The sequence below is a fragment of the Streptomyces sp. NPDC001700 genome, assembly GCF_053596435.1.
This window is the reverse complement of record NZ_JBSFGE010000004.1, coordinates 286,683-395,608: the sequence shown is the minus strand read 5'-3', so window position 1 is coordinate 395,608 and position 108,926 is coordinate 286,683. Positions and strand designations below refer to the sequence as shown.

The 108,926-nt window shown below is 72.3% G+C and carries 113 protein-coding genes and 1 pseudogene (2 of these 114 cut by a window edge); 55 read left to right on the top strand and 59 right to left on the bottom strand.

The window, feature by feature from the left end; genetic code table 11:
• The 3 genes in view from bioD to bioB are tightly spaced (at most 43 nt apart) and all read right to left on the bottom strand, a layout consistent with a single transcriptional unit that may run on beyond the window.
• Positions 1 to 193, bottom strand: the start of a protein-coding gene (gene bioD, locus ACWC5C_RS10290; protein ID WP_450875004.1) for a dethiobiotin synthase. It extends 521 nt beyond the left edge of the window; 193 of the gene's 714 nt are visible here — the first part of the coding sequence; the start codon lies at positions 191 to 193; the stop codon falls past the left edge of the window.
• Positions 194 to 236: 43 nt separating this feature from the next.
• Positions 237 to 1,553, bottom strand: a complete 1,317-nt coding sequence (locus ACWC5C_RS10285; RefSeq protein ID WP_450875003.1) for an adenosylmethionine--8-amino-7-oxononanoate transaminase — start codon at positions 1,551 to 1,553, stop codon at positions 237 to 239.
• Positions 1,546 to 2,769, bottom strand: a complete 1,224-nt coding sequence (gene bioB, locus ACWC5C_RS10280) for a biotin synthase BioB (protein ID WP_450875002.1) — start codon at positions 2,767 to 2,769, stop codon at positions 1,546 to 1,548. The genes ACWC5C_RS10285 and bioB overlap by 8 nt, the downstream gene beginning before the upstream one ends.
• Before the next feature lie 146 nt (positions 2,770 to 2,915).
• On the opposite strand from bioB, the gene ACWC5C_RS10275 reads away from it, so the two are divergent.
• Positions 2,916 to 4,085, top strand: a complete 1,170-nt coding sequence (locus ACWC5C_RS10275) for an 8-amino-7-oxononanoate synthase (protein WP_450875001.1) — start codon at positions 2,916 to 2,918, stop codon at positions 4,083 to 4,085.
• Positions 4,086 to 4,118: 33 nt separating this feature from the next.
• Here the strand turns inward: ACWC5C_RS10275 and ACWC5C_RS10270 are convergent, their stop codons facing one another.
• Positions 4,119 to 4,352, bottom strand: a complete 234-nt coding sequence (locus tag ACWC5C_RS10270) for a DUF397 domain-containing protein (RefSeq protein ID WP_385444248.1) — start codon at positions 4,350 to 4,352, stop codon at positions 4,119 to 4,121.
• 9 nt (positions 4,353 to 4,361) lie between these two features.
• The gene (locus ACWC5C_RS10265; protein ID WP_450875000.1) at positions 4,362 to 5,234 is read right to left on the bottom strand and encodes a helix-turn-helix domain-containing protein; all 873 of its coding nucleotides are present in this window, start codon (positions 5,232 to 5,234) and stop codon (positions 4,362 to 4,364) included.
• 277 nt (positions 5,235 to 5,511) lie between these two features.
• Here ACWC5C_RS10265 and ACWC5C_RS10260 point away from each other — a divergent pair, with 277 nt between their 5' ends.
• Positions 5,512 to 5,940, top strand: a complete 429-nt coding sequence (locus ACWC5C_RS10260) for an ATP-binding protein (protein ID WP_450874999.1) — start codon at positions 5,512 to 5,514, stop codon at positions 5,938 to 5,940.
• Here the strand turns inward: ACWC5C_RS10260 and ACWC5C_RS10255 are convergent.
• From ACWC5C_RS10255 to ACWC5C_RS10230, 6 genes are all read right to left on the bottom strand, one after another.
• Positions 5,937 to 6,491: a DUF6328 family protein gene (locus ACWC5C_RS10255; protein ID WP_450874998.1), complete on the bottom strand. Its 555-nt coding sequence runs from the start codon at positions 6,489 to 6,491 to the stop codon at positions 5,937 to 5,939. The two genes, ACWC5C_RS10260 and ACWC5C_RS10255, sit on opposite strands and share 4 nt — an antisense overlap.
• A gap of 24 nt (positions 6,492 to 6,515) precedes the next feature.
• Positions 6,516 to 7,721, bottom strand: a complete 1,206-nt coding sequence (locus ACWC5C_RS10250; RefSeq protein ID WP_450874997.1) for a hypothetical protein — start codon at positions 7,719 to 7,721, stop codon at positions 6,516 to 6,518.
• Positions 7,722 to 7,796: 75 nt separating this feature from the next.
• A complete protein-coding gene (locus ACWC5C_RS10245) occupies positions 7,797 to 8,075 on the bottom strand; it encodes a VOC family protein (protein WP_450875147.1) in 279 nt (92 codons plus the stop codon).
• 56 nt (positions 8,076 to 8,131) lie between these two features.
• On the bottom strand, positions 8,132 to 8,605 hold the full coding sequence (locus tag ACWC5C_RS10240; protein WP_450874996.1) for a C40 family peptidase: 474 nt from the start codon (positions 8,603 to 8,605) through the stop codon (positions 8,132 to 8,134).
• A gap of 293 nt (positions 8,606 to 8,898) precedes the next feature.
• Positions 8,899 to 9,207 (bottom strand): hypothetical protein, encoded by a 309-nt coding sequence (locus ACWC5C_RS10235; protein WP_385444236.1) that lies wholly within the window; start codon positions 9,205 to 9,207, stop codon positions 8,899 to 8,901.
• An 8-nt stretch (positions 9,208 to 9,215) separates the two neighbouring features.
• Positions 9,216 to 9,851, bottom strand: coding sequence for an ATP-dependent Clp protease proteolytic subunit (locus ACWC5C_RS10230; protein ID WP_450874995.1), 636 nt, complete (start codon positions 9,849 to 9,851; stop codon positions 9,216 to 9,218).
• A gap of 67 nt (positions 9,852 to 9,918) precedes the next feature.
• Between ACWC5C_RS10230 and ACWC5C_RS10225 the strand changes: the two genes are divergently transcribed.
• A complete protein-coding gene (locus ACWC5C_RS10225) occupies positions 9,919 to 10,218 on the top strand; it encodes a type II toxin-antitoxin system Phd/YefM family antitoxin (protein WP_450874994.1) in 300 nt (99 codons plus the stop codon).
• Positions 10,219 to 10,250: 32 nt separating this feature from the next.
• Here ACWC5C_RS10225 and ACWC5C_RS10220 read toward each other — a convergent pair whose 3' ends face one another.
• Positions 10,251 to 11,216 carry a M28 family metallopeptidase gene (locus ACWC5C_RS10220; protein ID WP_450874993.1) on the bottom strand — a complete coding sequence of 322 codons (966 nt, stop codon included), beginning with the start codon at positions 11,214 to 11,216 and terminating at the stop codon, positions 10,251 to 10,253.
• A 175-nt stretch (positions 11,217 to 11,391) separates the two neighbouring features.
• On the opposite strand from ACWC5C_RS10220, the gene ACWC5C_RS10215 reads away from it, so the two are divergent.
• The 6 genes from ACWC5C_RS10215 (at position 11,392) to ACWC5C_RS10190 (ending at position 16,791) form a co-directional block, all read left to right on the top strand.
• Complete coding sequence (locus ACWC5C_RS10215; protein ID WP_385444228.1) at positions 11,392 to 11,694, top strand: urease subunit gamma; 303 nt, start codon at positions 11,392 to 11,394, stop codon at positions 11,692 to 11,694.
• A gap of 16 nt (positions 11,695 to 11,710) precedes the next feature.
• Positions 11,711 to 12,016: an urease subunit beta gene (locus ACWC5C_RS10210; protein WP_450874992.1), complete on the top strand. Its 306-nt coding sequence runs from the start codon at positions 11,711 to 11,713 to the stop codon at positions 12,014 to 12,016.
• Positions 12,013 to 13,734, top strand: a complete 1,722-nt coding sequence (locus tag ACWC5C_RS10205) for an urease subunit alpha (protein ID WP_450874991.1) — start codon at positions 12,013 to 12,015, stop codon at positions 13,732 to 13,734. The genes ACWC5C_RS10210 and ACWC5C_RS10205 overlap by 4 nt, the downstream gene beginning before the upstream one ends.
• 893 nt (positions 13,735 to 14,627) lie before the next feature.
• Positions 14,628 to 15,287: an urease accessory protein UreF gene (locus tag ACWC5C_RS10200; protein WP_450874990.1), complete on the top strand. Its 660-nt coding sequence runs from the start codon at positions 14,628 to 14,630 to the stop codon at positions 15,285 to 15,287.
• Between the two features lie 20 nt (positions 15,288 to 15,307).
• Positions 15,308 to 15,994 carry an urease accessory protein UreG gene (ureG, locus tag ACWC5C_RS10195; RefSeq protein WP_450875146.1) on the top strand — a complete coding sequence of 229 codons (687 nt, stop codon included), beginning with the start codon at positions 15,308 to 15,310 and terminating at the stop codon, positions 15,992 to 15,994.
• A complete protein-coding gene (locus tag ACWC5C_RS10190) occupies positions 15,991 to 16,791 on the top strand; it encodes an urease accessory protein UreD (RefSeq protein WP_450874989.1) in 801 nt (266 codons plus the stop codon). Before ureG ends, ACWC5C_RS10190 begins: the two co-directional genes overlap by 4 nt.
• Here the strand turns inward: ACWC5C_RS10190 and ACWC5C_RS10185 are convergent.
• Positions 16,748 to 17,770, bottom strand: coding sequence for a zinc-dependent alcohol dehydrogenase (locus ACWC5C_RS10185; RefSeq protein ID WP_450874988.1), 1,023 nt, complete (start codon positions 17,768 to 17,770; stop codon positions 16,748 to 16,750). The genes ACWC5C_RS10190 and ACWC5C_RS10185 overlap by 44 nt on opposite strands.
• Positions 17,763 to 18,005 (bottom strand): annotated as a pseudogene (locus ACWC5C_RS10180) (tautomerase family protein); the annotation flags it as partial. The gene ACWC5C_RS10185 and the pseudogene ACWC5C_RS10180, both read right to left, overlap by 8 nt.
• Positions 18,006 to 18,102: 97 nt before the next feature.
• On the opposite strand from ACWC5C_RS10180, the gene ACWC5C_RS10175 reads away from it, so the two are divergent.
• The 7 genes from ACWC5C_RS10175 (at position 18,103) to ACWC5C_RS10145 (ending at position 25,168) form a co-directional block, all read left to right on the top strand.
• On the top strand, positions 18,103 to 18,690 hold the full coding sequence (locus ACWC5C_RS10175; protein ID WP_450874987.1) for a TetR/AcrR family transcriptional regulator: 588 nt from the start codon (positions 18,103 to 18,105) through the stop codon (positions 18,688 to 18,690).
• Between the two features lie 176 nt (positions 18,691 to 18,866).
• Positions 18,867 to 20,456, top strand: coding sequence for an alpha/beta hydrolase (locus ACWC5C_RS10170; RefSeq protein WP_450875145.1), 1,590 nt, complete (start codon positions 18,867 to 18,869; stop codon positions 20,454 to 20,456).
• Positions 20,457 to 20,831: 375 nt separating this feature from the next.
• Positions 20,832 to 22,367 carry a sensor histidine kinase gene (locus ACWC5C_RS10165; protein ID WP_450874986.1) on the top strand — a complete coding sequence of 512 codons (1,536 nt, stop codon included), beginning with the start codon at positions 20,832 to 20,834 and terminating at the stop codon, positions 22,365 to 22,367.
• Positions 22,368 to 22,391: 24 nt separating this feature from the next.
• A complete protein-coding gene (locus ACWC5C_RS10160) occupies positions 22,392 to 22,778 on the top strand; it encodes a roadblock/LC7 domain-containing protein (RefSeq protein WP_385444314.1) in 387 nt (128 codons plus the stop codon).
• On the top strand, positions 22,775 to 23,137 hold the full coding sequence (locus ACWC5C_RS10155) for a DUF742 domain-containing protein (protein WP_450874985.1): 363 nt from the start codon (positions 22,775 to 22,777) through the stop codon (positions 23,135 to 23,137). The genes ACWC5C_RS10160 and ACWC5C_RS10155 overlap by 4 nt, the downstream gene beginning before the upstream one ends.
• Positions 23,118 to 23,741 (top strand): GTP-binding protein, encoded by a 624-nt coding sequence (locus ACWC5C_RS10150; RefSeq protein WP_385444208.1) that lies wholly within the window; start codon positions 23,118 to 23,120, stop codon positions 23,739 to 23,741. Before ACWC5C_RS10155 ends, ACWC5C_RS10150 begins: the two co-directional genes overlap by 20 nt.
• The gene (locus ACWC5C_RS10145; protein ID WP_450874984.1) at positions 23,738 to 25,168 is read left to right on the top strand and encodes a cytochrome P450; all 1,431 of its coding nucleotides are present in this window, start codon (positions 23,738 to 23,740) and stop codon (positions 25,166 to 25,168) included. The genes ACWC5C_RS10150 and ACWC5C_RS10145 overlap by 4 nt, the downstream gene beginning before the upstream one ends.
• Positions 25,169 to 25,199: 31 nt before the next feature.
• Here ACWC5C_RS10145 and ACWC5C_RS10140 read toward each other — a convergent pair whose 3' ends face one another.
• From ACWC5C_RS10140 to ACWC5C_RS10120, 5 genes are all read right to left on the bottom strand, one after another.
• On the bottom strand, positions 25,200 to 25,352 hold the full coding sequence (locus ACWC5C_RS10140) for a hypothetical protein (protein WP_385444205.1): 153 nt from the start codon (positions 25,350 to 25,352) through the stop codon (positions 25,200 to 25,202).
• 93 nt (positions 25,353 to 25,445) lie between these two features.
• On the bottom strand, positions 25,446 to 26,396 hold the full coding sequence (locus tag ACWC5C_RS10135; protein ID WP_450874983.1) for a cytochrome c oxidase assembly protein: 951 nt from the start codon (positions 26,394 to 26,396) through the stop codon (positions 25,446 to 25,448).
• 73 nt (positions 26,397 to 26,469) lie between these two features.
• Entirely contained in the window at positions 26,470 to 27,495 is a 1,026-nt protein-coding gene (locus ACWC5C_RS10130; protein WP_450874982.1) for a 6-phosphofructokinase, read from the bottom strand.
• A 156-nt stretch (positions 27,496 to 27,651) separates the two neighbouring features.
• Entirely contained in the window at positions 27,652 to 28,392 is a 741-nt protein-coding gene (locus tag ACWC5C_RS10125) for a type 1 glutamine amidotransferase (protein ID WP_385444200.1), read from the bottom strand.
• Between the two features lie 24 nt (positions 28,393 to 28,416).
• Positions 28,417 to 29,655: a MurT ligase domain-containing protein gene (locus ACWC5C_RS10120; RefSeq protein ID WP_450874981.1), complete on the bottom strand. Its 1,239-nt coding sequence runs from the start codon at positions 29,653 to 29,655 to the stop codon at positions 28,417 to 28,419.
• Positions 29,656 to 29,831: 176 nt separating this feature from the next.
• On the opposite strand from ACWC5C_RS10120, the gene def reads away from it, so the two are divergent.
• A complete protein-coding gene (def, locus tag ACWC5C_RS10115; protein WP_450874980.1) occupies positions 29,832 to 30,380 on the top strand; it encodes a peptide deformylase in 549 nt (182 codons plus the stop codon).
• Positions 30,381 to 30,409: 29 nt separating this feature from the next.
• Here the strand turns inward: def and ACWC5C_RS10110 are convergent, their stop codons facing one another.
• Positions 30,410 to 31,069 carry a TetR family transcriptional regulator gene (locus ACWC5C_RS10110; protein WP_450874979.1) on the bottom strand — a complete coding sequence of 220 codons (660 nt, stop codon included), beginning with the start codon at positions 31,067 to 31,069 and terminating at the stop codon, positions 30,410 to 30,412.
• A 177-nt stretch (positions 31,070 to 31,246) separates the two neighbouring features.
• Here ACWC5C_RS10110 and ACWC5C_RS10105 point away from each other — a divergent pair, with 177 nt between their 5' ends.
• Positions 31,247 to 32,473, top strand: coding sequence for an acyl-CoA dehydrogenase family protein (locus ACWC5C_RS10105; RefSeq protein ID WP_450874978.1), 1,227 nt, complete (start codon positions 31,247 to 31,249; stop codon positions 32,471 to 32,473).
• Positions 32,474 to 32,494: 21 nt separating this feature from the next.
• On the opposite strand, the gene uppS is transcribed toward ACWC5C_RS10105, so the two are convergent.
• From uppS to ACWC5C_RS10080, 5 genes are all read right to left on the bottom strand, one after another.
• Positions 32,495 to 33,313: a polyprenyl diphosphate synthase gene (uppS, locus tag ACWC5C_RS10100; RefSeq protein WP_450874977.1), complete on the bottom strand. Its 819-nt coding sequence runs from the start codon at positions 33,311 to 33,313 to the stop codon at positions 32,495 to 32,497.
• A gap of 114 nt (positions 33,314 to 33,427) precedes the next feature.
• Positions 33,428 to 34,246 carry an SAM-dependent methyltransferase gene (locus tag ACWC5C_RS10095; RefSeq protein ID WP_385444192.1) on the bottom strand — a complete coding sequence of 273 codons (819 nt, stop codon included), beginning with the start codon at positions 34,244 to 34,246 and terminating at the stop codon, positions 33,428 to 33,430.
• A 65-nt stretch (positions 34,247 to 34,311) separates the two neighbouring features.
• Positions 34,312 to 34,920 (bottom strand): hypothetical protein, encoded by a 609-nt coding sequence (locus ACWC5C_RS10090; RefSeq protein ID WP_450874976.1) that lies wholly within the window; start codon positions 34,918 to 34,920, stop codon positions 34,312 to 34,314.
• 203 nt (positions 34,921 to 35,123) lie between these two features.
• Positions 35,124 to 35,363 (bottom strand): DUF397 domain-containing protein, encoded by a 240-nt coding sequence (locus ACWC5C_RS10085; protein ID WP_385444189.1) that lies wholly within the window; start codon positions 35,361 to 35,363, stop codon positions 35,124 to 35,126.
• Positions 35,363 to 36,229, bottom strand: a complete 867-nt coding sequence (locus ACWC5C_RS10080; RefSeq protein ID WP_385444187.1) for a helix-turn-helix domain-containing protein — start codon at positions 36,227 to 36,229, stop codon at positions 35,363 to 35,365. Before ACWC5C_RS10080 ends, ACWC5C_RS10085 begins: the two co-directional genes overlap by 1 nt.
• Positions 36,230 to 36,521: 292 nt before the next feature.
• On the opposite strand from ACWC5C_RS10080, the gene ACWC5C_RS10075 reads away from it, so the two are divergent.
• Positions 36,522 to 37,922: a hypothetical protein gene (locus tag ACWC5C_RS10075; protein WP_450874975.1), complete on the top strand. Its 1,401-nt coding sequence runs from the start codon at positions 36,522 to 36,524 to the stop codon at positions 37,920 to 37,922.
• A 116-nt stretch (positions 37,923 to 38,038) separates the two neighbouring features.
• On the opposite strand, the gene ACWC5C_RS10070 is transcribed toward ACWC5C_RS10075, so the two are convergent.
• Positions 38,039 to 38,836 carry an SDR family NAD(P)-dependent oxidoreductase gene (locus tag ACWC5C_RS10070; protein WP_450874974.1) on the bottom strand — a complete coding sequence of 266 codons (798 nt, stop codon included), beginning with the start codon at positions 38,834 to 38,836 and terminating at the stop codon, positions 38,039 to 38,041.
• A gap of 354 nt (positions 38,837 to 39,190) precedes the next feature.
• Between ACWC5C_RS10070 and ACWC5C_RS10065 the strand changes: the two genes are divergently transcribed.
• The 3 genes from ACWC5C_RS10065 to ACWC5C_RS10055 all read left to right on the top strand — a co-directional run bounded on the left by ACWC5C_RS10065 (position 39,191) and on the right by ACWC5C_RS10055 (position 41,087).
• Entirely contained in the window at positions 39,191 to 39,772 is a 582-nt protein-coding gene (locus ACWC5C_RS10065; protein WP_385444182.1) for an ATP-binding protein, read from the top strand.
• On the top strand, positions 39,769 to 40,254 hold the full coding sequence (locus tag ACWC5C_RS10060) for a hypothetical protein (protein WP_385444180.1): 486 nt from the start codon (positions 39,769 to 39,771) through the stop codon (positions 40,252 to 40,254). The genes ACWC5C_RS10065 and ACWC5C_RS10060 overlap by 4 nt, the downstream gene beginning before the upstream one ends.
• A 71-nt stretch (positions 40,255 to 40,325) precedes the next feature.
• Positions 40,326 to 41,087, top strand: coding sequence for a sulfite exporter TauE/SafE family protein (locus ACWC5C_RS10055; RefSeq protein ID WP_450874973.1), 762 nt, complete (start codon positions 40,326 to 40,328; stop codon positions 41,085 to 41,087).
• A 2-nt stretch (positions 41,088 to 41,089) separates the two neighbouring features.
• Here the strand turns inward: ACWC5C_RS10055 and ACWC5C_RS10050 are convergent, their stop codons facing one another.
• Complete coding sequence (locus tag ACWC5C_RS10050; protein WP_450874972.1) at positions 41,090 to 41,926, bottom strand: NAD(P)H-binding protein; 837 nt, start codon at positions 41,924 to 41,926, stop codon at positions 41,090 to 41,092.
• Complete coding sequence (locus tag ACWC5C_RS10045) at positions 41,919 to 42,344, bottom strand: nuclear transport factor 2 family protein (protein ID WP_450874971.1); 426 nt, start codon at positions 42,342 to 42,344, stop codon at positions 41,919 to 41,921. Before ACWC5C_RS10045 ends, ACWC5C_RS10050 begins: the two co-directional genes overlap by 8 nt.
• Positions 42,345 to 42,441: 97 nt before the next feature.
• Between ACWC5C_RS10045 and ACWC5C_RS10040 the strand changes: the two genes are divergently transcribed.
• The 4 genes from ACWC5C_RS10040 to ACWC5C_RS10025 all read left to right on the top strand — a co-directional run bounded on the left by ACWC5C_RS10040 (position 42,442) and on the right by ACWC5C_RS10025 (position 47,444).
• Positions 42,442 to 43,080: a TetR/AcrR family transcriptional regulator gene (locus ACWC5C_RS10040; RefSeq protein ID WP_450874970.1), complete on the top strand. Its 639-nt coding sequence runs from the start codon at positions 42,442 to 42,444 to the stop codon at positions 43,078 to 43,080.
• A gap of 128 nt (positions 43,081 to 43,208) precedes the next feature.
• A complete protein-coding gene (locus ACWC5C_RS10035) occupies positions 43,209 to 44,063 on the top strand; it encodes a caspase family protein (protein WP_450874969.1) in 855 nt (284 codons plus the stop codon).
• 88 nt (positions 44,064 to 44,151) lie between these two features.
• Positions 44,152 to 46,236 carry a SpoIIE family protein phosphatase gene (locus tag ACWC5C_RS10030; RefSeq protein ID WP_450874968.1) on the top strand — a complete coding sequence of 695 codons (2,085 nt, stop codon included), beginning with the start codon at positions 44,152 to 44,154 and terminating at the stop codon, positions 46,234 to 46,236.
• A 65-nt stretch (positions 46,237 to 46,301) separates the two neighbouring features.
• Positions 46,302 to 47,444, top strand: a complete 1,143-nt coding sequence (locus tag ACWC5C_RS10025) for an asparaginase (protein WP_450874967.1) — start codon at positions 46,302 to 46,304, stop codon at positions 47,442 to 47,444.
• Here ACWC5C_RS10025 and ACWC5C_RS10020 read toward each other — a convergent pair.
• Together ACWC5C_RS10020 and ACWC5C_RS10015 are read right to left on the bottom strand one after the other, a co-directional pair.
• Complete coding sequence (locus ACWC5C_RS10020) at positions 47,437 to 48,249, bottom strand: MBL fold metallo-hydrolase (protein ID WP_385444156.1); 813 nt, start codon at positions 48,247 to 48,249, stop codon at positions 47,437 to 47,439. The two genes, ACWC5C_RS10025 and ACWC5C_RS10020, sit on opposite strands and share 8 nt — an antisense overlap.
• A gap of 61 nt (positions 48,250 to 48,310) precedes the next feature.
• Positions 48,311 to 49,609 carry an amidohydrolase family protein gene (locus ACWC5C_RS10015; RefSeq protein WP_450874966.1) on the bottom strand — a complete coding sequence of 433 codons (1,299 nt, stop codon included), beginning with the start codon at positions 49,607 to 49,609 and terminating at the stop codon, positions 48,311 to 48,313.
• Positions 49,610 to 49,780: 171 nt separating this feature from the next.
• Here ACWC5C_RS10015 and ACWC5C_RS10010 point away from each other — a divergent pair, with 171 nt between their 5' ends.
• Complete coding sequence (locus ACWC5C_RS10010; RefSeq protein WP_450874965.1) at positions 49,781 to 50,224, top strand: Lrp/AsnC family transcriptional regulator; 444 nt, start codon at positions 49,781 to 49,783, stop codon at positions 50,222 to 50,224.
• A gap of 12 nt (positions 50,225 to 50,236) precedes the next feature.
• Here the strand turns inward: ACWC5C_RS10010 and ACWC5C_RS10005 are convergent, their stop codons facing one another.
• From ACWC5C_RS10005 to ligD, 4 genes are all read right to left on the bottom strand, one after another.
• Entirely contained in the window at positions 50,237 to 51,421 is a 1,185-nt protein-coding gene (locus ACWC5C_RS10005) for a trans-sulfuration enzyme family protein (RefSeq protein ID WP_450874964.1), read from the bottom strand.
• Positions 51,422 to 51,593: 172 nt separating this feature from the next.
• Positions 51,594 to 52,442 carry a PhzF family phenazine biosynthesis protein gene (locus ACWC5C_RS10000; RefSeq protein WP_450875144.1) on the bottom strand — a complete coding sequence of 283 codons (849 nt, stop codon included), beginning with the start codon at positions 52,440 to 52,442 and terminating at the stop codon, positions 51,594 to 51,596.
• Positions 52,443 to 52,544: 102 nt separating this feature from the next.
• A complete protein-coding gene (locus ACWC5C_RS09995) occupies positions 52,545 to 53,537 on the bottom strand; it encodes a GlxA family transcriptional regulator (protein ID WP_450874963.1) in 993 nt (330 codons plus the stop codon).
• Positions 53,538 to 53,571: 34 nt separating this feature from the next.
• Positions 53,572 to 54,576: a non-homologous end-joining DNA ligase gene (ligD, locus tag ACWC5C_RS09990; RefSeq protein WP_385444146.1), complete on the bottom strand. Its 1,005-nt coding sequence runs from the start codon at positions 54,574 to 54,576 to the stop codon at positions 53,572 to 53,574.
• 94 nt (positions 54,577 to 54,670) lie between these two features.
• On the opposite strand from ligD, the gene ACWC5C_RS09985 reads away from it, so the two are divergent.
• Positions 54,671 to 55,732: an ATP-dependent DNA ligase gene (locus ACWC5C_RS09985; protein WP_450874962.1), complete on the top strand. Its 1,062-nt coding sequence runs from the start codon at positions 54,671 to 54,673 to the stop codon at positions 55,730 to 55,732.
• A gap of 32 nt (positions 55,733 to 55,764) precedes the next feature.
• Here ACWC5C_RS09985 and ACWC5C_RS09980 read toward each other — a convergent pair whose 3' ends face one another.
• Both ACWC5C_RS09980 and ACWC5C_RS09975 read right to left on the bottom strand, forming a co-directional pair.
• Positions 55,765 to 56,436 (bottom strand): dienelactone hydrolase family protein, encoded by a 672-nt coding sequence (locus ACWC5C_RS09980; protein WP_450874961.1) that lies wholly within the window; start codon positions 56,434 to 56,436, stop codon positions 55,765 to 55,767.
• 24 nt (positions 56,437 to 56,460) lie between these two features.
• A complete protein-coding gene (locus tag ACWC5C_RS09975) occupies positions 56,461 to 57,246 on the bottom strand; it encodes a sigma-70 family RNA polymerase sigma factor (protein ID WP_450874960.1) in 786 nt (261 codons plus the stop codon).
• A gap of 232 nt (positions 57,247 to 57,478) precedes the next feature.
• On the opposite strand from ACWC5C_RS09975, the gene ACWC5C_RS09970 reads away from it, so the two are divergent.
• Entirely contained in the window at positions 57,479 to 58,066 is a 588-nt protein-coding gene (locus ACWC5C_RS09970; protein ID WP_450874959.1) for an HhH-GPD-type base excision DNA repair protein, read from the top strand.
• Positions 58,067 to 58,079: 13 nt separating this feature from the next.
• On the opposite strand, the gene ACWC5C_RS09965 is transcribed toward ACWC5C_RS09970, so the two are convergent.
• The 3 genes from ACWC5C_RS09965 to pdxA all read right to left on the bottom strand — a co-directional run bounded on the left by ACWC5C_RS09965 (position 58,080) and on the right by pdxA (position 62,656).
• Entirely contained in the window at positions 58,080 to 59,048 is a 969-nt protein-coding gene (locus ACWC5C_RS09965) for an alpha/beta hydrolase (protein WP_450874958.1), read from the bottom strand.
• 490 nt (positions 59,049 to 59,538) lie between these two features.
• Positions 59,539 to 60,339 carry a DeoR/GlpR family DNA-binding transcription regulator gene (locus tag ACWC5C_RS09960; protein ID WP_450875143.1) on the bottom strand — a complete coding sequence of 267 codons (801 nt, stop codon included), beginning with the start codon at positions 60,337 to 60,339 and terminating at the stop codon, positions 59,539 to 59,541.
• A 70-nt stretch (positions 60,340 to 60,409) separates the two neighbouring features.
• Positions 60,410 to 62,656 (bottom strand): 4-hydroxythreonine-4-phosphate dehydrogenase PdxA, encoded by a 2,247-nt coding sequence (gene pdxA / locus ACWC5C_RS09955; protein ID WP_450875142.1) that lies wholly within the window; start codon positions 62,654 to 62,656, stop codon positions 60,410 to 60,412.
• A 187-nt stretch (positions 62,657 to 62,843) separates the two neighbouring features.
• Between pdxA and ACWC5C_RS09950 the strand changes: the two genes are divergently transcribed.
• From ACWC5C_RS09950 to ACWC5C_RS09910, 9 genes are all read left to right on the top strand, one after another.
• Positions 62,844 to 64,418 carry an ABC transporter substrate-binding protein gene (locus ACWC5C_RS09950; protein ID WP_450874957.1) on the top strand — a complete coding sequence of 525 codons (1,575 nt, stop codon included), beginning with the start codon at positions 62,844 to 62,846 and terminating at the stop codon, positions 64,416 to 64,418.
• A 3-nt stretch (positions 64,419 to 64,421) separates the two neighbouring features.
• Positions 64,422 to 65,351, top strand: coding sequence for an ABC transporter permease (locus tag ACWC5C_RS09945; protein ID WP_450874956.1), 930 nt, complete (start codon positions 64,422 to 64,424; stop codon positions 65,349 to 65,351).
• 3 nt (positions 65,352 to 65,354) lie between these two features.
• Positions 65,355 to 66,311: an ABC transporter permease gene (locus ACWC5C_RS09940; protein WP_450874955.1), complete on the top strand. Its 957-nt coding sequence runs from the start codon at positions 65,355 to 65,357 to the stop codon at positions 66,309 to 66,311.
• Entirely contained in the window at positions 66,311 to 67,171 is an 861-nt protein-coding gene (locus tag ACWC5C_RS09935; protein ID WP_450874954.1) for an ABC transporter ATP-binding protein, read from the top strand. Before ACWC5C_RS09940 ends, ACWC5C_RS09935 begins: the two co-directional genes overlap by 1 nt.
• Positions 67,168 to 68,052, top strand: coding sequence for an ATP-binding cassette domain-containing protein (locus tag ACWC5C_RS09930; RefSeq protein WP_450874953.1), 885 nt, complete (start codon positions 67,168 to 67,170; stop codon positions 68,050 to 68,052). The genes ACWC5C_RS09935 and ACWC5C_RS09930 overlap by 4 nt, the downstream gene beginning before the upstream one ends.
• Positions 68,049 to 69,068 (top strand): aldo/keto reductase, encoded by a 1,020-nt coding sequence (locus ACWC5C_RS09925; RefSeq protein WP_450874952.1) that lies wholly within the window; start codon positions 68,049 to 68,051, stop codon positions 69,066 to 69,068. Before ACWC5C_RS09930 ends, ACWC5C_RS09925 begins: the two co-directional genes overlap by 4 nt.
• Positions 69,069 to 69,253: 185 nt before the next feature.
• Positions 69,254 to 70,450: a sialidase family protein gene (locus tag ACWC5C_RS09920; RefSeq protein WP_450874951.1), complete on the top strand. Its 1,197-nt coding sequence runs from the start codon at positions 69,254 to 69,256 to the stop codon at positions 70,448 to 70,450.
• Positions 70,443 to 71,141: an SDR family NAD(P)-dependent oxidoreductase gene (locus ACWC5C_RS09915; protein WP_450874950.1), complete on the top strand. Its 699-nt coding sequence runs from the start codon at positions 70,443 to 70,445 to the stop codon at positions 71,139 to 71,141. Before ACWC5C_RS09920 ends, ACWC5C_RS09915 begins: the two co-directional genes overlap by 8 nt.
• Positions 71,142 to 71,276: 135 nt before the next feature.
• Entirely contained in the window at positions 71,277 to 72,080 is an 804-nt protein-coding gene (locus ACWC5C_RS09910) for an endonuclease I family protein (RefSeq protein WP_450874949.1), read from the top strand.
• 12 nt (positions 72,081 to 72,092) lie between these two features.
• On the opposite strand, the gene ACWC5C_RS09905 is transcribed toward ACWC5C_RS09910, so the two are convergent.
• Complete coding sequence (locus ACWC5C_RS09905; protein ID WP_450874948.1) at positions 72,093 to 72,725, bottom strand: ScbR family autoregulator-binding transcription factor; 633 nt, start codon at positions 72,723 to 72,725, stop codon at positions 72,093 to 72,095.
• Between the two features lie 185 nt (positions 72,726 to 72,910).
• On the opposite strand from ACWC5C_RS09905, the gene ACWC5C_RS09900 reads away from it, so the two are divergent.
• Positions 72,911 to 73,771, top strand: a complete 861-nt coding sequence (locus ACWC5C_RS09900; RefSeq protein ID WP_450874947.1) for a ScbA/BarX family gamma-butyrolactone biosynthesis protein — start codon at positions 72,911 to 72,913, stop codon at positions 73,769 to 73,771.
• A 303-nt stretch (positions 73,772 to 74,074) separates the two neighbouring features.
• The gene (locus ACWC5C_RS09895) at positions 74,075 to 74,752 is read left to right on the top strand and encodes an HAD family hydrolase (protein ID WP_450874946.1); all 678 of its coding nucleotides are present in this window, start codon (positions 74,075 to 74,077) and stop codon (positions 74,750 to 74,752) included.
• A gap of 25 nt (positions 74,753 to 74,777) precedes the next feature.
• On the opposite strand, the gene ACWC5C_RS09890 is transcribed toward ACWC5C_RS09895, so the two are convergent.
• From ACWC5C_RS09890 to ACWC5C_RS09875, 4 genes are all read right to left on the bottom strand, one after another.
• A complete protein-coding gene (locus ACWC5C_RS09890; protein ID WP_450874945.1) occupies positions 74,778 to 75,332 on the bottom strand; it encodes a hypothetical protein in 555 nt (184 codons plus the stop codon).
• 82 nt (positions 75,333 to 75,414) lie between these two features.
• Entirely contained in the window at positions 75,415 to 76,410 is a 996-nt protein-coding gene (locus ACWC5C_RS09885) for an SCO0930 family lipoprotein (RefSeq protein WP_450874944.1), read from the bottom strand.
• Positions 76,411 to 76,605: 195 nt separating this feature from the next.
• Positions 76,606 to 78,120, bottom strand: coding sequence for an NADH-ubiquinone oxidoreductase-F iron-sulfur binding region domain-containing protein (locus tag ACWC5C_RS09880; protein WP_450874943.1), 1,515 nt, complete (start codon positions 78,118 to 78,120; stop codon positions 76,606 to 76,608).
• Positions 78,117 to 78,857: a hypothetical protein gene (locus ACWC5C_RS09875; protein WP_450874942.1), complete on the bottom strand. Its 741-nt coding sequence runs from the start codon at positions 78,855 to 78,857 to the stop codon at positions 78,117 to 78,119. Before ACWC5C_RS09875 ends, ACWC5C_RS09880 begins: the two co-directional genes overlap by 4 nt.
• Before the next feature lie 496 nt (positions 78,858 to 79,353).
• Between ACWC5C_RS09875 and ACWC5C_RS09870 the strand changes: the two genes are divergently transcribed.
• Positions 79,354 to 80,532, top strand: a complete 1,179-nt coding sequence (locus ACWC5C_RS09870) for a PucR family transcriptional regulator (protein WP_450874941.1) — start codon at positions 79,354 to 79,356, stop codon at positions 80,530 to 80,532.
• Positions 80,533 to 80,651: 119 nt separating this feature from the next.
• Here the strand turns inward: ACWC5C_RS09870 and ACWC5C_RS09865 are convergent, their stop codons facing one another.
• Genes ACWC5C_RS09865 through ACWC5C_RS09855 form a run of 3 tightly spaced genes read right to left on the bottom strand, consistent with a single transcriptional unit; the run spans position 80,652 to position 83,697 of the window.
• Complete coding sequence (locus tag ACWC5C_RS09865) at positions 80,652 to 81,605, bottom strand: RNA polymerase sigma factor (protein ID WP_450874940.1); 954 nt, start codon at positions 81,603 to 81,605, stop codon at positions 80,652 to 80,654.
• Positions 81,605 to 83,140, bottom strand: a complete 1,536-nt coding sequence (locus tag ACWC5C_RS09860; protein WP_450874939.1) for a DUF1996 domain-containing protein — start codon at positions 83,138 to 83,140, stop codon at positions 81,605 to 81,607. The genes ACWC5C_RS09865 and ACWC5C_RS09860 overlap by 1 nt, the downstream gene beginning before the upstream one ends.
• Before the next feature lie 20 nt (positions 83,141 to 83,160).
• Positions 83,161 to 83,697, bottom strand: a complete 537-nt coding sequence (locus tag ACWC5C_RS09855; protein ID WP_450874938.1) for a DUF4142 domain-containing protein — start codon at positions 83,695 to 83,697, stop codon at positions 83,161 to 83,163.
• Positions 83,698 to 84,537: 840 nt separating this feature from the next.
• Here ACWC5C_RS09855 and ACWC5C_RS09850 point away from each other — a divergent pair.
• The 8 genes from ACWC5C_RS09850 (at position 84,538) to ACWC5C_RS09815 (ending at position 93,468) form a co-directional block, all read left to right on the top strand.
• A complete protein-coding gene (locus tag ACWC5C_RS09850; RefSeq protein ID WP_385439912.1) occupies positions 84,538 to 85,140 on the top strand; it encodes a hypothetical protein in 603 nt (200 codons plus the stop codon).
• A gap of 95 nt (positions 85,141 to 85,235) precedes the next feature.
• Complete coding sequence (locus ACWC5C_RS09845; RefSeq protein WP_450874937.1) at positions 85,236 to 86,321, top strand: LacI family DNA-binding transcriptional regulator; 1,086 nt, start codon at positions 85,236 to 85,238, stop codon at positions 86,319 to 86,321.
• Between the two features lie 120 nt (positions 86,322 to 86,441).
• Positions 86,442 to 87,749, top strand: coding sequence for an ABC transporter substrate-binding protein (locus ACWC5C_RS09840; protein WP_450874936.1), 1,308 nt, complete (start codon positions 86,442 to 86,444; stop codon positions 87,747 to 87,749).
• Positions 87,750 to 87,809: 60 nt separating this feature from the next.
• The gene (locus ACWC5C_RS09835; RefSeq protein ID WP_385439903.1) at positions 87,810 to 88,772 is read left to right on the top strand and encodes a carbohydrate ABC transporter permease; all 963 of its coding nucleotides are present in this window, start codon (positions 87,810 to 87,812) and stop codon (positions 88,770 to 88,772) included.
• Positions 88,769 to 89,656: a carbohydrate ABC transporter permease gene (locus ACWC5C_RS09830; RefSeq protein WP_450874935.1), complete on the top strand. Its 888-nt coding sequence runs from the start codon at positions 88,769 to 88,771 to the stop codon at positions 89,654 to 89,656. Before ACWC5C_RS09835 ends, ACWC5C_RS09830 begins: the two co-directional genes overlap by 4 nt.
• 65 nt (positions 89,657 to 89,721) lie before the next feature.
• Positions 89,722 to 90,702 carry a hydroxyacid dehydrogenase gene (locus ACWC5C_RS09825; protein ID WP_450875141.1) on the top strand — a complete coding sequence of 327 codons (981 nt, stop codon included), beginning with the start codon at positions 89,722 to 89,724 and terminating at the stop codon, positions 90,700 to 90,702.
• A 61-nt stretch (positions 90,703 to 90,763) separates the two neighbouring features.
• Positions 90,764 to 92,713, top strand: coding sequence for a DUF2264 domain-containing protein (locus tag ACWC5C_RS09820; RefSeq protein ID WP_450874934.1), 1,950 nt, complete (start codon positions 90,764 to 90,766; stop codon positions 92,711 to 92,713).
• Positions 92,710 to 93,468, top strand: a complete 759-nt coding sequence (locus ACWC5C_RS09815; RefSeq protein ID WP_450874933.1) for a sugar phosphate isomerase/epimerase family protein — start codon at positions 92,710 to 92,712, stop codon at positions 93,466 to 93,468. Before ACWC5C_RS09820 ends, ACWC5C_RS09815 begins: the two co-directional genes overlap by 4 nt.
• 4 nt (positions 93,469 to 93,472) lie before the next feature.
• On the opposite strand, the gene ACWC5C_RS09810 is transcribed toward ACWC5C_RS09815, so the two are convergent.
• The gene (locus ACWC5C_RS09810; protein ID WP_385439895.1) at positions 93,473 to 94,015 is read right to left on the bottom strand and encodes a hypothetical protein; all 543 of its coding nucleotides are present in this window, start codon (positions 94,013 to 94,015) and stop codon (positions 93,473 to 93,475) included.
• Between the two features lie 177 nt (positions 94,016 to 94,192).
• Here ACWC5C_RS09810 and ACWC5C_RS09805 point away from each other — a divergent pair, with 177 nt between their 5' ends.
• The gene (locus tag ACWC5C_RS09805; protein WP_450874932.1) at positions 94,193 to 95,182 is read left to right on the top strand and encodes a pirin family protein; all 990 of its coding nucleotides are present in this window, start codon (positions 94,193 to 94,195) and stop codon (positions 95,180 to 95,182) included.
• Between the two features lie 45 nt (positions 95,183 to 95,227).
• Here the strand turns inward: ACWC5C_RS09805 and ACWC5C_RS09800 are convergent, their stop codons facing one another.
• From ACWC5C_RS09800 to ACWC5C_RS09785, 4 genes are all read right to left on the bottom strand, one after another.
• Complete coding sequence (locus ACWC5C_RS09800) at positions 95,228 to 96,094, bottom strand: lysophospholipid acyltransferase family protein (protein WP_450874931.1); 867 nt, start codon at positions 96,092 to 96,094, stop codon at positions 95,228 to 95,230.
• 8 nt (positions 96,095 to 96,102) lie between these two features.
• Positions 96,103 to 96,861: a GNAT family N-acetyltransferase gene (locus tag ACWC5C_RS09795; RefSeq protein ID WP_450874930.1), complete on the bottom strand. Its 759-nt coding sequence runs from the start codon at positions 96,859 to 96,861 to the stop codon at positions 96,103 to 96,105.
• 140 nt (positions 96,862 to 97,001) lie between these two features.
• On the bottom strand, positions 97,002 to 97,679 hold the full coding sequence (locus ACWC5C_RS09790; protein ID WP_450874929.1) for a peptide deformylase: 678 nt from the start codon (positions 97,677 to 97,679) through the stop codon (positions 97,002 to 97,004).
• 347 nt (positions 97,680 to 98,026) lie between these two features.
• Positions 98,027 to 98,533, bottom strand: a complete 507-nt coding sequence (locus ACWC5C_RS09785) for a winged helix-turn-helix transcriptional regulator (protein ID WP_450874928.1) — start codon at positions 98,531 to 98,533, stop codon at positions 98,027 to 98,029.
• Positions 98,534 to 98,620: 87 nt separating this feature from the next.
• On the opposite strand from ACWC5C_RS09785, the gene ACWC5C_RS09780 reads away from it, so the two are divergent.
• The 3 genes from ACWC5C_RS09780 to ACWC5C_RS09770 are packed head-to-tail and all read left to right on the top strand — an operon-like array spanning position 98,621 to position 101,644.
• Positions 98,621 to 99,391, top strand: coding sequence for a methyltransferase domain-containing protein (locus ACWC5C_RS09780; RefSeq protein WP_450874927.1), 771 nt, complete (start codon positions 98,621 to 98,623; stop codon positions 99,389 to 99,391).
• A gap of 37 nt (positions 99,392 to 99,428) precedes the next feature.
• Positions 99,429 to 99,911 (top strand): NUDIX domain-containing protein, encoded by a 483-nt coding sequence (locus ACWC5C_RS09775; RefSeq protein WP_450874926.1) that lies wholly within the window; start codon positions 99,429 to 99,431, stop codon positions 99,909 to 99,911.
• Positions 99,912 to 99,931: 20 nt separating this feature from the next.
• Positions 99,932 to 101,644 carry a sensor histidine kinase gene (locus ACWC5C_RS09770; protein WP_450874925.1) on the top strand — a complete coding sequence of 571 codons (1,713 nt, stop codon included), beginning with the start codon at positions 99,932 to 99,934 and terminating at the stop codon, positions 101,642 to 101,644.
• Here ACWC5C_RS09770 and ACWC5C_RS09765 read toward each other — a convergent pair.
• A complete protein-coding gene (locus tag ACWC5C_RS09765; RefSeq protein WP_450874924.1) occupies positions 101,583 to 102,545 on the bottom strand; it encodes a hypothetical protein in 963 nt (320 codons plus the stop codon). The genes ACWC5C_RS09770 and ACWC5C_RS09765 overlap by 62 nt on opposite strands.
• 51 nt (positions 102,546 to 102,596) lie before the next feature.
• Positions 102,597 to 103,328, bottom strand: a complete 732-nt coding sequence (locus ACWC5C_RS09760) for a response regulator (protein WP_450874923.1) — start codon at positions 103,326 to 103,328, stop codon at positions 102,597 to 102,599.
• A gap of 204 nt (positions 103,329 to 103,532) precedes the next feature.
• Between ACWC5C_RS09760 and ACWC5C_RS09755 the strand changes: the two genes are divergently transcribed.
• Positions 103,533 to 104,114: an Rv1733c family protein gene (locus tag ACWC5C_RS09755; protein ID WP_450874922.1), complete on the top strand. Its 582-nt coding sequence runs from the start codon at positions 103,533 to 103,535 to the stop codon at positions 104,112 to 104,114.
• Positions 104,115 to 104,130: 16 nt separating this feature from the next.
• Here the strand turns inward: ACWC5C_RS09755 and ACWC5C_RS09750 are convergent, their stop codons facing one another.
• The 5 genes from ACWC5C_RS09750 to ACWC5C_RS09730 form a co-directional block, all read right to left on the bottom strand.
• A complete protein-coding gene (locus tag ACWC5C_RS09750; protein WP_450874921.1) occupies positions 104,131 to 104,799 on the bottom strand; it encodes a CBS domain-containing protein in 669 nt (222 codons plus the stop codon).
• A gap of 26 nt (positions 104,800 to 104,825) precedes the next feature.
• Entirely contained in the window at positions 104,826 to 105,527 is a 702-nt protein-coding gene (locus ACWC5C_RS09745) for a pyridoxamine 5'-phosphate oxidase family protein (protein WP_450874920.1), read from the bottom strand.
• Positions 105,528 to 105,533: 6 nt separating this feature from the next.
• Entirely contained in the window at positions 105,534 to 106,601 is a 1,068-nt protein-coding gene (locus tag ACWC5C_RS09740; protein WP_450874919.1) for an alcohol dehydrogenase catalytic domain-containing protein, read from the bottom strand.
• Positions 106,602 to 107,145: 544 nt separating this feature from the next.
• A complete protein-coding gene (locus ACWC5C_RS09735; protein ID WP_450874918.1) occupies positions 107,146 to 108,057 on the bottom strand; it encodes a universal stress protein in 912 nt (303 codons plus the stop codon).
• Entirely contained in the window at positions 108,054 to 108,695 is a 642-nt protein-coding gene (locus tag ACWC5C_RS09730) for a CBS domain-containing protein (protein WP_450874917.1), read from the bottom strand. Before ACWC5C_RS09730 ends, ACWC5C_RS09735 begins: the two co-directional genes overlap by 4 nt.
• 127 nt (positions 108,696 to 108,822) lie before the next feature.
• Between ACWC5C_RS09730 and ACWC5C_RS09725 the strand changes: the two genes are divergently transcribed.
• Positions 108,823 to 108,926, top strand: partial view of a phosphoketolase family protein gene (locus ACWC5C_RS09725; protein ID WP_450874916.1) — the 5' end (the start) only. The gene runs 2,281 nt beyond the window's last position; only the first 104 of its 2,385 coding nucleotides appear in the window; it begins with the start codon at positions 108,823 to 108,825; its stop codon lies off the right edge, out of view.

Below are 108,926 nucleotides of genomic sequence, written 5' to 3'. Positions count from 1 at the left end.
CCCGGAGGGTCACATCACCGGCGAGCCGGGCCACCTCGGCGGCATCGCCCGGTTCATCCGGGCCCACGCCGGTCTGCGCGGGTTTGAGCACGGCGACCGACCGGCCGCGCGCGAGCGCGGCCGCCGCGACGGCCGCTGTGGTGACGGTCTTGCCGACCTCCGTGCCGGTGCCGGTCACGACCAGTACTGACATCTGTTGCTTCGTGCCTTTCGCTGTTGTCTTGTCTGTTGTGCTGTCAGCCCGCCGTGGCGGCGGCGGACCGTACCGCCGCGCAGATACGGGCCAGATCGTCGTCGCCCGTGATGAAGGGCGGCATGGTGTAGAGCATGTCGCGGAACGGCCGCAGCCAGACGCCCGCGCGCACCGCGGCCCGGGACGCCGCCGCCATGCCCGCGTCGTCCAGCGGCTGGTCGAGCTGGACGACGCCGATCGCGCCGAGCACCCGTACGTCCCGTACGCCCGGCAGCTCGGCGGCGGGCGTAAGCCCCTCCCGCAGCCCGGTCTCGATCCGCTTGACCTCCTGCCGCCAGTCGTAGGACAGCAGCAGGTCGATCGAGGCGCCCGCGACGGCGGTGGCCAGCGGATTGCCCATGAACGTCGGGCCGTGGGCGAGCACCGGAAGCTCGCCGCGCGAGATGCCCTCCGCCAGCCGCGAGGTGCACAAGGTGGCGGCCAGCGTCAGATAACCGCCGGTCAGCGCCTTGCCCACGCACATCACATCCGGGCTGACCCCGGCGTGCTCCGCCGCGAACAGGGTGCCGGTGCGCCCGAAGCCGGTGGCGATCTCGTCGAACACCAGCAGCACATCGTGCTCGTCGCACGCCTCGCGCAGCATCCGCAGCAGGGCGGGGGAGTGGAACCGCATACCGCCCGCGCCCTGCACCACCGGTTCCACGATCACCGCGGCCAGCTCGTCCGCGTGGCGGGCCACCAGCTCGCGTACGTGGGCCTCGTACGCGGGGTCGGGCTCGGCGTCGAAGCCGGGCGGCGGCGCGTCGGCGAAGATCTGCTCCGGCAGGACGCCCGACCACAGCCGGTGCATGCCGCCGTCCGGGTCGCACACCGCCATCGGCTGCCAGGTGTCGCCGTGGTAGCCGCCGCGCCAGGTCAGCAGCCGCTGCTTGGCGGGGCGGCCGAGCGAGCGCCAGTACTGGAGGCACATCTTGACCGCGACCTCGACCGACACCGAGCCCGAGTCGGCCAGGAAGACGTGCTGCAGCGGTTCGGGGGTGATCTCCACGAGCCGGGCGGCCAGCCGCACGGCGGGCTCATGGGTGAGCCCGCCGAACATCACATGGCTCATCCGGTCGAGCTGGCCGCGCGCCGCCTCGTTGAGCACCGGGTGGTTGTAGCCGTGGATGGCGGACCACCACGACGACATCCCGTCCACCAGCTCCCGTACGCCCTCGGCCGGTTCGGCGAGCCGCAGCCGGACCCCGGACGCGGACTCCACGACCAGGGGGTCCGTGCGGCCGGGCATCGGGCCGTACGGATGCCAGACGTGCTGCCGGTCCAGGGCCAGCAGCACGTCGGGCGTCAGCGGCTCAGGCATTGGGCGGCAGTTCCGTCCCCGCGCCCCGGCGGCGCACCGCGACCAGATCCGCGTGCGACTCCCCGGCCGCCACGGCGACCGGCTCGGCGGAGGGCTCTGCCAGAGGCTCGGTGTCGGCCACCGGGGCCTCGTGGGCGTCACCGCAGGGGCCGCAGCCGCCGCCCTCCGCGCCGTGCGAGCCGCAGCCGCCCCCGGCGGCCGCGAGGGCGTCGGCGCGGTGCGCGGGCAGCGTCCTGGTGTCCGTGCCCTCCACCTCGAAACCGGCGTCGGCGATCATGTCCAGGTCGTCCTTGCCCGACTGGCCCTCGGTGGTCAGATAGTCCCCGAGGAAGATCGAGTTCGCCAGGTGCAGGGCCAGCGGCTGCATCGTCCGCAGATGGATCTCGCGCCCGCCCGCGAGCCGCACCTCCACGTCCGGGCAGACGAACCGGACCATGGCGAGGATGCGCAGACAGCGCTGCGGGGTGAGGTTCCAGTCCCCGGCCAGCGGGGTGCCCTCGATGGGGATCAGGAAGTTGACCGGCACCGAGTCCGGGTTCAGCTCGCGCAGCGAGAAGACCACGTCGACCAGGTCCTCGTCGCGCTCGCCCATGCCCGCGATCAGCCCGGAGCAGGCCGACATGCCCGCGGACTGGGCCTGCTGCACGGTGGAGACCCGGTCGGCGTAGGTGTGGGTGGTGGTGATGTCGCCGTACGTGGCCTCGGAGGTGTTGAGGTTGTGGTTGTACGCGTCGGCGCCCGCGTCCCGCAGCCGCGCCGCCTGCCCGTCGGACAGCAGTCCGAGACAGGCACAGATCTCGACGTCCTCGTTCTGTTCCTTGATCGCGGCGATGGTCTTCGAGACCCGGTCCACGTCCCGGTCCGTCGGCCCGCGTCCGCTCGCGACCAGGCAGACCCGCTTGGCGCCGCCCGCGACCCCGGCCTCCGCGGCGGCGGCCGCCTGGTCCGGCTTGAGCCAGCTGTACTTGAGGATCTCGGACTTCGAGCCGAGCCGCTGCGAGCAGTACCCGCAGTCCTCCGGGCACAGCCCGGACTTGAGGTTCACCAGATAGTTGAGCTTCACCCGCCGCCCGAACCAGCGACGGCGCACCCTGCCCGCGGCGGCCACCACGTCCAGTACGTCGTCGTCGGAAGTCGCCAATACCGCGAGAGCCTCTGCGCGGGTCGGCGACTCGCCCCGCAGCCCCTTGTCCACCAGCGTGTTCAGCAGGTCCATGGCGGAGATCCTGTCTTACCCCACCGCTCCTGGCCAAGGAGGGACCGTACAAGACGCGGCGTTCGGGGTGTGTGTATTGCCACACCCTGCCCACGCATGCGCACGACTACGTTCTATCCGGACCCCACAGGAAGGCGAGGAAGCCGATGCCCCAGGACCGCCAGGACGACCCGTTCGCGTGGATCGACGCGGGACGGGAGCAGCGCGGCCGTGCCGGGCTGCGGCGCGTACTCCGCCCCCGGCCCGCCGACTCGCCGCTGCTGGACCTGGCGAGCAACGACTATCTGGGCCTGTCCCGGCACCCCGAGGTGACGGCCGCCGCGGCGGAGGCGGCGCACCGCTGGGGCGCCGGATCGACCGGCTCCCGGCTGGTCACCGGGTCCACGGAGCTGCACGCGGCGCTGGAGGAGGAGCTGGCCGCGTTCTGCGGCTTCGAGGCGGCGCTGGTGTTCTCCTCCGGGTACGCCGCCAACCTGGCCGCGGTCTCGGCGCTGAGCGGCCGGGGCGCGCTCATCGTGTCCGACGCGGGCAACCACGCCTCGCTCATCGACGGCTGCCGGCTCTCCCGCGCCGAGGTCGCCGTCGCCCCGCACGCCGACCCCGCCGCCGCCGCCAAGGTCCTCGACGGGGCCCGGAAGGAGGATCCGGGCCGCCGCGCGCTCGCCGTCTCCGACTCCGTCTTCTCGGTGGACGGCGACGTGGCGCCGCTGACCGGGCTCGCCGCCGCCTGCCGGGCGCACGGCGCGGCGCTGGTCGTGGACGACGCGCACGGGCTGGGGGTGGTGGGCGACGGCGGGCGCGGCGCCCCGTACGCCGCCGGGCTCGCGGGCGCGCCGGACGTGGTCGTCACGGTCACCCTGTCGAAGTCGCTGGGCAGCCAGGGCGGGGCGGTGCTGGGGCCCGCCCGGGTGATCGAGCACCTGGTGAACACCGCGCGTACGTTCATCTTCGACACCGGCCTCAACCCGGCCGCCGTGGGCGCCGCCCTGGCGGCCCTGCGGCTGCTGCGCCGGGAGCCGGAGCGTGCCGCCCGGGCCCGTACGGTCGCGGCGGCGTTGCACGCGCGGCTGACCGGCGCCGGGCTGAGGGCGGCGCGGCCCGACGCCTCGGTGGTGTCGGTGCGCGCGCCGTCCCCTGAGCAGGCGGTGCGCTGGGCCGCGGAGTGCCGTGCGGCCGGTCTGGTGGTGGGCTGCTTCCGTCCCCCGTCCGTCCCCGACGGCATCTCCCGGGTACGGCTCACCGCTCGCGCGGATCTGACGGATCAGCAGGTGGAGAACGCGGCCGACGTGATCGTGGGGACCGCACCGGCCGCCTGACGGATCGGTGTCCGGCGGTGTGGAGACTCCCGGCTACGGCCGGGAGGCACCCCCGGAGCCGGGGTCACCGAGATCGCCGTCGCACAGGTCCCCGACGAACGAGGCCCAGGCGGACGGGGGGAACAGCAGAGCGGGTCCCGCGATGTTCTTCGAGTCCCGCACGGCGAGCAGGCCCGGAGTCAGCCGGGCCGTTTCGACGCAGTTGTTCATTCCGACGCTATAGCTGCTGCGCAGCCAGACGACGGACTTGGCGGACAGATCGGACATGGTGCCCCCTCAGGCGCCGCCCCCGATTTCTTTGATGAAGGACAAGGAATCCTCTGGTGTCAGGGCGTTGGTCCGCAACACATCGAATGCGCTGCTGTACGCCCGGAGGTCTTCTTTCCGCTCCAGATAGAGGCTACTCGTCAAATGGTCGAGAACTACCACGTCAAGGTCAGTAATGTGCGGAAAAGAGAAGATAATGAAAGGACCTGTAATACCGATGGGCATTCCCGCGGTGAACGGCAGTACCTGCAACCGCACCTGGGGTAACGCGGCCAGCTCCGCCAGTTGCCGCAGCTGAGCCCTCATCACCTCCGCGTCGCCCACTCCGCGCCGTAACACCGCCTCGTCGAGCACCGCGTGCAGCCGCAGCGGGCGGCGGCCCTCGCGCAGCACGGACTGGCGTGCGATCCGTACCTCGACCAGCGTGTTCAGCTGATCCTCCGGCAGGTCCGGCAGCGCCGCCCGGGTCACCGTCCGCGCGTAGTCCGCGGTCTGCAGCAGCCCCGGCACCACCGTGGTCTCCAGCGTGTACGCCTCCGACGCCTCCGCCTCCAGGCTGATGAAGTCCCGGTAGGCGGGCGGCAGCAGATCGCGGTACGCGTACCACCAGCCGCGCCGCGACCCCTCCGGATCCGAGGGGCCGCCGCCGCACAGCGCCTCCAGCAGGGCCCGCAGCTGCGGGTCGGTGACCCCGTACACCTCCAGCAGCCGTGCCACGTCGCCGGGTTTCGCCCCGCTGCGCCCGGTCTCGATCCGGCTCACCTTCGACTGGTGCCAGTCCAGCCGCCGCGCGGCCTCGCCGCTGGTGAGTCCCGCCAGATCGCGCTGGCGGCGCAGTTCCGCGCCGAGCTTGCGGCGGCGTACCGCCGGGCCGTACCGCATCCGAATTCCCTCCCGCTTGCCATCCGCTGTCCCGCCCTGTCATGCCGTGTCGTGACCGTGGCTTAGTCTGCCCGGCAAATCCGGTCTTCCGTAGCAGAGTTCACCGCTTCGGGCGACAGATATATGCATAACTCGGTGGATCGCCCCCGTCACGGAGGGCATCGGTGGCAGTCTGACGGTCGGAGCCGCCGGGGCCGCCCACCCGGACCCCCAGGCTGCGCCGGCGCCATCCGAACGCGTCCGCAGCCGTGCCCCGGCGGGAAAGGGACAGACCGTCATGGCAGACCATCAGGAAGCATCCGTCACTCTGCCGAGCGCGCCCGCCTCGGTCCCCGCGGCCCGCGCCCACGTGGCGAGCGTGCTGGCCGAATGGGGACTCGGGGAAGGCGAGGAGGCCGCGGACACCGTGCGGCTCATCGTCTCCGAGCTCGCCACCAACGCGGTACAGCACACCCTGGGCCAGTCGCCCACCTTCACCGTGGACATAAGGCTCGACCACGAGGGGCGGCTGGAGATCGGTGTCACCGACAGCCACCCGCGCCGCCCCCAGCGGCTGACCGCCGCCGCCCATCAGGACAACGGACGGGGCCTGGTCATCATCGGCGCTCTGGCCGCCGAATCGGGCGGCGAGGTGTTCGTGACCCCGACGCCGGACGGGGGCAAGACCGTATGGATCGCCCTGCCGTGGACCGTGCCGGTGCGCTAGGCCTTGCCGTCGTGCGGCGTGTGCGGTGCGTGCGGCGCGCGCGGCTCGGTCGACGTGGCGGCCGGTGCGGCGCGGCCCACCTGGTGGCGGACCCACCGGGGGAGGACGCCCCACAGCCCGCAGCACACCGCGAACGTGCCCGACGCCGCCGCGATCCCCGCGGCGCGCCCCAGCACCACGTCCACCACCAGCAGCACCGCCCCGGTGAACGCCATCGTCAGCACGCACAGACCGGCCGTGGCCAGCTTCCCCGAAACGTCCACCACCCGCCGCTTGGCCCCCCTCCGGAACAGCGCCCGGTGCAGCGCCGCCGGGGCCGTGAACAGGGCTGCCGCCACGACCGCGAGCAGCAGCGTGGAGACGTAGGTGCCGCGCTGCACCGCGTCCAGCGATGCGAAGCGGTCGGTGAAGGCCAGGGTCAGCAGGAAGGCGAACAAGATCTGCACACCCGTCTGGGTGACCCGCAGCTCCTGCAGCAGCTCGGCGAAGTTCCGGTCGTCACGCTCCAGCGCGGTCTCGCGACGGACGGTTCTCGGGGCGTCGTTCTTCATACGTATCTGGGTTACCGGAACCGGTCACACTACGCGCTCGACCTGCCCCGTAGCCGTCCGCGCCTCGGTCAGCTCCAGGATGCGCGCGTACGTACGGCCCGCGTCCGGGCTGATCAGATAGTGCGGCATATCGCCGCGCTCGATCACCCCGTACGGGCTCGTGCCCATCAGATACGAGGAGTAGAGGATCAGCCCGTTCGGCTGGCGCGGATCGACGGCCAGCGCCGAGAAGCCGGGGAACTCGTCCGTCTGGTAGACCCGCAAACCGTCCGCCGCCGCCCCGTACCGCTCCTTGAACCGGCCGAACCGCTCCAGCGAATCCTTGATCTTCCGGGCCATGTCCTCCTGGTACTGCCGCGACAGGGTCGCCGCCGCGTCCGAGGACGGATCCAGCAGATAGCAGCGGTACACCCCGCCCCGGCGCAGCAGGCCCAGCACCGCGTCGCGGTAGCGGGCCGGGCGCTCCGTGGTGACCAGCCGGGACGACGAGGTGCGCAGCGCGGTGCCCATGTCGAGCACCTCCGCCGACGCCGCGTCCAGCAGCCGCGCCTTCTCCGGCGAGCTGGGCCGCTCGGGATAGGCGTGCACGGGCGTGCCGCCCGCCAGCCCCCGGCCCGCCAGCCACGCCTTGGCCGCCTCGGGCGGGCCGCCGTCGCCCGCCATCAGATAGACGTCCTTGCCCTCATGGCTGCCGACGTGCGCGAACAGCTCCGCATACCGGCCCGCGGTGCGGTACACGTCCTCCGAGACCGCCAGACAGTCCGGCGGCGTCGCCTTCTCCAGATGCGCGGCCAGATTGATGTCGGGGGAGTGGATGGTGCCGGTCCGGCCCTCGCCGGTGTGCCGGATCGCCCCCTTGTGCACCGCCATCCGCACATGCAGCTCGCCGTCCACCCCCGCCTGCGCGAACTCGTCCCGCAGATGCCGCAGATCGAGGGTGAGAAACGCCCGGGCCGCCTCCAGCGCTACATCCCGGGCGACGCTCTCGCTGTCGTCGTGGATCGCGAAGAACCCGCCGTCCCCGCGCCAGTTCCACAGATCACTGCGGGCACAGCGGTGCCGTGCGGAGACCTGGCCGATCCGCGCCCGCATCCGCTCCCGCAGCAGATCGAAGCCGTGGGCGGCCCGGTCCCTGGGATTCGAGCGGACGATCGTCGAATAGCCGGAGGTGTCGACGAAGACCAGATACACCTGGTCGTAGGTCCGGTCCGCCTCGAACTGATCGCTCACGACGCGCTCCCCCTCCCGCCGCCGGTCTCCCCGAACCGGCGGACCCCGGCCCACGCTAACCCCTCACGGGGGCCCTCACACCAGACCGCGCTCGACCGCGCCGCGCTCCACACAGAACTCGTTGCCCTCGGGATCGGCCATCACGACCCACCCCATCCCGTCGTCCGTGCGCCGGTCGTCCACGGTCCGCGCGCCGAGCCCGAGCAGCCGCCGCACCTCCTCGTCCGTGATCGCGCAGCCGGTCAGCTGGGACCAGAACCGCGCCAGGGCGTACGGGTCGTGGGCGTCGAAGGAGATGTGCCGGACGGGGCTGAGATACGCCATGCGGTTCCTCCGGTGGGGACGGGGGACCAGGGGCGATTGCCCTGATCCGCCGTCAACCTACCGCCGGGCACTGACACTCGGCCCGCTCAGCGCACATGCCCGTAACTGATCTTCGTGGTCCAGATCCGCTCCAGCCGCACCACCGTGCCCGCCTTCGGCGCGTGCCAGATCCGGCCGCTGCCCGCGTAGAGGCCCACGTGGTACACGCTGCCGCCGGAATGGAAGAAGACCAGGTCACCGCCCTTGCGGGCGGAGGCCTTGACGTGGCGGGTGCGGTTGTACTGGGCGGCGGCGGTGCGCGGCAGCCGCTTCCCGGCCCGCTTGTACGCGTACTGGGTGAGCCCCGAGCAGTCGAAGCGGCGGGGCCCCGCCGCGCCGTACACATAGGGCGCGCCCTTCTTCGACGCCGCGATCCGCAGCGCCTTGACCGCCACGGTCGCCGCGTCGGCCTGCTGTGGCAGCGCGGGCACCGTCACGGTGCTGCCGACTGCGGCGGCGGTGAGGGCCGAGACGGCACCGGCCCGGGAGACCATTCTGGGGATCCGTATGTGCGCGGTCATCTCGCACACCACCCTTCGGTGACCGGGTTTCGGTCGTTCCCAGGGATGGTCGCCCGCCGAGGCCGCCGGTTCCGAGCCGAGCGGGCGGGGTGTGAGGGTGGTCACGGCTCCGCCGTTCGGGTGACCGGGGCGGGCCGTGGCCCGGGCTCCGGCCTGCGGCGACGGCGCTATCGGCGACGGCGGCCGCAAGCCGGGGGCGGCGGCGGGCCGGGATCCGGACTGCGCCGTTCGGGCGACGCCGCGAGGCCCCGGGACCGACTCGGCGCGGCGGGCGAACGGCGGCGGCCCCGGGCTCAGCGCGGTGAGACGGTCGGCAGCGTCACCCGCTCGGCGCGCCGCTCCCCGTCCAGCACCCGCAGCGCCCGGGCCAGCGTCGCCGTGTGCAGCTCGCTCTCGCCCCGGTCGTGCATCCTCGCCAGCGCGTCCCGCAGCGCGATGGCCTTCCCGACCAGCGCCTGGGCGGCGCGCAGCCCGCTGTAGGTGTCATGGCCACGGGCGGGATTGATCCGGCCGAGCAGATCGACCGCTTCCAGATAGCCGTCCACGAGGTCTCCCTCGGCCCGGGTCAGCGCGGGCAGCGGGGGCAGTTCCGGCGGAAGCATCGGCACACTCACCTCTCCCCGGGCAGCGAACCCGGACGCTTACGGCTCTCGGTGACCCCGTCCACCAGCCCGTACGCCACCGCCGCCGCGGCGTCGAAAATCCGGTCGCGGTCGATGTCCGCGCGGATCCGCTCGGCGCTCTGGCCGGTGTGCCGCACCAGCAGCTCCTCCAGCAGCGCCTGCGTCCGCAGCAGCTCGGCGGCCTGGATCTCCAGGTCCGAGGTGGTGCCCTCGACGGGCTCGCTGAACGCCGCCTGGTGGATGAGCACCCGCGCGCCCGGCAGCGCCAGCCGCTTGCCCGGCGCCCCGGCGGCGAGCAGCACGGCGGCCGCCGACGCGGCCTGGCCCAGGCAGATGGTCTCGATGTCGCAGGTCACGAAGCGCATCGTGTCGTAGATCGCCGTCATCGCGCCGAACGAGCCGCCCGGGGAGTTGATGTACAGCGAGACATCCTGGTCGGGCCCGGCGTGTTCGAGGTGGATGAGCTGCGCGATCACATCGTTGGCGGCCGTGTCGTCGATGGGCGTGCCGAGGAAGACGATGCGCTCGGAGAGCAGCTTCGAATAGGGGTCCATGGTGCGCACGCCGGTGCTGGTGCGCTCGGTGAACTCGGGCAGGACATAGCGCGCGGCAGGTCGTTCCATCGCGGTCACCTCTGGGACTCGGCTCTGTGAAAAATGTACAGGATGTACGTCCCGTACGATGGGGAGCATGGCGTACGAGATTCCGGTGACGCAAGCCCGGGCGGAGCTGGCGGAGCTGATCAACCGCGTGGTCTACGGCGGTGAGCGGGTGGTCCTCACCCGGCATGGAAAGCCGCTGGTGGCCCTCGTGTCCTCGGCTGACCTGCAACGACTCGACGCGATCGAGGCGGAGGCGGAGGAGCAGGTGATCAGTACGGTGTCGGCGATGCGCCCGACCTCGTCCGCTCCCGGCGAACGGCGGCGCTTCGGTATCGCGGCAGAACACCGCGGCCCGGACGCCGGGGATCGGCGTCCGGGCCGCGAATGATGCGGGTCCCTAGCGGGTCCTGAGGGGCTGGATCAGGAGCTGAGCTGCCAGACCGCGTGGGCGATGGCGTCGCTGTTGCGGTCCAGCGCGGTGTCGTCGACGTTGGACGTCTTGTCGCACGCGGAGTGGTAGCACGGGTCGAACGGCTCGCCCGCCTCGCCGCCCCACTGGTCCGCCTGCGCCTGGGTCTTGGCGGTCTCGGCGCCGGTGAACAGCCCGCCGACCCGCACCCCGGCGTCCTTGAACGGGGCGTGGTCCGAGCGGCCGTCGCCCTCGGTCTCCTTCTCGGTCGCGATGTCCTTGGCCGCGTACCAGTCCTTGAAGACCTTCTCCAGCTCCGGGTCGTCGTCGTAGACGAAGTAACCGGGGTTGGGGGAGCCGAGCATGTCGAAGTTCAGATACGAGTCGATCTTCGACTTCTCGTCCGACTTCAGGCTGTCCACGTAGTGCGTGGAGCCGACCATGCCGTCCTCCTCGTCGCCCCACCAGGCGAACCGCAGATGCTTGGTGGGCTTGAGGTCGGCCTTGGCCACGGCGAGCGCGACCTCCAGGATCGCGGCGGAGCCCGATCCGTTGTCGTTGATGCCGGGGCCCGCCTCGACCGAGTCGAGATGCGATCCGGCCATGAGCACCTGGTCGGCGCTGCCGCCCGGCCAGTCGGCGACCAGGTTGTAGCCCTTCGCACTGCCGGAGGTGAACTCCTGGACGCCAGTTTTGAACCCCGCCGCGTCCAGCTTGCCCTTGATGTAGTCCAGGGACGCCCGGTAGCCGGGCTGGCCGTGGGCGCGGTTGCCGCCGTTCTCGTCGGCGATCGACTGCAGCTTGCCGAGGTCGGCCTTGACGGCCGCCACGTCGATGTCCGGTGCGGCGGCCCGGGGTGAGGCGGCCGCCCCGGCTCCCGGTGCGCCGCCCAGCAGGGCGGCGGCGACGGCGGCACAGGTTCCGGCCGCGAGCGCGCCGCGGCGGATCAGCACTATTCGGTTCACAGATGGCTCCATGAGTGTGGGGGGTTGGAGCGAAGCTGATGGATCATGTGATGCGCACATGAGGATCATGGGTGGGCCGCACGATCGTCAAGGGTCATCCGCCGGGACCGCCGCATATCCGTTAACGCCACCGAAACGCCACGGAACTAGCCTGCGGACACCGAGGGCGAGGATGAGGTGGAGAAACGTGCACTTGACGCCGCACGAGCAGGAACGGCTGCTCATCCATGTGGCCGCCGACGTGGCTGAAAAGCGTCGGGCACGGGGCGTGTCGCTCAACCACCCCGAAGCCATCGCACTGATCACCGTGCACATCCTGGAAGGCGCCCGGGACGGCCGTACCGTCGCCGAACTGATGGCCTCCGGCCGCAAGGTGGTCACCCGGGACGAGGTCATGGAGGGCGTCCCCGAGATGATCCACGACGTCCAGGTCGAGGCCACCTTCCCGGACGGCACCAAGCTCGTCACCGTCCACCAGCCGATCGTCTGACGGGAGACGGCGTTCCATGATCCCCGGAGAGATCCTTTACGCGGACGAGCCGGTACGGCTCAACGAAGGGCGGCCGGTCATCCGGCTCACCGTGCTCAACGCGGCCGACCGGCCGGTCCAGGTCGGCTCCCACTACCACTTCGCCGAGGCCAACCCGGGCCTTACGTTCGACCGCGCCGCGGCCCGTGGCCACCGGCTGCACATCGCGGCGGGCACCGCCGTGCGCTTCGAACCGGGCCTCCCCGTCGAGGTGGAGCTGGTGCCACTGGCGGGCGCGCGGGTCGTCCCCGGGCTGCGCGGCGAGAGCGGAGGCGCGCTGTGACGGAGCTGAGCCGCGCCACGTACGCGGACCTGTTCGGACCGACGGCCGGGGATCGTATACGGCTCGCCGACACCGACCTGGTGGTCGAGATCGAGGAGGACCGCTGCGGCGGCCCCGGCCGCTCCGGCGACGAGGCGGTCTTCGGCGGCGGCAAGGTGATCCGCGAGTCCATGGGCCAGGCCAGGACGACCCGCGCCGAGGGCGCCCCCGACACGGTGATCACCGGTGCCGTGGTGCTCGACCACTGGGGCGTGGTCAAGGCCGACGTCGGGCTGCGGGACGGCCGTATCACCGCGCTCGGCAAGGCCGGGAACCCCGACACCATGGACGGTGTCCACCCCGATCTCGTCATCGGGCCCGAGACCGAGGTCATCGCGGGCAACGGCCGGATCCTCACCGCGGGCGCCATCGACGCCCACGTCCACTTCATCTCCCCGACCCTCGTCGACCAGGCGCTGTCCTCGGGCATCACCACCCTGGTCGGCGGCGGCACCGGGCCCGCCGAGGGCACCAAGGCGACCACCATCACCCCCGGCCCCTGGCATCTGGCCCGGATGTTCGAGGCGCTGGAGGCGTACCCCGTCAACATCGGGCTGCTCGGCAAGGGCAACACCGTCTCGCGGGACGGCATGTGGTCCCAACTGCGCGGCGGGGCCCTCGGATTCAAGATCCACGAGGACTGGGGCGCGACCCCCGCCGCGATCGACGCCTGCCTCGGCGTCTGCGAGGAGAGCGGCGCCCAGCTCGCCATCCACACCGACACCCTCAACGAGGCCGGGTTCGTCGCCGACACCCTCGCCGCGATCGCCGGACGCTCCATCCACGCGTACCACACCGAGGGCGCGGGCGGCGGGCACGCGCCCGACATCATCACCGTGGTCTCCCAGCCGAACGTGCTGCCCAGCTCCACCAATCCGACCCGGCCGCACACCGTGAACACGGTCGAGGAACACCTCGACATGCTGATGGTCTGCCACCATCTGAACCCGGCGGTCCCCGAGGACCTCGCCTTCGCCGAATCCCGCATCCGGCCCGGCACCATCGCGGCCGAGGACATCCTGCACGACCTCGGCGCCATCTCGATCATCTCCTCCGACTCCCAGGCCATGGGCCGCATCGGCGAAGTCATCCTGCGGACCTGGCAGACCGCGCACGTGATGAAGCGGCGCCGGGGTGCCCTGCCGGGGGACGGGCGGGCGGACAACCGGCGGGCGCGGCGGTACGTCGCCAAATACACCATCAACCCGGCGGTGGCGCAGGGCCTCGACGGCGAGATCGGCTCCGTGGAGCCGGGGAAACTGGCCGACCTGGTGCTGTGGGAGCCCGCCTTCTTCGGCGTCAAGCCGCACCTGGTGCTCAAGGGTGGGCAGATCGCGTACGCGCAGATGGGCGACGCCAACGCGTCCATCCCCACCCCGCAACCCGTGCTGCCCCGGCCCATGTTCGGCGCGATGGGCCGCGCCCCGGCCGCCAACTCCCTCAACTTCGTGACGCGAACCGCCCTGGACGACGGCCTGCCGGACCGCCTCGGCCTCGGGAAGCGCTTCGTGCCGATCCGTGGGACGCGCGGGGTGACCAAGGCGGACATGCGCGAGAACGACGCGATGCCACGGGTGGAGGTCGACCCGGACACCTTCACGGTCACCATCGACGGCACCCCCGTCGACCCGGCCCCGGCGGCCGAACTCCCCATGGCCCAGCGGTACTTCCTCTTCTGACCGCGATGACCATGGACGACACCATGCCGATGCCCCCGCGCCAGCCCGTGCCCGGCGCGGCCGCCACGTCTCCCAGCGGGGCCGCGCCATCGCCCCCGGGCGGGGCGCCGCCCGCAGCGCTTGGTGCGGGCGCGCCCATGGCTGGGGCTGGGGCCGCGTCGGCGGTGCCCGGTGGGGTTGTGCCCGTGGCGCCCGGTGGGGTGCTGCCCGCGATGCCTGGTGCGGGTTCGCCCGTGGCCCCGGCTGGGGTTGTGCCGATGGCCCTCGGCGGAGCTGTGTCCCCTGCGCCGGGCGGGGCCGCGCCGGTGGCGCCGGGTGGGATTGCGCCAGCGGCGCGGGACGGGGTTGCTCCTGCGGGGCCCGAGAGGCCCGATGAGGCTGCGCCTGGCGGGATGGCGCCCGTCGCGCCCGACGCGGGTTCGCCTGCGGCTCGGGTGGAGGCTGTGCCGCAGGCGTCCGGCGGGGCTGCGGCCGTTGCTCCTAGTGCGGGTTCGCCTGCGGCTCGGGCGGGGGCCGCGTCGGCGGCCGCCTCCGACGGGGCTGCGCCCGCAGCCCTTGGCGCGGGCTCGCCCCCGGCTTCGGCTGGGGCCGCCCCGCTGGCCCCCATCGGGGGTGCGCTCTCGGGGGCTGGCGAGGTCGCGGCCGCTGCGTCTGGCGCGGGTTCGCCTGCGGCAGGGGCTGGGGCCGTGGCGGTTGCGCCCGATGGGGCTGCGCCCGTGGGGCCGGGCGGGGGTGTGCTCGTGGGGCCGGATGCGGGTTTGTCCGTGGCGCCGGGTGGGGCTTCGGCTGGGGCTGTGCCGCAGGCGTCCGGTGGGGCTGCGCCCCCGGCGTTCGGCGAAGGGGAGGGGGCTAGGGACCGGTCCCCGGGCGCGGGGGGACACGGCCTTGCCGCGTTGCTCATCCTCGCCGACGGGCGCTTTCCGGCCGGAGGGCACGCTCACTCCGGCGGGGTCGAAGGCGCCGTCAAGGCCGGGCGCGTCCAGGACCCGGTCTCCCTGGAGGCGTTCTGCCGGGGGCGGTTGCATACGGCCGGGCTCACCGCCGCCGCGCTCGCCGCCGCGGCCGCCGCCGGGGTGGATCCGCTCGTGCTCGACGAGGCCGCCGACGCCCGGACCCCCGCCCCCGCGCTGCGCGCCACCGCGCGGCGGCTCGGGCGACAGCTGATGCGGGCCGCGCGCGCCACCTGGCCCTCGCCCGAGCTGGACGCCCTCGCCGCCGCCCGGCCGCGCGGCGCCCACCAGCCCGTCGTCCAGGGGTTGGCCGCGCGCGCCGCCGGGCTCGGCCCCACGGCCGCCGCGTACGCCGCCGCGTACGAGTCGGCCGGGGGACCGGCGTCCGCCGCCGTACGGTTGCTCAGCCTCGACCCGTTCGACGCCACCGGCGTCCTCGCCCGCCTTGCCCCCGAGATCGACCAGGTCGCCGCCCGCGCCGCCGAGGCGGCGCACCGGGCGCTGACCGAGGGGCCCGGCATCCTGCCCGCCGCCTCGGCGCCGCTGCTCGACATCGCCGCCGAGCAGCACGCCGCCTGGCCCGTACGCCTCTTCGCCTCATGACACGCCACCCCGGAGCCGCCATGCACCTCGACCACCCCGAGACCTACCCGCAGCGCCACACCCACGGCGCCGACCCCCGCCGCCCCGACGGCACCCGCCGGGCGCTGCGCGTCGGGCTCGGCGGACCGGTCGGCTCCGGCAAGACCGCGACCGTCGCCGCCCTGTGCCGGGCGCTGCGGGACGAGTTGTCGATCGCCGTCGTCACCAACGACATCTACACCCGCGAGGACGCCGAGTTCCTGCTGCGCAACGCGGTGCTGCCAGCGGAGCGCATCGCCGCCGTGGAGACCGGCGCCTGCCCGCACACCGCGATCCGTGACGACATCTCCGCCAACCTCGAAGCGGTCGAGGACCTGGAGGAGAGCGTCGGCCCGCTCGACCTCGTGCTGGTCGAGTCCGGTGGCGACAACCTCACCGCGACCTTCTCCAAGGGCCTGGTCGACGCGCAGGTGTTCGTCATCGACGTCGCGGGCGGCGACGACATCCCGCGCAAGGGCGGCCCGGGCGTGACGACGGCCGACCTCCTCGTCGTCAACAAGACCGACCTCGCCCCGTACGTCGGGTCCGACCTGGAGCGCATGGCGCGCGACGCCAAGGAGCAGCGCGGCGAACTGCCCGTCGCCTTCACCTCCCTGGTCGCGCCGGACGGCGTCCGTCCGATCGCCGACTGGGTACGAGAGCGGCTGGCCGCCTGGGCGGCGGCGTGACGGACACCGCCGTACGCGCCGCCGCCCGCCTCGTCGCCGTCGCGGACGGCCGCGGCGGCACCGCGCTGCCCGTGCTGGCCGGGGACGGGCCGCTCGCCCTGCGGCGGACCCGGGCGACCGGCGACGGCGCGGCGTGCGTCACCGTGGTCGGCGCGATGAGCGCCCCGCTCGGCGGCGACCACCTCGCGCTGACCGCGAGCATCGGCCCCGGCGCCCGGCTCCGCGTCGGCTCGGCGGCCGCCACGCTCGCGCTGCCCGGCCGCTCCGCCGAGCCCGCCCACTACGCGGTCCGGCTGACCGTCGCGGACGGCGCCACCCTGCACTGGCTGCCGGAACCCCTGATCTCCGCCCACGGCAGCGATCTGCGCATGACGACCACCGTCGAACTCGCCCCCACCGCCCGCCTGGTGCTGCGCGAGGAGCAGATCCTCGGCCGCTCCGGCGAGCCCCCGGGGCGGCTGACCAGCCGCCTCACCGTGCACCGCGCGGGGCGCCCGCTGCTGGACCAGGAGCTGTCGTACGGCCCCGGCGCGCCCGGCTGGGACGGCGGCGCGGTGCTCGGCGGGCACCGGGCGGCCGGTCAACTCCTCGTGGTCGACCCGGCGTTCGACCACGACCCCGTACCGCCCCGTCTGCTCGGCGACACGGCCATCATCACCCCGCTCGCCGGGCCCGCCGCCCTGGTCAGCGCGGTGGCCACGGACGGCCTGCGGCTGCGCCGGATGCTGGACGAGGCATCGGACGAGGCGTCGCTCAGCCCGATGCCGGGGCGATGTCCCGTACGAACACCGGCTTGAGCCGCTTCTCCGGCAGCGCCTCCGGCAGTTGCTCCCAGTCCAGGACATGGGAGACGACGCGCTCGGGCGCGACCTTCCCGGAACCGGCGAGTTCGAGCGCGTCGGGCAGATGGCTGCGGACGTTGTCCCGGGCGACGCGCAGGGTGACGCCGGTGAGGTACATGTCGAGCAGCGGCAGCTCGCCGGGCCGGAAGTGGTTGCCCGCGCTCTCGCAGACGCCCTCGGGGGCGAGCGAGGTGAGGGCCAGGGCGAGCTGGTCGACGCGCCCGGTGGCCTCGACGGCGATGTCGAAGCCGTGCCGGACCGGCTCGATCGCCTCGGCGGTACGGGCGCCGTAGCTCGTCGCGAGCTTCCGGTGCTCCGGGTCGGGGTCGACGTACAGCACGTCGGAGGCGCCGAGCGCGCGGGCGACGTCGCACACGTACAGCCCGATGCTGCCCCGCGCGACGACCAGCACCCGCGCTCCCGGGCGGGCCGCCAGATGCGGGGCGACCAGGCGCCGCGCGAGGGACCAGTTGTCGCTGGCCGAGGCCATGGCGATGGGGTCGAGCCCCGGCGGCAGCGGGACCAGCATGGCGTCCGCGTACGGCACGCGCACCAGGTCGGAGAAGAGCCCGCCCCAACTGCCGCCGATCGGCGCGCCGTACATCGCCATGTGCGGCACGGACGTGCAGTGGGCGGTCAGCCCGGCGCGGCAGTGGTCGCAGTCGCCGCAGTTGATGGACCAGGGCACGACGACGAGATCGCCGGGCGCGGCGCCGGTCACCGCGTCGCCGACGTCCACGACGCGGGCCACGCATTCGTGGCCGAGCGGGAACGGGGGATCAACGAAGCCGTGCCCGGCGAGGATCGCCGAGTCCACGTCGCAGGCGGTGGCGGCCACCGGTGCGACGATCGCGTCCCGGCCGGACTCCAGCCGGGGATCGGGCGCCTCGCGCCATTCGACGGTGTGCCGTGCGACGTACGTCAGTTCACGCATCCGCGGACCCCTCCCGGCTCTGGCGGGCCAGGGCGACCAGGTCGGCGTACCGGATGACCGATCCACCGGCGCCCCAGGTGCCGTCCGGCTGCTCGTGGATCAGCACCCACACCCGCTGCGCCTCGTCGGGGGAGAGCCCGGCGGCCTTCAGCACGGCCTGGGTCGCGTCCTCGACCAGACCGGTCTTGCGGCGCTCCTCGGTGAGCGCACCGGTCGGGACGGTCAGCCGGATCATCGGCATGGCTGTTCCTCAGCTCTCAACTATGACAGTCGTTATAACGCGACGTCACGCTAGACTATGACGAGCGTTATAGCCAGAGGGTGGAGTGAGCATGACCAAGAGCGGCGGCCCGCAGGCCCGGCAGCGGATCGTGGCCGGTGCCGCCGACATGATCAGTCGGCGCGGCCTGAACGCCACGAGCATCCGCGAGATGGCCAAGCACGCGCGGGCGCCGCTCGGCTCCACGTACCACTACTTCCCCGAGGGCAAGCAGCAGTTGGCCACCGAGGCCGTCCGGTACGCGGGCGAGACCGTGGCCCGCATCCTCCGCGAGGAGCTGGAGGCGGGCCCGGCCGCGGGGCTGCGGGCGTTCCTCGCCCTGTGGCGCGGGATCGTCATCGACACCGATTTCCGGGCCGGTTGCCCGGTTCTGGCCGTCTCCATCGAGGAGCCCCCGCCCGGCGAGATCCCGCCCGCCCTGGCGGCCGCAGCGGCCGTTTTCGACGACTGGGAGCGGCTGCTGGCCGCCTCCCTCCGGGAGCACGGCGCCGCGCCCGCGCAGGCGGAGCAGCTCGCGACGCTCGTCGTCGCGGCCGTCGAGGGAACCGTGGCCATGTGCCGCGCCAAGCGCAGCGTTCAGCCCCTCGATCACACCGCCGAGCAGCTTCAGGCCCTCATCGCCGCCGTGATCGAAGGCTGAGCGGGCTGTGAAGGTGACGTGTTGATAAAGAAACGGTGGTTTGCCCTGTACTCAGCGGTAAGCGAGGCGCGAGGATCCTCCTGACACTCTGTGATCATCGCCGCACGGGCGGCGCGACAAAGCAGGGGGATTACTACGTGAAACGCACAGCACTCTTCGGCGTGGCCGGCGGCGTGATGACCGGTGCGCTGATAACCGGTGCGCTGGCCGCCCCCACGGCGGGGGCGTCGGAGCCCACGCGGACGCCGGGGGGCGTCGCCGAGGCCCGCGGGGCGGCCATCGCCGCGGCCCGGGCCGCGAAGACGGGCATCGACTGGACGGACTGTCCCGCCGACTGGAACCTGGCCAAGCCCATCCAGTGCGGCTATGTGACCGTTCCGCTCGACTACGCCAAGCCGAACGGACGCACCATCAAGATCGCGGTAGACCGCGCGGTCAGCACCGGGACCGCCTCCGAGCGGCAGGGTTCGCTGATCTACAACCCGGGCGGACCGGGCGGCTCCGGGCTGCGGTTCCCGACCCGGGTCACCAACAAGAACCCGCTGTGGACGAAGACTTCGAAGGCGTACGACTTCGTCGGCTTCGACCCGCGCGGGGTCGGCCACTCGGCCGCCATCTCCTGTGTCGACCCGCAGGAGTACGTCAAGGCGCCCAAGGCGGACCCGGTACCCGACAGCGAGGCGGACAAGCGGGCGCAGCGCAAGCTCGCCAAGGAGTACGCGGAGGGGTGCGAGGAGCGCAGCGGCTGGATGCTGCCGCATATGACGACGCCCAACACCGCCCGCGACATCGACGTCATCCGGGCCGCGCTCGGCGACAAGAAGCTCAACTACCTGGGCGTGTCCTACGGGACGTACATCGGCGGGGTCTACGCGACGCTCTTCCCGGACCATGTGCGCCGCCTGGTCGTGGACTCCGTGGTCAACCCCTCGCGGGAGAAGATCTGGTACCAGGCCAACCTGGACCAGGACGTCGCGTTCGAGATGCGCTGGGACGACTGGAAGGCGTGGGTCGCCAAGAACGACGCGGCCTACCACCTCGGCGACACCCCGGAGAAGGTCCAGGCGCGGTGGGAGAAGCTGCGCGCGGCCGCCAAGAAGAAGCCGATCGGCGGGGTCGTCGGCCCGGCCGAGCTGCTCGGCTTCTTCCAGAGCGCGCCGTACTACGACTCGTCGTGGGCCACGGTCGCCCAGGTGTGGAGCGACTACCTGGCCGGTGACGAGAAGGCGCTCGTCGAGGCCGCGGGCCCGGACCTGTCCGACACCGCGGGCAACATCGCCTCGGAGAACGGCAACGCGGTGTACACCGCCGTGGAGTGCGCCGACGCCAAGTGGCCGACCAGCTGGCGGAAGTGGGACCGGGACAACACCCGGCTGCACCGCGACTACCCCTTCCTGACCTGGTCCAACGCCTGGATGAACCTGCCGTGCGCCACCTGGCCGTCGAAGCAGCACACCCCGCTGGAGGTCGGCGCGGGCAAGGGGCTGCCGAAGACGCTCATCGTGCAGAGCACCCGTGACGCCGCGACCCCGTACGAGGGCGCGGTCGAGCTGCACAAGCGGCTCAAGGGGTCGCGTCTGATCACGGAGAAGGACGCCGGTTCGCACGGCGTCACCGGGCTGGTCAACGCCTGCGTCAACGACCGGGTGGACGCCTACCTGCTCAAGGGCACGGTGGACGCCAAGGACGTGACGTGCGCTCCGCACGCCACTCCGAAGCCCGCGAAGACCGGCACGGCCGCTAAGGCCGCCGGGGCCGTCTCGTAACGGTCGGCCGGGCCCGCTTCCGTACGAGTCGGCGCGTACGGAAGCGGGCCCACCACGGCGGCCGTCCCACCCGGGGCGGCCGCCGTTCGTATGTCCGGGAAAACTGCCGACTGTACAACTCGCCGCCGAGTCCGGCGAGTCGGCGCATGATGTCCGTAATCACCGTGTATGCGCCACAAGTTGGCGGTGTGGGGTTTCGAGTTCTCCAGGGGTGTGAGCGAATGCGATCGCTTTTTTACGCCCACGGAATTCACCCCCTGAATTTGTTACCAAGAAAAAATCATCGTCATTTCGGGATGTGCCATAACCGCTATGCTCCAGGGCCCATAGCGAGTTCTTCGCACGTATTTTCTCCCGCTGCTTTTAAGGAAGCCGATGGTTTTCGCCGGCGCGTCACCTGGAGGCCGACGGCCCGCCTCCGTGCTCGTATGGCTCATCCCTCCCGCCGCGATGGCGGCCTGCGCGGCGCTCGCCGTGACCGTGGTGTCCGCCGGAGCGCGGGCCACGGTCGCCGCGTGCGGCGCGGCGGCGACGCTCGCGGTGGCCTTCGCGGCGGCCGAGGCGGCCCGCCGCGGCCGCCGGATCGGCAGGCTGCGCGCCCGGCTCGCCGAACAGGACGCCGCGTACCAACGGCGCCTGGCCCACCAGGAGACGGAGACCCGGCGGCTGGCCCAGGAGGTGCTGCCCGCCGCTGTGGCCCGGCTGCAGCGCGGGGCCGAGGTCGACGTCGTCATGCGGAGCATCGAGCCCTCGCCCGTCCTCGACCCGGACTTCGAGTCCGCGCACCTGGCCGTCCTGCGGTCGGTGCTGGAGATCGTGCGGGCCGAGGAGGACCTGCGGGACGCGGCCGGGCGGGCGTTCGTCAACATCGCCCGCCGGGTGCAGGCCATCGTCCACCAACAGGCCATGGACATGCGGGACATGGAGGACAAGCACGGGGCCGCCCCCGAGGTCTTCCACGATCTGCTCCACCTCGACCACGGCAACGCCCTGATCGGCCGCCTCGCCGACTCCATCTCCGTACTGGGCGGCTCCCGCCCCGGCCGCCAGTGGCGCAACCCGGTGCCGCTCTACAACGTGCTGCGCGGCGCCATGTCCCGCATCCTCGAATACCGGCGGGTGGATCTGCACTCGGTGGCCGACGTCGGCATCGTCGGCCCGTCCGTGGAGCCGCTGATCCACGCCCTGGCCGAACTGCTCGACAACGCCACGCGCTACTCCCCGCCCAAGACCCGGGTGCATCTGACCGCCGTCGAGGTCCAGTCCGGGGTCGCGGTCGAGATCGAGGACGCCGGGGTCGGCCTCTCGGAGGAGAGCCGCAGGCGGACCGAGTACGTACTCGACCAGGCGGGCACCGGCTTCGACCTCGACGACCTCGGCGAGACGCCCCGGCTGGGCCTGGCCGTGGTCGGCCGCCTCGCCGTGAAGTACCGGTTCCAGGTCTCGCTGCGGCCCTCCGCGTACGGCGGCGTCCGCGCGGTGCTCGTCGTCCCGCAGGACGTCATCTGCCCCACCCCCGCCCCCGGCGGCGCCATCGCCCGGGCCCAGAAGCTGCCGCCGCCCAAGCCCATCAAGCGCGCCGCGCCCTATCCGCCGCTGCCCGACAACATCACAGGACCGGTCGCCCACGACCACAACGGCATCCGCCACAACACCGCCGGACTGCCCCAGCGCCGCCGCCGGATGCCGACCGTGACCCCGCCCATCCGGATCCAGGCCGACCCGGAGCCCGCCCCGGCGGGCCCCCCGGCCCCGGCCGAGCCGCCCGTACAGCCGGGCATGTGGCTGGCCGCGTTCACCAAGGCCGTCTCCGGCGAGGCGGATCCGGTGGACACCTCCGGCCACCGGTACGGCGAAGAGCCGTCGGACACGTCGCACGCCTGGGACAACGCCTCGGATAAGGGTGAGTAGCAAGTGACGCAAGCGCGGTTCAACATGGACTGGATGCTCCGGGACCTCGCCAAGAGCGTTCCGCAGACCCGCCACGTGGTCCTGCTGTCCTCGGACGGCCTGTGCATGGCCCAGGTCGGTACGGACGGGGACACCGCCGACCGGCTGGCCGCCGCCTGCGCGGGGCTGCAGAGCCTGTCGACGGCGATCGCCGCCGAATTCCCCACCGGCGACGGGCGGATGCGGCTGGTGGTCATCGAGGTCGACGGCGGCTTCTTCTATCTGATGGCGGCCGGGACCAGCTCCTACCTCGCCGTCCTCGCCGAGGACGGCGTGGACGCCGGGCTGATGGGCCAGTGCATGAGAGACCTGGTCGCCCGGCTCGGCGAACATCTCAGCAGCCCGCCACGGGCCGACGGACGCTTCACATGAGCCGGACCGGAAAGGGCGCCGACGAAGGCGGCCCCGAACGGCTCTACATGGTCGACGGCGGCGCCCCCGGCCGGTCCGCGCGGGCGGACACCATCGAACTGGTCAGCCTGATCGTGGCCCGGACCGAACCCGAGCCCGGCATGCTGCCCGAGGCCGCCGCCGTGCTGAGGATGTGCCACTTCCCGCTCTCCGTGGCCGAGATCTCCGCGTACCTGACCCTGCCCGTCAGCACCGTGACCGTACTCCTCGCGGACCTGCTCGCCCACCAGCGGGTGGAGGCCAGGTCCCCGGTCCCGGCCGCCGTGCTGCCCGACACCGAACTCCTCCAAGCGGTGATGCATGGACTACAGAACCTCTGAGACGCTCGCCGGACCCCGCAGCGAGGACACCCTCCCGGCCTCCGCCACCGCGGCCGTCAAGATCGTGATCGTCGGCGGATTCGGCGTCGGCAAGACCACCATGGTCGGCTCGGTGAGCGAGATCCGCCCGCTGACCACCGAGGAGACGATGACCCAGGCCGGGGTCGGCGTCGACGACATCGCCGGGGTGGAGCGCAAGACCGAGACCACCGTGGCCATGGACTTCGGCCGGATCAGCCTCAACGAACGGCTGGTGCTCTACCTCTTCGGCACCCCCGGCCAGGAGCGCTTCTGGTTCCTGTGGAACGGCCTCTTCGAGGGCGCGCTCGGGGCCGTCGTCCTCGTCGACACCCGCCGCCTGGAGGTCAGCTTCGACGTCCTGGGGCGGCTGGAGGAGCGCGGCGTCCCCTTCGTCGTCGCCATCAACGCCTTCCCCGGGGCGCCCGCCCACCCCGTCGAACGGCTGCGCGCGGCCCTGGACCTGCCCGACACCGTCCCCATCATCGACTGCGACGCCCGCGACCGCGCCTCCAGCCGCGACACCCTCCTCAGCCTCGTGCGCTATCTGCAGCACCTCACCACCGTGACCCCGGAGACACCGTGACCCCTCCTCCCGACCAGTGCCCCGCCCACGCCCGGAGCCCCCTCGCCGGTGTGGTGGACCTCTTCGGATCCGAGAACGAGAAGGACCCGATGGGCCTGTACGAGCGGCTGCGCACCGAACACGGACCGGTGGCCCCGGTGCGGCTCGGCGGCGACGTACCGGCCTGGCTGCTGCTGGGCTACCGCGAGAACCTGGAGGTCGCCCGCACCCCCTCCCGCTTCTCCCGCGACTCCCGGTACTGGAGCGCCTGGGCGGAGGGCCGCATCCCGGACGACTCGCCGCTGCTCCCCGTGGTCGGCTGGCAGCCCATGTGCACCTTCGCCGACGGCGACGAGCACGAGAGGCTGCGCGCCGCGCTCACCGACAGCATGAACCGCGTCGACCGCCGCGGCATCCGCCGCCACATCACCCGCTTCACCCATCAGCTGGTCAACGACTTCTGCGCCGACGGACAGGCCGAACTGGTCACCGGATTCGCCCAGCGGCTGCCCATGCTCGTCCTCACCCAGCTGCTCGGCATGCCCGACGAGTACGGCCCCCGGCTGGTCGAGGCCACCCGCGACCTGATGAAGGGCTCCGACACGGCCCTGCGCAGCGACCAGTACGTCACCGACACCCTCCGCCAGCTCGTCGAGCGCAAGCGCGCCGAACCCGGCAGCGACCTCGCGTCCTGGCTGCTGAGCCACCCCTCCCAACTCACCGAGGAGGAGGTCGTCCAGCATCTGCGGCTCGTGCTCCTCACCGGCAACGAGACCACCACCAACCTCATGGCCAACACGCTGCGCATGGTCCTCACCGACCCGCGCTTCCGCGCCTCCCTGGCGGGCGGTCACATGACCCTGCCGGACGCCATCGAGCACGTGCTGTGGAACGAACCGCCGCTCACCGTCATCCCCGGCCGCTGGGCCACCGGCGACACCGAACTCGGCGGACGGCAGATCAAGGCCGGGGACATGCTGCTGCTCGGCCTCGCCGCCGGGAACGTCGACCCCGCCATCCGCCCCGACCTCGGCGCGCCCATGTACGGCAACCGCTCGCACCTGTCGTTCAGCGGCGGCCCGCACGAGTGCCCCGGCCAGGACATCGGCCGCGCCATCGCGGACACCGCCATCGACACCCTGCTGCTGCGCCTGCCCGACCTGCGTCTGGACGTGCCGGAGCCCGAGCTGACCTGGGTGGCGTCGTGGATCTCCCGCCATCTGGTCGCGCTGCCGGTCGCGTTCATGCCGCGCAGGCCCGAGACCGATCCGGTGGACACCTCCGGCATGCTGCTCGCGCCCAAGCTGCGCCCCATGCGGCGACGGCCCGCGGGCGACGAGGAAGCCTTACCCGCGGGCGGAACCGCCACCGCCGGTACTGCGGCACGGCCCGCCCGCGTCCCGTGGTGGACGTCCCTGTGGCGGTGGCTGCGCGGCACCTCCGTATGACGTAACGCCCCCTCAGCGGGCGCTACGCCCCTCAGCGGGCCAGCAGCGTCCCCACCGCCAGCAGCGCGAGCACGACCCAGGCGAACCACAGCCAGCCGTTGCTCCCGAGTGCCACGGTGTAGGCCGTCACCACCACCAGGCCGCCCACCGCGCACGCCGTCATTCCCTTGGCAGATCCGGTCATACCCGACCTCCTCACGGCGGTCCCGGCACCCCGGCGCCGGAACACCGGCCCCATGGCCGAGACCCCATCGTCTCTCGGCCATGGGGTCCGCGGCTAGCGTCCGCGAGCCTGGAGCGAGGCCAGATAGGCGTTGTACGCGGCGAGTTCCTGATCGCCGTCACGGTCCGCCGTACGGTCGTCACGCCGCGCTTGGCGCTGGTCGGACTTGTACCACTGGTACACCAGCGCCACCAGCACGATCACCGACGGCACCTCACTGAACGCCCAGGCGATGCCGCCCGCCGCGTTCTGGTCGGCCAGCGCGTCGATCCCCAGCGAGCCGGGCGGGTGCTCGAAGCTGCCGACCATGGGCGCGCTCGCCATCATCAGCGCGATCCCGAAGAACGCGTGGAACGGCATGCCCGCGAACAGCTCCAGCATCCGCATCACATAGCCCGGCCGGTGCGGGCCCGGGTCCACGCCCATGATCGGCCAGAAGAAGACCAGGCCCACCGCCAGGAAGTGGACCATCATCGCGATGTGCCCGGCCTTGGAGCCCATCAGGAAGTCGAAGAGCGGGGTGAAGTAGAGCCCGTACAGGCTCGCGATGAACAGCGGGATCGTGAACACGGGGTGGGTGATGATCCGCATGTAGCGGCTGTGCAGCAGCGCCACCAGTAGCTCCCGGGGCCCCTTGCGGCCCCGCCCGCCCGCCGGGAGGGCGCGCAGGGCCAGCGTCACCGGGGCGCCCAGCAGCAGGAGGATGGGGGAGACCATGCTGATGATCATGTGCTGGACCATGTGGACGCTGAACATGACCATGCCGTAGTCGTTCAGCGCGGTGCACATCGAGACCACGATCGTCAGCACACCTGCCACGAACGCCACCAGCCGCCCCACCGGCCAGCTGTCGCCGCGCCGCCACAGCCGCACCGCGCCCCAGCCGTACAGCGCGAGCGCCAGCACACAGCCGACAAGGAAGAAGGGATCACCGCCGAACGCCAGTCCGCGTGCGAGGGTGAACGGCGGCAGATCCATCATCATGCCGTGTCCGCCGTGATCCATCTGAGTATCCCCGGCCTTCCTGCTCTACCCGGTGTGCACCAAATGTGCCCGCACCAGCGTAGAACCCGTCAGCTCAGAGCACGCACTCGGCCTCGGTGTACCGCTCGGCGGGTACCGTCTTCAGCCGCTCCACCGCCTCCGCGAGCGGCACCAGCACGATGTCCGTACCGCGCAGCGCCGTGATCTTGCCGAACTCGCCGCGGTGCGCCGCCTCGACGGCGTGCCAGCCGAAGCGGGTGGCCAGCACCCGGTCGTACGCCGTCGGCGTGCCGCCGCGCTGCACATGGCCCAGGATCACCGGCCGGGCCTCCTTGCCCAGCCGGTGTTCCAGTTCGACGGAGAGCAGGCGGGCGATACCGGCGAACCGCTCGTGGCCGTAGACGTCGCGTTCCCCCGCCGCGTAGTCCATCGTGCCCTCGCGCGGCTTGGCGCCCTCGGCGGCGACCACGATCGCGAACTTCTTGCCCGCCTCGAAGCGGGCCCCGACGGTCCTGGCCAGCTCCTCGATGTCGAACGGGCGCTCCGGTACGACGATCGCGTGGGCGCCCGCGGCCATGCCCGAGTGCAGCGCGATCCAGCCGGTGTGCCGCCCCATGACCTCGACGATCAGGACCCGCTGATGTGACTCCGCGGTGGTCTTGAGCCGGTCCAGGGCCTCGGTCGCCACCCCGACCGCGGTGTCGAAGCCGAAGGTCACATCGGTCGACGCGATGTCGTTGTCGATCGTCTTCGGGACGCCGACGATCGGCAGCCCGGCGTCCGACAGCAGCCGGGCCGCCTTCAGGGTGCCCTCGCCGCCGATCGGGATGACCGCGTCCAGGCCCAGATCCTCGACATGGCCCCTCGCGCGCTCCACCCCGTCCCGCAGATGCGCGGGCTGAACCCGGGTCGAGCCGAGGATGGTGCCGCCGAGGGCCAGGATGCCGCCCACGGCGTCCAGGTCGAGCTTGCGGTAGTCGCCCTCCAGCAGGCCCTTCCAGCCGTCCTGGAAGCCGATCACCTCGTCGCCGTGGTCCACGACGGCGCGGTGGACGACGGACCTGATGACCGCGTTCAGCCCGGGGCAGTCGCCGCCGGATGTGAGCACACCGATGCGCATGGCGCGTGATTCCTCTGTCTGCGTTGGAGCGGACATCCGGACCGCGCTGTCCGGCTGGACGACGACACCCTACAAGCGCCGGACGCCCCGGGAAGCGCTTCGCCGCCAGGTGTCCGGCATACGGTCACCCGGCGGCTCAGCCGTGCGCGAGGGTGCTCAGGCGGGCTGCGCGGTGGCCGCCGCGATGCGCTCGTTGCGCAGCGCCTCGTACCACTGGTCGTCCACCGGCGGCAGCCCGTTCACATCGAGCGCCAGCTTCAGCAGATGGTCCGCGATGTGCGGGTTGCGGGCCATCACCGGGCCGTGCATGTACGTACCGAAGACGGTGTCCTTGTACGCGCCCTCGTAGCCGTCGCCCGTGCCGTTGCCGTTGCCGAACCGGACGCGCGCGAGCGGGCGCGCGGTCGGGCCCAGGTGGGTGACGCCCTGGTGGTTCTCGAACCCGGTCAGCGGCGGCAGCCCCAGCGGGTCGTCGATGTCGGCCAGTACGTCGCCGACGCAGCGGGCGCCCTCGCCGCGGGTGCTGATCACGTCCAGCAGGCCCAGGCCCTGCTGGCGCTGGCCGAGGTCGTTGACGAACTCGTGGCCGAGGATCTGGTACCCGGCGCACACCGAGAAGACGATCGCCCCGTTGGCGACCGCGCGGTTCAGCCCGCCGTCCCGCATCAGCCGCTCGGAGGCCAGCCGCTGCGGGCGGTCCTCACCGCCGCCGATCAGGTAGATGTCCCCGGAGGTGGGGATCTGCTGGTCGGAGCGGACGTCCAGCCGGGAGACGTCCAGCCCGCGCTGGCGCGCCCGGCGCTCCACCACCAGGACGTTGCCCTGGTCGCCGTACGTGCTCAGCAGGTCGGGGTAGATCCAGACCAGACGCAGGCCATTCTGGCTCGTGCTACGCATCGTCGTGTCTCCTCGTACGGGGGGTCAGTTGCCGACCCGGCGGCGCAGGTCCTGGAACGCGGTGTAGTTGGCGATCACCTCGATGCGGCCGGGCGGCGAGATCCGCACCGCCTCGTCCGCGTCGGCGCAGACCCGGAAGTCCAGCCCGGCGACCTCCAGACGCACCGCGAGGTCCAGCTTGCGGTCGCCGATCACGCAGATCGGGTGCCCGGCGAGCCGGGTGTAGTCCACGTCCCACAGCCAGGAGGTGTCGGTGCCGTCCGCGCCGCGCGCGTTCACCGAGAGGATCACCGGGGTGGGCGGCGGGTCGATCAGGGAGAACGTCTCCAGCCAGCCGGCCGGGTTCTTCGCCAGCAGCAGCCGCAGCTCGCGCTCCTGGAACGTGACCACGTCGTAGCGGCCCGCGACGGCCTGGACCTGGTACATCCGCTCCAGGGCGACCTGCGGCGGCACGCCGAAGGTCGCGGCGACGGCCGCCGAGGTGGCCGCGTTCGCCCGGTTCGCGCGGCCGGGCAGCTGGAGGTGGATCGGCCAGGCCGCGCCGTGCGGGTCCAGCACGTATTCGCCGTTCAGCGCCCAGCTGGGCACCGGGCGGCGGAAGCCGCACTCGCCGCACACCCAGTCGTCGCCGGGGCGCTGCAGCACACCGCCGCAGGCCGGGCAGGACCAGGCGTCGTCCTTCCACTCCTGGCCCGCCGCGACCCACACCACATTGGGGCTGGAGGAGGCGGCCCAGACGATGAGCGGGTCGTCCGCGTTCGCGATCACCGTGGCCTTCGTACCGGCCAGGCCCTCGCGCCACTTCTCGGCGAGCATCCGGGTCTCGGCGGCCCGGTCGAGCTGGTCGCGCGACAGGTTGAGCAGCGCGATGGCCTTGGGCTCGGTGTCGCGGGCGACCCCGGCGAGGTACTTCTCGTCGACCTCGATCACGCCGTAGCGGGCGTCGGAGCCGCCCGCCAGGGCCGAGGTGATGCCCGCGGGCATATTGGCCCCGAGCGCGTTGGAGACCACCGGGCCCGCGGCCCGCAGCGCCTCGGCGATCAGCCGGGTCGTCGTGGTCTTGCCGTTGGTCGCCGACACCAGGATCACGTCCAGGTGGTGCGCCAGCCTGCTGAGCAGATCGGGGTCGAGGCGCAGGGCCACCTTGCCGCCGATCACCGATCCGCTGCCGCGGCCCGCGGCCTTCGAAACCGCCGCCGCGGCCTTGCCCGCCGTCACGGCCAGCTTGGCACGTGGCGACAGCGGCTCTGAGTTGCCTGCCATCGTCTCTCGATCCTCCTCGCATACCGGCGCCGCACCTGCCCCCCGAGGCACCGGTGGTACGCCCCCTCCGTGCCGAATCGCCAGCCGGGAGGCCACGGTCGGGGATCAGCCTATCGAGATCCGGGCGGTGTCCCGAATCCCGTCGCCCCTTCCGGGGGACCGTACGCTTGGCTCTCATGCGAAACGGCGCGATCCCGGGAAGCCGGGGGACGGTACGGCCCCTGCGGCTGCTCGGCGATCAGGCGCTGCGCGCGCCGTGCGAGGAGGTCACCGCGTACGACGCCGCGCTCGCCCGGCTGGTCGAGGACCTGTACGCCACGATGTACGCGGCGGGCGGGGTCGGTCTCGCCGCCAACCAGGTCGGGGTGGGGCTGCGGGTCTTCGTCTACGACTGTCCGGACGACGAGGACCGGCGCCATCTGGGGCATGTGGTCAACCCGAGGCTCACGGAGGCCGACGGGGTGACGGTGCGGGGCACCGAGGGCTGTCTGTCGCTGCCGGGCGTCGAGTCGGGCACCCCGCGCTTCGACCGCGCGGTGGTGGAGGGCGTGACGGTGACCGGGGACCCGGTGCGGGTCGAGGGCACCGGCTTCTTCGCCCGCTGCCTCCAGCACGAATGCGACCACCTGGACGGCGGGCTGTTCCTGGACCGGCTGGACGGGCTGCGGCGGCGCCGGGTGCTGTGGGCGGCCCGCCGCGCGCCGTGGGCGCGCGAGCGGACGTAGGGGGCTTACGGGGCGCTCAGAACCCCGGTTCAGAACCCCGGGGCGCCGAACCGGTCGTCCACGAGGGCCAGCCTGCCCCACAGCAGATCGGTGAGGTGGTGCACCAACCGCTCGCGGGAGCAGGGTCGTTCCCGCAGCCACCAGTCGCCCGCGGCGTGCATCATGCCGACGATCCCATGGCCCCAGATCCGGGCCACCTCCTCGCCGCCGGGGCCGAGTTCGACCCGGTCGGCGATCACCTTGGCCAGCTCGTCGCCCATGCGGCGCAGCAGCGGGGCGGAGTGGTGGCCCACGTCGAAGCCCTGCTCCTGCTCCTGCTGATGGCCCTGGTCGGCCGGGTGCATCAGGAAGCGGTACACCTGGGGCCGGGCCTCGATCGCCGCGAGATAGGTGTCCAGCGTGGACGCCACCCGGCCTCGGCGGTCGGGAGCGGGGGCGTCCAGGGCCTTGCGCAGCGAGGCGAGCAGGGCGTCGGTGTGGCGTACCGCGAGGGCGCGGTAGAGCCCTCCCTTGTCGCCGAAATGGCGGTACAGAATGGGCTTGGTAATGCCCGCTTCGGCGGCGATCGCGTTCATCGAGGCCTCGGGGCCGTCGCGCAGCACCACCCGGTCGGCGGCCTCCAGCAGCTCCTTGCGGCGCCGTGCGGCCGCCTGCTGCTGATCCTCGCGCTGACTGGTCCCGGTCTCCATGACGTGGCCTCCCCGCCCCCTGACGTTTCACGCGTATAGATGGGCTCCGCGTATCTGCGCAACGTAACACCCGCCCGGGGTAAGGGGTTCGCGCAGCCGTGGAGTTGACATCGCCTACTCGCCGGTAACACACTGCTGTTACCGCAGGTAACAGCAGATGCAGCAGGTGGAGGGGCCATGGCGGAGTTCTCGTTCGACCTCAACGAAGATCAGAAGGCAGTGCGCGAGTGGATCCACGGCTTCGCCGCGGATGTCATGCGCCCCGCCGCCGCGGAATGGGACGAGCGCGAGGAAACGCCCTGGCCGATTATCCAGGAGGCCGCCAAGATCGGCCTGTATTCGCTGGATTTCTATGCCCAGCAGTATTTCGACCCCACCGGTCTCGGCATTCCCATGACCATGGAGGAGCTGTTCTGGGGCGACGCGGGGATCGCCCTGTCCATCGTCGGCACGGGACTGGCCGCCGTGGGCGTGCTCGCCAACGGCACCGAGGAGCAGATCGGCACCTGGATCCCGCAGATGTACGGCGACGCCAATGATGTGAAGGTCGCCGCCTTCTGCTCCTCCGAGCCTGACGCGGGCTCCGACGTCTCCGCCATGCGCACCCGGGCCGTCTACGACGAGGCCAAGGACGAATGGGTCATCAACGGCACCAAGACCTGGGCCACCAACGGCGGCATCGCGAGCGTCCACGTCGTGGTCGCGGCGGTCGACCCCGGCCTCGGCTCCAAGGGCCACGCGTCGTTCATCATCCCGCCGGACACCCCCGGTCTGTCCCAGGGCCAGAAGTTCAAGAAGCACGGCATCCGCGCCTCCCACACCGCCGAGGTGGTCCTCGACAACGTACGGGTGCCCGGCAGCTGCCTGCTCGGCGGCAAGGAGAAGCTGGACGAGCGCCTGGCCCGGGCCCGCGAGCGGGCCACCTCGGGCGGCGAGCGGCTGAAGAACGCCGCGATGGCCACGTTCGAGGCGTCCCGCCCGGCCGTCGGCGCCATGGCCGTCGGCACCGCCCGCGCCGCGTACGAGGTCGCGCTCGACTACGCCAAGACCCGGCAGCAGTTCGGCCGCCCCGTCATCGACAACCAGGGCGTCGCCTTCCAGCTCGCCGACATGCGCACCCGGATCGACGCCGCGCGGCTGCTGGTGTGGCGGGCCTCCTGGATGGCCGTGAACGGCAAGCCCTTCGACTCGGCCGAAGGCTCCATGTCCAAGCTGTTCGCCAGCGAGACCGCCAAGACGGTCACCGCCCAGGCGGTCCAGATCCTCGGCGGGAACGGCTTCACCCGCGAGTACCCGGTCGAGCGCATGCACCGCGACTCCGCGATCTACACGATCTTCGAGGGCACCAGCGAGATCCAGCGCCTGGTCATCGCCCGCACCCTCTCCGGCGTCCCGATCCGCTGAGACGCCGGAGCCGTCCTGGGGTCACCTCGCGCCGAAGCGGCGTTTGCGCCGGGCGAACGCCGCCAGCAGGTCCCGCAGTTCCTCCGCCGTGAAATCCGGCCACAGGGTGTCCACGAAGAACAGCTCCGCGTAGGCCGCGCGCCACAGCATGAAGTTCGAGATCCGCTGCTCCCCGGACGTCCGCACCATCATGTCGATGTCCGGGAGGTCGCCGTGCGGCAGGTGCCGGGTGAACAGCGCCTCGTCGATCAGGCCCGGATCCAGCGCCCCGTCCGCCGAGGCCCGGGCCAGTGAGGTCGCCGCGCGGGCGATCTCCTCCCGCCCGCCGTGGTTGAAGCAGAAGGCCAGCGTCATCGCGCGGTTGTCGGCCGTCTCGGCCTCGGCCCGGCGCAGGGCGGCCAGGGTGGAGCGGGGGAGGCGGGCCTCGGAGCCGAGCCAGCGCAGCCGTACGCCGCGCTCGCCGTATGCGCGGAACACGTCGGCGAGCTGGGCGGTGAGCCGCATGAGGGCGGCCACCTCGGCGCGCGGCCGGTTCCAGTTCTCGGTGGAGAAGAAGAACAGCGACAGATGCTCGACTCCCTCCTCCAGCGCCGTGTCCACCACCCGTGGCAGCGCCAGCACCCCCGCCTCATGGCCCCGGGTGCGGGAGAGGCCGCGCAGGGCGGCCCAGCGGCCGTTGCCGTCCATGATGATGGCGAGATGCCGGGGCAGCCCCGGGGCGTCGTCCTGGGGGCCACGGGGGCCGCGGCACTGCCGTACGACGGCGGGCGGCGGGTCGGTGACGGACGCCCGCAGCAGCCGCTTGACCGAGGGCACTCTCCAGGCTCCGACCTCGAACACCCGCGCGTCCCTCCGCCTCGGCTTCCCGGTGCCGTGTCTGACGACGGGGCGGGGCCGCGGGTTACCTCCCCGGTGGCCGAACCATTCGTTTGGTCGGCACGGCGACAGCTGTCGTCATGGCTTCCGCGCGACACCCCCGTGCACATCCGTGGTCTCGATGGGAGTCTCGGACGGCTCGGGCCGCCACAGCGGACAGGAGACGATACCCGGTTCGAGCAGCTCCAGGCCGTCGTAGAAGCGGCTGACCTGCTCCACGCCGCGCAGCACGTACGGCACGGCGCCGGTGTCGTCGTAGCCCTGCTGGGCCTCCTTGAGCGCCTGGTCGGTGTCGGTGCTGTCGTAGTGGACGAAGTAGCTGCCGGACGGCAGCGCCGCCTGCAGCCGCCGGACGATCGACACCGCCTCGTCGTAGTCCTGGATGTGGCCGAGGATGCCCATCAGCATCAGGGCGACGGGCCGGTCGAAGTCCAGCGTCTTGGCGGCCATCTCCAGGATCCGCTCGGGCTCGTGCAGATCGGCGTCGATGTAGTCGGTCACGCCCTCGGGGGTGCTGGTCAGCAGCGCCTGGGCGTGCCGGAGCACCAGCGGGTCGTTGTCGACGTAGACGATCCGGGCCTCGGGCGCCATCCGCTGGGCCACCTGGTGGGTGTTGTCGTAGGTGGGCAGCCCGGTGCCGATGTCCAGGAACTGGCGGATGCCGCACTCGCCCGCCACATGGGTGACGGTGCGGATGAGATAGGCGCGCGAGGCGCGGGCCATGACCTCGATGTTCGGGGCGACCTCCCGGTACTGGTCACCGGCGGTCCGGTCGACCTCGTAGTTGTCCTTGCCGCCCATCCAGTAGTTCCAGATCCGCGCCGAGTGCGGCACGGTGGTGTCGATCTTCGACCACGCCTGCTGGCTGGTGCCGGGGGCGGACGAACCGTTGGTCATCGGGACTTCTCCTGCCGTACGTCATGCCTGCGAGAGGCTCCAACTTACCCACTACTACCGGGAGTTCATCGATTCCCGGCATAGCGGCGGACGGGTGAGCGAATCCGTGGCAGGCGGCGGGCGAACGAGGCGGTCTGGAGCGTCACCGGAGTCTCGCCGGGGCCCGGCTCGGCGCCGGGTCCGGAACCGGGATCCGGCTCCTCGCCGACCGTGAGCACCGGGGCGTGCTGGGCGAGGGTGCGGAAGGCCCGGTCGAACCCGATCAGCGCGGCGCCGATCTCGGCGAGGTCGGCCGCACCCGCGCCGCGCGCGGCCGTCAGCCGGTCCTCCAGCACCGCCGCGGGCGCGGTCACATGGACGAAGGCCCCGTCGCGCTCGGCGACCGCCTCCGCGAAGTCGAACGCCTGGATCCAGGTCACCCGGGAGTGCCCGCGCCGCATCGGCCCGTAGACCAGCTCGCCGACCAGCCCCGCGTCCACCGCGAGCGCCCCGTCCTGCTGGAGCAGTTCGAGGTAAGGGCGGACCGGGTCGAGGTGCGGGAGGTCGGGGGAGGCGTGGGTGACGGCGAAGCCGTGCCGGTCCGCGAGCCCGGCCAGCAGCCCGTCCCGGCGGACGCCGTCACAGCCCTCCACGATCAGTGTGCGCCGCTGTGGATACGCATGCTGGAGCTTCATCCCGTCTTCCCGTCGTTCCGGAGCGACCCGGATTGGATGGAGGGACGACACCGCCGCCCGCCACGGCGCCTTCAGTGTGCGTGGCGGTACGGCGGGGGCGGGAGTGCGCTACGGGGTTGTGCGGTTGTGCGACCGTAGTGGTTTTCGAATCGTGGCCCGTCAGGGGGTGCGCCCGGCGCACTCCCCGACGTCCTCCCGGGCGATCAGCCGATCAGGAAGTCGGCCTCGCCCGCCTTGGCCGCCTCCAGGAAGGAGGCGACCTCGGAGCGGCTGTAGATCAGGGCGGGGCCGCCGGGGTCGGTGGACTGGCGCAGGGCCACCCGGCCGTCCTCCAGCCGCTTGGCCTCGATACAGGTGCCTCCGTTGGACCCGCTCCAGGGCTTTTCCCAGCCCTCCGTGCCCAGGTCCGTGGCCGGCATCCCGGTGTAGACGGGGTCTGTCATCACAGCTCCTTACGCAGTTCGGCCAGGATGGTGCTGGTATCGCCGATCGGGTCGGCCTGGACGGCCATCCGGTCCAGGACCTCCAGATAGGCCACGACCTCATGCGGCCGGTCCACGTAGACCGCGCCGGTGAGGCTCTCGGTGTAGACCACGTCGGGCAGTTCGGAGAACCCGAAGCGGAAGTAGTGGAAGGGGCCGAAGGCCCCGGGGTGCGGCCCGGACGCGAAGCGCATGATCTGCAGCCGGACCTTGGGCATCGACAGGGTGTCGACGATGTGGTCGATCTGGTCCCGCATCACCTCGCTGGGACCGACCGGGCGGCGCAGCACCGTTTCATCGAGGATGGCCCACATGATCGGCGCGTCGGCCTTGGTGAGCAGGGACTGCCGCTGGAGGCGCAGCGCGATCCGGCGCTCCAGCTCCTCCTCGGTGTCGTTGGGGAAACCGATACGGAGCACCGCCCGGGCGTAGTCCTCCGTCTGCAGCAGCCCGGGGACGTAGTGCGGCTCGTACGCACGGATGACCGTGGCCTCGCTTTCCAAGCTGACATACGCACTGAACCAGTCAGGCAGTACGTCCCGGAACTGATGCCACCAGCCGGGCTGGTTGGCCTCCCGGGCGAGGGCGAGGAAGCTTTCGATCTCGGGTCCCCGGACGCCGTAATTCCGCAGCAGTTCCTTGACGTACGGGATCTTGAGGCCGACCTCCGCCTTCTCCATCCGGCGCACCGTCAACGGGGTCACTTCGATGGCCTGAGCTGCCTCTTCGAAGGAAATCCGGGCCCGCTCCCGTAAGTGCCGCAGGCGCTTCCCGAGGACCCTGCGTAAGACGGTGGGGGCGGCGCCGCTCGGCCGTGCCTCGCTCACGTCCCGCCTCCCTGAAGGGCTGTCATATGCCTGCACAGTGTGCCTGGACAGTGTGCCACGAGCCGGACGACACAGACAGAGCTATGCGGATCGTTCTGAAATTATCAGAACGAAGGTTGCGGGGTGAGCGACTCACCACGCATAGTGAGCAGGTGACCCATCTCACCCTCCACGGCGGGGGCTCCCAACCTCCTTTGTCCACAACGTCGTTGACGAAGCCGATGCACAGTGCGGCGCCGCGCGGCGGGGATCCCGTACACCTCCGTGGCGCGTGCCGGGGAGGATTACGGTGATGCCGGGCGCACAGCCGGGAAGCGGGCGCCAGAGTGCCCCCGCCAACGCCGCGTTGGCCGCGGCCCTCAAGGAATCCGGGTGCTCCTACGCCTCGTTGGCGCACCGGGTCAACGAGCTGGGCCGCAGACAAGGACACGAGTCGAACTACGACAAGGCGTCCGTCACCCGCTGGTTGCAGGGCGGTCAGCCGCGCGGCAACACGCCGGAGCTGATCGCCGCCGTGCTCTCCCACCGGCTCGGCCGGCCGCTGGCGCCCGCCGAGCTCGGCTTCATCGCCGACCGTCAGCGCCCCGTCGTCGCCAGAGCGCTGGCCTACCGGGAGGACGTAGCAGAGACCTTGCACACGCTCGCCGAACTCGGCTCCACCGATATCTCCCGCCGCAGCCTGCTGGGCGCGGTGCCCTTCGTCGCCGGAGCCCTGGTGACCCCGCAGCGCGAATGGCTGCTGTGGCTGGTCGAGAACCAGGACACCCCCCGGCTCTCCTCCGCGGCCGATGGCGGCCGCGTCGAGCAGGTCCACGCGGCCATCAGCATGTTCGACGAGATGGACAACCGCTTCGGCGGCGGCCAGGTCCGCGCCAGCATCGTGCTCTATCTGTCGACCGAGGTCGTGCCCATGCTCCAGCAGCGCGGCGCGCCGCCGCACGAGCGGCGCCAGCTGTTCACCGCGGCCGCCAAGCTGGCCGCGATGGCCGGCTGGAGCTCCTACGACAACGCCGAATACGGCCTGGCCCAGCGCTATATGACCCAGGCGCTGCGGCTGTGCGCCGAGGGCGGCGACCGGGTGCTCGGCGGCCAGATCCTGGCCGGTCTGTCCCATCTGTCCACCAACCTCGGCCAGCCGGAGGCGGGGGTCGAGCTGGCCAGAGTCGGCGTCGCCACCGCGAAGAACGCGGGCAGCCCGCTCGGCCTGATGCGGCTGCACGCCATGGCCGCCCGCGGCCATGCCGCGCTCGACCAGCCCCGGGAGGCGTCCAAGTCGCTGCGCGCCGCCGACGCCCAGCTGGAGGCGAGCCGGGGTGCCCAGCAGGAGTCGCCCTGGGTGCGCTTCCTGGACCACCACTATCTGGCGGCCGAGGCGGCCCTGTGCTTCCGGGACCTGGGAAACGCGGCGGAGGCCGAGCTTGCGGCCGCCGAGTCGGTGCGTGCCAACGCCGACCGCCGCCGCCGCCAGGCCATCAGCCGCTCCGTCCTCGCCACGGCCTACCTCCAGCAGAACCGGTTGGACGAGGCCATCGGCACCGCGGGCGAGGCGCTGGACACCCTCAGCGGGGTGCACAGCGAGCGCTCGATCCAGGCGCTGCGCGACTTCCGCTCCCGGCTGCGTCCCCGGCGGGGCGAGCCCATGGTGCGTGACTTCGAGCATCGCTCCCGGTCGGTGCTCGGGTCCGCGGCCTGACACGCGGCGGGCCCCCGGAGCGGGGGACCGGGGGGCTGCCGCGTGCGAGGACGCAGGGGCCCAGGGGGTGTCTCCCGATCAGGGGGACACCCCCGAGGGCTTTTGTTGACGTGGCGTCAATAGCCGTTCGGGGTGGGGGCGTTCTGGGCCCGGTCCACGGGCAGATGGGCGCCGGAGACCCCGCTGGAGGCGTCGGAGAGCAGAAACGCCACGACGTGGGCGACCTCCAGCGGGGTGACCAGCTCGCCGCCCGGGACCTCGGCCGTGAACCGGGCGTACCGCTCGGGCTCCTCGGCGCGCATCCGGTCCCAGCGCTTGCCGGGGATGAGCATCGAGCCGGGCGAGACGGCGTTCACCCGGATGTGGTCCGGGCCGAGTTCGCGGGCGAGTGAGGCCGCCAGATGGATCTGGGCGGCCTTGGCCGCCCCGTACTGCGCCTGGGGTCCCGGTTTCCACCCGGAGATGGAGGCGATCACCACCACCGAGCCGCCGCCGCACCGCCGCAGCTGCGGTGCCGCGGCCTTGACCAGCCGCGCCGTATGGCCGACGTTCAGCTCCCAGGTCGCGGACCAGTCCCGGGCGTCCGCCTCCTCCAGGCCTCGGCCGCGTGCGCCACCGGCGGACGCGACGACGCCGTCCAGCCCGCCGAAACGTTCCGCCGCTGCCTGGACGAATGCCTCCAGCCGGTCCGGTGCGGTGAGGTCGAGGGCCTCGGTGAACAGCGCCCCGGGTTCCGCCGTATGTCCCTCCGTATGTAGCGAGGCCTCAAGGGCCCGCAGATCCCCGGCCGTCCGCGCGCAGGTGGCCACCCGCGCGCCGGACGCGGCCAGCAGCCGCACGATCTGTTCGCCGAGCCCCCGGGTGCCCCCGGTGACCAGCACCCGCTTGCCGTCCAGGCGGAACGCCCCGTTCACGGCTGCCCCGCACGGGCCGTACAGCCCGAACCACTACGCCCGTACAACCGGACAACCCCCATGCCCTCTCGCCCTCCGGTCGGTTCAACCGTTTTTCTACATGACGGTGACCGATGACGCTCCGAGCTGCCTTCGAAGGAGGAACCATGCCGGTTTCCGGCACCAACCGCGACCGCGTCGACTCCGTCCGTGGCAGCCGGTCCAGGCGGGTCGGACGGGGGGCGCGCACCTACCGCCACCGGCTCAGATGCGGCGCTGTCAGTCGCCAGCAAGCGCCTACCCGCATACCCGGACATCAACCACCCCATGTGCCTGTATGTCACGAGAGCCCACAGACCGACGAGGACGGACACCGTGAGCCGATCCCTCCCAGGACTGCCGCAGCGGCCGGCACCGGCCGATGACGAGGACCTGGGGCGCGACCGCCCTGCCCTCGCGGTGTCCGTCAACCGCTACCGCGTCCGGATCACCGGGCCCGAGCCGTGCGGGGAGGGGCCGATGAGCGCCCTCGTCACCCGACGGCTCTTCCGGGCCGAATTCCCCGCCCTTCCCGACCGTGCCGCCGCGGTGCGGCGCATGGTCACCGGCCATCTGAACGAATGGCGGCTCGGCGCGCTCGTGGACGGCGCCGTCCTCGCCACCAACGAACTGTTCGCCAACGCGGTCGAGCACGGCAGCAACGGCGCCGCCGACACCGTGACCATCACCGTCTCCCTGGAGGTCGCCGCCGGACCCTTCGGCCATGAGTTACGGGTCGAAGTGGCCGACGGCTCGCCCGTCATCCCCATCTTCCGGAGCGCCTCGCCGACCGAGGAGTCCGGCCGGGGGCTCGCCATCGTCGACTGCCTGGCCAGCGACTGGGGCACCGAGCCGCCGGACCCCGGGGGCGAGGGGAAGAAGGTGTGGTTCACCCTGCCGCTCGAGCGGGCCTCATGAGCCCTGTGGGCGGCACCGTGCAGACCGACGCGGCCGACTGGCTGCTGTCCGCCAGCGACGACCCCGGGCGGGTGCGGCTCCAGTGGGCCAGCGGGGACGGCCTCGCCGACCTGCCGGTGGGCACCGTCTTCGACCTGGTCCGGATGGCCGACGACATCGGGACGGCGGTGATCCAGGCCCTGCAGCGGCGTGACGCCGCGACCGGGCCCGTGATGCTGGCGACCTCCAGCCATGTGCTGACGTTCCTGGTCCCGCCCGGTTCCGCGGCCGAGTGGAAACGCTGGCTGGCCGGGACCCCGTACGCCCGCCGCCGCACGGTCGCGGCGGCCGGGGCGGGCCGGGTGCTGCGGTGCCCGCGCCCAGGGTGCGTGCGGCGCGGCCACGTCTGGCTGACCCGGCCCGGGGACGGCCTCACCGACAGCCGGACGCTGCGCGCCGCGCTGGAGGAGGCGGGCCCTCCGCGCCCGCTCTGGAGGGCGTAGCGGGCAAGCCCCCCCCCTTAAAGCCACCCCGCCGTATCCGCGCAGGTGGGGACGTAGCATCGTGTCGTGGCATGAACACCCTCGCCCTCTGGGAACTGGCCGTGCTCGCCGGTGCGGCCCTGCTCGTCGGCTTCTCCAAGACCGCCGTCAGCGGGGCCAATACGGTCAGCCTCGCCCTCTTCGCGGCCGTACTGCCCGCCCGTGAGTCGACGGGTGTGCTGCTGCCGCTGCTCATCGTCGGCGATGTGCTCGCCGTGATCACCTACCGGCGGCACGCCCACTGGGCCACCCTGTGGCGGCTGCTTCCGGCGGTCGCCGTCGGGGTGGTGGCGGGCTGGGTGTTCATGCTGTGGGCCGACGACGCGGCGGTGCGCGTGTCGATCGGCGCGATCCTGCTGTTCATGGCCGGGGTCACGGTGTGGCGGCGGCGTACGGGGGCGGACGCGGCCGCGTCCGCCCGGCCGGACGGCGGCGCCGGGGGCCGGGTCAAGGCCGGTTCGTACGGCGCGCTCGGCGGGTTCACCACTATGGTCGCCAACGCGGGCGGCCCGGTGATGTCCCTCTATCTGATCTCCTCCGGCTTCCGGAAGCTCGGGTTCCTGGGCACTTCGGCCTGGTTCTTCTTCATCGTGAACGTGTGCAAGGTGCCCTTCAGCGTCGGTCTCGGCCTGATCGACGGCCCCTCCCTGCTGCTGGACGCGGGCCTCGCGCTCTTCGTGATACCCGGCGCGATCCTCGGCAAGATGTGCGTCGACCGCATCAACCAGCTGCTCTTCGAGCGGCTGGTGATCGCGGCGACCGTGCTGGGCGGAGTCCAGCTGCTGCTGCGGTGACGCTAGAGCCAGGCTGCCCGGTGGGCCTTGGCGAAGTCCGCGAACGACCGCGGGGCGCGGCCCGTGATGCGGCGGACCGTGTCCGTCGTACGGTCCTCCGTGCCGCCCCGGATGTCCACGTCCAGGCCCGCCAGTACCGCCGCGAACTCCCGTGGAATCCCCGAGTCCACCAGCCTCTCCGACAACGCCTCGGCCGTCACCGTGACATGGCCGACCGGGCGCCCGGAGACCTCGGCCACGACGCACGCCGCGTCGGCGTAGCTGAGCGCCTCCGGTCCGGTGATGACGTGGTCCGTGTTGTGCGGACGGTCGTCCAGCAGGGCCTGGGCGGCGACGGCGGCGATGTCGTCCGCGTCGACGAAGGCCACCCGGCCGTCCCCGGTGGCGGTGACGATCTGCCCGTCGCCGCGGATGGCGTGGGCCACCGCGTGGTCGCCGGTGAAGTTCTGCATGAACCACGACGGCCGCAGCACCGCCCACTCCGGCACCGTGTCCCGGACGAGCCGGTGCAGCGCGCCCATGCCCGGCGCGTCGGCGGGGATCGCGGAGGAGGTGAGCAGCACCACCCGCCGCACGCCCCGGTCGAGCGCGGCGGCCAGGAACGGCTCGACCACGGGCACCGGATCGGCCTCGCCCACGGGCGCGACCAGGTAGATCCGGTCCACTCCGGCCAGTGCGGCGGCGTGGGTGGCCGGGTCGTACCAGTCGAAGCGCACCCCGTCCCCGCCCGGCCGCCGGGCGGCCGCGCGCACCGGCGCGCCGCGCTCCCGCAGCAGTCGTACGACGCGCGAGCCGGTGTTCCCGGTCGCGCCGGTGACCAGCACGGTCGGTTCAGCCATCGGTCCGGCCTCCTTCGGCGGTGAAGTCCAGCCCGTCGCTCAGCAGGAGCGGGTTCCAGTAGTCCCGGTACGAGACGATCTCGCCGTCCCGGACGGTGATGACGGCCACGTAGTCGATCCGGAGCGGGCGGCCGGTGGGGACGGCGACGGCGTCCACCGCGAACTCCACGATCAGCACGCCGGGGTCCGCGGTCCGGTGGACCACCTCATGGGCGACGGCCCGCAGATCGATGTGGTCGGGGTAGTCGCGTACGTACTCCCGCACCGCCTCGCGCCCCTCCAGCCTGCGCGGCCATCCGGGCGGGGCGAACGGGAACTCCATGGTGCCGTCCTCGGCCCACAGATCGGCGAATCCCCGCATGTCGTGGGCGAGCAGGAGGCTCTTGGCCCGCTCGTACACGGTGACGCGGTCATCCATGACGGTCTTCTCCTCGGATTGAATGGACGGGACGGTACCGTCCCGTTCGTCATCTAAACAGAACGGTACCGTCCCGTCCATCTGCTAGGGTCGGCCCATGCCGGAACCCACTCGCCCCTCCCCGCCCGCCCGGCGCGCCCCGAGCGGCGCCGCCACGCTGCGCCCGGCCAAGACCGAGGCCATCCGCGCGGCCGTGCTCGACGAACTCGCCGAACAGGGCTACGGACGGCTGTCGATGGAGGCCGTCGCCAAGCGGGCCGGGGTCGGCAAGAGCGCGCTGTACCGGCGGTGGCCCTCCAAGGAGCAGATGGTCATCGACGTCGCGTCCGAGCTGAGCGTCTCGATGGTCGAGCTGCCCGACTCCGGGTCGCTGCGCGGCGATGTGCTGGCCGCGCTGCGGGCGGTCGCCGACTGGCTGACCCATCCGCAGTTCAGCCGGATCGTCCCGGACCTGGTCGCCGAGGCGCGCCGGGACGAGGGGCTGGCGCGGGCGCTCGCCGACACCATCGCCGCGCCGCGCCGCGCCCGTGGGGCTGTGGTGCTGGACCGCGCGGTGGCGCGCGGCGAGCTGCCGCCGGACCTGGACCGCGAGCTGGCGCTCGATCTGCTCGCCGCGCCCGTCTACTGGCGGATCGCGGTGCGCGGGGTGCCGCCGGAGCCCGGCTATCTGGAGCGCACCGCCGACCTCGTCACCCACGCCCTGACCGGCTCCGCGCAGCGGGACGTAGCGGACTAGCCCCGTATGGGCCCGGAAAACAGGGCGGGGCGGGGGAGGGCGCCGCATCATCCTGGGGAGGGCGATCCGTCGCCCGCGGGGCGGCCGCGCCGCGCACTGTCCGGTCGACCGCCACCCGAGGAGCCCCCATGCCCACCGGTCTCTCCGTCCATATCGGACTCAACCAGGTCGACCCCGTGGCGTACGACGGCTGGAGCGGCGAGCTGAAGGCGTGCGAGCAGGACGCGGCCGACATGGCCCGGCTCGCCGCTGCCGCGGGCTTCGAGGTCACCGGCCCGCTGCTGAGCGGCGGTGCCACCGCCGAGGCGGTGACCTCCGCGCTGGAGACCGCGGCCGGGCGGCTGGTCGAGGGCGACATCCTCTTCCTCACCTACTCCGGCCACGGCGGTCAGGTGCCTGACCTCAACCACGACGAGAGCGGCGACCGGCTGGACGCGACCTGGGCGCTGTACGACCGCCAGCTGGTCGACGACGAGCTGTTCGCGCTGTTCGGCAAGTTCGCCAAGGGCGTGCGCATCTGGATGCTGTCGGACAGCTGCCACAGCGGCGCGGTCGCCCGGCGGCTGCCCGAGGTGCTCAGCGCGGACGAACTCGGGCGCCGCTTCGACACCGACGACCCCCGCGAGATCGGCAGGCGGCTGCGGGCCATGCCCCAGCCCGTACAGGCCGCCGTCTACGCGCGCGACCGCGACCTCTACGACCGCATCCAGAAGACCCGCACCGCCAAGGACCTCGCGAGGATCGACGCCGGGGTGCTCCACATCTCCGGCTGCCAGGACAACCAGACCTCCGCCGACGGCACCGTCAACGGACTGTTCACCGGCACCCTGCTGGAGGTCTGGCGGGGCGGGGTGTTCCCGGGCAGCTACCGCGCGCTGCACCGGGAGATCGTCCGGCGGATGCCCCCGGACCAGACCCCCCATCTGGCGACGGCCGGAGCCGCGCGCCCCGCCTTCGCCGGGCAGCGCCCGTTCACCATCTGACGGTGGCCGGGTCCCCCATCGGTGGTGCGGTGGCGCGCGGGGCGAGGTATGACAGAGGGAGGGCACGGCGAGCCGGTGAGGTGCCGGTATGACGACGCATGACCGTCTTGACCAGGACAGCGAGGCGGACCGGGCGGGTGACGACGGCCTGGCCTCCGTCGCGGGCGGGGTGCTCGACCTCCTGCGGGTCGCCGCCGTGGTGCTCGACGCCGACGGCCGCGTCACCCTGTGGAGCCCCGAGGCGGAGCTGCTGTTCGGCTTTCCCGCCGCCGAGGCGCTGGGGCGCCGCGCGGACCTGCTGCTCGTCCGCCCGGAGGACCGGCGGGCGGCCGCGGACCTGTTCGCCCGGGTCCGGGCGGGCGACACCTGGGCGGGCGTCTTCCCCGTCCGCCGCCGGGACGGCTCCACCGTGCGCGTCGAGTTCCACACCATGGGCCTCCACGACAGCCACGGCGACGCGTACGCCCTCGGGCTGGCCGCCGACGAGGCGACCGTACGGCGCGTCGAGACCGACCTGGCCGTATCGGGCCTGCTGATCGAGCAGTCGCCGGTGGGGCTCGCGGTGTTCGACACCGAGCTGCGGTGGCTGCGCGCCAACCCGTCGCTGCAGAGCATGAACGGCATGGCCGAACCCCTGGTGCGCGGGCGCCGGATCAGCGAGATGCTGCCCGGGCTCGACACCGAGGCCATCGAGACCGCCATGCGGCGCGTCCTGGCCACCGGGGAACCGATCCTCGACCAGCAGACCATCGGCCGCACCCCCGCCGACCCCGACCACGACCACGCCTGGTCGGAGTCGTACTACCGGCTGGAGGACTCCGGCGGCCGGGTCCTGGGCATCGCCGTCTCGGTCATCGACGTCTCCGCGCGCCACCGGGCGGCCAGCGAGGTCGCCGAGGCGCGCGAGCGGCTGGCCGTCGTCGCCGACGCGGGCGTCCGCATCGGCACCACCCTGGACCTGCGGCAGACCGCCCAGGAACTCGCCGACGTGGCGGTGCCCCGGCTCGCCGACCTCGCCGCCGTCGACGTCCTCGACGCGGTCGTGCACCGCGAACCCGTGGCCCGGGTGCGCAGCGACGGCTCGGCCCGCTTCCGGGCGCTCGCCGTCGCCGCGGGCTACCCGACCGAGGCCGTCCACGCCGCCGACCCGGTCGGCGAGATCGCCCGCTACGGCCCGAACCGCATGATCGCCCAGTGCGTGCGCGACGGCGCGCCGATCCTGGTGCCGCACACGTCCGAGCAGGACATACGCCGTATCGCCCGCGACGAGGCCGCCGCCGACGTGCTGCGGCGCGAGGGCGTCCACTCCTACATCGCGGCCCCGCTCATCGCCCGCGGCAGCGTGCTCGGCACCCTCAGCCTGCACCGCACGGTCAACCCCCGGCCGTTCGACGAGGACGATCTGACCCTCGCCTGCGAGCTGGCCATCCGCGCCGCCCTCGCCATCGACAACGCCCGCCTGTACGGGCGGGAACGCGACGCCGCGCTCACCCTCCAGCGCAGCCTGCTGTCCCTGCCGCCGCGCGACCTCGACGGCCTGGAGACCGCCTCCCGCTATCTGCCCGCGGTCAGCGCCGCCGGTGGCGACTGGTTCGACGTGCTGCCGATGGAGGACGGCAGGGTCGGCCTGGTCGTCGGGGACGTCATGGGCAAGGGCATCCACGCCGCCGCGATCATGGGGCAGCTGCGCACCGCCACCCGCGCCTTCTCCAAGCTCGACCTGCCGCCCGTCGAGCTGCTGCGCCACCTCGACGAGATCACCAGCACTCTGGGGGACTCCATCGCCACCTGCCTGTACGCGGTCTGCGACCCGCGCACCGGGCACTGCGAGCTGTCCACCGCGGGCCATCTGCCGCCGGTCCTGGTCCACCCGGGCGGCGCCGCCGAGCTGATCGACACCCCGAGCGGCGCACCACTGGGGGTGGGCGGCGTTCCGTTCGCCTCGGTCGACTGCGAACTGGCCGAGGGCGCGGTGCTGGCCCTGTTCACCGACGGCCTGGTGGAGAAGCGGCACGAGTCGCTGGACGTCGGCCTGCACACCCTGGTCCAGCTGCTGCGCCGCCACCGGCACGGCTCGCTGGACCGGATCTGCGACCAGGTGCTGGCGGCGCTGCACGGGGCGCCGGACGACGACGTGGCGCTGCTGCTGGCCCGGCTGTGCGGGCGCTCGTGACATGGGTACGGTGGGATAAGCCGTACATGCCCGGAAGCGACCGGAATCGGGATGGCATTGTTCCCATGCACCAGCTCGCCCGCGCGTCCACCGTCCTGATCGTCCTGATCGCCGTCGTCCTTGGCCTCGGCGTTGGTGTTGGCGTCGGCGGTACGGCCGGGGCCCGCGCGGCGCCGGAGCCGGAGCGCGGCCCCGAGCCCCAGGTCGCCGTCATCGGCACCGGCGGCACCATCGCGGGCGTGGCCAAGAGCCGGGTGTCCTTCCAGAACTACGAGTCCGGCCAGCTCCCGGTGTCCCGGCTGGTCGACGACCTGAGGCCCGAGGTGAACCGGCTCGCCGACGTCCGGACCCGGCAGTTCGGCAACAAGGACTCCAACGACTACTCCGTCTCCGAATACCGGAAGCTCACCGCCGCCGTCGATGACGCGCTGCGGACGAACGACGCGGTCGTCGTCACCACCGGTACGGACACCATGGAGGAGTTCGCGTACTGGCTGGACCTCACCGTCCGCAGCGACAAGCCCGTGGTGCTCACCGGCGCGATGCGCCCCTGGACGGTCATCGGCTCCGACGGCCCCGCCAACCTCTACAACGCGATCCACCTCGCGGCGAGCGGCCGCACCACGTGCTTCGGGACCGTCGTCATGCTCAACGACCAGATCCAGGCCGCGCGCGATGTCCGCAAGGCCGACGCGCTACGGCTCAACGCCTTCACCAGCGGCAGCAGCGGTGAGCTGGGCGTCGTCGACCAGAACCACATCCGCCTCGACCGGGCCCCGGCGCGCGTGCGGGAATGCGGCAAGCCGGGCTGGCAGACCCCCTTCGACCTGGATCGTCTCGCCCGGCGGCCGCTGCCGAAGGTCGAGATCGCCTACAGCTACCAGGGCGCCGGGCCCGAGGCCGTCAAGGCGTTCGCCGACGCGGGTGCGGCCGGTATCGTCACCGCGGGCACCGGGGCGGGCGGTCTCTCCCCGGCCATGACGGAGGCGCGTGCGGACGCGGTGAAGGACGGCGTGCTCTTCGCGTCGGCCTCGCGCACGGGGTCGGGTGCGGTGTACGACCCTGATGTGCGGGGTGTGGTCGGTGCGCAGGATCTGACGCCGCAGAAGGCCCGGCTGCTGCTGACGCTGTCGCTGGCGAAGACCCACAACGAGGACCGCATCCAGCGCTGGTTCACCACCCTGGGCCCAGAACGCCTGGTCAGGTGAACCAGCGGCGGCCCTGCCCGGTGAGTACGCGGCCGAACTCCAGCTCGGGGAAATGGGCGCCGACGCCGATAGCCGTCTCGTCTTCGAGTTCACGGAACAGCCGCTCGCGCACCCGTTGCGCGAGCCCGGGATCGACGTCGCCCATGGAACGCCAGGTGGGCTCGTCCAGCTGGACCGGGCAGACGACCGCGTCGCCGAGCAGAATCGCGCGGCGGCCCTGGGAAGCGACGATGACACACAGGTGCCCGGGGGTGTGTCCGGGCGTCATGGTCAGGGTGATACCGGGTGCCACCGTCGTGTCCTGGTCAAGCAGTTGGAGGCGGCTGCCCCGCTCGGCGGTCGCCCTGAGGCCGTCGCGGATGTGGTCGGGCATCGCCCCGTTCGGGCCGTCGACGAAGTGGTCCCAGTCGCCCGCGCCGAACCAGATGGTGGCACCGGCGAACACCGGGTCGGCGTTGCGGTCGAAGAGCCACCCGCAGTGGTCGGAGTGGAGATGAGTACAGACGACGTCAGTGATGTCGGAAGGCGCCACACCGATGGCGCGCAGTCCCATCAGGAGCTGACCGCCGACGAGAAGCCGGCGGGGGCTGTGGTCGTCGATCGCGGGTCCCATACCGGCGTCGACGAGGACGACGCGGTCGCCGGTGCGGACGAGGAAGCAGCCGATGGGCAGCCAGGCCATGTCGTCGGGCCGGAGGAACAGGTCCTCGTGGCCTTCGGGGTGGGCGTGCTCGCCGAAGTAGGCGGGCGAGGCGCGGAAGGTCCCGTCGGTGAGGGGATGGATCGTGAGCTCACCGATCCGCATCGATTCCTCCGGGGGCGTGGGTGATGAACGGGTGTGACGGGCCTGGGGCCGGCGTGGGGAGTTACGCCGCCTCCGGCCGTGGACGCCAGGTGCCGTCGAGCGGGATTCCGGCGGCCGCGGCGACCTGGTCGCGGGATGCCACCAGCCGTGTCTTCAACGCGGGCAGGTCCACGTCCACCAGCGCGCCGTCCCGCTTGACGACCCGTCCCGCGACGAGAACCGTGTCGACCAGGCCGGGGTGACCGGCCGCGACGATCGTGCCGGCCGGATCGGTTGCCGGGAGCACGGTGATGTCGTCGGTGCTCAGCAGGATCACATCGGCGTCCTTGCCGGGCGTGAGACTGCCCGTGCGGGCGGCGAGGCCCAGCGCGTGGGCGCCGTCGACGGTGGCGAACTCCAGCAGGTCCCGGGAGTTGAGGCCGCCGTCCAGACCGCGCTGTACCACGAAGGCGGTGCGCATGGTGGCGAACATGTCGCCGCCGACGGACGGGACGTCGTCGACGGAAAGCGTCGGGCGCACTCCAGCGGCCAGCATCCGGCCGGTCATCGGCCAGCCGAAGCCCATCCGCAGCTCGACGTCCGGGCTGATCGACACCGAGCTGCCGGCGTCGGCGAGCATCCGCAGCTCGTCGTCACCGAGCCCGTTGGCGTGCACGAATGTCGTGGTGTCCCGCAGCAGCCCGTGCTCGCGCAGGTCCGCGATCGGGCGCTGGGTGCCGTCGGAGGTGACGTGGACGCTGGTCCGCAGGTCCAGCTCGGCCGCCAGCTTCAGCTCCTCGGCGACGGTGTCCATGCTGGTGTCGTCCGCGCCGCGCAGCCCGAACGCCATGGTGACCAGCCCGTCCCCGGGAAGCGCGGCCCGGACGCGGCGGATCTCGGCGTCGACCGGGCCGGTGGTGCCCCACCCCGCGCCGTGGCAGAAGACCGACCGTCCGGCCGTGTCGCGCAGCGCCTCGACGGCGGCGTCGGCGTGCTCGGGGCCCTGTGCGCAGTGGAACCAGTCCAGCATCGTCGTCACACCGGAGTGGAGGGCCTCCAGCCGGCCGAGCAGGGTGCCCAGGTGGACGTCCTCGGGCCGGTAGTGAGGCTTGAGCGTGCCGTGCATCGCCACCGCCCACTCGGGGAACGTCCAGTCGGCGCCGACGCCGCGGAACGCGGTCTGCCAGGTGTGCCGGTGGGTGTCGACGAAGCCGGGCATGACGATCCGGTCGGTCGCGTCGATCACCTCGGCGTCCGGGGCTTCGATCGATTCGGCCACCTCGGCGATCACGCCGTCCTCGATCAGCACGTCACCGCGTTCGAGATCGCCGACGGCCGGGTCCATGCTGACCACGGTGCCGCCGGTGAGCAGGGTCCTCATCTGAAAACTCCTCCACGAGAAAGGGGGTTGTTCGTCCGGGTCGACGACTCGGCAGAGTGTTGTTGATCAGCGCGTCGCCATGGGTCGATCTCGGCAACGTTGGCAGGAAATTGCGCCCGAACGAGCCATCAAGTTGTGGTACACAGCAAAATCGAGCAATAATCTGCCCTTATGGATGAGGTAGATCGGTCCATCCTCGCCGTGCTCGAAAAGCACGGGCGGATCAGCAACGCCGAGCTCGCCGCCCGGGTCGGCCTGTCGCCGTCCCCCTGCCTGCGGCGCGTGAACCGGCTTGAGGAAACCGGCGTGATCCGCGGTTACCGGGCGGAGATCGACCCCGCGGCCCTCGGCCGCGGCCTCCGCGTGTTCGCCGGTGTCCGGCTCATGAGGCACAAGCGCGCCGACGTGACCGCGTTCGAACGGGCGGTGGTCCAACTGCCCGAGGTGGTCCACGTCCATCACGTCACCGGCAACTACGACTACCTGCTTCAGGTCGAGGTCGCCGACCTGGCTGCCTACGAGGACTTCCACGCCAACCGGCTGGCCGACCTTCCCGGCGTCGCCATGGTGAACAGCTACGTCACCATGAAGACGCTCTCCGCCCACACCCCGTGACACACGATCCGCTCAGGTGCCCACGGCGGTGGCGGCCACCGCGTCGGCCGCGGCCAGCGCGTCGGCGACCAGGTCGGCCGTGTCCTCCGTGCCCGCGGCCAGCCGGACCAGGCCCGGCGGAACCGCGGCGGCGAGCTGGTCCTCGCTGAGCATGCCCCGCCACATGGACGCGGGGTGCACGGCCAGCGATTCCACGCCGCCGAGGCTGGCCGACCGGCGGGCGTAGCGCAGTTGGCCGAGGAACGCGTCGGCCGCCTCGAAACCGCCTGCGAACTCGATGCCGAGCGCCCCGCCGAACCCGCTCATCTGACGTGCGGCCAGCTCGTGCTGCGGGTGGGACGCCAAGCCGGGATAGTGCACACGGCTCACGGAGGGATGGTCGTTCAGGGCCTCCGCGAGCGCCTGGCCGTTGGCGTTGTGCCGGGGCATCCGCAGCGGAAGGGTGCGCATCCCGCGCAGCAGCAGCCACGCGTCGAACGGGCCGAGGACGGCACCGGTCAGCAGACCGGTATCCCAGATCCGGTCCAGGAGCTCGGCCGGGCCGGCCAGCACTCCGGCGGACACGTCGGAATGACCGTTGAGGTATTTGGTCGCGCTGTGCCAGACCAGATCGATGCCGGAGTCCGCCGGGCGCTGGTTCAGCGGCGTGGCGAAGGTGTTGTCCGCCATGGTCGGTACGTCGTGCGCGCGGGCCAGGTCCGCGACGGCGCGCAGGTCGGTGATCTGGAGCAGCGGATTGCTCGGGGACTCCACCAGGATCAGGCGGGTCCGCGGGGTCAGGGCCTTCTCGAAGGCCTCCGGGCCGGTCTGGTCCACCAGGGTGGTCGACACACCGAAGCGGGGCAGCAGGTTCAGCAGGACCGACGCCGTGCCGCCGTAGGTGGACCGCTGCCCGATGACATGGTCACCGGTGGACACCAGGGCCAGCACGGCGGTGGTCAGCGCGGCCATCCCGGACGCGGTGACCATGGCCGCCTCGGTGCCCTCCAGCTCCGCCACGACGGCCGCGACCTGGGCGTGGTTCGGATTGCCGAAGCGGGTGTAGAAGTCCTGGCCCCGCCGGTCGACCGCGGCGCCGGCGAACGTCTCCGCGTCCGCGGCCGAGAACGCCGCCGTCTGGTAGATGGGCGGCGCCACGGCGCGGCTGGGCCGGACCTCTCGATCGGTGTGGACGGTGACGGTGCTGTGGCCCGGCATGGTTGCCCCTTCGTGGTCCATCGGTATGACGCGCTCAAGCGTGGCCGACGGGTCCGTCGAAGTGAACCGATCTCAGCAATGTTGGCAGCATATTGCGCCGGAGCGAGGCACTGGATGGTGCTAGGGGAGCGATTCGAGCAATATTGTGCTCATGGCGCCACCTGTGGACGGGTCACAGGGCGATCGTGCCGCGGATACAGATGGTCGTGGCACCACTCACCCAGACGGTGCCGTCCGCGTCGGCCGTGACCTCGATGGTCGCGGCCCGTCCCACCCGCGCGCCCTGGGAGACCCGATAGGTCGAGGAGACCGTGCCGGTGGTGGTGAGCCACTGTCCGACGGCGGCGTTCATACTGCCGCAGGCGGGGTCCTCGGCCACTCCGCAGCGGGGCGCGAAGGTGCGCATCTCGAAGTCGTGCGGGGAACCGGCGGAGTAGGCCCCGATCGCGCCGACCATCGCGTCCGGGATGAGGGAGAGGTCGGGTTCGAGGGCGAGGACCTCCTCGGCCGTGGGCAGTCGGAGCACGGCCCAGCCGGGTCCATTGTCGACCCACTGGTGCGCGAGGACACGGTCACGGCCGATGCCGAACGCGGCGACGACCTCCTTCAGGTACGCGTCGTCCAGCGCGCCGTCGCGGACCAGCGGCGGGGCGGCGAACGACAGAACGCCGTCGCCGCGGCGAACGGTGACCAGACCGGCGGCGCACTGCTGCACGATGCGGTCGGCGTGCCGCGGCATGCCGCCGCCGTCCAGCCAGGCGCGAGCGGAGCCGAGGGTGGGGTGTCCGGCGAACGGCAGCTCGCTCTGGGGCGTGAAGATCCGTAGCCGGTAGTCCGCCTCCGGGACGGTGGCGGGCAGCACGAACGTGGTCTCGGACAGATTGGTCCAACGCGCCAGGTGCTGCATCTCCTCGTCGGTCACGTCCGTCCCGTCGAGGACGACCGCGACCGGATTGCCGCGATAGGGGGTCGTGGAAAACACGTCAGCCTGTACGAACGCGCGGGTGCGCGGCATGGTCATCACGGCCTTTCGGTAGCGGATAACAGCTTCATCCCAACGGGCGCCGGTCGGTTGGGACATAGCCAGTGACGACAAAGTGGACTGGCCCGCTCCCGCGGCCCGCTACTCCACGCCGCGGAACGTGGCGCGGTACGTCGTGGGGGAGATGCCCAGGGCCTCGCGCAGGTGCATCCGTAGCGACGCCGCCGTGCCGAAGCCCGCTTCCGCCGCTACCTGGTCCACCGGGAGGTCGGTTTCTTCCAGGAGCTGGCAGGCGCGTTCCACGCGGCGCTGGGTCAGCCACCGCACGGGGGTCATACCGACCTCCTCCCGGAACCGGCGCGAGAACGTCCGTACGCTCATCGACTCGTGCGCGGCCAGTTCCGCGAGGGTCAGCGGGCGGTCGAGGCGGGTCAGGGCCCAGGCGCGGGCCTCGCTCGTGGAGGTGCCGTGCGGGGCCGGGACGGGGCGGCGGATGAACTGGGCCTGGCCGCCGTCGCGGTGCGGGGCCACCACGGCGCCGCGCGCGACCTCACCGGCCACCGCGGAGCCGTGGTCGAGCCGGATCAGGTGCAGCAGCAGGTCGATGCCGGAGGCGTCCCCGGCGGAGGTGAGGACGTCGCCCTCGTCCGCGTACAGGACGTCGGGGTCCAGCTCGACCGACGGGTACAGCGCCCGGAACTGGTCGGCGGCCTGCCAGTGGGTCGTCGCCCGGCGGCCGTCCAGCAGACCGGCGGCCGCCAGGACGAAGGCGCCGGTGCAGATGGAGGCGATGCGGGTGCCGGGGCGCCGGATGTGGGCGAAAGCGTCGGCCAGGGCGGGGCCGAGGCGGCCCTCGGTCTGCGGCGCGTCCTTCTCGTTGGCGGCCGGGACGATCACCGTGTCGGCCTCGGCCAGCGCTTCCGGCCCGTGGGCGACGTTCACGCTGACGTCGGAGTCCGTACGTACCTCACCGGGCACCAGCGCGCACGTCACCACCTCGTACAGCGGCTCGCCGGACGCCGAGACGGCCCGGCCGAACAGCCGGTGCGCCATGCCCAGCTCGAACGGCAGCAGCCCGTGCCGCACGAGCACGGCCACCCGGTGGCGGTCCGGGTGGGTGAAGGCAGCGGCCATGGCCCGATTCTCGCACCTCGGGCGCACAACAGAGTCAGTGCTTGGCGCGGCTCGGCTGGACCCGCTTCGGCTCGCCCTTCATCTTGGGGTGCTCCGGCGGATACGGAAGGTCGCCGAGACCGTGATCCCGCTCGTCCCGGTCGGCCAGTTCCAGCGCGCCGTCCAGCCGGTACGTGTGCTCCTCCATGTCCGCGTGTACGTCGCCCACCTCGCGGTAGCGCACCGGCATGGTGGCCAGGTCGAAGTCGCGCGGCCGGGCGTCCGGCACCTCGTCCCAGCGCAGCGGGGCGGAGACCGGGGCGTGCGGCCGGGGGCGTACGGAATAGGCGCTGGCGATGGTGCGGTCCCGCGCGGTTTGATTGTAATCTACAAAGATCTTTTGGCCGCGTTCCTCCTTCCACCACGCCGTGGTGATCCGCTCCGGCGCCCGCCGCTCCAGCTCCCGCGCGACCGCGATCGCCGAGCGCCGCACCTGGGTGAAGGTCCACTCCGGCGCGATGGGCACGAAGACGTGCAGCCCGCGCCCGCCCGAGGTCTTGGGCCAGCCCCGCAGCCCCAGCTCGTCCAGGACCTGGCGCAGCTCGCCCGCCGCCCGCACCGCGTCCGCGTAGTCCGTGCCCGGCTGCGGGTCGAGGTCGATACGCAGCTCGTCGGGGTGCTCGGTGTCGCCGCGCCGCACCGGCCACGGGTGGAAGGTCAGACAGCCCAGGTTGGCGGCCCACACCACGGCCGCCGCCTCGGTGGGGCACAGCTCGTCCGCGTACCGCCCGCTGGGGAAGGAGATGCGGCCGGTCGGGATCCAGTCGGGCAGGTTCTTCGGCGCGCGCTTCTGGAAGAACGATTCCCCCTCCACCCCGTCCGGGTAGCGCTCCAGCGTCGTGGGCCGGTCCCGCAGCGCCCGCAGCACACCGTCGCCGACGGCGAGGTAGTAGCGGGCGAGGTCGAGCTTGGTGAATCCGCGCTCCGGGAAGTACACCTTCCCGGGGTTGGACAGCCGCACCGCGCGCCCACCGACGTCAAGCTCCACCGTCTCTGCCATACACCAACGCTAGGGCCACTCCGCCCGCTCCACCTCCCGGAAGCCGTCTCCCGGCGGGCGCGCGGGGCCCGGCGGCCGCACAATCGAAGACATCATGGACCTTCCGGTGATGCCCCCGGTGGCACCGATGCTGGCCAAGTCGGTGGCCAGCATCCCGCCCGGGATGCGGTACGAGGCGAAGTGGGACGGCTTCCGGGCCATCGTGTTCCGCGACGGGGACGAGATCGAGGTCGGCAGCCGCACCGGCAAGCCGCTCACCCGCTACTTCCCCGAACTCGTCGACGCCTTCCGCACCCAGCTGCCGCCGCGCTGCGTCCTGGACGGCGAGATCGTCATCGCCCGCGAGGGCCGCCTCGACTTCGACGCCCTCCTGGAGCGCATCCACCCCGCCGACTCCCGGGTACGGATGCTGGCCCGGACCACCCCGGCGGGCTTCGTCGCCTTCGACCTCCTCGCCCTCGGCGACACCTCCTACCTGGACGCACCCCTCACCGCGCGCCGCGACGCCCTGACCGAGGCGCTGCGCGACGCCGCCGACCCCGTGTTCACCGCCCCCTGGACCGACGACCTCGACGTGGCCCGGCGGTGGTTCGACACTTACGAGGGCGCCGGGCTCGACGGCATCGTCGCCAAGCGCCCCGACCTCGGCTACCGGCCCGGCGAACGCGTCATGATCAAGGTCAAGCACGAGCGCACCGCCGACTGCGTGCTGGCGGGCTTGCGGCTGCACAAGTCGGGGCCGGTCGTCGGCTCCCTGCTGCTCGGCCTGCACGACGCGAGCGGCCGCCTCCAGCACGTCGGTGTCTGCGCCGCCTTCCCGATGCGCCGCCGCCAGGAGCTGATGACCGAACTGGAGCCGCTGCGCATGGAGTCGGTCGAGGGCCACCCGTGGGCGGACTGGGCACGGGAGGAGGCGCACGAGCGGAGCCGGATGCCGGGCGCGCCCAGCCGCTGGACCGGCGTCAAGGACCTGTCCTGGCTGCCGCTGCGCCCGGAGCGGGTGTGCGAGGTGGCGTACGACCACATGCAGGGCGACCGCTTCCGGCACACCGCCCGGTTCCGGCGCTGGCGGCCCGACCGTGAGCCGGGGGAGTGCACGTACGCGCAGCTGGAGGAGCCGGTGTCGTACGACCTGAGCGAGGTGCTGGGCGGCTGACGCACGCTCTAGCGCTGGGCGCCGCCGACGCTCTAACGCTTGGCGCCGCGCTGCTCGGCCATGCGCGCGAACCAGTCCCGCGCCGCCTCCGCCGCCTGCTCCAGCGCGCCGGGCTCCTCGAAGAGATGGGTCGCGCCGGGCACCACATACAGCTCGTGCGGCGCGGCCAGCATCGCGGCGGCCTGCTCGTTCAGCCGCAGCACCTCATGGTCGTCCCCGCCCACCACCAGCAGTACGGGCGCGCCCACCCGGTTCAGCACCCCGCCCGCCAGGTCGGGGCGGCCGCCGCGCGACACCACGGCCCGTACTCGCTGCGGCCGCTCCGCGGCGGCGGTCAGGGCGGCCGCCGCGCCCGTACTGGCGCCGAACAGGCCCACCGGCAGTCCGCTGGTGGCGGGGTGCCCGGCGAGCCAGTCGACCGCCGCCACCAGCCGCCGTCCCAGCAGCGGGATGTCGAAGCGGTGCTCCGCGGTGATCGCGTCCACCCGCTCCTCGGCGTCCGTGAGCAGGTCGAACAGCAGCGTCGCGAGCCCCGCCGACTGGAGCACCCCGGCCACCGCGCGGTTGCGCGGGCTGTGCCGGGAGCTGCCGCTGCCATGGGCGAAGGCCACTACCCCGATGGGCTGTCCGGGCGGTTCGGGAAGGGCCAGATCGCCCACGAGCAGGGCGTCGTCGGCGGCGATACGGGCGGTCTCGGAGCGCATCGTGGCCACCTCCTCCCGGGAGCGCTACGCGTGGGCCAGCAGCCCCTGGCGCAGCTCGCTGTAGAGCCGGGACAGCCGACGGGATATGTGCATCTGCGAGAAGCCGAGGATCTCGCCGATCTGGCTCTGCGAGAGCCCGGCGAAGAACCGCAGGTAGAGCACGTAGCGGTCCTGTTCGGAGAGGTTCGCGATGAGCACCCGCAGCGATTCCCGGTTGACGACCCGTTCGATCGCGGCGTCGTCCGCGCCGACGGTCTCGGCGAGCAGCCGCTCCTCGGCGCCCTGCACCGCGGCGTTGAGGGACAGCGGGGTGCAGGAGGCGCTGGCCTCCAGACCGGCGCGTACGTCCTCCTGCGGCATGCCGGTGCGGAGGCTGATCTCCCCGACGGTCGGGGTACGGCCGCCCAGCTCCTGTTCCAGCGCGTCGCGCGCGGAGCGGGTGCGGGAGCGGACCTCCTGGATGTTGCGCGGGATGTGCAGCGTCCACAGATAGTCGCGGAAGTGCCGCTTCAGCTCGCCGGTGATGACGGGGATGGCGTACGAGGGGAAGGCGTGGCCGAGGTCCGGGTTGTAGCGGTCGACGGCCTTCACCAGGGCCAGCGAGGCGACCTGGGTGAGGTCTTCCATGTTCTCGCCCTTGTTGCGGAAGCGCAGCGCCAGCCGTTTGGCGACCGGCAGCCACGCGCAGATGATCGCCTCGCGCAGCGCGTCGCGCTCGGGCCCGGACGGCAGCCGGGACATGCGCAGAAAGGCGCCGCCGGTGTCGGGGGTGTCGTCGTGGCGTCGGCGGCGAGTCACGGTTGCTGGCATGGTCACTCGCCTCCGTGGTCCGATGTCACGGCCTGCCCGAGGCACAGCGGTGATGCGGTGGGTCCCGCTCTCTGGGGGCGATCGGTTTCACGGTCGGTTCTGCGGTCGCAACCAGGCTCGCATGCCCCCCAAGGTCGTGCAATTCGGCTAAATCGCCCACCTATTTCTGCATCTTTGGGGGGAATTGTGACACCGGGTGATTCGGTACCGGAGCGCTGGGTATCCGCCGGGGATGGACGCCACCCTTCGCCTCGCCCAGCAGCCCGAGGCCGACGCCCTCCTCGCCCGCAGCCCCCTCGCCCTGCTGACCGGCATGCTGCTCGATCAGCAGGTGCCCATGGAATGGGCGTTCACCGGCCCGTACACGATCGCGCGACGGCTGGGCGCCGACGACCTCGACGCCCATGAGATCGCCGCGTACGACCCCGAGCGGTTCTCGGCGCTGCTGTCGGAGAAACCGGCCGTGCACCGCTACCCCGGATCGATGGCCAAGCGGATCCAGCAGCTGTGCCAGTACCTGGTCGCGCACCACGACGGCGACGCGGCCGCGCTGTGGCGCGACGCCGCCACCGGCGCCGAACTCCTCAAGCGGCTCAACGCCCTGCCCGGCTACGGCAAGCAGAAGTCCCAGATCTTCCTGGCCCTGCTCGGCAAGCGCTTCGACGTGCGGCCCGAGGGCTGGCGCGAGGCGGCGGGGGCGTACGGCGAGGAGGGCTCGTACCGCTCGGTGGCCGACATCACCGGGCCCGAGTCGCTGGACAAGGTGCGCTCGTACAAGCAGCAGATGAAGAAGCAGGCCAAGGCGGGCGGCGCGGGCTGAAGCGGCGGCGGGCTCAGGCGGTGCCGAGCGCGTCGCGCAGGGTGTCCACGGCCAGGGTGAGCGCGGCCCGTGCCGCATGGGTGTCGCGCAGCGCGTCGAGCATCAGGAAGTCATGGATGATGCCCTGCATCCGCAGCGCGGTCACCGGCACCCCGGCGTCCCGGAGCTTGTTCGCGTACGCCTCGCCCTCGTCCCGCAGCACATCGGCCTCACCGGTGATGACCAGCGCGGGCGGCAGCCCCTTGAGCCGGTCGGCGTCCGCGCGCAGCGGGGAGGCGGTGATCTCGGCGCGCTGTGCGGGGTCGGTGGTGTACTGGTCCCAGAACCACTTCATGGCCTCGCGGGTCAGGTAGTAGCCGTCGGCGAACTGCTCGTACGAGCCGGTGTCGAAGTTCGCGTCGGTCACCGGGTAGAACAGCACCTGCTGGATGGGGGAGACATCGCCGCGCTCCTTGGCCAGCAGCGTCAGCGCGGCGGTCATGTTGCCGCCCACCGAGTCCCCGGCCACCGCGAGCCGGTCCGGGTCCAGCCCGGCGCCCTCGCCGTGCGCCACGATCCACTGCCCGACCGCGTAACACTGCTCCAGTGCCACCGGGTAGCGGGCCTCGGGGGAGAGGTCGTACTCGGGGAACACCACGGCCGCGCCGACGCCGACCGCCAGCTCCCGGACGAGCCGGTCATGGGTGCGCGCGTCGCCGAACACCCAGCCCGCGCCGTGGACGTAGAGAATCACCGGAAGGGTCCCGGAGACATTCGGCGGACGGATGATCCGCGCCTTCACGCTCCCGGCCGGAATCCCGGTGACGCTGATCCACTCCTCGTCCACCTCGGGCTTGGGCACCTCACCGGACTGCAGCTCGTCGACCGTCCTGCGGCCCTCCGCGGGCGACATCTGGTACAGGTACGGCGGCTTCGCGGTGGCCTCGGCGAGCGCGGTGGCTGCGGGCTCCAGAACGGGGCGGGGCGGTGTGGTGCGCGGCATCTCGGCTCCTCGACGGGTCCGGGATTCCGACCATCTCACCGCCGCCGCGCCCGCACCCTTCCGCTTACGCCAGCGGGGGGAGGGGCGGGTTGCGGATCTGGGTGACGAATCTGGGTTCCGGATCAGGTCAGCGGGCCCGGCGCCGGGGACGGGTCGGGGACCGGATCGGGGCCCGGCGGCTGCGGTACGGGATCCGGGGACGGGCCCGGCGGCGGCCCCGGCGTGGGGCTCGGCGGCTCCGGCGGAGGGGACGGCACCGGGTCCGGCGGTGGCCCCGGCGGCGGTCCGGGCACGGGCCCTGGCACGGGCCCCGGCTCGGGTCCGCCCGGCCCGGGCGAGGGGGTCGGGCTCGGCGGCACCGGGTCGGGCCGCGTCGGGTCGGCGGCGGTGGAAGTCGGGTCGGTCTGCCGTGCCACAGTGTCCTCCAAAAGCTCGCGAGACGGTGGTCACGTCATCTTCGGGGCGGGTGCCCGATCGCCCCCTGTCCACACTATTCCTCGGCGGTTCGCCGTGACGTCGCGGCGTCCACGATCTCGACCTCGACGCCCCCGGCGCGCAGCGCCCGGATCTCCGCCTCGTCGGAGCCGCTGTCGGTCACCAGGGTCCAGCCGGGTGGCAGCCGTATCCAGGTGTGGAACGGGCGCCGGCCGACCTTGGCCGCGTGCGCCAGCACGTACACCCGCTCGGCGCGCCGGGCCATCAGCTCCTTCAGCCGGGTCTGGCGCAGATCCGCCTCGCAGATGCCGTGTTCGGCCGTCACCCCGTCCGCGCCCAGGAAGACCCGGTCGAACGTCATGCGCTCCAACGCCGCCTCGGCGAGCGGGCCCAGGAAGCTCTGGCTCAGCGGGCGGAGCGTACCGCCCAGGCACTCGACCCGGACGGACTCCACGTCGGCCAGCTCCTGGAGCGCGGTGAGCCCGGTCGTGGCCACCGTCAGCTCCTCGGCCGTGCGCAGCTCATGGGCGAGGGCGCCGACGGTCGAGCCCGCGTCCAGCAGCAGTGTCTCGCCGGTACGGATGGTCGACGCCGCCCAGCGGGCGATGGCCCGCTTCGCCTCGAACGCCTCGCCGGTGCGCTGCCGCAGCGACGCCTCGGGGTGGGCGACCAGGGCCATCGCCCCGCCGTACGTCCGCGCCAGCCGTCCGTCGGCGGTCAGCTGCGCGAGGTCGCGGCGGATGGTGGAGGCGGTGACCCCGAAGGTGCGGGACAGCTCCTCCACACTGGCGAGGCCCGTGGTCGTCGCGAGGTGGACGATCTGGTCGCGCCGGGCCCGCGCTCCCTGTACCGGCAATGTCACTCGTCCTTCTCGATCTTCTCGATCATGTGGCTTCAGGGCTTCAAGGCTTCAGAGCTTCAGGGCTTCAGCTGGCGGGCGAGGGCGACATGTCGGCGGCCTGCCGCAGCGCCTCGATCATGCTACCGGCGTCGGCCTTGCCGGTACCGGCGATGTCGAACGCGGTGCCGTGGTCGACGGAGGTGCGGATGACGGGGAGTCCGACGGTGAGGTTGACCCCGGCCTCCAGGCCCAGCACCTTGACCGGGCCGTGCCCCTGGTCGTGGTACATCGCCACGATCAGGTCGTAGTCGCCGCGCCCGGCCAGGAAGAAGGCGGTGTCGGCGGGAAGCGGTCCGCGGGCGTCGATGCCGTCGCCGCGCAGCACCTCCAGCGCGGGCACGATCTTCTCCTCTTCCTCGCCGTAGCCGAACAGCCCGTTCTCCCCGGCGTGCGGGTTGATCCCGCACACCCCGATCACCGGCTCCGGGGTCCCGGCCCGGACCATCGCGTCGTGGCCGCGGCGCACGGTGCGCTCGACAAGACCCGGCTCGATCTTGTTGACGGCGTCGATGAGCCCTATGTGGGTGGTGACGTGGATGACCTTCACCGTGGGGGTGGCCAGCATCATCGACACCTCCTCGACGCCGGTCAGATGGGCCAGCAGCTCGGTGTGGCCGGGGAAGAAGTGCCCGCCCGCGTGCAGAGCCCCCTTGTTGAGCGGCGCGGTGCAGATGCCCTGCACCTCACCGTCCATGGCGAGCCGGGCGGCCGTCCGTACGTACTGGTACGCGGCGTCCCCGGCGACCGCCGACAGCTCGCCCCAGGGCAGGTCGGCGGGGAGCAGCCCGAGGTCGACGATGTTGATCCGGCCCGGCGTGAACTCGGCCTCGGCGGGCGCCCCGACCGTGACGATGTCGCACGCGATGTCGCGCAGCCGGGCCGCCTGCCGCAGCCGCTCCGCGTCCCCGATGACCACCGGACGGCAGCGCCGCAGCGTCTCCGGCGCGAGCAGGGCGGGGACGATCACCTCGGGGCCGATGCCCGCGCCGTCGCCCATGGTGACCGCGATGAGCGGAAGCGGGCTGGTGGAGGGGTTCTTGGGCGGCATGGACGGACCTTCCGTTCGGGTGTGGGGGCGCAGCGCCCGGACGATGTGACGCAGCGAATCGGGATCGCCGAAGCTGCCCGGGCGGGTCACGACGGACCGCCCGTCGGGAGTGCGGAGGTGTACGGCGCCGTGGTGCACCTGCCCGACGGGGTCGAGCCGGTCGACGGCGAGCGCGTCCAGCACCCGCCGCGCCGTCTCCCCGCCGGTCAGGACGAGGTCGACGCCGCCCGCGTGCTCCGCGAGCGCGGCGCCGACGGTCCGGGCCAACCCGTGCACCAGCCGCCGGGGCGGCCCTGGGGCCTCGGCCGGGGCGATGGTGACGACCGTGACGGGGGCCGTCAGCGGGGGCAGGGCGGCCTCGGGCGGCTCCGCCAGCAGACCGGCCAGGTCGAGCGGGACGTGTACGGCGCCATCGGCGACCAGTCGGCGCACCTGCTCGACGGCGCCCGGCTCGGCGGTACCGACGACGACCAGCAGGGGCCGGTCGGTGGCGGCTTCTGCCCGCGCTGACGCGTCGGCGTGCGCGCCGCCGGGTGCTGTCCGGTGGCGGCCCAGGGCCGTCGCCAGGCCGCCGGTGCCCACCAGGTGCGGGGGTGGGGCGGCGGACAGCGAGGCTTCGACGATCGCGTCCAGGTCGGTGTCCGTCTCCGCGTCGCAGACCGCCACCCGGCCCGCCGCCACCGCCGCGCGCAGGGCGGAGCGCAGGGCGGGCCGTGGGGCGCGGACGGTCGCGAGGGGGATCAGGGCGGTGGGCAGGCCGCCCAGCGCTTCGGGCAGTGAGGACGGCGGGGGCGTGGCCTCGGCGCGCCAGGCGTCGGTCTCGTGCAGCGGCACCCCGCCGACGTGCACCACACCCGCGCGCACCACGCGCCCCGCGACCGGCAGGGCGGGGGCGACGACCACGCCCGCGCCGTCCGCGGCCAGCGCGGCGACCTCGGCGGCGACATTGCCCCGCAGCAGCGAGTCGATCTTCTTCAGGACCAGCGCGCCCGGCGCGGACTTCAGCGCGGCGCGGACCGCGTCGGCCGCGTCCTCCGGCGGGAGGTGGCGCGAGTCGAGGTCCAGCACGGTCACCTCCGCGCAGGCCCGCTCCTCGGGAGGCGTTCCGGCGGGCCCCAGAAGGTGGATCTGACTGCGCGTTGTGCGCGAACTCAGTCCGGCGGCTGTCTCGGCGGCGCCGGACAGGTCGTCCGCGATGGCCAGCAGCCTCCGGAAGGGCGGCATCTCCACCGGTACCTCCTTGAATGGCCATGACAGGGGGAGCGATCAGACGTGGTCAGGCAGCGGACACGCTGTCGCCGCAGTCTCGATGATGACACACGTTGCGCGAACCGCGCGAGAGGTATTGCGTAAAGCGCGCAGCCATGTCACGGTGACCGCCGCGACACCTAGTACTGCCGAGAGGTCGACGATGACCCGAATCCTCCAAGCCCCGGACATCAGCCGCCGGGCCATGCTCCGCCTCGGAGCGGGCGCCTCCGCAGGTCTCGCCCTCGCCCCGCTCGCCGGGTGCGCGGGCCCCACCGGCGGCCCCGGCCCCGGCGCCATCAGCCTGGGGCTGAACCGTTCCCTGGTCAGCCTCGACAACAAGCTCAACCAGTTCGACGCGGCCGTCACGGTGCAGCGAGCGGTCCGCCAGGGCCTGACCCGGATGGGCAAGGGCCTGCTGCCGGAGCTGGTGCTCGCCGACCGGTTCGAGATGACCGAGCCCACCCGCTGGACGGTGCGGCTGCGGGCCGGGGTGCGCTACTCCGACGGCAGCCCGGTCACCGTCAAGGACGTGGCGACCGCGCTGAAGATGTACTGGGGCGTCAACGGCTCGTTCATCGTGGGCCTCTTCCCCGAGCGGCCCGCGCTGGAGCCGGTGGACGAGCGGACGTTCTACCTCCACACCAAGCGCCCGGTCCCCATCCTCGACCAGCTGATGGCCAATATCCTCATCAGCCCGGCCGCCAAGAACCGGCCCGAGGAGCTGGGCGGTGGCGTCGGCTCCGGACCGTACGTGGTCACCTCGGCCAACTCCGGCACCGGTGAGTACGCGCTCGCCGCCAACCGGCGCTACTGGGGGCGGCGCCCCGCCACCCCGGGAATCCGGGTCCGATTCGTCCCCGAGGAGTCCAGCCGGGTGGTCGCCCTCCGCAGCGGCGAGCTGGACGTCATCGACACCATCACCCCCGACTCGGCCGAGCAGCTGCGCGGGCTGCCCGGGGTGCGCCTCGACCGCACCACCGGCACCCGCGTCAACCAGCTGTTCTTCAACTTCCGCAAACCGCGCGGCCATCCGCTCGCCGACCCGCGCGTACGCGAGGCGCTGAGCTACGCCATCGACGGCAAGTCCCTCGTCGACGACGTACTCACCGGCTCCGCCCAGCAGGCCGAGGGCGTGGTCCCGCTCGCACTCAAGGGCGCGATACGCACCGGCGGTTACGTCCACGACCCCGGCAAGGCGCGCAAGCAGCTCGCCGCGCTCGGCCACCGCGACCTCAAGGTGAAGATCATCTGGGAGTCCGGGGAGTTCCCCGGCGACACCTCGGTGATGGAAGCCGTCCTGGAGATGCTGCGCGACGCCGGAGTCCGCCCGACCCTCCAGCAGTTCGAGCCCGGCGGCGACATCCAGCAGTGGCGGCAGGGCCGCCGCGGCGACTGGGACGTCCTCGGCAACGGCTTCTCCGTCCCCACCGGACACGCCAGCACCAGCCTCCAGGGCATGTACGGCGGCACCAAGGAGAAGGAGAAGACCCGCGACACCTACCAGGGCTACGTCTTCCCGGAGATCGCCGACCGGCTGGCCGACGCCTCCGCCGAAACCGACGAGAAGACCCGTAACGCCAAGCTCGCCGCCGTCCAGAAGGACATCTGGAACACCCGCCCCTGTCTGTGGGCCTTCGTCCCCGACGTGGTGCTGGCCCGCCGCTCCCGGGTCCGGGACGTGAAGCTCCTGCAGCTCAACTCCTACGACCTCGCCGCCGTGCGCCTGGAGGGCTGAGCCGTGCCGCGCTATCTGATACGCCGCCTTGGCCAGAGCGTCCTGACCATCTTCCTGACCCTCTCCACCGTCTTCGTCCTGGTGCGCATGGCACCCGGCGACCCGGCCGCCGCCCTGGCCGGACCGAACCCCAGCAGCGCGGATCTGGCCCGGATCCGTGAACAGTTCGGGCTGGATCAGAGCCTGCTCACCCAGTACGGCGTCTTCCTGCGCGATCTGTTCACCGGCGACCTCGGGACCAGCTACTCCTTCCACGCCCCCGCCTTCGAGGTGGTCTTCGACCGGGTGCCGTACACCATCACCCTCGCCCTCTCCGCGATCCTGCTCACCACCCTGGTCGCCGTGCCGCTGGGGGTGTGGATGGCCCGCCGCGCCGACACCAAGCGCGAACTCGGCGCCAATGTGCTGACCATCGCCGGACAGTCCATGCCGGACTTCTGGACCGGCGTCATGCTGCTGACCGTCTTCGCCGTGCTGATGCCGGTGCTGCCCGCCTCCGGCTTCACCACCTGGAGCGGCCTGATACTGCCCACCGTCACCGTGGCGACCCTGCAGATGGCGCTCATCTCCCGGCTGGTGCGGCGCGAGATGGCCGCGGCCCTCAGCTCGCCGTACGTCACCACCGCCCGCTCCCGGGGTGTCTCCGAACGCGCCCTGACCTGGCGTTACGCCATGGGCAACTCGGCCATCCCGGTGCTCACCGCGCTCGGCACCCGGTTCGCCGCGATGCTCAACGGTGTGGTGGTGGTCGAGGTGGTGTTCGGCTGGCCCGGCGTCGGCTCGCTGGTCGTCCGCGCCCTGGAGACCCGCGACTACCCGCTGATCCAGGCGACCGTCCTGGTCACCGCCGCCCTGGCGGTCCTCGTCCAACTCCTCATCGACCTGGCCTACCCGCTGCTCGACCCGCGGGTACGCCTGGGAAAGGCGGCCTGAGCCATGAAAGGCGCCCTCGAACCCCCGGTCCCCGCCGGTTCCCCCTCGCGCGCCCAGGCCACCGCCCAGGTCACGTCCGCGCCCCGTCCCAGCCGGGTCACCGCCCGCGACCTGGCCCGCGCTGCCGCCACCCGGCGCCGCCGCAGCGCGAGCCTCAAGCTGTGGACGGGCGTGGTGTGCACCCTGCTGGTGGTGGTGCCCGTCGCCCTCGCGCAGGTGCTGCCGCTGCCCGGCGCGAACGACCAGGACCTCGCCCGCCGACGGCTGGCCCCGCTGACCGACGGCCACCTCTTCGGCACCGACCAGCTCGGCCGCGACCTGCTCTCCCGGGTGCTGCACGGCGGCCAGGTGTCCCTGTCGATCGGTGTGCTCGCCGTCCTCGTCTCCGGCCTCATCGGCATCGTCGCGGGCGCCGCCGCCGGATACTTCGGCCGCTGGGTGGACGCCATCGTCTCCCGGCTGCTGGAGGCGCAGATGTCGCTGCCGCTGCTGATGATGCTGCTGCTCGTCGTCGCCCTGTTCGGCCCGTCCGTCACCGTCATCACCTGCGTCATCGCCATCGCCCAGTGGCCCGAGGTGGCGCGGCTGACCCGCTCGCTGGTGCTGGTGGAGCGCGAGAAACCGTACGTGGCGGCCGCGCGGGTGCTGGGGCTGCGCCAGATCGCCATCCTGGCCCGGCACATCATCCCCAACATCGTCCGCCAGGCGTCCCTGGTCGTCCTGCTGCTGCTCGCCCAGGCCGTCCTGCTGGAGAGCGCGCTCAGCTACCTCGGCGCCGGACCCCAGCGGCCGTTCGCCACCTGGGGGCGCATCATCTCCGACGGCCAGGACTACATCACCACCTCCTGGTGGCTGGTGACCCTGCCCGGCCTCGTGATCGCGCTGCTGGTGGTCGGGGTCAACCTGCTGGGCGACGGGCTGCGCGACCGTACCCGGCGACGTACGACGGAGGGCTCCTGATGAGCGACGCGACGAGTGACCGGCAGGCCCCGCTGCTGGAGGTCGAGGACCTCCAGATCGAGCTGATCACCGAGCGCGGTGTGGTCCGCGCGGTCGACGGCGTCGGCTTCACCCTCGCCAAGGGCGAGACCGTGACCCTCATCGGCGAGTCCGGCTCCGGCAAGTCCACCACCGCGATGGGCCTGCTGCGGCTGCTGCCCGAGGGACTGGCCGTGCTGTCCGGCACCGCCCGCGTACGGGGCGTCGACGTCATCGCCGACCCCCGCGCGGCCCGCCGGATCCGCGGCCGTGGCGTCTCCCTCATCCCGCAGGACCCGATGACCGCGCTCAGCCCGGTGCACACCATCGGCCGCCAGCTCGGCGAGGCGCTGCGCATCCGCCACCCGGAGCTGTCCCGCGCCGACGCCCGCGCCCAGGGCATCGACCTGCTCGGCCGGGTACGGATCCCCCGCCCCGAGACCCGGTGGGGCGCCTACCCCCACCAGTTCTCCGGCGGCATGCTGCAGCGCGTCCTCATCGCCATCGCGCTCGCCGCCGAACCCGAGCTGCTGGTCGCCGACGAGCCGACCTCCGCCCTCGACGTCACCGTCCAGGCGGGCGTCCTCGACCTCCTGATGGAGCTTCAGGAACGCACCGGCATCGGCATCCTCATGATCACCCACGACCTGGGGGTGGCCCGGCTGGTCTCCGACCGCATCCATGTCATGCGCGGCGGCCGCTTCGTGGAATCCGGCCCCGTCGAACAGATCGTGGAACACCCCGCCGAGGCGTACACCCGCGATCTGCTCGCCGCCGTCCCCACTCTGGGCCCCTGGGACGAAACCCCCGCCGCCCCATCCCCCGAGGAGGCCTCGCGATGACCACACCCCTGCTGGCCGTCGAGGACCTGGTGGTCGAATACCCGGTCCCGGGCGGCGTGTTCCGCGCGGTCGACGGCGTCGGCTTCACCGTCGAGCCCGGCGGCGCGCTCGCCATCGTCGGCGAGTCCGGCTGCGGCAAGTCCACCATCGCCCGCGCCATCGTCCGGCTGCTGCGCCCCACCGAGGGGCGCATCCTGCTCGACGGCGCGGACATCGCGTCCCTGCCCGAGCGGCGGCTGCGGCCGCTGCGGCGCCGGGTGCAGATGGTCTTCCAGGACCCGTACGGATCCCTGGACCCGCATCTGACCGCCGAGGAGATCGTGGCCGAGCCGCTGCGGCTGGCCGGGACGCGGTCCGCCGCCGAGCGCGGCCGCCGGGCCGCCCAGCTGATCGACCAGGTGGGCCTGCCCACCAGCGCCCTCCAGCGGCGCCCCGCCGAGTTCTCCGGCGGCCAGCGCCAGCGGATCGGCATCGCCCGCGCCCTGGCCAGCGGGCCCGAGCTGCTGGTCTGCGACGAGGCCACGTCCGCGCTGGACGTCTCCGTACAGGCCCAGGTGCTCCAGCTGCTGCGCGAACTCCAGGCCGAACAGAACCTCGCGTACATCGTCATCTCCCACAACCTCGGCGTGGTCCGCGAGATCAGCTCCGAGGTGGTGGTGATGCGCGGCGGGCGGATCGTCGAAACCGGCCCGACCGCGGATGTGCTCGCCGCGCCCACCCAGCCGTACACCAGGGCGCTGCGGCGCGCGGCGCTCGACCCGGCGACGATGCGGGGACGCAAACCGCGCGCCCTCGTGTCCGCGATCGCGACCGACCAGGACCATGGTCAGGACCGTGGTCCTGGCCAGGACCATCACCGAACTTCAGGAGCAACGCAGTGAACGCGCACGCGCAGACCCACACCACCTCCCAGGCGTCCCCCGGCGGAGTGAGCGTGCCCGGTGCCCCGGTGCCGCTGTCCCGGCTGGTGCTGGGCACCATGACCTTCGGCGACACGGTGGACCGGGCGGGCGCCGAGGCGATGCTGGACACCGCGCTCGACGCCGGGGTGACGGGCGTGGACACCGCCAACGCGTACGCCGGGGGCGTCACCGAAACCATCCTCGCCGAGCTGCTGCCCGGCCGCCGCGACCGGATCGTCCTCGCCACCAAGGCCGGGATGCCGCACGCCGACGCCGGTGAGCACTCCCCGCTGTCCGCGCGCGGCATGCGCGCGGCCCTCGAAGGCAGCCTCCGCCGCCTCGGCACCGACCACGTCGACCTCTTCTACCTCCACCAGCCCGACCGCGCGGCGCCGCTGGAGGAGACGCTGAGCACGGTCGCCGAGTTCGTCGCCGAGGGCAAGATCCGCGCACTCGGCGTCTCCAACTACGCCGCCTGGCAGATCGCCGAACTGACCCACACCGCCGACCGCGTCGGTGCCCCGCGCCCGGTGGTGGCGCAGCAGCTGTACAACCTGCTGGCCCGGCGCGTGGAGGAGGAGTACCGGGAGTACGCGGCCACCGTTGGCTTGCGCACGATGGTCTACAACCCGCTCGGCGGCGGCCTGCTGACGGGCCGTCATGCCTTCGAGGAGACCCCCGAGTCCGGCCGCTTCGGCGACTCCAAGCTCGCTGCGATGTACCGCCAGCGCTACTGGGACCCCCGCCTCTTCGAGGCGGTCCGCGACCTGGGCCGGATCGCGGACGAGGCGTCCATCCCCCTGACGGACCTGTCACTGCGCTGGCTCCTGGGCCGCGACGGGGTCGACGCCCTGCTCCTGGGCGGCTCCCGCCTGGAGCACCTGCGCGCCAACGTGGCGGCGGCGACCGCGGGGCCACTGCCGGAGGACGTGGTGGCGGCGTGCGACGAGGTGGGCGCGAGGCTGCGGGGCCCGATGCCCGCGTACAACAGGTAACCCGTGGCTTCCCCCACCCCGCCCCTCCCCGAACCCAGGGGCTCCGCCCCCGGCCCCGCGAACGCCTCGGGCATGTCCCCGCGCGGCCGGGTGCCGGGTGGCGCCCTGGCGTGCCCGGGGTGGGGGCGACCGGGGGATGACGTACGCAGATCTACCACCGCACACCACGAGGGAGCACGGCGACCATGACCGGCGAACATGACATCGCGATACCGCTGACGGACGGGCGGCTGCGGCCGCGGCAGGGGGATTCGGGGCGGCTGGAGGCGTTTTTGCCCGCGCCCGCCGTCCAGAACCATGCCGCCAATCTGACCGTGTTGCCCGGTGGCGACCTCGGGTGCGTGTGGTTCGGCGGGACCCAGGAGGGCGTGCCGGACATCTCCGTGTGGTTCTCCCGGCTGGCACCGGACGCCGACACCTGGTCGGAGCCCGTCCGGCTCTCCGACGACCCGGCGCGCTCCGAGCAGAATCCGCTGCTGTTCCCCACCCCGGCCGGTGAGCTGTGGCTGCTCTACACCGCCCAGCAGGCGGGCAACCAGGACACCGCCGAGGTGCGGGTGCGGGTGTCGGGGGACGGCGGGGAGACCTGGGGCGCGCCGCGTACCCTCTTCCCGGCCACCGGCTCGGGCGGGGTGTTCATCCGTCAGCCGATCGCCGTACTGGACGACGGGCGGTGGCTGCTGCCGGTGTTCCACTGCGTGGCCACGCCCGGCGTCAAGTGGGTGGGCGACCACGACACCAGCGCGGTGATGATCAGCGACGACGAGGGCAGGACGTGGCGGGAGCGGTCCGTGCCGGGCTCCACCGGCTGTGTGCACATGAACGTGCACCCGCTCCCGGACGGCACGCTGCTGGCCCTGTTCCGCAGCCGCTGGGCCGATGCGGTGTACCGCTCGTACAGCACGGACGGCGGGGAGAGCTGGAGCGAGCCGGAGCCCACGGAGCTGCCCAACAACAACTCCTCCGTGCAGTACGTCCCGCTCGGCGACGGACGGCTGGCGCTGGTCTACAACCACAGCAGCCGCGCGGACGCGACGGCCCGCCGGGTCTCGCTCTACGACGAGATCGATGAGGATGGGCTGGCGGGGGACACTCCGGCCGCGCAGCGAGAAGATGCGCCGGGGGCCTTCTGGGGCGCGCCCCGGGCGCCCATGACCCTCGCGCTCTCCGCCGACGGCGGCCGCACCTGGCCCGTACGGCGGGATCTCGACGTCGGCGACGGACACTGCCTGACCAACAACTCACGCGACCGGCTCAACCGGGAGCTGTCGTATCCCACCATCCGGCAGACGCCGGACGGCACCCTGCACATCGCGTACACATATCACCGCCAGGCCATCAAGTACGTCCGCGTCAGCCCGGACTGGGCCGCGAATGGCTGAGCCCCGCCACCGCCACGCCGTGGTCACCGGCGCCAGCTCCGGCATCGGCGCCGCCATCGCCACCCGGCTGCTGGACGAGGGGTGGCGGGTCACCGGGATCAGCCGCACGGCCCCGCCCCACGCGCACGACCGGCTGCGCTGGCTCCCGGCCGACCTGGCCCGGCCGGAGGAGCTGCCCACGGCGCTCACCCCGATGGCCGAGGACGGCCCGCTGGACGCCCTCGTCCACGCGGCGGGCGTCCAGCGCTCCGCCCGGCTGGGCGAACTCGACGCCGAGGACGGGTCCCTCATGTGGCGCATCCACGTCCAGGCGGCCACCGTCCTGGCGGACACGCTGGTGGACCGGGTCCGGGACGGCGGACGGGTGGTGCTGGTGGGCAGCCGGACGATGACCGGCGTACCGGGCAAGAGCCAGTACGCGGCCACCAAGGCGGCGCTGACCGGCCTGGCCCGGTCCTGGGCGGCCGAACTGGCGCCGCGCGGGGTCACCGTGAACGTGGTGGCGCCGGGGCCCACGGACACCCCGATGCTGCGCGACCCGGGCCGCAGCCGCACCCCGCCCGTCATGCCGCCGCTCGGACGGCTCGTACGCCCCGAGGAGGTGGCCGGTCTGACGGCCTTCCTGCTGGGCCCGGAGGGCGGTTCGGTGACCGGTCAGACGCTGGTGATATGCGGGGGCGCCTCGCTCTGACGACCACCCCCAGGGCTCACGCGGTCATGGCCCTGACACGGAATCTCTTCTTGATGTTCACCATTGGACGATCCTGTGTCTGACACTCTTTTCGGTGATCGAACAACGGTCGTAATCGGGGAGAGGACACCACACATGACCCGTGTGACCCGCTGGAAATCCCTGGCGCTGCTGGCCGGAGTCGTGACGGTAGCCGTCACGGCGCAGACCCCGGCCACCGCGGCACCCACCGCCACCGCCACCGCGTACGACGACACGTACTACCAGGACGCGATAGGCAAGACCGGGGAACCGCTGAAGGACGCCCTGCACCAGATCATCAGCAAGGACGTCAGCAAACTCTCGTACGACGAGGTCTGGGACGCCCTCAAGAAGACCGACGAGGACCCGGACAACTCCGCCAACGTCGTCCTGCTCTACACCGGCCGTTCCCAGAGCAAGGACTCGAACGGCGGAAACGCCGACGACTGGAACCGCGAACACGTCTGGGCGAAGTCACACGGCGACTTCGGCACCGCCACCGGACCCGGCACCGACATCCACCATCTGCGCCCGACCGATGTCTCGGTCAACAGCACCCGTGGCAACAAGGACTTCGACGAGGGCGGCTCGGAGGTGGAGGAGGCGCCGGGCAACCGCACCGACGACGACTCCTTCGAGCCCCGCGACCAGGTCAAGGGCGATGTGGCCCGGATGATCCTGTACATGTCGGTCCGCTACGAGGGTGGCGAGGGCTTCCCCGACCTGGAGCCCAACGACAAGGTCGACAACGGCAGCCAGCCCTTTATGGGACGGCTCTCCGTGCTGAAGAAGTGGAGCGACGAGGACCCGCCGGACGCCTTCGAGAAGAAGCGCAACCAGGTCATCTACGACGACTTCCAGCACAACCGGAACCCGTTCATCGACCACCCGGAGTGGGTCGGCGAGATCTGGAAGTAACCCGGTCCCGCCTCACGCGCCCCGGGCCGCCGCCAACAGTTCGGCGGTGTGCCCGGGGTGTCCGGGGGCGGCCTGCAGCGAGGGCAGCAGCAGGGTCCACAGTTCGGCCAGATGGTCCTCGACGAGCCGCCGCCCGTCGAGGGCCTCGGACACCGTGTGCAGACCGAAGAAGGCGCAGACGATGGTCCGGGCGGCGGGCAGCGGATCGACATGGGCGGCCAGCTCGCCCTCGCCGTGGGCCCGTTCCAGCATGGCCCCGATGGCGTCGATCCAGCCGATGAACGGGGGCGGGAACGGTGCCGCGATCAGCGAGCGCTCAGTCCACAGCCGGGCCCCCGCCCGCACCACGATGTCATCACGGAAGGCGCGGGCCACCGCGAAGCTGAGCCGGATGAGCTGCTCCAGCGCGGGCACCCGCAACCCGGTGTGCCGGTCGATCAGGGGCGGCCAGGTGGCGAAGTGTTCCTGCACCACGGCGAGGGCGAGTCTCTCCTTGCTGGTGTAGTGGAAGTAGATGGCGCCACTCGTGTGACCCGACCGGGCGGTGATGTCGCTGATGCTCGTCCCGGCGTATCCGCGTTCGTCGAAAAGCGATGCGGCCGCTTCCAGAAGAGACCGGCGTGTTTGTTCGGCCCGTTCTTGCACGTGTTCGTCGTCCTTCATCAGCCGGTCGGGTGTGACGGAGTGAACTTAGCGGACTTTCGGCCGCCGATGGTGATGAGGACAGACAGGTCAAACATTATTAGTATTTTATGGTGATCGTTCGTGAGGCTCGCGGCCTTTCGGAGCCGACCGGTCCCACCGGTCGGCCGCTCAGCTGGTCCCGCACCGTGGCACGTGAGGCCGTGCACCGGGTCTCGGTGGCCGAGGTGCTGCTCACCGACGTCCGCACGCTGGGTGACGGACGGTTCGAGGCGGCCGCCCAGTGGCCCCGCTCCCATCCCACGTTCCCGCACGGCGGGGACGGTCTGCATCACCCGCTGATGATCGCCGAGACCCTGCGCGAGCTGGGGATCTACATCCCGACCCGCTACTACGCGGTGCCCGCGGGCGCGCACTTCCTGATCCGCGACCTGTTCTTCCGGCTCGACCCCGAGACCGAGCCCCGCGCCCCGCACGGGGCCACCGACATCACCTGCCGGATCGCCGTGACGGACGTTCGCACCGCCGCACCCACCGGGCGGTCCGTGTCCGGGATGCGGCTCGACGTCGGCCTGTGGGCGGGCGGCAGGATCTTCGCGCGGGCCGGGGGCACCGCCCGCTTCCTCGACGGCACGGCGTACGCGGAGACCCGCTCCGCGCACTCGGGCCAGACCGCTGGGCGCAGACTGCGCGCCGCCGTACGGCCCTCACCAGCGCAGTTGGGCGTGGCGGCGGCCCGGGACGTGCTGGTCGTACGGGACGGGGGAGTGGTGTACCTCGACCCCGCGGACCCCCGTCACCCGTTCTTCTTCGACCACTGGAGCGACCATGTGCCGGGGCTGGTGCTGCTGGAGGGCGCCCGGCAGGCCGCGGCGCTGGCCACCGGTGGGCTGCTGATCCGCCCCCTGGTCTGCCGCATGAAGGCGATCCGGTTCACCGAGTCCCATCCGCCCGCCGTGGTCGAGTGTGTCTCCCACGGCAGAACGTGTGTCTTCCGGCTGCGCCAGGCGGACATCTGTACGGCGGTCGGTGTGCTCCAGTACGGCTGACCGCACAGCTGGCCGACGAACACCCTGTGCTACGAACGCGATGACCTATGAACGCCTCGTGCGACGAACGTACTGAGCGACGAACAAACCGCCGACGCTCAGTTACCTCTTGCTTACCCGGAGTCATCTCACTAACGTAGTGATCGTTATGTTTCGGGCAGGCAATTCTTCGCCTGTATGGCTTTCCATGCCGCGTCCGGCATTCCGCGACGCAGCGCCGCCCTGAAATTCACCGCGCTGCTCCCCGTGGCTTACAGGCATTTCCTGCGCCGATCCCCCCATCTCTCCTGGAACGGCAGGCAGATGACAGCAGAAACACTTCTCGCATGGACCCCCGCCGCCATCGTCTTCGACTGCGACGGCACGCTGATGGACTCCGAACGGCACTGGGAAAAGGCCCGCGAAGTCGTGCTCGCGGACTACGGGACCGTCTGCGACGAGGAGTTCGCGCGGCGCACCAAGGGACTCCACTACACCGAATGCGGCCGCATGATGGCCGAATTCGCCGGGTTCCCCGACCTCGCCGACGAGATCACCCGGCAACTCCTCAGCGCGTTCCGCAGACTGGTGGCGGACGACCCGGTCACCATGCCCGGCGCGGCCGAACTCGTCCACAAGGCGGCGGCGTTCGCACCGCTCGCCGTGGCGAGCAACTGCCCGCGCGACGTCGTCGAGGACGGGCTCTCCAAGGCCGGGCTGCTGCGCTACTTCGACCATGTGCTGGTCCCCGGCGGGGAAGTGCGGCCCAAGCCCCATCCCGATGTGTATCTGGCGGCCGCCCGCCTCTGCGGTGCGGCCCCCGCGGACGCGCTCGCCGTGGAGGACTCCCACTGCGGCTTCCTGTCCGCCTCCCGCGCCGGGCTCAGGGTGCTCGGCGTGGGTCCGCGCAAACCGGTCGACGAGCGCCCGCCGGTGGACCTGTGGGTCTCCACGCTCGCCGATCCCGACCTGCTCAAATGGGCTGACTCCCGGGCGGCTTGAGGACCGAAGGGGACCGTGTCACCGGTCAGTCCATCTTCATCCCGTCGTGGGACGAGGAACCGCCGTGGGACGAGGAACCACCCTTGGACGAGGAGCCATCCTCGGACGAGGAATCGCCCTGGGACTTCGACCCACCGTGGTGCATCATCGAGCCCTGCTCGATGTCCCCGCCGAGCTTCGCGCGCAGCGGCTTGAGGGATCCCGAGGACAGACCGGTGACCGACCAGCGGGCGCCGACCAGATACGTGCCCCCGTAGTCCTTCGAGGTGTTCAGCCAGTCCTTCTGACCCTTCTCGGTGGCGAAGGTGACCATGGTGTACCGGTCGCCCTTGCCGGACTGGCAGGAGCCCTGGCGCAGTTCGTCCGCCTCGGTGACGATGGTCGCCTTGCAGCCGATGGCATCGGCGATCTGCGTCAGGGCCGCCGGCTTCCCGGGCTTCCCCAGCTCCTTGGCAGCGGGCGCCCGGTCCTTCTCCGGCTTCTTCACGTGGGCCTGGCCGCTCCCGCCGCAGCCGCTCACCACGCCGCTCGCGAACAGCACTGCCGCGCAGAGCGCGGTGGCACGAAGTGCGCGTGACACATCAACCTCCCGTCGAGGTCCGGCGGGGAGCCCGGAGCGTGTGCGCTCCCGGGCCCCCGCCGGGGTGGACCATCATGCCGTCTTACTGGGTCACCTTCTTGCCCTTGTCGTCGAGCGCGAACCACGTGCCCTTGACGCCCTGGCCGTTGGTGTCCCCGGGCTTCTTGTCACCGGCGAAGGTGTACAGCAGCCAGCAGTCGAAGGCGGCCTGCTTGGTGCCGTCGGGGCGGGTGAAGGAGGTGACCTTCGAGGCGTCCACCCCGGAGACCTTGGTGGTGTCGACGGCCTTGACCGGCTTCCACGTGTTCAGGCAGGCGGCGTCGACACAGGCCGTCTTCATCGGCCAGGGGGTGTCCTTGTCGAAGCGGTAGACGGTCATGCCCTTGCTGTTGACCATGATCTTGCCGAGGTCGGCGTTGTTGTTGACCATCAGCTCCAGGGCGCCGCCCGCGGCCTTCTTCCCGGCCGGCTTCCCGTCCGGGGCCAGCGCGTTCCAGGTGCCGCCCACGCCCTGGCCCTTGGTCTCGCCCGCCTTGGTGTCGCCCGCGTAGCGGTAGACCGGCCAGCCCTCCAGGGTCAGCTGCTCGGTGCCGTCGTCGCGCTTGACCTTGCCGAGCTTGGCGGAGTCGATACCGGCACCGGCGGTGGCGTCGTCGGCGGGCACCGGCGGCCACTTGGTGGCGCACGCGTCGTTGCAGTTGGACTTGGCCGGCTTGGGGGTGTCCTCGTCGAACCGGTAGAGGGTCAGACCCCCGCTGTCGGCGACGAACTTGCCGAGCTTGGCGTCGGTCTTGACCGCCAGCTGCTTCGCCGGGCTCGTCCCGCCACTGGCGGAGGAGCCACTGCCCGCCGCCGCACCGGTGTCGCTGGAACCACCGGTCGCGCCGGCCCCCGCGGCCGCCGCGCCCGCACCCGCCGACGCCGAAGCACCCGCGCCCGCACTCGCCGCCTGGCTGCTGCCACCCACGGGCTGGACGTTCGCGCTGCCCGCGGAGGTGTCATTGCTGCCACACGCCGCCGTCAGCATGACCATCGCCACGGACATTCCCGCGAATGCGATCTGACGCCGCTTCTCCATGACCACTCCCTGCGAAATCCTTCTCGGTGTCCGGCGGTGAAGGCGCCGACGCCATGTCCATACGGAGCCCGGGCCGACCGTCGTTCAGCCAGTTAAAAATTTGTCACCAGACGCACAAAACGCTGGATGCGTGAGCGCACAGCAATCGACGGCCGTTGAACAACGGCCGTCGTGGAAGGGGTACTTCGCTGCTGCCTACTCCTCGATGCGCAGCGCCAGCGCGGGGCAGCGGCGCACCGCGCGCACCGCCTGGGCGCGCAGCTGGCGGGGTACATCCATCCGGGCGGAGGACGGATAGCCGTCGATGCCGAGCGTCAGCACCTCGGGCGGCAGGATGTCCGCGCACAGCCCGTGGCCCTGGCACAGCGACCAGTCCACCAGGAGCTTCTCCGTCGGGCCCCGCTGCTGCCGCTCACCGCGCGGCGGCGCGGCCGCCGGACCGGGCGGCAGGGCCAGCGGCTGGGACTCCTCGGGCAGCGGCAGCACACCCATCGTGGGCCGCCCGCAGCCCGTGCCGAGCGCATGGGCCTCGAACTCCTCGGGGAACGCGTCCAGCGCCGTGGTCACGAAACCGGCCGTACCGTCGGGATGGCTGCACGCGCCGCGCTTGCGCACCGAGTTGATGTACGCGCGCACGTTGTCGATGGACGACTGGCCGCCACCCCGCTCCACCTGCCCGATCGCGTCCGCGAGGGCGGGCAGGCCGATGAAGCACGGGCCGCACTGACCGGCCGTCTCGGCGGCCAGCCAGCGGGCCACCCGCGCGGTCTCGCCGAGCGGGCAGGTGTCCTCGGGGATGGGCAGCACCGCGCCCGCGCCCAGCCGCGCGCCGTACTTCTTCATGGACTCGCGCGAGATCGTGGTGGCGTTGATGCTCTTCGGGTCCAGCCACTTGCCGTGGTAGCCGCCCACCAGCACGCCCTGGCCGGGGGAGAGCCCGCACAGCTCCAGGACGTAGGTCAGCGGCACCCCGGTCGGCGTCTCCATCACGTACTTGCCGCCGACCGTCAGCAGCGTGGTGCCCGGTTCGGTGGGCAGCCCCACCGAGCGGTACGGCAGGGCGCCCATCCGCGCCGCGATGGCGAGCTGGGCGTAGGTCTCGGTGTTGGACAGCAGGGTGGGCAGCCCGCCGAGACCGTTCTCGCTGGACCGGATCTTCCGGCCGTTGGGGATGGCCGGGGCGCCGCTGATGCCGTTGATGACGGCGCCGCCCTCACCGGCCACGAACCGGTCGGGCGTGAGGGTCACCGACACCGGGACCCCGCTGGGGCCGCGCTCGGCCACGGCCGCGTTCAGCGACTCCTCGACGTCCGGGCGGTGCACCGCGATGGCGACCTCCTCGGCGCCGATCGCCTCGGCCGCCAGCGTGGCGCCGTCGATGACCAGATGCGGGGTGTGCAGCAGCAGCGCGGTGTCCTTGAGGCAACTGGGCTCGCCCTCACTGCCGTTGACCACCACATTGCAACGGCCGCCCGCGCGGCCCGCCGCCTCGACGACCGCGGTGACCTTCTTGGCGAACGGGAAACCGGCGCCGCCGCGCCCGCGGAGATCGATGTTCTCCGCGAGCGCGACGAGTTCGTCCGCCCTCAGGGCGGGCATGGTGCCGTGCACCGTCAGGTGGCCGACCCGGTCGAGCCGGTAGGCCTCGTCCAGCCCGGCCAGCAGCCGGGGCGGATCGACACAGGCCAGCCTGGGTTTTGTCTTGATCACCGGTCCCACCCACGGGAGGCACCGAGCGAGGCACCGTCCCGCCGGCCGGAGTCGGCCGAGCGCGGGCGCGGCACGGTGGGTGCGGCGCGCCGGGTGCGGCCTTCCTGAAGGCTGCGGGCGGGCGGGTTCCTCACCGAGATGCCATCCCCTCGATCGTCGTCCTGGCTGCGCCGGGCTGCGAGCCGCATCCACAGCGCGATGGCCACTCCGGCCAGAGCCGCGATGTAGCCGTATGTCGCCCAGATCTTGGCCTCACGTCCGGCCTTCAGACCATGGACCAGCGCGAGGCCCCAGGCGGGGTAGGCGCCCACATGGAGCGCCCGCCACCACCGGTACCGCCAGCGGGAGTTGCCCGCCGCGGCGAAGGAGCTGCGGACCGCTCCGGTCACCGCCGCGATGACGAAGAGGTAACCGGCAATGGTTCCGAGCCCGATCAGGACCGGCTGCTTTGCGTCAGCGAACGGTAGCACGATCGAAGCTGCGTTCGTGTGGCTCTCGGCGACCTTCACCCAGATGTGAATGCCGAGAAACAGCAGGCCAGCGACTGCGGCCGCCCGGTGGATGCCCTGGGCGATCAACCGGTGGTTGGAGTGCAGGATCAGCTGGTCGGTCGCGGCGAGCCCCCACAGCACCGCGGAGCTGAGGCAGACCAGGGCGAGCACCCCGGCGCCGAAGTCGAGGAACAGGAACGTCTGGCTGAAAGCGCCGGCGTTGTACGTCACGATGAGGGACAGCACGAGGGTCGCGACGATAGCGTAGATGCGGATGTTGCGGGACCAGCCGATACCGGGCCGGTCCTGCCGAGTCCGGCGAGCGGCTCGTCGTCCCCCAGGTGCTTGGCGTCCCCCGTGGCGCCCCTGTGAGGGAGAAGGCGTTTGGGACATGGACATTGGAGCCTCCCGATCGCGCGTGTTCGCGCGGATGACGAGATACGTCAAAGTCGTCTTGGGGGCAGCAGCTTCTCGGAACTACACGTGATCTCCATAAGATTTGTCGTAACGTGACAACTTCTCGTGTATGAACACTGCCCAGACCGTCTTCGGCTGATCCACTGTCATCCCGATGGCAAAGACCCGGCAAAGCGCCGGGACCGGTGGGCGCGAGGGTCCTCTATGAGGTAGCGGAGGACCCTCGACTCCCATTCCGGTCCGGATGAAGCCGGAGACGGAGGCAACCTCCACGGGTCCGACCGACCCCCCAACGGTCGGGCCTCCCCCCGGCAAGAACGAGGTAATGATGGGCGAACTGGTGAACCGCATCTGGTCCCGCCCCCGTGGCGAGTGGACCCGCGTGCTGCGCAATGAACTCCCGTCCCTGGCCGACGAGGTGGTCGAGAACTTCCGGCAGAGAATCCCGGGATTCGCCGACCTTCTGGAGGACACTGAGCGCGAAAAGGTCCGCGGTGAGGTCGAGCAGGCCATCCTGACGGCGCTCGGCTACCGGAAGGCGGGCGAGGAGGGCGCCGGGACACTGGCCCTCTCCGACGCTTCGCACGGCGAGGAGCCGCTCACCGACATCCCGCCCGAGCGGGCCCGGCGCGATCTGTTCGAGGCCCTGATCGGCGAAGTCCCGGTGTCCGAGCGGACGTTGGCCGAGCTGTCCCGGGCGGCCCGGTGGCCACTCCCGGAGACGGTCCAGGCCATCGCGCTGCCCACCCCGGGCGAGGCGCCGCCCCTGGCCGCCGTGCTGGGAGACACCCTCATCGGTGCCGTCGGTGACGAGCTGTGCATGCTGATCCCCGACCCGGACGCGGACGCCGACCCCGCCCCCGACCAGGGCGTGGACCGGCTCCAGGACGGCGAACGGGACCCGGACCGGGAGGCGCCCGCGGACCCCGGCACCCGTGGCGCGCTGGAAGCCGCGCTGCGCGGCCGGAACGCCTCCGTCGGCCATGTGGTGCCGTTGAACGACGCGGCGTCCTCGGTCCGGTGGGCCCGGCGGCTGCTGACCATGGCCCCCGGCCGAGGTGGCGCCGAGCCCCGGGTGCTCTTCGTCGACGACCATCTGTCGATGCTGCTGCTGCTCCAGGACGAGTCCCTGGTCCGGGCGCTGGCCTCGCGCTGGCTCAAGCCGCTGGTCGGGCTGACCCCCCGGCAGAGCGAACGGCTGCAGATGACCCTGCTGGCCTGGCTGGAGGGCGGTGGCGCACCCGAGGCGGCCAAGGCGCTGAAGGTGCATCCGCAGACCGTGCGGTACCGGCTGCGCCAGATCGAGAAGCTCTTCGGCCCTGGTCTGCGTGACCCGCGAATACGGTTCGAGCTGGAGATGGCGCTGCGTGGCCGCAGGCTGATGGCGCAGATGGACCGCATCCGGCGCCACGCGTCCCGGGTGAACCGACGCCCCCGTACCGGCGCTGCCCCAGGCGTCCGTCCGCTGGGTATCGCCCGGGAGGCGCGCGTCAACGGCCTCTGACCCATAGCGACACCACCAAGCGACACCACAAAGGACTGCCGACCGCGCGATCGCGGTCGGCAGTCCGGTGTGCGTGTGCGTGTGCGTGTGCTGTGCGTGTGCGTCGAAGTGGCGTGGCCTCAGTTCACCCCGGCGCCCGCCGTGCGCATCGCGGCGTTGAGCCCCAGCAGCTCCTTGTACGCGTGGGCGCAGAAAGCACACTCCGCCAAGTGGCGTGCCAGCGCGTGGCCACGTACTCCGCCACGCCGCACCGAGGCGCCGATCATGGCGCTGAAGTGGCGGCAGCGGTCGTTCGCCGCGGACTCCAGATGGGACTGCAGATACGACTCGCGCAGCCCCTCTCGGGCGCGGAAGGCCAGTGAGGTGACCCCGCTGGGGGAGATGCCCAATAAGGACGCCACGCGCTGCGGCGGTTCCTCCTCGACCAGGGTGTGCCACAGCACGGTCTGCCACCGCTCGGGAAGTCTGCGGAAGCTGCGGATGAGCAGCTGACGGTCCTCGCGCGCCACCAGATGCCACTGGGGATCGGCCGTGTGCGCGTGCTGCCGCCACGATTCGAAGTCCGCGGTCAGCAGGACCTGGCGGTCCCCGTCGCTCCATTCGAGCGCGGTGTGGCGCACGACGGTCAGCAGATACGGCCGCCACGGACCGCGTGGGCCGCCGCCGGCCCTGACCGCCTGGAACGTGCGGATGAACGCCTCGGAGGCCAGGTCCTCGGCGTCATGGAGCGCGCGGCAGCAGGTCCGGGCGTACGAGAGCGTCGCCCGGTGGTGGCGCCGGTACAGCACGTCGCCCGAGGCGGGGCTGGTGGCGCCCGAGGCGTACTCGTCCCTGAGCCGCCGGGTCAGCTCCTGGTCGGGGAGCGAACCGGCGCCGGTGGCGGAGACCCCCCGCACGCACGGACCGCCCGGCTCCCGGGGGGCGGGAAGGACCGGACGGTCGGGGTGGCCGGGGTGGCCGGGATGGTGCCCGTCGGGATCGTCGGCGGCCGTGTCACCTGCCGCCCGGTGGTGCGACGCAGCGCGGCGCGCGCCGACCTTACGGCCGGCGCGCGCCTGGTGTTCGTCACCCATCAGGTGCACTGCTGGCCGTTGTTGATGCAGTCAACAGCCTTGCTCATCAGGTCATCCGGCATCACGTTGATGAAGTCATCGTGATCGGTGATGGGCTTGTGCAACTGCTCGGGGAAGCCGTCCACGGCGAACGGGGTGTCACCCGGGTTCTCGTAGCTGATGGTGTTCACCAGCTGCGGGATGGCCTTGAAGCCGTCCGGGCAGGAACCGTCTTCGTTGGCGTTGGCCACGTGGTCACGGTGGTTGGCGCTGTCCGCGTTCTGGCCGTCCCAGCAGCCCTGGAAGTCGAAGACGCGCAGCAGGTCGCTGCCCTCGGGGCAGAGCGGGTACTTGTCCGTCAGCTGACGGTCCTCGAAGCCACTGCAGCTCCAGGCGGCGTTGGCGTTGGCGTCACCGTTGGTGAAGGCCTTGGCGTCACCGGTGATGATCCGGAGAAACTTCGGCATGGCCTCGACCTTGCTCTGGGCGTTGCCCTTGAACTCGATCTTGGAGGCCTTGGGGGTCAGGATCGTGCCGACGTTGCCTTCCTGGCCACCGCCCAGCTCGTTGGCGTCCGCCTCGTCCTTGCCGTCCTGCAGACGGACCACGGGCCAGTAGTAGGTCGACTTGTCGCCGTTGGCGCAGGAGGTGCCGGCCTGCTCGAAGGTCTGGTTGTTGGCGAACGCGTCGTTGGCGTCGTTGCCCACGTAGTCGTGCATGTGGTGGGCGCCGTTGGTCACACCCGGGGCGACGATGACGTTGTCGCTGTTGCGCAGGCCCGCCTCGCCGACGCCGCACTCGGAGGTGAAGGTGCCGGTCGAGCCGCCCTCCTGGGCCTCCGGCGCGTCCTGGACGTTCGGCTGCACCTGGTTGATGTCGACGAAGTCGTTCTGCGCCGGGCCGTTGCCCGCCTGGCCGCCGGCGTTGCCGGGCACCTCGTTGGCACCCTCGCCACCGGCCTGCTCGCCGCCCTGGTCGCCGCCCTGCTGCTGGTCGCCACCTTGCTGCTGGTCGCCACCCTGCTGCTGGTCACCGCCCTGCTGACCCTGCTGCTGGTCGCCTTGCTGGCCCTGCTGCTGACCGTCCTGCTGGCCCTGCTGGCCCGCCTGCTGCGCGACCGGCTGCATCTGGCACTCGGCCATGCCCTGCATCTGGTTCTGGCCGCCGCCCTGGCCCATCGCCTGGCTCATCTGATTGAGCGTCTGCTGGCGCTGGTCGTTGAGCTTGCTCAGCACGGCGTCGCCGGAAGCCTGGCCCTTGTTCATCTGCTGGTAGGCGGTGGCCACCTGGTTGTCCAGCTCACCGAGGCCCTTGGCGACCTGGGCCTGGGAACCCTTCGGCACATCGCTCAGCTTCTGGCTCACGTCGGGGCAGCTGATCGTCCCGCCCGCTGATTTGGCTGATACGGCCCCATCTTGAGCGGAAGCGTTCTTGTCACCGCTGGCTGAGGCGTTGGCGGTAATGATCGCGGCCCCGCCGCCGCCCAGTGCCAGTGCGGCGACGATGGCGACCGTTTTGTTCTTGAACCGCCCGCGCTTGTGGGTCTGTTGCCTCATGAGATCACTTCACTTAGTCGTTAGAGGGCGTCGTAGTCGACAAGCCCGGTGTCCTCGAGGACCGTGATGTGGTCGAGAACGATGGTGTTGGCCCTGGTGGCCAGAGACCTGACCATGGAGTTCTTGCTCTGAGCCCGTACCTGCGCCACCAGATTGAACACCTTCCCGTGGGCGCTGCGCAGGAATTGCGCGAACAAACGCTCGAATTCTGCGCTGCTCGGTGCCTGGGACATCTCGTTCAGCCAGCCCTGCTGCTGGTCGTTGGGCTGGGTGGGCAGGCTGACGCCCAGGGCCTGGGCGGTCTCGTTGGTACGGCGGTCGAGTTCGGTATGGCCGTCGATGAGGTGCTGGCCCGCGGTCTTGACGGCTGCCGTGGTGCCGCGCTCCTTGCCCATGCGTCCAGAGGGAAGTTCCCAGAGCCCGGCGAGTTTGACTTTGCGTACGAAGTCCCGGTCGGTCGGCGTGAGGGGTCCGTACTGCGTACTGACCGTTCCTCCGCCGTCGTCCGCGACGCCGTTGGGGAGTACCGCGGCGCTGCTCGAACTGAACAGGCTCACGGGGATGAGGATTGCCGCAAGCGTCACGGCGAGCGCACCAATGATGAGCCCGCTGCCCACAGTACGGCTGGATGCCTTGGATCTGCTCAGGATTGCTGATCGCACAGCGCCCTCCTTGCTTCGGAGTGACACCGGACGCTAGTGCCTGGTGTGGCACGGTCGTGGAGACCTCATCACTAGTGAATAAAGCCGGGACAGAGATCTCTTCTTGTTGCTATTGTCCGCGCCCGCGCGTTGGGGGCATCGGATTGCACCCGGATAGCGCCGAAATGGCCGGTAAATCCGTGCCGTTCAAAGTTTTTTCCGCGGCGTTGAGTACAGCGCGGCGGCCGTACGTACGGCAGGGAGAACCCCTCGTCATCACCACGACAGGAAGGGCCCGAGCCGTGCGAGCGACTGCGATGAACCCGACGCCGGTGACCAGTGTTTCGCGGACCGTCCCGGGGAACCGTCCCGCGTGGACACCGCGGCCGCTGCCATCGGCCTGGGACCGGACCCCGGTGCGGCGGGAGCCCGCGCCCCACGAGCCCGCCGCGGAGGGGACGGGCGCCGCGGTGGTCCGGCTGCTCCCGGGCGGCCGGGGTCTGCCTCCGTACGGTGACGGCGAAGCGGGCCCTGCCCCGGGGTCTCTCCCCTCTCTGCGTCTCGTTTCCGGACCCAGTTCTGTCCCCTATATGGGGGCGAGCCGTTATAGGGGAGAGAACCGGGGCGGGCGGCCCCTTGGAGGACCTGACGCCGCGTAGCCCCGCGGTCTCCCTGACCTGCCGATACGGCCCACCCGTGGCGCAGGTAGCGTGGGCCGGGTCAGCCGGTCGTACAGGGTGCAGCAAGAGGTGGGACGTGGCCGCGGTGCGAGAGATGTTGTCGAAGCGGGTGGCCCAGGCGCGCCAGGAGTTGCCCGGCCACTACGCCCATCTCTTCGACGGGCGGGCCGAGGTGGACATCTGCGCCACCGAACTCCGCCCCGACCAGGCGGTCCAGCTGGCCACCGCGTACGGCTACCGCCACCAGCGCACCCGGGGCTCCAAGTCGCTCCGCTACCGCGTCTTCATACCGGACGAGGACGCCGGGGCGCGGCGCGAGGCGGTGCCGCCCGGCACCCCCTTCGAGGTGGCCGCCCGGCATCCGGCCTTCCACGGCCGCAGCGCCCGCGCCGCCCGGAACCACGCCGAGATGATCGAGCGGGAGCGCAACGTGGTCAGGCTGGTCCCGGCCATGGCGGTGGTGCCGTTCATCGCCATCTGGCTGGTGGTGCAGCTGATACTGACCGGCAAGCCCGTGCTGCTGGTGCCCGCCGTCTTCTTCGTCTTCCTGGAGGCGGCGCTGATCCTGATGGTCCGCTCCGGACGGCGCAAGCAACGCGTTCTGGAGGTGCAGGCCGAGTGGCTGATGCGCCGCTATCCCCCTGATGGCTTCCCTGACAACGCCCCGACCGGTGCGTGACGGCGCCGGTGTGCGGATGTCCCCGCTGCCGCTGATCGAATGATCGCTACTATGGCGTTGTTCAGTGGATAACGAAAGCCGATCGGCGGTAGGACATGCGGGAGCCGGCGCGGAAGCGGCAGGCGCGGATCGCGGGCTTGGTGGAGTCCCGGGGGTCCGTGCGGATCACCGATCTCTCGGATGAGCTGGGGGTTTCCGTCGTCACCGTACGGCGGGACGTCGAGGAGCTGGCCCGCCGTGGCGAAGTGCGCCGCGGCCACGGGGTGGCGCGCTCGCTGCAGCCGATGGCCGAGGAGTCCACCGCCACCGGCGACACCGTCGGCATGGTGGTCCCGGAGCGCAACACCTATCTGACCGAGGCCGTGCAGGCGGCCCGGGAGGCCGCCGAGAAGGCCGGGCTGCGGCTCGCGCTGCACATCGCGGCCGACGAGGACGACGCCGAGCGCACCGCGGCGCGCTCGGCGCTGGAGGCCGGCGCGCGCGGACTGCTGCTCTCGCCGCACTGGCGCACGGCGGCCGAGGCGGCGCGGGACCACTCCTGGCTGCGCGCCCTGGACGTCCCCGTGGTGCTGCTGGAGCGCCGCCCCGAGCGCGGCAGCTCCCTCTACGGGCTGGACTGCGTGCGCTCGGACCACGCGTACGGGGTGCATCTGGCGCTCGGCCATCTGACCTCCCTCGGCCACCGGCGCATCGTGCTGGCCGCGCGCGACGACAGCCCGACGGCCCGCGTGATCCGGTCGGAGTTCGCCGCCCAGACGGGCGCCCGGGGGCTGGGCGAGGGCTGTACGGCCATCCTCAGCTCGCGCACCGCGGGCCCCGATCCGCGCGTCCCCGATCCGCGCGCGGTCGACCTGGCGGAGACGCTGCGCCGGACCGGGGCCACCGCCGCGCTCATCCACAGCGACATGGACGCGCTGGTGCTGATCCAGCGGCTGCGGGAGGCCGGGGTCGAGGTGCCGCGCGACTGTTCGGTGGTCGCGTACAACGACGTGGTGGCCGACATGGGCCAGATCGCGCTCACCGCCGTCGCCCCGCCCAAGGCGGAGGTCGGCCGGGCCGCCCTCGGGCTGCTGCTCCGGCAGCTCGACCACGCCCGGGAGGGCCGGTGGCCGGGCGCCGCCCGCCATCTGGAGCTGCTGCCCGGTCTGGTGATCAGGGATTCGACCACTCCACTTTCCTGAGCGAGCCCGCTTGAGCGTTTGACCGCTTTGGTTTCTTCTGTTCGATGTATTGACGGTATTTCCGTCAAGCGATCAGGATTCCCCCTGACTCCACCGCTCCACCGCGCACAGGGGAGGACCATGCCCGGTCACAGACGAAAAACGGCACTGCTCGCACTTCTCGCCCTCCTGCTGGCGGGCTGCTCCGGCGGCGGAGCGAACACCGCCAAGGACGGCCCCGTCCGCCTCACCTTCTGGTCCGCGCTGCGCGGCAGCCAGGAAGTGGTGGATGAGTTCAACCGCACCCACAAGAACATCAAGGTCGACTTCGCGCAGGTGCCCTCGGGGGAGCAGGGCGGCTGGGCCAAGCTCAGCAACGCCGCGCGCGCGGGCAACGCCCCCGACATCGCCACCATCGAATACCCGCAGCTGCCCGGCTTCACGATCGACGGGGTGCCCCGGGACATCAGCAAGCTGCTGCCCGACTCGGTGCGCAAGAAGATCCTGCCGCAGGCGCTGGACCTCACCACCTTCGACGGGCGCACCTATGCCGTACCGGTGGACATCGAGCCGATGGTCTTCCTGTACCGCAAGGACATCTTCACCAAGAACCACATCCCGGTCCCCAAGACCTGGACGGAGTTCGAGAGTTCGGCCCGCAAGCTCAAGCAGGCCGAGCCCACGTCCCGTATCGCCAGCCTCTTCACCACCGGCGGCACCCTCTACATGGCCGCGTACGCCTGGCAGGCCGGAGGCCAGTGGTACGACACCTCCGGCGACACCTGGCGCGTGTCCATGGACGACGCCCCCACCCGCAAGGTCGCGGACTACTGGCAGGGCCTGATGGACGACGACCTGGTGCGCGTGGAACCCGGGTCGAGCCAGCAGTGGCGGGCCCACCTGCGCAGCGGTGAGACGGCCGGCTATCTGGCGGGCGCCTGGGCCGCGGGCTCCATGATGGCGTCCACCCCCGACGGCAAGGGCAAGTGGGCCATCGCGCCGGTGCCGCAGTGGGACGCGGCGAAGCCGAAGGTGAGCACCCAGGGCGGTTCGACCTTCATGGTCACGAAGGACAGCAACCATCCCAAGGAGGCCATGGAGTTCATCTCCTGGATGGTCACCAGCCCCGGCGCCCTGCGCGCCAAGCTCTCCAGCGGTGTCAGCAGCGCCTTCCCGTCCGTGCCGAGTCTGCTCCCGGTGGCACGTAAGGAGATGGACACCAGCTACTTCTCCGGGCAGGACATCTTCGGCCTCTTCGGTGAGCAGGCCAAGCTGATCTCGCCCACCTGGAAGTGGGGACCGCGGATGGTGTCGACGACCACCTCCGGTGACGACGGCCTCGCCAAGGCCGGTGTCGGCAGCGGCAGCGTCCTGGAGGCTCTGCGCGATGCCCAGAACCGGACGATGCCCGACCTGAAGAGCCTCGGCCTGTCGGTCACCACCCGCTGACCCCCCCTGTGACTCCGCGACTTCAGTGGCTTCCCCTTTCACCGTGAGCCGAGGTATCCCGTGAGTACCGTCATCTCCCCGAAACCGACGGCGCCGCCACCGGCGGCCGCCGCCGAACCACCCTCCAGAGCCGGACGGCGCCAGCAGCGGATCGCCGCCGCCGTCCTGCTGACCCCGTTCACGGCCCTGCTCGTCGCCGTGTTCCTGGTCCCCGTCGGCTACGCCATCTACCTCAGCTTCTTCGCCGAGGACCACGAAGGGCTCGGCTTCGGCGGCGGGCGTACCGTTTTCACCGGACTGCGCAGCTATCTCGCGGTGCTCCAGGACCCGAGCTTCCTCACCGGGTTCGGCACCATCGCCCTGTACTGCGTGATCTTCGTCCCCCTCGTGGTCCTCAGCGCGCTCGCGGTCGCCCTGCTGCTCGACTCGGGCCTGGTGCGGCTGCGGCGTACCGCGCAGATGCTGCTCTACTTGCCGCACGCCGTCCCCGGCATCATCGCGGCCATCCTCTGGCTGTACCTCTACACCCCCGGGCTCAGCCCGATCATCAAGCTCTTCGGCCAGGCCGACATCACCATCGACTTCCTCGGGCTGCACACCGTGCTCCCGTCGATCGTCAACATCGCCCTGTGGAGCGGCCTCGGCTACAACATGATCATCTTCTACGCGGCCCTCCAGGCGCTGCCGCGCGAGGTGCTCGAGGCCGCGACCATCGACGGAGCGGGCGGCATCCGCACCGCGCTCCAGGTCAAGGTGCCCATCATCCGGGGGTCCCTGGTGATGGTGTGCATGTTCTCCCTGATCGGCGCGCTGCAGCTGTTCACCGAGCCCATGCTGATGAACCAGGCCACCCCGATGGTCAACTCCCGCTTCACCCCCAACATGTACATCTATGACGCGGCCTTCCGCCGCAACAACTACGGACTCGCCTCCGCGGCCTCGGTCATCCTGCTCGTCGTCACCTGCGCCCTGTCGTACGCCGTGACGCGCTGGTCGGGCCGCCGGGAACGGAGCGCGCGATGACCACGACCACCCCGACCAGCCCCCTGCGCACCCCCAGATCCGGCGGCCGGTCCCGGCTGACCAGCCGCGGCGTGGCCAACGCCGTCGTCCTGATCGCGGCCCTCTACACCATGCTGCCCGCCCTGTGGCTGGTGCTGGCGTCCACGAAGAACGCCGACGCGCTCTTCGGCAGCGACATCCTCTCCTTCGGTAACTTCTCCTTCGCCAGCAACCTCTCCGACCTGTTCTCCATGGACGGCGGGCTGTACGGCGAGTGGTACGTCAACAGCCTGCTGTACGCGGTCGTCGGCGCCCTGACCGGCTCGCTGATCAGCGTCGCCGCGGGCTACGCGTTCGACAAGTACGAGTTCCGGCACAAGGAGAAGCTGTTCGCCCTCGTCCTCACGGGCGTCATGGTGCCGCCGACCGTCCTCGCCCTGCCGCTGTACCTGGTGGCCTCCGGCATCGGCATGGTGAACACCTTCTGGGCGGTCTTCATCCCCGTCCTCTTCAACCCCTTCGGCGTCTACCTGGCCCGCCTGCTCAGCAGCGGCTACGTACCGAACGAGGTGCTGGAGGCGTCCCGGGTCGACGGCGCGGGGGAGCTGCAGACCTATGTGCGGGTCAGCCTGCGCATGCTCGGCCCCGGCTTCGTGACCGTCTTCCTGTTCCAGCTCACGGCCATCTGGAACAACTTCTTCCTGCCCATGGTGATGCTGTCCGACCAGCACTTGTATCCGCTCAGCCTCGGCCTCTACACCTGGAACAGCTCCGCCACCGTCTCGCCCGAGTACTACCCGCTGGTCGTCATCGGCTCGCTGCTCGCCGTCGTACCGCTGATCGTGGCGTTCGTGATGCTGCAGCGCTACTGGAAGTCCGGACTGACCGCAGGGAGTGTCAAGTGATCGCACCGCAGCAACCCCCGCAGTCGCCCGCGCCGTCCGGCCCCCGCCCGCGCGCCGCCCTGGCGATGACGGAGCGCACCGCCCGCCAGGTGCTCAGCTCCGGCGCGCTGGACCGGCTCACCACGCTCCTCGACCTCGATCCGGACCTCGTCCTCGACGACTTCACCACCCCCGCCGCGCGCCGCGCCCTCGCCGACGCCGAACTCCTCGTCACCGGCTGGGGCTGCCCGCCCCTCGACGGCCGCGCCCTGGCCGCCGCGCCCCGGCTCCGCGCCGTCGTCCACACCGCAGGGACGGTACGCCACCACATCACCGACGCCTGCTGGGAGCGCGGCATCGCGGTCTCCTCGGCGGCCGCGGCCAACGCCGTACCCGTCGCGGAATTCACCCTCGCCATGATCCTGCTCTCCAACAAGCGCGTCCTCGACATGGCCCGCGACTACCGCGCCGAACGGAACGCCATCGACTGGAGCGCACGCTACCCGCGGGCGGGCAACTACCGCAGGACGATCGGCATCCTCAGCGCCTCGGAGATCGGCCGCCGGGTGATCGCGCTGCTGGAGCCGTACGACCTCGACGTCCAGCTGTACGACCCGTACGTCACGGCCCCGGACGCCCGGGATCTCGGCGTACGCCAGGTGGGCCTGCGGGAGCTGTTCGCCACCAGCGACGTCGTCAGCGTGCACACCCCCCTGCTGCCCGCCACCCACGGCCTGGTCAGCCGGGAGCTGCTGGCCGCCATGCCGGACGGCGCCACCCTGATCAACACGGCGCGGGGCGCGGTGCTGGACCAGGCGGCGCTGACCGACGAGGTGGTGGCGGGCCGTATCCACGCGGTGCTCGACGTCACCGTGCCGGAGGTCCTGCCTGCCGAGTCGCCGCTGTACACCTGCGACAACGTGCTCCTCACCCCGCACATCGCCGGGTCGAAGAGCGGTGAGCTGCGGCGGCTGGCCGACCTCGCGATCGGCGAGGTCGAGAACTACGTGGCGGGCCGGGACTTCGCGCATCCCGTCCTCCACGAACGGCTGGACCGCTCCGCGTAAGCCCTGCAGCACGGCCGCCCCGGACGCACCGGACGCACCGGACAAGGAGACACACCCCCACATGTTCGTACTCGACCTCCCCGAAGACGACCGCTCCCTCAGCCCGCACACCGGATACACCCGCGCCCACTGGGAAGCCGCCGCCGACGGACTGCTGCGGGCCGCGCTCCGCTTCGCCACCCCCCACCACGCGCTGCTCGACCTGCCGGGGCCGCCGTCCCAGTCCGGGGTCCGCTCGGACGGGCTCGAAGGGTTCGCCCGCACCTTCCTGCTCGCCGCGTTCCGCGCGGCGGGCGACCACGGCAAGGACCCGCAGGGCTTCCTGGAGCGCTACGCCGAGGGCATCGACCGGGGCACCCGCACCCCCGGGCGCGACGACGCCGAGTCCTGGCCGCTGATCGGACACCACGGCGTGCAGGGCCAGCCCATGGTGGAGTCCGCCTCCATCGCGCTCGGGCTGCGCCTGACCGCGCCGTGGACCTGGGAGGCCCTGACCCCGGACGCCCGGGACCGCACCGAGGAGTGGCTGCGCGGCGCGCTGCGCCACGCGCCCGCGCCCAACAACTGGTACCTCTTCCAGCTCACCGTCGCCGGTTTCCTCGAATCCGTCGGCCGGGGCGACGCGGAGACGACCCGTGCCATCGACCGCGCCCTCGGCCTGCTCGACGGCTGGTACCAAGGCCAGGGCTGGTACTCCGACGGCGACGGACGCGCCTTCGACCACTACAACGGCTGGGCGCTGCACATGTATCCGCTGCTCCACGCCCACCTCGCCGGGGACCAAGCCCTGCTGGACCGGCTCGGCCCCCGGCTGGAGGAATTCCTCGACGGTTTCGGGCTGCTCTTCGACGCGAACGGCGCCCCCATCCACCACGGGCGCTCCCTCACCTACCGCTTCGCCGCCGGAGCCGCCGTGGCGCTCGGCGGGCTCACCGGCCACACCCCGCTCGCGCCCGGCGCCACCCGCCGCCTGCTCAGTGGCGCGCTCCGCCACTTCCTCGACCGAGGCGCGCTCACCACGGACGGCATCCTCGGCCTCGGCTGGTACGGGCCGCACCTGCCGACCGTGCAGCGCTACTCCGGACCCGCCTCGCCGTACTGGGCGTCGAAGGGTTTCCTCGGCCTGCTGCTCCCGGCAGACCACCCCGTATGGACCGCCCCCGAGGAGGCCGCCCCGGCCGAAGGGCCCGACCGGGCGCTCGCGCTGCCCGCCCCCGGGCTGCTCGTCCAGACCACCGCGAGCGACGGGCTGGTGCGGCTGCACAACCACGGCAGCTGCAAGGTGCGCCCCTGGGAGGCGGAGCGGCCACCGGCCGAACCCCTCTACGGGCGGCTCGCCTACTCCACCCGCACCGGCCCCACCAGCGCCGACAACATCCCCGACAACCACATCGCGCTCCGGATGCGCGGTGTGCGCAGCGACCGGCTGCGCATCGAACCGCTCGCCTCGGGCCCCGGCTGGCTGGCCTCCTCGCACATCCCGCTCTTCCCGCCCGGCGGCCCCGTCCTGCCCGCGGCGCGCCTCGACAGCCTGACCCTGGTGCGCGGCAGGTTCGAGCTGCGGGTCCACCGCACCGTCAACATCCCCGCCGGGACGGCGGTCCACCACACCGGCTGGGCCATCGCGCTGCCCCCGGGCACGGCCGCCGAGACCGACGCGGCCGACGGCGCCCCCGAAGTCACCCTCGCCGGGGCGGAGGTCACCGGCCAGCTGCTCGCCCTGCACGGCTGGGACACCTCCCGTACGGTACGGGCGCCCCGGGGCACCGCGTACGGGTCCTGGGCGCTGGTCCCCGAGCTGACCGGCAGCGTCGGCGAGGACCCGGACGGCACCCTCTTCGCCGCGCTCGCCTCGCTCACCGGCGACCCCGGACCGGCCCCGCTCACCGGGCTCGCCGAGGTGGAGGTCGGCGGATACACCGTCACCGTGCGCTGGCCGGACGGCGCCCGGACCGTCGTGGACTTCGGCGACGCGCGCACCGCTCCCACCGTGACGGAGGAGAGCGCGTGAGCCGGTTGGGCATCTGCTCGGTCACCCTTCGCCACCTCGACCCGGCGGGTGTGATCTCCGCCGTGGCGGGGGCGGGTCTGGAGTGCGTCGAGTGGGGCGGCGACGTCCATGTGCCCCCGGGCGATACGACCGTGGCCCGGGCGGTGCGCGAGGCCACCGTGGACGCGGGGCTCGCGGTCGCCTCGTACGGCTCGTACTACCGCGCCGGGCACACCGATCCGGGGGAGTTCGACGCCGTGCTGCGCTCGGCCGTGGCCCTCGGGGCGCCCCGGGTGCGCATCTGGGCGGGCGTCACGGGCACCGACGCGACACCGCCCAAACAGCGCCGGGCGGTGGTCGAGGACACCCGGCGCACTGCGGCGCTCGCGGCGGACGCGGGCGTGGAACTGGCCTACGAGTTCCACCGCGACACGCTCACCGACGGCGCCGCCCACACCCTCCGTCTGCTCGACGAGGTGGACCGCCCCGGGGTGCGCACCTACTGGCAGCCGCCGGTCGACCTGCCCGACGCGGAGGCGCTGACCGGGCTCGATGTGCTCGGCGGCCGGGTCGCCGCCGTCCACGCCTTCTCCTGGTGGCCGGGCACCACCCGGCTGCCGCTGACCGCGCGCGCCCCGCTGTGGCGCCGCGCGTTCGAGCGGCTGAGCACCGAGGGCGCGGCGCCGCTGGACGTGCTGCTGGAGTTCGTCCCCGGGGACGACGAACGGCTGCTGCCGAGGGAGGCGGCGACGCTCCGGGCGCTCGCCGCCGTGTGAGCGGTCAGCCGGTGCCGGGCGAGGACGGTGCCGCACCCGATGAGGAGGCGGCGCCCGGCGAGGAGCCGAACGCGCCGCTCTCCTCGATGGTGCCGCCGAACTCGCCCCGGAGCGTCTTCATGTTCTTCGTCGGGGACGAGGACAGCGCCCAGCGGTTGCCGACCAGATAGACCCCGCCGTACATCTGCGCGGTCTCCAGCCAGTCGCGCTGCGCCTTCATGCTGATGAAGTCGAGGAAGAGGAACTTCCCCTTGGAGTTCGTGCACACCGCCTGCCGGTAGTCGTCCACCTCGGTGGTGAACTCCGGTTTACAGCCCGCGGACTTCGCCAGCTGCTCCACCCGCGCGGGCTTGGGCGCGGCGCTCGATTCGCCGCCGCCCGGCCGCGCCGTAGCGCCTTTGCCGCCCTTGCCGCCCGCGTTGGCGTCCGCCGAGCCGCCGCTGCCGCCGCAGCCGGTGGCCAGCAGCACGCTCGCCACCGCCAGCACCGGCGCCATGCGCCGCCCGGGGCGGCGCCGCGTTCTGACCGGGTGGGGTGAAGCTTCCATCAGGCTCCCTCTCGCTTCCGGTGCGTACCTCACACCCAGGGGTACGGACGAGCGGAAGCGGTTGTTCAGCGCCTTCCCTGCCATTGCCCGGATGCGGGAATGCACCCGAATGGTTTAGCGTTCAACTAGACAGCGGTGGCCGACCGGCCGCCGAGCACCCGCAGGGAGGAGAGCGCCATGCCCGCCGTCACCGTCGAGAGCACCGTGCAGCTGCCCCATGTCCCCGCCCCCGATCCGCAGACCGCGCCGCCGCGCCCGGTCCGCTCGGTGACGGGCGCCCCGCGCGGCTTCGAGGGAGAGGGCTTCCCGGTCCACCGGGCCTTCGCCGGGGCCTCGCTGCGCGATCTCGACCCGTTCATCCACATGGATCAGATGGGCGAGGTGGAGTACGCGCCGGGCGAGCCCAAGGGCACCCCCTGGCATCCGCACCGCGGCTTCGAGACCGTCACCTACATCATCGACGGCCAGATGGAACACCAGGACTCCAATGGCGGGGGAGGGCTGATCGCCGACGGCGCCACCCAGTGGATGACGGCCGGTGGCGGCATCCTGCACATCGAGACGCCCCCGGAGCACCTGGTGGTCTCCGGCGGCCTCTTCCACGGCATCCAGCTGTGGGTGAACCTGCCTCGCGCCAACAAGTGGAACCCGCCGCAGTACCAGTCCATCGAGGGTCCTGAGGCCGCGCTGCTCTCCTCGCCGGACGGCGGGGCGCTGGTGCGCGTCATCGCCGGTGACGTGGCCGGACACCAGGGGCCGGGCGGCACCTTCACCCCGATCACCATGATCCACGCCACCCTCGGCCCGGGCGCCCGGCTCGACCTGCCCTGGCGCCCCGACTTCAACGCGCTCGTCTACTCCCTGTCCGGACGCGGCACGGTCGGCGCAGAACAGCGCCCGCTGGACGCGCACGAGCTGGCCGTCTTCGGCCAGGGCGGCTCCCTGAGCGTCGCCGCCACCGTGCGGCCGGACAGCCGCACGCCCAACCTCGACGTGCTGATCCTCGGCGGCCAGCCGATCCGTGAACCCGTCGCGCACTACGGCCCGTTCGTGATGAACACCAAGGCCGAGATCGCCCAGGCGGTCGAGGACTTCCAGAGCGGCCGCCTCGGCGTGATCCCCGCCGGGCGGATCCCGCACACGGGCGGTGCGGAGGAGCGGAACTGAGTACGTACGGTGTCCGGCGCGGGGCCGGACACCGTACGTCATCTGTCAGCTGTTACCTGATACCTGATACCTGTCAGCTGTTATCTGTTCTTCGTGAACGGACAGCCGCGCACCGCACACCGTCGCCTGCGCCCGGGCGGCCAGGGCGCGCCGGTCGTCGGTCCCGGGCGCGGGGCGCAGCGGCCGGTGCGTACGGACCCGCACCGTGAGCCCGGTGGCGCTGGCCACCCGGCGCAGTGAGCTGCTGAAGTCGTCCTCGCCGACGAAGGCGGCCACCGTGGTCGGTGCGCCGTGCTGGACGTAGTCCAGCGACACCGGCCGCACCGGGGCGCCCGCGTCGAGCGCCGCCTGAAAGGTGGCCCGCCGGAAGCTGCCGCCCGTCCCGGCGCACCAGGTGACGCCCTGCGGGAAGACCATCACCGACTGACCGGACCGCAGCAGGTCCGCCATCTCCCTTACGCTGTGGGGGAGTTGACGCAGGGAGCCGCGGTCGATGAACATCGTGCCCGCCCGCTTCGCCAGCGGACCGACCACCGGCCAGGCGCCCACCTCCCGCTTGGCCAGCATGACCACCGGTTCGACGGCGAGCAGCGCGATGATGTCGAGCCAGGAGATGTGGTTCGCCACCACCAGCGTGCCGGTCCCGCCCGGTGCGCTGAGGGTGCGGTCGCCCGCCACCTCCAGCCGGATGTCCAGCGCGTCCAGCATCGCCGCGGCGGTCGAACGCAGCGCCTCCGGGTCGGCGATGCGCTCGCCCCGGAGGAGCGCGCCCATGATCGCCCGGCTGAACGCCGCGTAACGGCGGGCGATCCGGGTGGTGGGCAGCCGTTCCGCCGCGTGCGACACACAGCTGGGGGAGCAGGGGGACCAGGCCGCCCACGCGTGCGCCGGAACGTTCGCGTTGACGCTCACCGGCAGGGTCACCGGGAATCGCCGAGGAAGTAGCGGCGGTAGCGGTCGTTCATCCGCTCCGTGTCCAGCAGGACGAAGAAGTCGGCGTCGTTGAAGGCGCGGTCGTGCTGCGGGGAGCCGCACATCCAGGCGCCGACCCGCAGATAGCCGCGGAGCAGCGGCGGCAGTTCGGAGTAGCTGGGCTGGGCGTCCAGGGTCTGCGTCGGAGCCCACGGGTCGAGCGGGTGGACCCGAAGCTCGGGCGGGGCGGCGTGCTTGCTGGTGCCCAGCAGCCAGGCGTTCGCCGCGGCCTGCTCGCCCTCGCCGAGCGGGACCGAGGCGCAGCCCGCGAGGTAGCGGTGGCCGGACAGCAGGACGTAGCGGGCGAGACCGGCCCACATCAGGTTGATGACCGCGCCGGAGCGGTGGTCGGGGTGCACACAGGCGCGCCCCGCCTCGACCATCGAGGAGCGCACCTCCTCGGGGAGCCCCCGCAGATCGAACTCGGTGTCCGAGTAGAGCCGCTCGCTGCGCCCGGGGGGCAACAGCCGGTAGGTGCCGACCACGGTGTCCGTCGCGGTGTCGGTGACGATCAGGTGGTCCATGACGTCGTCGAACTCGTCCACGTCACGGCCGGGGAAGGGGGTGGTCAGCACCCCTCCCCGTTCTTCGCCGAACACCTGGTAGCGCAGTCGCTGCGCGGCGTGGATCTGCTCCTCGGTATGGGCGATGGAGGTGACGTACGAGCTCGTGGAGGCCGCAGCCGGGGACGTCGTGAGCACGGACATTCCTGTTCTCCGTTCAGGGGACCGTCAGGAGCGGTGATGCCACCACTGTTGCTCCGGCTCCGAACGGCACAGTGTCCGCGTGGTGATTCGACGACTGCCAGCCGATGACGAAAACATGCCACAGGTCGGTCGGCGAGGTGTTATGGGGTGCCGTGGGGGTCCTGACGTCCATGAGGCCCCTGGTCCCCGGGGAGCGGGAAGCCCAGCGCCCGGGCCGCGGCGGCCGGGGTGGGCTGTGACCAGTGGTCGGCGACGGCCTGTGCGGACGAGAGGGAGCGGGTTTCGGCCAGATCCAGATAGAGCACACCGTCCAGATGGTCCGTCTCGTGCTGGACGATCCGGGCGGGCCATCCGGTGAACTCCTCGTCCAGTTCACGCCCCGTCTCGTCCTGCCCGCGCAGCCGGACCCGCTCGGGGCGGCTGACCACGGCCTGCCAGCCGGGGACGCTCAGGCACCCCTCGAAGAACCCCGCCCGGGCGTCGCCGACCGGTTCGTACGACGGATTCACCAGCACCCGGTACGGCTGCGGCACCCGGCCGCGTGCCTCGCGCACCTCGGCCGCCACCTCGGCCGGGTCCTCGATCACCGCGAGCCGCAGCGGCACGCCGATCTGCGGAGCGGCCAGCCCCACGCCCGGCGCGTTGTGCATCGTCTCGCGCATCGCCGTCAGCAGCCGGTCCAGCTGGCCGGGGGACAACTGGCCGTCGTAGGGGAGCGCGGCCTGCCGCAGGACGGGGAGACCCGCGGAGACGATGGGGAGTGGGCGGCAGCCGTCGAGCAGCTCTTCGACCAGCTCGGACAGGGAGGTGGTGGGCATGGGGACAGCCTGGCAAGGAGGCCGGGCCGGGGCAATCCGTCCGGCGTGCGGCCGTGCGCGGAACGGGAACCTCCGCTTGATGCTCACGATCGGACAATGAGTGAACGCGGCGCGGGCGCGCTCCGTACCCGCCCCTGAGCCGCCGGGGAATCCCACGCCTCCGCGGCTCGTCCGGGTCCTCCCGAGACTCGGTTCGCTGCCGCTCCGCGGTGTCTCTCCCCGGTTGTACGCGGCGGAGCGGCAGCCTCCAGGTCGGCCCCCGGTCAGCTCCCGGCCGGAGGCGGACCACCGGCGGCCGCGGAGTCCCAGACCCCGTGGCCGCCGGTGCGTCGCCCCCCCCCGGATCGTCACTGCGGTTCGCGGGAGGCGAGCAGCGGGCCCAGGACCCGGGTGCCGGGGCCGGTGCGGCCGCCGGGGCCCGGCAGCTGGGTGGTGTTGTCGACGGTCAGCGGATCGCCGCAGTGCGCGCACGCGGTGACGGGCGTGGTGTCCCGGCCGCAGGTCAGATGGTGGACGCGGGCCGGGGCCCCGTCCGTACCGGCGCACCAGCGGTCGCCCCAGGCCATCAGCGCCAGCAGCACCGGGTACAGCTCCTCGCCCTTCCCGGTCGCGCGGTAGTGCTCACGCGGCGGCCGCTCCTGATAGCGCTCCTTGACCAGAACGCCCTCCTCGACCAGCCGGGACAGCCGGGCCGCCAGCACCTTGCGGGAGATGCCGAGGTCATGGGCGAGGTCGTCGAACCGGCTGACCCCGGACAGCACGTCCCGCATGATCAGCGCGGTCCACGCGTCGCCGAACAGATCGGTGGCGCGGGCGATCGAGCAGGCCACATCGGCGAGCGGAGTACGGGTCATGCCCCGACCCTACCCGCGTTCCCTCGGGGAACCAGGGATGTTAAGTTCCCTCAGGGAACTCACCCACTCCCGCGACAGAGGAAGACCATGGCCGCCATCCCGCGCATCGAGCTGGACGCACCCTCGCCCGAGTCCGTCGACGGCCGCCAGATCAGGGCCGTCGCCTTCCAGAAGTGCCGCATGGACTACGTCCGCACCACCCTCACCGCCCTCGGCCGCACCCCGGCGGGGCGCCGGGCCCTGGCGGTCGGCAGCGGCCGGGGGCTGCTGGCGCGCGGTCTGGCCGGGCTCGGCTTCGGCGTCACCGCCGCCGACCCGTCCGCCGCCGCCACCCGCATCGCCCGCGAGACCCACCCGCACGGCCACCCCGCCGTCGACTACCGGACCGCGCCCGCCGGGGAACTGGGCCTTAACGACGCCTCGTTCGACCTCGCCTACTACGCGGACACCTTCGAGATCACCCCCGATCTCCACCGGGTGCTCGCGGAGGCCGCCCGCCTGCTGCGCCCCGGCGGCGTCCTCGTCTACGACACCGTCAACCGCACCCCGCTGTCCCGGCTCGTCTACCTCGGCGCCTTCCAGCGCCTCCCGCTCACCCGGATCATGCCCCCGGGCCGCTACTCCGCCGCCCGGCTGCGTACCCCCGCCGACATGGCCGCCGCGCTCGACCGGCACGGCCTGCGCAACGAGGACATCTGCGACTTCCGCCCCCGGGACCCGCGCGGCCTCATCAAGGCCACCGTCGCCCGCCGCCGAGGCCGGATCACCGACGAGCGGATCCCGCCGCTGGCCGGGTTCGTCCTGGCCCCGGACGCCCGGCCACGGGTCACCTACCTCGGATACGCCGTCAAGCGCTGAACGCGGCAGCCCGCGCGTTCCGGCGCACACTGGCACTGTGACGGGTAAACGCAGCGCCGGGATCCTGCTGTACCGCGGGACGGGCCCGGACACCGAGGTTCTGCTGGGCCATATGGGCGGACCGTTCTGGGCCGCCCGGGACGAGCACGCGTGGTCCGTGCCCAAGGGCGAGTACGAGGGGGACGAGCTGCCCGAGACCGCCGCGCGGCGCGAGTTCCAGGAGGAACTGGGGCTGCCGCCGCCCCCGGGCGACCTCCGCCCGCTGGGCACCGTACGGCAGACCGGCGGCAAGCTGGTCACGGCGTGGGCCCTGGCGGGCGACCTCGACCCGGAGCGGATCACCCCCGGCACGTTCGCCATGGAGCGGCCGCGCGGATCCGGCCGCACACGGGAGTTCCCGGAGCTGGACCGGGTCGCCTGGCTGGACCTCGACCGGGCCCGTACGAAGATCGTCGCGAAGCAGCAGCTCTTCCTCGACCGGCTCGGCGAACTGCTCGGCGGGGCGGCCGGGCCACGCTGACGGGAAACACGGTGGTGGGCATGGAGAACGTACGAGGTTCCGAGTACCTGCCCCGGCTGCGCCTGGACGAGCTGCTGGAAGAGCTGCAGGTGCGCATCGACGCCGTGCGCGGCACCCAGGACCGGCTGCACAGCCTGCTCGAAGCCGTCCTCTCGGTCGGCCGCGAGCTGGATCTGCGCCAGGTGCTGCGGCGGATCGTCGAGGCCGCGGTGGTGCTGGTGGACGCCGAGTACGGGGCCCTGGGCGTCGTCGGCGACGACCAGCGGCTGGCCGAGTTCCTGCCGGTGGGCGTCGGCCAGGAGCAGCGCGAGGCGATCGGCTCGCTCCCGGCCGGGCACGGCATCCTCGGCGAGCTGATCCGCCACCCCGAGCCGCTGCGGCTGGCCGAGCTGTCCGAGCACCCCGCCTCGTACGGATTCCCGCCCGGCCATCCGCCGATGCACTCCTTCCTGGGCGTGCCCATCCGGGTGCGGGACGAGGTGTTCGGGAACCTCTACCTCACCGAGAAGCGCGGGGGTAAGGAGTTCGACGGCGAGGACGAGACGGTGCTGTCCACCCTCGCCGTGGCCGCCGGGGTCGCCATCGAGAACGCCCGGCTGTACGACGAGGCCCGGCATCGCCAGCACTGGCTGGAGGCGAACGCCGAGGTCACCAACAACCTGCTGTCCGGCGTGGACGAGACCGGGGTGCTGGAGCTGATCGTCGACCACGCCCGCCGCATCCTCGCCGCCGACCTGGGCGTGCTGATGCTGCCCGTCACCGGTTCCGACTCCCTCCAGGTCGCGCTGGCATCCGGCACCGACGCGGAGGCGCACCGAGGTCTGGTGCTGCCCCGCGAGGGCACGTTCGCCGGAGCCGCCTTCACCGCCTCCGAGCCGGTCACCAGCACCGACGTCGCGAACGACCCCCGGATCACGGTCGGCCCCCGGCGCTGGAACGGCCTCGGCCCGGCCGTCGCGGTCCCCATGCGCACCAGCGACGGCGTCGGCGGCGTCCTCTCCCTGGCCCGTACGGAGCGCAGCCCCGCTTTCACCCAGATCGAGACGGACACCCTGCTCGGCTTCGCGGGCCAGGCGGCGATCGCCATGAAGCTGGCCGAGCGGCGGCGCGACGCCGAACAGCTCGCCCTGCTGGAGGACCGCGACCGCATCGCCCGCGATCTGCACGACCTGGCCATCCAGCGGCTGTTCGCGGCCGGGATGACACTCCAGTCCACCCTGCGCTTCGTCCAGCACCCCGAGGGCTCCGAACGGCTGCTGCGGGTGGTGGACGACCTCGACGACACCATCAAGATCATCCGCTCCACGATCTTCGGGCTGCGCTCCCACGAGGCGGGTCCGGCGGTGCAGGGGCTGCGCGTCCGTACCGCCAAGACCATCGAGGAGGCGGTGCCCGCGCTCGGCTTCACCCCCGCGCTGCGCACCGAGGGCCTGGTCGACACCGATGTGCCGCGGCCGGTCGCGGACGACATGGTCGCGGTGCTCGCCGAAGCGCTGTCCAACGTGGCCCGGCACGCCCGGGCGCACACCGCCGAGGTGACGCTGATCGTACGGGGCGCACGGCTCACCCTGACCGTGACGGACGACGGCGTCGGCATCCCGGACGGCGGCCGCCGCAGCGGTCTGCGCAACCTCGCGGAGCGCGCCGAGAAGCTGGGCGGACGGCTGGACCTCAGCGCACCCCGGGACGGTGGCACCCGGCTGGTGTGGGACGTGCCCCTTCCGGACCGCTGACGCCCGCTTGCGTAGCGCTGGCTTCCGGAGCGCTGACGCCTCCCAGCCGGATCAGCATCTGGACATGGCCGGGCGCGCGCCGCCCGTCGCTCAGCGCCCAGCGCAGATCGGACCACTCCAGCGCCTGGTGCAGCAGCGAGGCCCGGATGCCGTGCGCCGTCGCCAGCAGCAGGACGTGCTCCAGCGCCTGACCGGCCCGCAGCCAGTCGGCGCGCCGGTCGTGGGCCGTGGTGAGCACGGCGATCGTCGGCCTGCTCTCGACGAGCGCCGTCACCGGCAGGCCCTTGGGGATGCCGTACGGACCGCTGTCGCGCCCCCGGCAGCCGTCCGCCCCCGGCCCGTGGTGGTCATCGGCGCTGCGCCGCTCGGCCTCCGCCGTCAACTCCAGCAGCCGCGCGGTCTCCTCGGGGCCCGCCGGATAGAGCGACGCCCCGTCCAGGCGCGCGGCCTCGGTGAACGCTCCCAGCTCCCGTGGCGGCAGCCTGCGCCCCGGGAACGGGAACCGGCCGCCGGGCCGCCGCCAGATCATGTCGTACAGGGTGGTGGGGTGGGCGCCGTCGGGGTGCGGGGCGGGGACGCCGTACGGGGCCATGGTCAGCCGTACGGTGGCCAGCAGGTCCGGCTGGGAGCGGTGCGGCAGCAGCCGTACCACCGGCTCCCAGCCGAAGTGGGCCACGGCCACGCGCAGATTGCACACCGCGGCCCCGGCGGAGACGCACAGCGCCCGCCCCATGGGGTCGGCCTGCCGCAGCCCGCGCTCCGGGGCGGCCCGGACCTCCAGGGTGACGGTGTCCGGGTTCAGCCGGTACCGCCACGGCTGGGCGTGGAGCATCGACGGAGCGGCGACGGCGGCGGAGATCAGCTTCTCCAGCGTCGCCGCGTCCAGTACTGCGGGCTGCATGGGCTTCTCCTCGCCGGGGGCGGGCCGATGGTCGGAACGGGACGGGCAGGGTCAGCGGGGCGGGGCAGGACGGGCGTCGGGAGCCTGCGCCGGGGGCGGGGACGGGGGCGTGTGGCTGGCCAGGACGGCGGCCTGGATACGGCGTTCGACGCCCAGCTTGGCCAGTAGCCGTGAGATGTGGTTCTTGACCGTCTTCTCGGACAGGAAGAGCCGCTTGCCGATCTGCCGGTTGGTCAGCCCCTCGCCGATCAGCGCCAGGATCTCCCCCTCGCGCGGCGACAGCCCGGCCAGCGCCTCGTCCCGGGGCTCCTGCGGGGCGGTGTCGCCGCGCAGGCTCCTCATCAGCCGGGCCGTGGTGGCCGGGTCCAGCATCGACTGGCCGGACGCGACGGTCCGTACGGCGGAGACCAGGTCGGACCCCTTGATCTGCTTGAGCACATAGCCCGCGGCCCCGGCCATGATCGCGTCCAGCAGCGCATCGTCGTCATCGAACGAGGTGAGCATCAGACAGGCCAGTCCCGGCATGCGGGAGCGCAGTTCCCGGCAGACCGTGATGCCGTCCCCGTCCGGCAGCCGGACGTCCAGGATGGCCACGTCGGGCCGCAGCGCGGGGCCCCGGGCCAGCGCGTGGTCCACCGTGCCCGCGTCGCCGACGACCTCGATGTCCGGCTCGGCGTCCAGCAGATCGTGCAGCCCGCGCCGTACCACCTCGTGGTCGTCGAGCAGGAACACCCTGATGGGCGCCGGTGGTGTCACCCGTGTCCCGGCCCAGGTCTCGGTCATGGCGCCCTCGCCGCTCGTCCGCCTGTCGGTTCCGCTACGTACGTACGTCCGCCCGGCCCCCGGTAGTCGAGCGTGGCGCATCCGCCCCGCACCGCACCAGGGCCGAACGGGCCCCCGCACGGCCGCGACGGGACCGAAAGGCCCCGGGTGGAGAGGGCTGCCCGGCCCTCGTCTCACCTCCGTACGCGTGCCACGGTCTGAATCATGGGCACGAACGTGCGGGGGCGGTGGTTGTGGCGATGGCGGCGCAATCCCCTCAAACGCCGCTCGGACGTGGTGGAAGCCTGGGTGGTCCTGGTGACCGGCCTGGTGATGGTGGTCGGCGGCCCGGCGGCGGGCGTCGCGACCGGCGACGCCGTCGCGGACGGCCTGCGGCAGGAGCGCGCGGACCGGCACCGGGTGCCCGCGGTGCTGCTGGAGAACGCGCCCGCCGCGCTGCCCGCCGCCGACGGCACGGACACCGCCCGGGTGCGCGCCGAGGTGCGGTGGACCGGGCCCGACGGCGTCGTGCACACCGGCACGGCGCGGGTCGACGAGGGCAGGCGCGCCGGTACGGCCACCACCGTGTGGACCGATGACCGCGGCCGTCTCGTCTCCGACCCGCCCACGGAGCGGCAGGCGGCGACCCGGGCCACGCTGGCCGGGGCGTCGGCGTCGGCGGGGGTGTGCCTGGTGTCGCTGGTGGGCCGTGGGGTGGTGCGGTGGCGGCTGGACCGGGGCCGGGAGCGTGAGTGGGAGCGGGCGTGGGCCGAGGTAGGGCCCCGCTGGACGCGCCGCCACACGTAGAGCACGCCATGTGATCTCAGGCCGGTGGCCCCGCCGTCAGATGCGCCGTGGTCAGCTGGTTGTCGAAGTCCACGACACCCTCGACCGCCCGGATCAGCCGGGCCGCGGCCGGGATCAGTACGGCGTCCCGGACATGCCCGGTGAGGGTGACCACGCCCTCGCTCACCCGCACCTGGACCGCCTGACCCGGCGCCGGGAAGAGGTGCGCCACCACCTCGCGGCGCACCTCGTCCTCGATCTCCTCGTCCGGCCGCAGGAACACCTTCAGCAGATCGGCGCGGCTGACGATGCCCTCCAGCCGTCCCTCGCCGTCGACCACCGGAAGCCGCTTGACCCGCCGATGGGTCATGATCCGGGCCGCCTCGGCGAGCGTCGCGTTCGCGTGCACCGTGATGGCCGGGCTCGTCATCAGCTCACCGGCGCTCACCGCGCCCGCCTTGGCGATGCCCGGGAGGTCGCGCAGCTGGGACAGGCGCGCCGGATCGCTGTCCCGGAACTCCTCCTTGGGCAGCAGATCCGCCTCGGACACCACCCCGATGACCCGGCCCTCGCCCGCCAGCACCGGCAGGGCGCTCACCTTCCACTGTTCCAGCGTCCTGACGATCTCTTTGAACGGCGCCTCGCGGCCGACGGCGACGACGGTATGGGTCATCACATCGCTCACGATGCGCGCGGTCCGGGACACGGAATCCTCCTGCTCTCAGCGCTCTGTCACTCCGGGCCGCCCAGCACCCGGATCCGGCGGCCGGTGACGCGCTCGGGCTCGATGCGCAGCCACAGGTCGCGGCCGCCGCCGGGCCACGGCGGGGTGTACGCCGCGTCGTCCAGCCGCCGTACCGCCGCCGGGTCGGTGACCCGCTGGGCGCGGCCCACCACGAGCACGCTCCAGCCCTCGCTGAGCGCCTCGTCGATGTGGTCCACCTCGAAGGCCACCTCGGCGCCCGCCGCGGCCGCCGGTGTGGCGTCGGGCGCGGTCCGGAACACCACGGCGTCGTCCACGACGCTGTAGTTCACGGGCACGATGGCCGGGCCCGGCGCGGTGGAGACCGAGACCCGGCCCACGCCGTGCGTGGCCAGCAGGTCCCGGCACTCCTGCGGGCTCAGCTCCAGCAGATCGGCGTCGTGCCCGGCCCGGCCGAGGCCGGGCGGGGACATGGCGGTGCCGCCGTGCAGTTCGGCCGCGCTGGTCTCCAGCGCCGCGGCGAGCCGGAGCAGGACTCCGGCGCCCGGATCGGCGGGGTACTCCTCCACGTAGCGCACATAGCCCGGCGAGGTGCCCGCCCGCGCGGCCAGGGCCGCCCGGGAGAGGCCGAGCTGTTCGCGCCGCAGCGCCACCCGGCGGCCGAGGTCGCCGCCGCCTCCGGCGCCGATCGGCCGGGTGTCCGCGTGGGCCGTCCTCGATGCTTCGGCCATCGCCGTTCACTTCCCTCGGGTGACCAGGGGTGGATGGTGTCCGCCGATCGCCACCTTGAGCGCGCCGGTGTCGGCGGACCGGGCGAACACGTCGTACGCCTCCTCCATCTGGTCGAGTTCGAACAGATGGGTGATGAGCGAGGACGCGGGCAGTCGGCCAGCGGCCAGCATCGACAGCAGCGTGGGCGTGGAGTACGTGTCGACCAGCCCGGTCGTGATCGTGATGTTCTTCTTCCACAGCTCTTCGAGGTGCAGCGTCGCGGGCCGGGCGTGTACGCCGACGTTGGCGATCCGTCCGCCCGGACGCACCATGCGGGTGCAGATCTCGAAGCTCCGCGGCGTCCCCACCGCCTCGATCACCACATCGGCGCCCAGCCCCTCGGTGAGGTCGTCGATCAGCCGCTCGGGCTCCTCGGCGGCGTCCGCCACCGCGTCGGCGCCGACCTGCTTGGCCGCGTCGAGCCGGGTCCGGGCGAGGTCGACGGCGATGATCCGGCCGGGGGAGAAGTACTCGGCGGTGGCGATCGCGGCGAGCCCCACCGGGCCCGCGCCGACCACCGCCACCGTGTCGCCCGGCGCGACCCGGCCGTTGAGCACGCCCACCTCGTAGGCGGTGGGGAACACGTCCGCCAGCAGCACCGCGTACTGCGCGTCCGCCGCCGCGGGCAGCGGATGCGTGGACAGATCGGCGAACGGCACCCGGACGTACTCGGCCTGCGTGCCGTGTATCGAACGCCCCAGGATCCAGCCCCCGCCGCCACGGCACTGCCCGTACGCGCGCTCCCGGCAGAACCGGCAGTGGCCGCAGGCCGAGATGCACGACACCAGCACCCGGTCCCCGGGGCGTACGCTCCGCACCTCGCGGCCGGTCTCGACCACCTCGCCGACGGCCTCGTGGCCGAGGACCGTACCGGGCCTGACGTCGGGCACCTCGCCCTTGAGGATGTGCAGATCGGTGCCGCAGACGGTGACCGTGTCGACGCGGACGATGGCGTCGGTGGCGTCCTCGATGCCGGGGTCGGGCACGTCCTGCCAGGAGGACAGCCCTTGCCCCTGGAAGACGAGTGCTTTCATGGCCACTTCCTCTCGTGCTTCCGCTCGTGCGGGGCGTCGCGGCGCCGGGGGCCGCCCGCTTCTCGTGGGCCCGGATTGCGCGGTGCGCGGTACGCGGTGAGTGCTTGCCGGTCCGCTTCTCCGCGTCGTGTCGAATGCCCCCGGTGCCGCTTCCAGGCGACCACGAGGCCCCCACCCCCCGCCTAGGGCCAACCGGCCCCACCCCAGGTCAACCGGCCCAACCACCCCGGGCGAGCCGCCGGGGCCCCGCCGCCCCGGACCCTGACCGCTTGCCCCTCGGCCGGTTGATTGGGGCAAGCCCTCCCCCGGCAGGCCCGGCAGGGCCAGGGGTTCGGCCCGGGTGGCCCACCGGCCCCGGCGAGGCCAGGGACTGGCCTGGGCCTCGCCGGACGTGGCCGGGTCGGGGTTGGGCCCGGATGCCCGCTGGCCCCTGCCGGGGCAGGGCTCGGGCCTGGGAGCGCTGGGCCGAACCCCGACCCGGCCGACTGCGCCGGGGGGGGGGCTGGGGGCCTGCCTCCAGTTTCGGGGAGGGGCGGGGTGGGGGTTAGCCCACTGGGACCAGGACCACCGGGCAGTGGGCGTGGTGGAGGACCGCGTGGGTCACCGGGCCCAGCTGCATGCCCAGGCGGGCCGTTCGGCGTTGCACCGCCAGGATCAGGACGTCCGCCGCTCGCGACGCCTCCACCAGGGCCTGGGCCGGGGCGGTGTGGGTCGTGTGCTCCTGCACGCGCACCTGGCCGAACTCCTCGCGCAGCGCGGCCACCACGCGGTACGTGACCTCCTGGTCCCGCTCGGCCCGCAGGGCCACGGCCTCGCGGGACGGGAGGGCGTGGTCGCCCGCGAAGAGGCGGGGGCGGGCCCAGGCGTACAGCACGCGCAGCCGCGCGCCGCGCCGTATCGCGTCCTCGAAGCCGTACCGGGCGGCCGCCTCGTCCGCGCCGCTCTCCACGCCGACGAGCACCTTGCCGTGGCCCTCGGGCCCGTACGCGGGGGCCGGGGTGTCGCCCCGTACGACCAGCAGCGGACGGTGGGTGTGGGCGGCCAGCCGCAGGCCGACCGAGCCCAGCAGCAGCCCGGTGAAGCCGCCCAGCCCCCGGGTGCCGATGACGATGAGCGCGGCGCGTTCGCCGATCCGCAGCAGTTCGGGCACCGCGTCCTGCGGGGTGAGGGTGGGGACGATCCGCAAGCCCGGGCCCTGCTCGGCGGCCCGCGACATGGCCAGCCGCAGCACGGTCCGGGCGACCTCGACCGGGGGCCGCTGCGGCTCGGTGTCCGCGTCGAAGGCGAGCGGATCGGTCCGCGCCCAGGGCCAGGCGTGCACGATCTCCAGCGTGGCGCCGCGCCGCCGCGCCTCGCCGACCGCCCGGTCCAGGGCGTGCCAGGCGCTGTCGGAGCCGTCCAGACCGACCACGACCCGGCCGCCGTTGCGCGACGTCGGCCGTACGGGCTCCGTCATGACGCACCGCCCGAGGGGGCCGCCGTACGGGAGTCGTCGACGCGGTAGGTGAGACGGTCCACGACCGCCACCACCCCGTCCACCTGCGCGGCCATCCGCACCGCGATCGGGATCTCGCTGTGCCGGTCCAGCTCCCCCTCCAGCCGTACGACACCGTCGGTGACGGTCACCCCGACGGCGTGCGGCCCGAGCCACAGGGACCGCACCAGCACCTCGTCGATGACCTCCGCGCGGATCTCGTCGTCCGGGCGGAGGAAGACGCGGAGCAGATCGCGGCGGGTGACGATGCCGATCAGCCGGTCCTCCTCGTCGACGACGGGCAGCCGCTCCACCCGGTGGCGCGCCATGGAGCGCGCGGCGTCGACGATGGTGTCCTGCGGGCGGACGGTGACGGCGGGGCGGGACATCAACTGCCCGGCCGTGGCGGGATCGGCCGTCGCTGGATCGGCCGTCGTGGCATCGGCGTGGGCCAAGTTGGTGCCCGTGATCACGCCCACGACCTTGTCGTCCTCGTCCACCACCGGCAGCCCGCCGATCCGGTGCCGCGCGAGCAGCGCCCCGGCCTCCTCGGACGAGGCCCCGTGGCCGATCCGGACGACGTCGTCGGTCATCACGTTGCCGATTTTGCGATGCTTCATCCCCGCCTCCTCGCGGACAGCCTCCACCGGCCGCCCGCCCGGCCACTTGGGCTGCCCGGGGTCGGGTCAGGGCCGAACGGCCCGGGTCCGACCGTGACCCGAGCGGCAAAAGGGGTACGTATCCCTCATGTCCGACGCAGCGACCACGGCCCCCACCGAGCACGAACTGCACGCCCTGCACGCCCACTGGCGCGCCGCGAACTACCTCGCGGCCGGACAGATCTATCTGCT

What these genes read in the sequence shown, in the direction of transcription:
- ACWC5C_RS10165 (WP_450874986.1), top strand. Translation starts at nt 20,832, where the DNA reads ATGGTTTTCGCCGGCGCGTCACCTGGAGGCCGACGGCCCGCCTCCGTG.
- ACWC5C_RS09805 (WP_450874932.1), top strand. Translation starts at nt 94,193, where the DNA reads ATGCCCGCCGTCACCGTCGAGAGCACCGTGCAGCTGCCCCATGTCCCC.
- ACWC5C_RS10155 (WP_450874985.1), top strand. Translation starts at nt 22,775, where the DNA reads ATGAGCCGGACCGGAAAGGGCGCCGACGAAGGCGGCCCCGAACGGCTC.
- ACWC5C_RS09860 (WP_450874939.1), bottom strand. Translation starts at nt 83,140, where the DNA reads ATGAGGCAACAGACCCACAAGCGCGGGCGGTTCAAGAACAAAACGGTC.
- def (WP_450874980.1), top strand. Translation starts at nt 29,832, where the DNA reads ATGCGAAACGGCGCGATCCCGGGAAGCCGGGGGACGGTACGGCCCCTG.
- ACWC5C_RS09940 (WP_450874955.1), top strand. Translation starts at nt 65,355, where the DNA reads ATGAAAGGCGCCCTCGAACCCCCGGTCCCCGCCGGTTCCCCCTCGCGC.
- ACWC5C_RS09730 (WP_450874917.1), bottom strand. Translation starts at nt 108,695, where the DNA reads ATGAAGCATCGCAAAATCGGCAACGTGATGACCGACGACGTCGTCCGG.
- ACWC5C_RS09790 (WP_450874929.1), bottom strand. Translation starts at nt 97,679, where the DNA reads ATGCCCACCACCTCCCTGTCCGAGCTGGTCGAAGAGCTGCTCGACGGC.
- ACWC5C_RS10015 (WP_450874966.1), bottom strand. Translation starts at nt 49,609, where the DNA reads ATGAGGACCCTGCTCACCGGCGGCACCGTGGTCAGCATGGACCCGGCC.
- ACWC5C_RS10085 (WP_385444189.1), bottom strand. Translation starts at nt 35,363, where the DNA reads ATGACAGACCCCGTCTACACCGGGATGCCGGCCACGGACCTGGGCACG.
- ACWC5C_RS09765 (WP_450874924.1), bottom strand. Translation starts at nt 102,545, where the DNA reads ATGCAGCCCGCAGTACTGGACGCGGCGACGCTGGAGAAGCTGATCTCC.
- ACWC5C_RS10175 (WP_450874987.1), top strand. Translation starts at nt 18,103, where the DNA reads ATGACCAAGAGCGGCGGCCCGCAGGCCCGGCAGCGGATCGTGGCCGGT.
- ACWC5C_RS09995 (WP_450874963.1), bottom strand. Translation starts at nt 53,537, where the DNA reads ATGGCCGCTGCCTTCACCCACCCGGACCGCCACCGGGTGGCCGTGCTC.
- ACWC5C_RS10030 (WP_450874968.1), top strand. Translation starts at nt 44,152, where the DNA reads ATGACGACGCATGACCGTCTTGACCAGGACAGCGAGGCGGACCGGGCG.
- ACWC5C_RS09735 (WP_450874918.1), bottom strand. Translation starts at nt 108,057, where the DNA reads ATGACGGAGCCCGTACGGCCGACGTCGCGCAACGGCGGCCGGGTCGTG.
- ACWC5C_RS10120 (WP_450874981.1), bottom strand. Translation starts at nt 29,655, where the DNA reads ATGGCAGGCAACTCAGAGCCGCTGTCGCCACGTGCCAAGCTGGCCGTG.
- ACWC5C_RS09740 (WP_450874919.1), bottom strand. Translation starts at nt 106,601, where the DNA reads ATGAAAGCACTCGTCTTCCAGGGGCAAGGGCTGTCCTCCTGGCAGGAC.
- ACWC5C_RS09810 (WP_385439895.1), bottom strand. Translation starts at nt 94,015, where the DNA reads ATGGAAGCTTCACCCCACCCGGTCAGAACGCGGCGCCGCCCCGGGCGG.
- ACWC5C_RS10210 (WP_450874992.1), top strand. Translation starts at nt 11,711, where the DNA reads ATGATCCCCGGAGAGATCCTTTACGCGGACGAGCCGGTACGGCTCAAC.
- ACWC5C_RS10110 (WP_450874979.1), bottom strand. Translation starts at nt 31,069, where the DNA reads ATGGAGACCGGGACCAGTCAGCGCGAGGATCAGCAGCAGGCGGCCGCA.
- ACWC5C_RS10220 (WP_450874993.1), bottom strand. Translation starts at nt 11,216, where the DNA reads ATGGAGCCATCTGTGAACCGAATAGTGCTGATCCGCCGCGGCGCGCTC.
- ACWC5C_RS10160 (WP_385444314.1), top strand. Translation starts at nt 22,392, where the DNA reads ATGGACTGGATGCTCCGGGACCTCGCCAAGAGCGTTCCGCAGACCCGC.
- pdxA (WP_450875142.1), bottom strand. Translation starts at nt 62,656, where the DNA reads ATGCCGCCCTTCCGGAGGCTGCTGGCCATCGCGGACGACCTGTCCGGC.
- ACWC5C_RS09840 (WP_450874936.1), top strand. Translation starts at nt 86,442, where the DNA reads ATGCCCGGTCACAGACGAAAAACGGCACTGCTCGCACTTCTCGCCCTC.
- ACWC5C_RS09985 (WP_450874962.1), top strand. Translation starts at nt 54,671, where the DNA reads ATGGACCTTCCGGTGATGCCCCCGGTGGCACCGATGCTGGCCAAGTCG.
- ACWC5C_RS10125 (WP_385444200.1), bottom strand. Translation starts at nt 28,392, where the DNA reads ATGCGTAGCACGAGCCAGAATGGCCTGCGTCTGGTCTGGATCTACCCC.
- ACWC5C_RS09935 (WP_450874954.1), top strand. Translation starts at nt 66,311, where the DNA reads ATGAGCGACGCGACGAGTGACCGGCAGGCCCCGCTGCTGGAGGTCGAG.
- ACWC5C_RS09865 (WP_450874940.1), bottom strand. Translation starts at nt 81,605, where the DNA reads ATGGGTGACGAACACCAGGCGCGCGCCGGCCGTAAGGTCGGCGCGCGC.
- ACWC5C_RS10035 (WP_450874969.1), top strand. Translation starts at nt 43,209, where the DNA reads ATGCCCACCGGTCTCTCCGTCCATATCGGACTCAACCAGGTCGACCCC.
- ACWC5C_RS09795 (WP_450874930.1), bottom strand. Translation starts at nt 96,861, where the DNA reads ATGTCCGTGCTCACGACGTCCCCGGCTGCGGCCTCCACGAGCTCGTAC.
- ACWC5C_RS09780 (WP_450874927.1), top strand. Translation starts at nt 98,621, where the DNA reads ATGGCCGCCATCCCGCGCATCGAGCTGGACGCACCCTCGCCCGAGTCC.
- ACWC5C_RS10130 (WP_450874982.1), bottom strand. Translation starts at nt 27,495, where the DNA reads ATGCGCATCGGTGTGCTCACATCCGGCGGCGACTGCCCCGGGCTGAAC.
- ACWC5C_RS10255 (WP_450874998.1), bottom strand. Translation starts at nt 6,491, where the DNA reads ATGAAGAACGACGCCCCGAGAACCGTCCGTCGCGAGACCGCGCTGGAG.
- ACWC5C_RS09785 (WP_450874928.1), bottom strand. Translation starts at nt 98,533, where the DNA reads ATGACCCGTACTCCGCTCGCCGATGTGGCCTGCTCGATCGCCCGCGCC.
- ACWC5C_RS09770 (WP_450874925.1), top strand. Translation starts at nt 99,932, where the DNA reads ATGGAGAACGTACGAGGTTCCGAGTACCTGCCCCGGCTGCGCCTGGAC.
- ACWC5C_RS09825 (WP_450875141.1), top strand. Translation starts at nt 89,722, where the DNA reads ATGACGGAGCGCACCGCCCGCCAGGTGCTCAGCTCCGGCGCGCTGGAC.
- ACWC5C_RS10225 (WP_450874994.1), top strand. Translation starts at nt 9,919, where the DNA reads ATGGCGTACGAGATTCCGGTGACGCAAGCCCGGGCGGAGCTGGCGGAG.
- ACWC5C_RS09910 (WP_450874949.1), top strand. Translation starts at nt 71,277, where the DNA reads ATGACCCGTGTGACCCGCTGGAAATCCCTGGCGCTGCTGGCCGGAGTC.
- ACWC5C_RS10025 (WP_450874967.1), top strand. Translation starts at nt 46,302, where the DNA reads ATGCACCAGCTCGCCCGCGCGTCCACCGTCCTGATCGTCCTGATCGCC.
- ACWC5C_RS10140 (WP_385444205.1), bottom strand. Translation starts at nt 25,352, where the DNA reads ATGACCGGATCTGCCAAGGGAATGACGGCGTGCGCGGTGGGCGGCCTG.
- ACWC5C_RS10265 (WP_450875000.1), bottom strand. Translation starts at nt 5,234, where the DNA reads ATGCGGTACGGCCCGGCGGTACGCCGCCGCAAGCTCGGCGCGGAACTG.
- ACWC5C_RS09745 (WP_450874920.1), bottom strand. Translation starts at nt 105,527, where the DNA reads ATGGCCGAAGCATCGAGGACGGCCCACGCGGACACCCGGCCGATCGGC.
- ureG (WP_450875146.1), top strand. Translation starts at nt 15,308, where the DNA reads ATGCACCTCGACCACCCCGAGACCTACCCGCAGCGCCACACCCACGGC.
- ACWC5C_RS10150 (WP_385444208.1), top strand. Translation starts at nt 23,118, where the DNA reads ATGGACTACAGAACCTCTGAGACGCTCGCCGGACCCCGCAGCGAGGAC.
- ACWC5C_RS10235 (WP_385444236.1), bottom strand. Translation starts at nt 9,207, where the DNA reads ATGCTTCCGCCGGAACTGCCCCCGCTGCCCGCGCTGACCCGGGCCGAG.
- ACWC5C_RS10240 (WP_450874996.1), bottom strand. Translation starts at nt 8,605, where the DNA reads ATGACCGCGCACATACGGATCCCCAGAATGGTCTCCCGGGCCGGTGCC.
- ACWC5C_RS09830 (WP_450874935.1), top strand. Translation starts at nt 88,769, where the DNA reads ATGACCACGACCACCCCGACCAGCCCCCTGCGCACCCCCAGATCCGGC.
- ACWC5C_RS10060 (WP_385444180.1), top strand. Translation starts at nt 39,769, where the DNA reads ATGAGCCCTGTGGGCGGCACCGTGCAGACCGACGCGGCCGACTGGCTG.
- ACWC5C_RS10040 (WP_450874970.1), top strand. Translation starts at nt 42,442, where the DNA reads ATGCCGGAACCCACTCGCCCCTCCCCGCCCGCCCGGCGCGCCCCGAGC.
- ACWC5C_RS09970 (WP_450874959.1), top strand. Translation starts at nt 57,479, where the DNA reads ATGGACGCCACCCTTCGCCTCGCCCAGCAGCCCGAGGCCGACGCCCTC.
- ACWC5C_RS10075 (WP_450874975.1), top strand. Translation starts at nt 36,522, where the DNA reads ATGCCGGGCGCACAGCCGGGAAGCGGGCGCCAGAGTGCCCCCGCCAAC.
- ACWC5C_RS10010 (WP_450874965.1), top strand. Translation starts at nt 49,781, where the DNA reads ATGGATGAGGTAGATCGGTCCATCCTCGCCGTGCTCGAAAAGCACGGG.
- ACWC5C_RS09915 (WP_450874950.1), top strand. Translation starts at nt 70,443, where the DNA reads ATGGCTGAGCCCCGCCACCGCCACGCCGTGGTCACCGGCGCCAGCTCC.
- ACWC5C_RS10170 (WP_450875145.1), top strand. Translation starts at nt 18,867, where the DNA reads ATGACCGGTGCGCTGATAACCGGTGCGCTGGCCGCCCCCACGGCGGGG.
- ACWC5C_RS09975 (WP_450874960.1), bottom strand. Translation starts at nt 57,246, where the DNA reads ATGCCAGCAACCGTGACTCGCCGCCGACGCCACGACGACACCCCCGAC.
- ACWC5C_RS10185 (WP_450874988.1), bottom strand. Translation starts at nt 17,770, where the DNA reads ATGCGTGAACTGACGTACGTCGCACGGCACACCGTCGAATGGCGCGAG.
- ligD (WP_385444146.1), bottom strand. Translation starts at nt 54,576, where the DNA reads ATGGCAGAGACGGTGGAGCTTGACGTCGGTGGGCGCGCGGTGCGGCTG.
- ACWC5C_RS10105 (WP_450874978.1), top strand. Translation starts at nt 31,247, where the DNA reads ATGGCGGAGTTCTCGTTCGACCTCAACGAAGATCAGAAGGCAGTGCGC.
- ACWC5C_RS10045 (WP_450874971.1), bottom strand. Translation starts at nt 42,344, where the DNA reads ATGGATGACCGCGTCACCGTGTACGAGCGGGCCAAGAGCCTCCTGCTC.
- ACWC5C_RS09885 (WP_450874944.1), bottom strand. Translation starts at nt 76,410, where the DNA reads ATGGAGAAGCGGCGTCAGATCGCATTCGCGGGAATGTCCGTGGCGATG.
- ACWC5C_RS10230 (WP_450874995.1), bottom strand. Translation starts at nt 9,851, where the DNA reads ATGGAACGACCTGCCGCGCGCTATGTCCTGCCCGAGTTCACCGAGCGC.
- ACWC5C_RS09895 (WP_450874946.1), top strand. Translation starts at nt 74,075, where the DNA reads ATGACAGCAGAAACACTTCTCGCATGGACCCCCGCCGCCATCGTCTTC.
- ACWC5C_RS10005 (WP_450874964.1), bottom strand. Translation starts at nt 51,421, where the DNA reads ATGCCGGGCCACAGCACCGTCACCGTCCACACCGATCGAGAGGTCCGG.
- ACWC5C_RS09920 (WP_450874951.1), top strand. Translation starts at nt 69,254, where the DNA reads ATGACCGGCGAACATGACATCGCGATACCGCTGACGGACGGGCGGCTG.
- ACWC5C_RS09820 (WP_450874934.1), top strand. Translation starts at nt 90,764, where the DNA reads ATGTTCGTACTCGACCTCCCCGAAGACGACCGCTCCCTCAGCCCGCAC.
- ACWC5C_RS09870 (WP_450874941.1), top strand. Translation starts at nt 79,354, where the DNA reads ATGATGGGCGAACTGGTGAACCGCATCTGGTCCCGCCCCCGTGGCGAG.
- ACWC5C_RS10270 (WP_385444248.1), bottom strand. Translation starts at nt 4,352, where the DNA reads ATGTCCGATCTGTCCGCCAAGTCCGTCGTCTGGCTGCGCAGCAGCTAT.
- ACWC5C_RS09760 (WP_450874923.1), bottom strand. Translation starts at nt 103,328, where the DNA reads ATGACCGAGACCTGGGCCGGGACACGGGTGACACCACCGGCGCCCATC.
- ACWC5C_RS09980 (WP_450874961.1), bottom strand. Translation starts at nt 56,436, where the DNA reads ATGCGCTCCGAGACCGCCCGTATCGCCGCCGACGACGCCCTGCTCGTG.
- ACWC5C_RS10285 (WP_450875003.1), bottom strand. Translation starts at nt 1,553, where the DNA reads ATGCCTGAGCCGCTGACGCCCGACGTGCTGCTGGCCCTGGACCGGCAG.
- ACWC5C_RS10000 (WP_450875144.1), bottom strand. Translation starts at nt 52,442, where the DNA reads ATGACCATGCCGCGCACCCGCGCGTTCGTACAGGCTGACGTGTTTTCC.
- ACWC5C_RS10135 (WP_450874983.1), bottom strand. Translation starts at nt 26,396, where the DNA reads ATGGATCACGGCGGACACGGCATGATGATGGATCTGCCGCCGTTCACC.
- ACWC5C_RS09755 (WP_450874922.1), top strand. Translation starts at nt 103,533, where the DNA reads ATGGGCACGAACGTGCGGGGGCGGTGGTTGTGGCGATGGCGGCGCAAT.
- ACWC5C_RS10275 (WP_450875001.1), top strand. Translation starts at nt 2,916, where the DNA reads ATGCCCCAGGACCGCCAGGACGACCCGTTCGCGTGGATCGACGCGGGA.
- bioB (WP_450875002.1), bottom strand. Translation starts at nt 2,769, where the DNA reads ATGGACCTGCTGAACACGCTGGTGGACAAGGGGCTGCGGGGCGAGTCG.
- ACWC5C_RS09845 (WP_450874937.1), top strand. Translation starts at nt 85,236, where the DNA reads ATGCGGGAGCCGGCGCGGAAGCGGCAGGCGCGGATCGCGGGCTTGGTG.
- ACWC5C_RS09950 (WP_450874957.1), top strand. Translation starts at nt 62,844, where the DNA reads ATGACCCGAATCCTCCAAGCCCCGGACATCAGCCGCCGGGCCATGCTC.
- ACWC5C_RS10020 (WP_385444156.1), bottom strand. Translation starts at nt 48,249, where the DNA reads ATGCGGATCGGTGAGCTCACGATCCATCCCCTCACCGACGGGACCTTC.
- ACWC5C_RS10090 (WP_450874976.1), bottom strand. Translation starts at nt 34,920, where the DNA reads ATGAAGCTCCAGCATGCGTATCCACAGCGGCGCACACTGATCGTGGAG.
- ACWC5C_RS09965 (WP_450874958.1), bottom strand. Translation starts at nt 59,048, where the DNA reads ATGCCGCGCACCACACCGCCCCGCCCCGTTCTGGAGCCCGCAGCCACC.
- ACWC5C_RS09930 (WP_450874953.1), top strand. Translation starts at nt 67,168, where the DNA reads ATGACCACACCCCTGCTGGCCGTCGAGGACCTGGTGGTCGAATACCCG.
- ACWC5C_RS10095 (WP_385444192.1), bottom strand. Translation starts at nt 34,246, where the DNA reads ATGACCAACGGTTCGTCCGCCCCCGGCACCAGCCAGCAGGCGTGGTCG.
- ACWC5C_RS10050 (WP_450874972.1), bottom strand. Translation starts at nt 41,926, where the DNA reads ATGGCTGAACCGACCGTGCTGGTCACCGGCGCGACCGGGAACACCGGC.
- ACWC5C_RS10260 (WP_450874999.1), top strand. Translation starts at nt 5,512, where the DNA reads ATGGCAGACCATCAGGAAGCATCCGTCACTCTGCCGAGCGCGCCCGCC.
- ACWC5C_RS10055 (WP_450874973.1), top strand. Translation starts at nt 40,326, where the DNA reads ATGAACACCCTCGCCCTCTGGGAACTGGCCGTGCTCGCCGGTGCGGCC.